The organism is Streptomyces sp. CB02366 (assembly GCF_001905905.1).
GTDB lineage: Bacteria > Actinomycetota > Actinomycetes > Streptomycetales > Streptomycetaceae > Streptomyces.
In genome coordinates, this window is the sequence record NZ_LIVT01000011.1 from 1 (window position 1) to 114445 (window position 114445).

Annotated in this window: 95 protein-coding genes, 1 tRNA gene, 1 pseudogene and 1 riboswitch; of the genes and pseudogenes, 38 read left to right on the forward strand and 59 right to left on the reverse strand. The window is 72.7% G+C overall.

Annotation, left to right across the window (positions count from 1 at the left end; genetic code table 11):
- Positions 1-316 precede the first annotated feature (316 nt).
- Positions 317-1324: a stage II sporulation protein M gene (locus AMK24_RS25235; RefSeq protein ID WP_073771171.1), complete on the reverse strand. Its 1008-nt coding sequence runs from the start codon at positions 1322-1324 to the stop codon at positions 317-319.
- 119 nt (positions 1325-1443) lie between these two features.
- Between AMK24_RS25235 and AMK24_RS25240 the strand changes: the two genes are divergently transcribed.
- Positions 1444-2469 carry an RDD family protein gene (locus AMK24_RS25240; protein ID WP_073771172.1) on the forward strand — a complete coding sequence of 342 codons (1026 nt, stop codon included), beginning with the start codon at positions 1444-1446 and terminating at the stop codon, positions 2467-2469.
- A 14-nt stretch (positions 2470-2483) separates the two neighbouring features.
- Here the strand turns inward: AMK24_RS25240 and AMK24_RS25245 are convergent, their stop codons facing one another.
- The 8 genes from AMK24_RS25245 to AMK24_RS25280 form a co-directional block, all read right to left on the reverse strand.
- Positions 2484-3161, reverse strand: coding sequence for a hypothetical protein (locus AMK24_RS25245; RefSeq protein ID WP_073771173.1), 678 nt, complete (start codon positions 3159-3161; stop codon positions 2484-2486).
- Between the two features lie 207 nt (positions 3162-3368).
- Entirely contained in the window at positions 3369-4826 is a 1458-nt protein-coding gene (gene ahcY, locus AMK24_RS25250; RefSeq protein WP_073771174.1) for an adenosylhomocysteinase, read from the reverse strand.
- Between the two features lie 277 nt (positions 4827-5103).
- On the reverse strand, positions 5104-6111 hold the full coding sequence (locus AMK24_RS25255; protein WP_073771175.1) for a cation diffusion facilitator family transporter: 1008 nt from the start codon (positions 6109-6111) through the stop codon (positions 5104-5106).
- An 87-nt stretch (positions 6112-6198) separates the two neighbouring features.
- Positions 6199-7374 carry a mannose-6-phosphate isomerase, class I gene (gene manA / locus AMK24_RS25260; protein WP_073771176.1) on the reverse strand — a complete coding sequence of 392 codons (1176 nt, stop codon included), beginning with the start codon at positions 7372-7374 and terminating at the stop codon, positions 6199-6201.
- Between the two features lie 202 nt (positions 7375-7576).
- Positions 7577-8713, reverse strand: coding sequence for an SIS domain-containing protein (locus tag AMK24_RS25265; protein ID WP_073771177.1), 1137 nt, complete (start codon positions 8711-8713; stop codon positions 7577-7579).
- 215 nt (positions 8714-8928) lie between these two features.
- On the reverse strand, positions 8929-9111 hold the full coding sequence (locus tag AMK24_RS25270) for a Trm112 family protein (protein WP_073771178.1): 183 nt from the start codon (positions 9109-9111) through the stop codon (positions 8929-8931).
- Between the two features lie 635 nt (positions 9112-9746).
- Entirely contained in the window at positions 9747-11117 is a 1371-nt protein-coding gene (locus AMK24_RS25275; protein ID WP_073771179.1) for a phosphomannomutase/phosphoglucomutase, read from the reverse strand.
- Between the two features lie 136 nt (positions 11118-11253).
- Positions 11254-11631: a DUF3499 domain-containing protein gene (locus tag AMK24_RS25280; RefSeq protein ID WP_199876500.1), complete on the reverse strand. Its 378-nt coding sequence runs from the start codon at positions 11629-11631 to the stop codon at positions 11254-11256.
- Between the two features lie 572 nt (positions 11632-12203).
- On the opposite strand from AMK24_RS25280, the gene AMK24_RS25285 reads away from it, so the two are divergent.
- The gene (locus AMK24_RS25285) at positions 12204-12632 is read left to right on the forward strand and encodes a metallopeptidase family protein (RefSeq protein WP_073771180.1); all 429 of its coding nucleotides are present in this window, start codon (positions 12204-12206) and stop codon (positions 12630-12632) included.
- Between the two features lie 144 nt (positions 12633-12776).
- Here AMK24_RS25285 and AMK24_RS25290 read toward each other — a convergent pair whose 3' ends face one another.
- The 3 genes from AMK24_RS25290 to AMK24_RS25300 form a co-directional block, all read right to left on the reverse strand.
- A complete protein-coding gene (locus AMK24_RS25290; protein ID WP_073771181.1) occupies positions 12777-14315 on the reverse strand; it encodes a DUF5719 family protein in 1539 nt (512 codons plus the stop codon).
- Positions 14312-18193, reverse strand: a complete 3882-nt coding sequence (locus AMK24_RS25295; protein ID WP_073771182.1) for a glycosyltransferase family 2 protein — start codon at positions 18191-18193, stop codon at positions 14312-14314. Before AMK24_RS25295 ends, AMK24_RS25290 begins: the two co-directional genes overlap by 4 nt.
- Positions 18194-18521: 328 nt before the next feature.
- Entirely contained in the window at positions 18522-18785 is a 264-nt protein-coding gene (locus AMK24_RS25300; protein ID WP_003968728.1) for a WhiB family transcriptional regulator, read from the reverse strand.
- 715 nt (positions 18786-19500) lie between these two features.
- On the opposite strand from AMK24_RS25300, the gene AMK24_RS25305 reads away from it, so the two are divergent.
- The 3 genes from AMK24_RS25305 to AMK24_RS25315 all read left to right on the forward strand — a co-directional run bounded on the left by AMK24_RS25305 (position 19501) and on the right by AMK24_RS25315 (position 22344).
- On the forward strand, positions 19501-20001 hold the full coding sequence (locus tag AMK24_RS25305) for a cysteine dioxygenase (RefSeq protein WP_073771183.1): 501 nt from the start codon (positions 19501-19503) through the stop codon (positions 19999-20001).
- Positions 20002-20014: 13 nt separating this feature from the next.
- On the forward strand, positions 20015-20971 hold the full coding sequence (gene cofD / locus AMK24_RS25310; RefSeq protein ID WP_073771184.1) for a 2-phospho-L-lactate transferase: 957 nt from the start codon (positions 20015-20017) through the stop codon (positions 20969-20971).
- 89 nt (positions 20972-21060) lie between these two features.
- Positions 21061-22344, forward strand: coding sequence for a coenzyme F420-0:L-glutamate ligase (locus tag AMK24_RS25315; RefSeq protein WP_073771308.1), 1284 nt, complete (start codon positions 21061-21063; stop codon positions 22342-22344).
- Between the two features lie 144 nt (positions 22345-22488).
- Here AMK24_RS25315 and AMK24_RS25320 read toward each other — a convergent pair whose 3' ends face one another.
- The 3 genes from AMK24_RS25320 to AMK24_RS25330 form a co-directional block, all read right to left on the reverse strand.
- Positions 22489-23511 carry a DNA-3-methyladenine glycosylase family protein gene (locus tag AMK24_RS25320; RefSeq protein WP_073771185.1) on the reverse strand — a complete coding sequence of 341 codons (1023 nt, stop codon included), beginning with the start codon at positions 23509-23511 and terminating at the stop codon, positions 22489-22491.
- A gap of 171 nt (positions 23512-23682) precedes the next feature.
- The gene (locus AMK24_RS25325; RefSeq protein WP_073771186.1) at positions 23683-24774 is read right to left on the reverse strand and encodes a nucleotidyltransferase family protein; all 1092 of its coding nucleotides are present in this window, start codon (positions 24772-24774) and stop codon (positions 23683-23685) included.
- 80 nt (positions 24775-24854) lie between these two features.
- A complete protein-coding gene (locus AMK24_RS25330; RefSeq protein WP_242435247.1) occupies positions 24855-26369 on the reverse strand; it encodes an N-acetylmuramoyl-L-alanine amidase in 1515 nt (504 codons plus the stop codon).
- A 162-nt stretch (positions 26370-26531) separates the two neighbouring features.
- Here AMK24_RS25330 and AMK24_RS25335 point away from each other — a divergent pair, with 162 nt between their 5' ends.
- The 4 genes from AMK24_RS25335 to AMK24_RS25350 all read left to right on the forward strand — a co-directional run bounded on the left by AMK24_RS25335 (position 26532) and on the right by AMK24_RS25350 (position 32690).
- On the forward strand, positions 26532-27284 hold the full coding sequence (locus tag AMK24_RS25335; RefSeq protein WP_073771188.1) for a TIGR03089 family protein: 753 nt from the start codon (positions 26532-26534) through the stop codon (positions 27282-27284).
- Positions 27285-27461: 177 nt separating this feature from the next.
- Positions 27462-28904: an LCP family protein gene (locus AMK24_RS25340; RefSeq protein WP_073771189.1), complete on the forward strand. Its 1443-nt coding sequence runs from the start codon at positions 27462-27464 to the stop codon at positions 28902-28904.
- A 224-nt stretch (positions 28905-29128) separates the two neighbouring features.
- Entirely contained in the window at positions 29129-30892 is a 1764-nt protein-coding gene (locus AMK24_RS25345) for an LCP family protein (protein WP_384579842.1), read from the forward strand.
- A gap of 37 nt (positions 30893-30929) precedes the next feature.
- Positions 30930-32690 (forward strand): LCP family protein, encoded by a 1761-nt coding sequence (locus tag AMK24_RS25350; RefSeq protein WP_199876501.1) that lies wholly within the window; start codon positions 30930-30932, stop codon positions 32688-32690.
- 78 nt (positions 32691-32768) lie between these two features.
- Here AMK24_RS25350 and AMK24_RS25355 read toward each other — a convergent pair whose 3' ends face one another.
- Entirely contained in the window at positions 32769-33797 is a 1029-nt protein-coding gene (locus AMK24_RS25355; RefSeq protein ID WP_073771191.1) for a glycosyltransferase family 2 protein, read from the reverse strand.
- Positions 33798-34002: 205 nt separating this feature from the next.
- Here AMK24_RS25355 and AMK24_RS25360 point away from each other — a divergent pair, with 205 nt between their 5' ends.
- Positions 34003-35505 (forward strand): LCP family protein, encoded by a 1503-nt coding sequence (locus AMK24_RS25360; protein WP_242435249.1) that lies wholly within the window; start codon positions 34003-34005, stop codon positions 35503-35505.
- Positions 35506-35689: 184 nt separating this feature from the next.
- Here the strand turns inward: AMK24_RS25360 and AMK24_RS25365 are convergent, their stop codons facing one another.
- The gene (locus AMK24_RS25365) at positions 35690-36259 is read right to left on the reverse strand and encodes an acyl-CoA thioesterase (protein ID WP_073771193.1); all 570 of its coding nucleotides are present in this window, start codon (positions 36257-36259) and stop codon (positions 35690-35692) included.
- 117 nt (positions 36260-36376) lie between these two features.
- On the opposite strand from AMK24_RS25365, the gene AMK24_RS25370 reads away from it, so the two are divergent.
- On the forward strand, positions 36377-37687 hold the full coding sequence (locus AMK24_RS25370; RefSeq protein ID WP_079190638.1) for an LCP family protein: 1311 nt from the start codon (positions 36377-36379) through the stop codon (positions 37685-37687).
- Positions 37688-37846: 159 nt separating this feature from the next.
- Here AMK24_RS25370 and AMK24_RS25375 read toward each other — a convergent pair whose 3' ends face one another.
- Positions 37847-38857 carry a DUF5954 family protein gene (locus tag AMK24_RS25375; protein ID WP_073771195.1) on the reverse strand — a complete coding sequence of 337 codons (1011 nt, stop codon included), beginning with the start codon at positions 38855-38857 and terminating at the stop codon, positions 37847-37849.
- A gap of 333 nt (positions 38858-39190) precedes the next feature.
- Positions 39191-39661: a hypothetical protein gene (locus AMK24_RS25380; protein ID WP_073771196.1), complete on the reverse strand. Its 471-nt coding sequence runs from the start codon at positions 39659-39661 to the stop codon at positions 39191-39193.
- A gap of 159 nt (positions 39662-39820) precedes the next feature.
- On the opposite strand from AMK24_RS25380, the gene AMK24_RS25385 reads away from it, so the two are divergent.
- Positions 39821-40393, forward strand: a complete 573-nt coding sequence (locus AMK24_RS25385) for a dihydrofolate reductase family protein (RefSeq protein ID WP_073771197.1) — start codon at positions 39821-39823, stop codon at positions 40391-40393.
- A gap of 116 nt (positions 40394-40509) precedes the next feature.
- On the opposite strand, the gene AMK24_RS25390 is transcribed toward AMK24_RS25385, so the two are convergent.
- Entirely contained in the window at positions 40510-41025 is a 516-nt protein-coding gene (locus AMK24_RS25390; RefSeq protein ID WP_073771198.1) for an AAA family ATPase, read from the reverse strand.
- A 463-nt stretch (positions 41026-41488) separates the two neighbouring features.
- Here AMK24_RS25390 and AMK24_RS25395 point away from each other — a divergent pair, with 463 nt between their 5' ends.
- From AMK24_RS25395 to AMK24_RS34890, 5 genes are all read left to right on the forward strand, one after another.
- Positions 41489-41680 carry a hypothetical protein gene (locus AMK24_RS25395; RefSeq protein WP_073771199.1) on the forward strand — a complete coding sequence of 64 codons (192 nt, stop codon included), beginning with the start codon at positions 41489-41491 and terminating at the stop codon, positions 41678-41680.
- Positions 41664-42188 carry a DUF6879 family protein gene (locus AMK24_RS25400; protein ID WP_073771200.1) on the forward strand — a complete coding sequence of 175 codons (525 nt, stop codon included), beginning with the start codon at positions 41664-41666 and terminating at the stop codon, positions 42186-42188. Before AMK24_RS25395 ends, AMK24_RS25400 begins: the two co-directional genes overlap by 17 nt.
- Positions 42185-43015, forward strand: coding sequence for a helix-turn-helix domain-containing protein (locus AMK24_RS25405; protein ID WP_073771310.1), 831 nt, complete (start codon positions 42185-42187; stop codon positions 43013-43015). Before AMK24_RS25400 ends, AMK24_RS25405 begins: the two co-directional genes overlap by 4 nt.
- A gap of 532 nt (positions 43016-43547) precedes the next feature.
- Positions 43548-43772: a DUF397 domain-containing protein gene (locus AMK24_RS25420; RefSeq protein ID WP_073771203.1), complete on the forward strand. Its 225-nt coding sequence runs from the start codon at positions 43548-43550 to the stop codon at positions 43770-43772.
- Positions 43773-43858: 86 nt separating this feature from the next.
- The gene (locus tag AMK24_RS34890; RefSeq protein ID WP_073771204.1) at positions 43859-44326 is read left to right on the forward strand and encodes a hypothetical protein; all 468 of its coding nucleotides are present in this window, start codon (positions 43859-43861) and stop codon (positions 44324-44326) included.
- Between the two features lie 325 nt (positions 44327-44651).
- Here AMK24_RS34890 and AMK24_RS25430 read toward each other — a convergent pair whose 3' ends face one another.
- A complete protein-coding gene (locus AMK24_RS25430) occupies positions 44652-45824 on the reverse strand; it encodes an acyl-CoA dehydrogenase family protein (protein WP_073771205.1) in 1173 nt (390 codons plus the stop codon).
- Positions 45825-46031: 207 nt separating this feature from the next.
- Between AMK24_RS25430 and AMK24_RS25435 the strand changes: the two genes are divergently transcribed.
- Together AMK24_RS25435 and AMK24_RS25440 are read left to right on the forward strand one after the other, a co-directional pair.
- The gene (locus tag AMK24_RS25435; RefSeq protein ID WP_073771206.1) at positions 46032-47375 is read left to right on the forward strand and encodes a UDP-glucose dehydrogenase family protein; all 1344 of its coding nucleotides are present in this window, start codon (positions 46032-46034) and stop codon (positions 47373-47375) included.
- 110 nt (positions 47376-47485) lie between these two features.
- Positions 47486-48673 carry a GDSL-type esterase/lipase family protein gene (locus AMK24_RS25440; RefSeq protein WP_073771207.1) on the forward strand — a complete coding sequence of 396 codons (1188 nt, stop codon included), beginning with the start codon at positions 47486-47488 and terminating at the stop codon, positions 48671-48673.
- An 83-nt stretch (positions 48674-48756) separates the two neighbouring features.
- Here the strand turns inward: AMK24_RS25440 and AMK24_RS25445 are convergent, their stop codons facing one another.
- From AMK24_RS25445 to AMK24_RS25455, 3 genes are read right to left on the reverse strand one after another with little or no spacing between them, the layout of a single operon-like run.
- A complete protein-coding gene (locus AMK24_RS25445) occupies positions 48757-49947 on the reverse strand; it encodes a dipeptidase (protein ID WP_073771208.1) in 1191 nt (396 codons plus the stop codon).
- Between the two features lie 9 nt (positions 49948-49956).
- The gene (purE, locus tag AMK24_RS25450) at positions 49957-50496 is read right to left on the reverse strand and encodes a 5-(carboxyamino)imidazole ribonucleotide mutase (protein WP_073771209.1); all 540 of its coding nucleotides are present in this window, start codon (positions 50494-50496) and stop codon (positions 49957-49959) included.
- Entirely contained in the window at positions 50493-51644 is a 1152-nt protein-coding gene (locus AMK24_RS25455) for a 5-(carboxyamino)imidazole ribonucleotide synthase (protein ID WP_073771210.1), read from the reverse strand. The genes purE and AMK24_RS25455 overlap by 4 nt, the downstream gene beginning before the upstream one ends.
- Before the next feature lie 174 nt (positions 51645-51818).
- Between AMK24_RS25455 and AMK24_RS25460 the strand changes: the two genes are divergently transcribed.
- Positions 51819-52340: a GtrA family protein gene (locus AMK24_RS25460; RefSeq protein WP_073771211.1), complete on the forward strand. Its 522-nt coding sequence runs from the start codon at positions 51819-51821 to the stop codon at positions 52338-52340.
- 164 nt (positions 52341-52504) lie between these two features.
- On the opposite strand, the gene AMK24_RS25465 is transcribed toward AMK24_RS25460, so the two are convergent.
- Positions 52505-53770, reverse strand: coding sequence for an ATP-binding protein (locus AMK24_RS25465; RefSeq protein ID WP_073771212.1), 1266 nt, complete (start codon positions 53768-53770; stop codon positions 52505-52507).
- Between the two features lie 55 nt (positions 53771-53825).
- On the reverse strand, positions 53826-54503 hold the full coding sequence (locus AMK24_RS25470; RefSeq protein ID WP_073771213.1) for a response regulator transcription factor: 678 nt from the start codon (positions 54501-54503) through the stop codon (positions 53826-53828).
- A gap of 494 nt (positions 54504-54997) precedes the next feature.
- Here AMK24_RS25470 and AMK24_RS25475 point away from each other — a divergent pair, with 494 nt between their 5' ends.
- Positions 54998-56497, forward strand: coding sequence for a peptide MFS transporter (locus AMK24_RS25475; protein ID WP_073771214.1), 1500 nt, complete (start codon positions 54998-55000; stop codon positions 56495-56497).
- A 573-nt stretch (positions 56498-57070) separates the two neighbouring features.
- On the opposite strand, the gene AMK24_RS25480 is transcribed toward AMK24_RS25475, so the two are convergent.
- Together AMK24_RS25480 and AMK24_RS25485 are read right to left on the reverse strand one after the other, a co-directional pair.
- On the reverse strand, positions 57071-57562 hold the full coding sequence (locus tag AMK24_RS25480) for an ATP-binding protein (protein WP_073771215.1): 492 nt from the start codon (positions 57560-57562) through the stop codon (positions 57071-57073).
- Positions 57563-57785: 223 nt separating this feature from the next.
- Complete coding sequence (locus tag AMK24_RS25485; protein ID WP_073771216.1) at positions 57786-58154, reverse strand: STAS domain-containing protein; 369 nt, start codon at positions 58152-58154, stop codon at positions 57786-57788.
- A 284-nt stretch (positions 58155-58438) separates the two neighbouring features.
- On the opposite strand from AMK24_RS25485, the gene AMK24_RS25490 reads away from it, so the two are divergent.
- On the forward strand, positions 58439-59401 hold the full coding sequence (locus AMK24_RS25490) for an RNA polymerase sigma factor SigF (RefSeq protein WP_073771217.1): 963 nt from the start codon (positions 58439-58441) through the stop codon (positions 59399-59401).
- 199 nt (positions 59402-59600) lie between these two features.
- Here the strand turns inward: AMK24_RS25490 and hutI are convergent, their stop codons facing one another.
- The 4 genes from hutI to hutU form a co-directional block, all read right to left on the reverse strand.
- Positions 59601-60773, reverse strand: a complete 1173-nt coding sequence (hutI, locus tag AMK24_RS25495; protein ID WP_073771218.1) for an imidazolonepropionase — start codon at positions 60771-60773, stop codon at positions 59601-59603.
- A gap of 146 nt (positions 60774-60919) precedes the next feature.
- A complete protein-coding gene (locus AMK24_RS25500) occupies positions 60920-62287 on the reverse strand; it encodes a formimidoylglutamate deiminase (RefSeq protein ID WP_073771219.1) in 1368 nt (455 codons plus the stop codon).
- Positions 62278-63579 carry an allantoate amidohydrolase gene (locus AMK24_RS25505; RefSeq protein WP_073771220.1) on the reverse strand — a complete coding sequence of 434 codons (1302 nt, stop codon included), beginning with the start codon at positions 63577-63579 and terminating at the stop codon, positions 62278-62280. Before AMK24_RS25505 ends, AMK24_RS25500 begins: the two co-directional genes overlap by 10 nt.
- Positions 63579-65237 (reverse strand): urocanate hydratase, encoded by a 1659-nt coding sequence (gene hutU / locus AMK24_RS25510; RefSeq protein ID WP_073771221.1) that lies wholly within the window; start codon positions 65235-65237, stop codon positions 63579-63581. The genes AMK24_RS25505 and hutU overlap by 1 nt, the downstream gene beginning before the upstream one ends.
- 134 nt (positions 65238-65371) lie before the next feature.
- Here hutU and AMK24_RS25515 point away from each other — a divergent pair, with 134 nt between their 5' ends.
- The 5 genes from AMK24_RS25515 to AMK24_RS25535 all read left to right on the forward strand — a co-directional run bounded on the left by AMK24_RS25515 (position 65372) and on the right by AMK24_RS25535 (position 69254).
- Positions 65372-66790, forward strand: coding sequence for an APC family permease (locus tag AMK24_RS25515; RefSeq protein ID WP_073771222.1), 1419 nt, complete (start codon positions 65372-65374; stop codon positions 66788-66790).
- Between the two features lie 158 nt (positions 66791-66948).
- The gene (locus AMK24_RS25520; RefSeq protein ID WP_073771223.1) at positions 66949-67362 is read left to right on the forward strand and encodes a hypothetical protein; all 414 of its coding nucleotides are present in this window, start codon (positions 66949-66951) and stop codon (positions 67360-67362) included.
- Positions 67359-68165 carry a winged helix-turn-helix domain-containing protein gene (locus AMK24_RS25525; RefSeq protein ID WP_073771224.1) on the forward strand — a complete coding sequence of 269 codons (807 nt, stop codon included), beginning with the start codon at positions 67359-67361 and terminating at the stop codon, positions 68163-68165. The genes AMK24_RS25520 and AMK24_RS25525 overlap by 4 nt, the downstream gene beginning before the upstream one ends.
- A gap of 38 nt (positions 68166-68203) precedes the next feature.
- On the forward strand, positions 68204-68680 hold the full coding sequence (locus AMK24_RS25530) for a roadblock/LC7 domain-containing protein (RefSeq protein WP_073771225.1): 477 nt from the start codon (positions 68204-68206) through the stop codon (positions 68678-68680).
- 199 nt (positions 68681-68879) lie between these two features.
- Complete coding sequence (locus AMK24_RS25535; RefSeq protein ID WP_073771226.1) at positions 68880-69254, forward strand: hypothetical protein; 375 nt, start codon at positions 68880-68882, stop codon at positions 69252-69254.
- A gap of 31 nt (positions 69255-69285) precedes the next feature.
- Here AMK24_RS25535 and AMK24_RS25540 read toward each other — a convergent pair whose 3' ends face one another.
- Positions 69286-70131, reverse strand: coding sequence for a MurR/RpiR family transcriptional regulator (locus AMK24_RS25540; RefSeq protein WP_073771227.1), 846 nt, complete (start codon positions 70129-70131; stop codon positions 69286-69288).
- A gap of 205 nt (positions 70132-70336) precedes the next feature.
- Here AMK24_RS25540 and AMK24_RS25545 point away from each other — a divergent pair, with 205 nt between their 5' ends.
- Positions 70337-70753: a hypothetical protein gene (locus tag AMK24_RS25545; protein WP_073771228.1), complete on the forward strand. Its 417-nt coding sequence runs from the start codon at positions 70337-70339 to the stop codon at positions 70751-70753.
- 323 nt (positions 70754-71076) lie between these two features.
- On the opposite strand, the gene AMK24_RS25550 is transcribed toward AMK24_RS25545, so the two are convergent.
- Positions 71077-72483, reverse strand: coding sequence for a cystathionine beta-synthase (locus AMK24_RS25550; RefSeq protein WP_073771229.1), 1407 nt, complete (start codon positions 72481-72483; stop codon positions 71077-71079).
- 159 nt (positions 72484-72642) lie between these two features.
- On the opposite strand from AMK24_RS25550, the gene AMK24_RS25555 reads away from it, so the two are divergent.
- The 3 genes from AMK24_RS25555 (at position 72643) to AMK24_RS25565 (ending at position 76395) form a co-directional block, all read left to right on the forward strand.
- Positions 72643-73644 (forward strand): SGNH/GDSL hydrolase family protein, encoded by a 1002-nt coding sequence (locus AMK24_RS25555; RefSeq protein WP_073771230.1) that lies wholly within the window; start codon positions 72643-72645, stop codon positions 73642-73644.
- Between the two features lie 224 nt (positions 73645-73868).
- Complete coding sequence (locus AMK24_RS25560; RefSeq protein WP_073771231.1) at positions 73869-75089, forward strand: acetyl-CoA C-acetyltransferase; 1221 nt, start codon at positions 73869-73871, stop codon at positions 75087-75089.
- A gap of 406 nt (positions 75090-75495) precedes the next feature.
- A complete protein-coding gene (locus AMK24_RS25565) occupies positions 75496-76395 on the forward strand; it encodes a hypothetical protein (RefSeq protein ID WP_242435250.1) in 900 nt (299 codons plus the stop codon).
- Positions 76396-76483: 88 nt separating this feature from the next.
- Here AMK24_RS25565 and AMK24_RS25570 read toward each other — a convergent pair whose 3' ends face one another.
- The 3 genes from AMK24_RS25570 to AMK24_RS25580 form a co-directional block, all read right to left on the reverse strand.
- Positions 76484-76801, reverse strand: coding sequence for a hypothetical protein (locus tag AMK24_RS25570; protein ID WP_073771232.1), 318 nt, complete (start codon positions 76799-76801; stop codon positions 76484-76486).
- A 174-nt stretch (positions 76802-76975) separates the two neighbouring features.
- Positions 76976-77854, reverse strand: coding sequence for a Bax inhibitor-1/YccA family protein (locus AMK24_RS25575; RefSeq protein ID WP_073771233.1), 879 nt, complete (start codon positions 77852-77854; stop codon positions 76976-76978).
- 252 nt (positions 77855-78106) lie between these two features.
- Positions 78107-78192 (reverse strand) — tRNA-Leu (locus AMK24_RS25580).
- A 578-nt stretch (positions 78193-78770) separates the two neighbouring features.
- Between AMK24_RS25580 and AMK24_RS25585 the strand changes: the two genes are divergently transcribed.
- Together AMK24_RS25585 and AMK24_RS25590 are read left to right on the forward strand one after the other, a co-directional pair.
- Positions 78771-79541, forward strand: coding sequence for an ABC transporter ATP-binding protein (locus tag AMK24_RS25585; RefSeq protein ID WP_073771234.1), 771 nt, complete (start codon positions 78771-78773; stop codon positions 79539-79541).
- Positions 79542-79664: 123 nt separating this feature from the next.
- Positions 79665-82196: an ABC transporter permease gene (locus AMK24_RS25590; RefSeq protein ID WP_073771235.1), complete on the forward strand. Its 2532-nt coding sequence runs from the start codon at positions 79665-79667 to the stop codon at positions 82194-82196.
- Between the two features lie 142 nt (positions 82197-82338).
- Here AMK24_RS25590 and AMK24_RS25595 read toward each other — a convergent pair whose 3' ends face one another.
- The 15 genes from AMK24_RS25595 to AMK24_RS25665 form a co-directional block, all read right to left on the reverse strand.
- Positions 82339-83691 carry an SAM-dependent methyltransferase gene (locus AMK24_RS25595; RefSeq protein WP_073771236.1) on the reverse strand — a complete coding sequence of 451 codons (1353 nt, stop codon included), beginning with the start codon at positions 83689-83691 and terminating at the stop codon, positions 82339-82341.
- 314 nt (positions 83692-84005) lie between these two features.
- On the reverse strand, positions 84006-85391 hold the full coding sequence (locus AMK24_RS25600; RefSeq protein WP_073771237.1) for an NAD(P)/FAD-dependent oxidoreductase: 1386 nt from the start codon (positions 85389-85391) through the stop codon (positions 84006-84008).
- Positions 85392-85844: 453 nt separating this feature from the next.
- Positions 85845-86786, reverse strand: coding sequence for a Ppx/GppA phosphatase family protein (locus AMK24_RS25605; RefSeq protein WP_073771238.1), 942 nt, complete (start codon positions 86784-86786; stop codon positions 85845-85847).
- On the reverse strand, positions 86783-87397 hold the full coding sequence (locus AMK24_RS25610; protein ID WP_073771239.1) for a DUF501 domain-containing protein: 615 nt from the start codon (positions 87395-87397) through the stop codon (positions 86783-86785). Before AMK24_RS25610 ends, AMK24_RS25605 begins: the two co-directional genes overlap by 4 nt.
- A 70-nt stretch (positions 87398-87467) precedes the next feature.
- Positions 87468-87947: an FtsB family cell division protein gene (locus AMK24_RS25615; RefSeq protein WP_073771240.1), complete on the reverse strand. Its 480-nt coding sequence runs from the start codon at positions 87945-87947 to the stop codon at positions 87468-87470.
- A 90-nt stretch (positions 87948-88037) separates the two neighbouring features.
- Entirely contained in the window at positions 88038-89318 is a 1281-nt protein-coding gene (gene eno / locus AMK24_RS25620) for a phosphopyruvate hydratase (protein WP_006125111.1), read from the reverse strand.
- 316 nt (positions 89319-89634) lie between these two features.
- Positions 89635-90351 carry a LysM peptidoglycan-binding domain-containing protein gene (locus AMK24_RS25625; protein ID WP_073771241.1) on the reverse strand — a complete coding sequence of 239 codons (717 nt, stop codon included), beginning with the start codon at positions 90349-90351 and terminating at the stop codon, positions 89635-89637.
- 5 nt (positions 90352-90356) lie between these two features.
- A riboswitch (cyclic di-AMP (ydaO/yuaA leader) is annotated at positions 90357-90539 on the reverse strand.
- A gap of 289 nt (positions 90540-90828) precedes the next feature.
- Positions 90829-91857: a LysM peptidoglycan-binding domain-containing protein gene (locus tag AMK24_RS25630; protein WP_073771242.1), complete on the reverse strand. Its 1029-nt coding sequence runs from the start codon at positions 91855-91857 to the stop codon at positions 90829-90831.
- A gap of 177 nt (positions 91858-92034) precedes the next feature.
- Positions 92035-93375: a cytochrome P450 family protein gene (locus AMK24_RS25635; protein ID WP_073771243.1), complete on the reverse strand. Its 1341-nt coding sequence runs from the start codon at positions 93373-93375 to the stop codon at positions 92035-92037.
- A complete protein-coding gene (locus AMK24_RS25640) occupies positions 93372-95228 on the reverse strand; it encodes a sel1 repeat family protein (protein WP_073771244.1) in 1857 nt (618 codons plus the stop codon). Before AMK24_RS25640 ends, AMK24_RS25635 begins: the two co-directional genes overlap by 4 nt.
- Positions 95229-95326: 98 nt before the next feature.
- Positions 95327-96334 carry a nucleoside triphosphate pyrophosphohydrolase gene (locus AMK24_RS25645; protein WP_073771245.1) on the reverse strand — a complete coding sequence of 336 codons (1008 nt, stop codon included), beginning with the start codon at positions 96332-96334 and terminating at the stop codon, positions 95327-95329.
- Positions 96335-96411: 77 nt separating this feature from the next.
- Complete coding sequence (locus tag AMK24_RS25650; protein ID WP_073771246.1) at positions 96412-97065, reverse strand: SurA N-terminal domain-containing protein; 654 nt, start codon at positions 97063-97065, stop codon at positions 96412-96414.
- A gap of 170 nt (positions 97066-97235) precedes the next feature.
- Positions 97236-98840 (reverse strand): serine/threonine-protein kinase, encoded by a 1605-nt coding sequence (locus AMK24_RS25655; RefSeq protein WP_242435254.1) that lies wholly within the window; start codon positions 98838-98840, stop codon positions 97236-97238.
- A 56-nt stretch (positions 98841-98896) separates the two neighbouring features.
- A complete protein-coding gene (locus AMK24_RS25660; RefSeq protein WP_073771248.1) occupies positions 98897-99505 on the reverse strand; it encodes a hypothetical protein in 609 nt (202 codons plus the stop codon).
- A gap of 237 nt (positions 99506-99742) precedes the next feature.
- Complete coding sequence (locus AMK24_RS25665; RefSeq protein ID WP_073771249.1) at positions 99743-102133, reverse strand: N-6 DNA methylase; 2391 nt, start codon at positions 102131-102133, stop codon at positions 99743-99745.
- A gap of 234 nt (positions 102134-102367) precedes the next feature.
- Between AMK24_RS25665 and AMK24_RS25670 the strand changes: the two genes are divergently transcribed.
- Positions 102368-103096, forward strand: coding sequence for a hypothetical protein (locus AMK24_RS25670; RefSeq protein ID WP_073771250.1), 729 nt, complete (start codon positions 102368-102370; stop codon positions 103094-103096).
- A gap of 81 nt (positions 103097-103177) precedes the next feature.
- Here the strand turns inward: AMK24_RS25670 and AMK24_RS25675 are convergent, their stop codons facing one another.
- Together AMK24_RS25675 and AMK24_RS25680 are read right to left on the reverse strand one after the other, a co-directional pair.
- The gene (locus AMK24_RS25675) at positions 103178-103816 is read right to left on the reverse strand and encodes a cysteine hydrolase family protein (RefSeq protein ID WP_274535083.1); all 639 of its coding nucleotides are present in this window, start codon (positions 103814-103816) and stop codon (positions 103178-103180) included.
- Positions 103813-104559 (reverse strand): GNAT family N-acetyltransferase, encoded by a 747-nt coding sequence (locus tag AMK24_RS25680; protein WP_073771251.1) that lies wholly within the window; start codon positions 104557-104559, stop codon positions 103813-103815. Before AMK24_RS25680 ends, AMK24_RS25675 begins: the two co-directional genes overlap by 4 nt.
- A 254-nt stretch (positions 104560-104813) precedes the next feature.
- Between AMK24_RS25680 and AMK24_RS25685 the strand changes: the two genes are divergently transcribed.
- Positions 104814-105389: a GNAT family N-acetyltransferase gene (locus tag AMK24_RS25685; RefSeq protein ID WP_199876503.1), complete on the forward strand. Its 576-nt coding sequence runs from the start codon at positions 104814-104816 to the stop codon at positions 105387-105389.
- 102 nt (positions 105390-105491) lie between these two features.
- Positions 105492-106157: a hypothetical protein gene (locus AMK24_RS25690; RefSeq protein ID WP_073771252.1), complete on the forward strand. Its 666-nt coding sequence runs from the start codon at positions 105492-105494 to the stop codon at positions 106155-106157.
- A gap of 81 nt (positions 106158-106238) precedes the next feature.
- Here the strand turns inward: AMK24_RS25690 and AMK24_RS25695 are convergent, their stop codons facing one another.
- Positions 106239-107021, reverse strand: a complete 783-nt coding sequence (locus AMK24_RS25695) for an HNH endonuclease family protein (RefSeq protein WP_073771253.1) — start codon at positions 107019-107021, stop codon at positions 106239-106241.
- Between the two features lie 136 nt (positions 107022-107157).
- Complete coding sequence (locus tag AMK24_RS25700; RefSeq protein WP_073771254.1) at positions 107158-107751, reverse strand: GNAT family N-acetyltransferase; 594 nt, start codon at positions 107749-107751, stop codon at positions 107158-107160.
- A 343-nt stretch (positions 107752-108094) separates the two neighbouring features.
- Here AMK24_RS25700 and AMK24_RS25705 point away from each other — a divergent pair.
- Positions 108095-108957: pseudogene (locus AMK24_RS25705) on the forward strand (nucleotidyltransferase domain-containing protein).
- On the opposite strand, the gene AMK24_RS25710 reads toward AMK24_RS25705, so the two are convergent.
- Positions 108945-109730 (reverse strand): GntR family transcriptional regulator, encoded by a 786-nt coding sequence (locus AMK24_RS25710; RefSeq protein WP_073771255.1) that lies wholly within the window; start codon positions 109728-109730, stop codon positions 108945-108947. The pseudogene AMK24_RS25705 and the gene AMK24_RS25710 sit on opposite strands and share 13 nt — an antisense overlap.
- Entirely contained in the window at positions 109727-110266 is a 540-nt protein-coding gene (locus AMK24_RS25715) for a GntR family transcriptional regulator (protein WP_073771314.1), read from the reverse strand. Before AMK24_RS25715 ends, AMK24_RS25710 begins: the two co-directional genes overlap by 4 nt.
- Before the next feature lie 143 nt (positions 110267-110409).
- Between AMK24_RS25715 and AMK24_RS25720 the strand changes: the two genes are divergently transcribed.
- On the forward strand, positions 110410-110802 hold the full coding sequence (locus AMK24_RS25720) for an ATP-binding protein (RefSeq protein ID WP_073771256.1): 393 nt from the start codon (positions 110410-110412) through the stop codon (positions 110800-110802).
- Between the two features lie 77 nt (positions 110803-110879).
- Here AMK24_RS25720 and mfd read toward each other — a convergent pair whose 3' ends face one another.
- Positions 110880-114413 carry a transcription-repair coupling factor gene (mfd, locus tag AMK24_RS25725; protein ID WP_073771257.1) on the reverse strand — a complete coding sequence of 1178 codons (3534 nt, stop codon included), beginning with the start codon at positions 114411-114413 and terminating at the stop codon, positions 110880-110882.
- Positions 114414-114445 lie beyond the last annotated feature (32 nt).

Genomic DNA, 114445 nt, shown 5'->3' on the forward strand with positions numbered 1-114445 from the left:
CTCTTTTTCGTTCCGTTTCCGGCCCGAATTCGATTTCCGGCGACCCGTGGAGTGGTCTTGCCTTTCGGCGGATTCGACTTTATCAGAAACTCTCGGGGCCAAACCAACGACCCGAGGAGTTCGAGAAAGGGGAATCATGTGGCCCGGCGGAGCGAAACTGAACTCCTGCACGAGCGAGGTAGACCATATGCGCTCATCTCGAACTTGTCCAGTCCGAGGCAACCGTTCAAATCTACCTCCCCACATCTGCCGTGTCAACGGTTTTGTGGGCGAGGAGGAGACTAGCAGCTCAGCAGGGGTGAAAGCACATCGGCGCTCAGGCTGCGGTGGGAACCTCCGCGCTGCGTTCGACCGCAGCGAGATCGCCGGTGTCCCCCCTGCGTGCCGCACGACCGCCCAGGACGTACACGTACGCGAGAAAGGCCAGCTCAGCGACGATGCCGATGGCGATTCGCACCCAGGTCGGAAGGCCGGAAGGAGTGACGAAACCTTCGATGAGTCCTGCGACGAACAGGACGAGGGCCAGGCCGATGGCCATACCCAGTGCGGCGCGGCCCTGCTGGGCCAAGGCGTCGCGACGGGGCAGGGGGCCGGGGTCGATCACCGTCCAGCCGAGGCGTAGCCCGGTGCCGGCGGCGACGAACACGGCCGTCAGTTCGAGCAGGCCGTGCGGCAGCACCAGGCCGAGGAAGACGTCGAGCCGCCCCGCGGAGGACATGAGTCCTATGCCGACGCCGAGGTTGAGCATGTTGAGGAAGAGGATCCAGATCACGGGTATGCAGAGGAAAGCGCCCAGGATCAGGCAGAGGGCCGCGGCCCGCGCGTTGTTCGTCCAGACCTGTGCGGCGAAGGACCCGGCCGGGTGGCTGGAGTAGTAGGTCTCGTATTCCCCACCCGGCTCGGTCATCGCGCGGAGGTCGTCCGGGGCGGCGATCGCCGCCTGGACCTCGGGGTGGGTGCCGATCCACCAGCCGAGCAGCGCCGCCAGCGCGATCGAGAGCACGGCGGTGGGGATCCACCAGTGGCGGGAGCGGTGGACGGCGGCGGGGAACCCGGCGGTGAGGAACCGGGCCGCGTCACGCCAGGACGCCTTGCGGGCGCCGGTCACCGTCGACCGCGCGCGGGCCACGAGCTGCGTGAGGCGGCCGGTGAGGAGCGGATCCGGGCTGCTCGCCCGGATCAGCGAGAGGTGGGTCGCCGTGCGCTGGTAGAGGACGACGAGTTCGTCCGCCTCCGCGCCGGTGAGGCGGCGGCCCCGGCGCAGGAGGTGTTCGAGGCGGTCCCACTCCGCACGGTGGGCGGTGACGAAGACGTCGAGGTCCATGGGCGTCTTTTGCTCCAGGCAAGGGGGCGTACGGGGCCGTACTACTGCGGCGCGCTCGCGGTCAGCTTGGCAGACTGGGCCCGGCTGGGGACGAGAAGGTCGGCGAAGGGTGGGGCCCGATGAGCGAGTTGGTGACCGGGGACGCGGTCGTCCTGGGGTTGAGGCCCGCGCGGTTGCCGAGCCGGGCGCTGGCCTCGGTGATCGATCTGACGGCCACGTTCGCCGTGTTCATCCTGATATCGGTTCTGCTGGCCATCGCCTCCGCCTCCTTGGACGAGGCCGCCGTCGCGGCGATCGTCGCGGCCTCGTTCCTGCTGGTCCTGATCGGTGGCCCGGTCGCGGTGGAGACGTTGAGCCACGGCCGCTCCCTGGGGAAACTGGTGTGCGGGCTGCGGGTGGTGCGGGACGACGGCGGGCCGATCCGGTTCCGGCATGCCCTCGTACGCGGCGGCATGGGGCTCGTCGAGATCCTGATGACCTTCGGTGCTCTGGCCTCCGTCGCGTCCCTGGTCTCGGCACGAGGACGCAGGATCGGCGACCTCTTCGCCGGGACGCTGGTGATCCGGGAGCGGGTCGGGGCGCCGGGAGGGTCCGTCGCCGTGCCCCCTCCTCCGCCCTGGCTGGTCGGACGGTTCACTCAGGTGGACCTCTCCGCCGTGCCGGACGAACTCTGGCTCGCGATACGGCAGTACCTGACGCGGATGCAGCAGCTGGACCCCGGCGTGGGCCGCTCGATCGCGGATCGGCTGGCCGGTGAGCTGGTCGCGCGGACCGGGACCGCGGCGCCTCAGGGCATTCCCGCGGCCGCGTTCCTGGCCGCCGTGCTGCACGAGCGACGGGATCGGGACGCCCGCCGCGTGTTCCGCGGGGCCGCCGCCGGAGAGGCCGTGCCGACGGCTTCCGCCACGCCGGGTGGACTCGTCGCACAGGGCTACCCGGGCCACGGGCCTTTCGCGGAGCGCCCGCCCACGGCGGGCGGGGGCGGCGGTACGGGTGAGGCGGGCGGCGCCCCCACCGGTGCGAGGGGTACCGGGGTTGCCGGTGGTGTCGGTGTTGCCAGCGGTGTCGGTGGCGCCGGCGGGGTGCGGGGGCAGCGGCGTGGGGGTGCTGCGGCTTCCTCCGGCGGGTTCGCCCCGCCCGGGTAGGGCCTGACGTCGGGTCACGGGCCGGGCGGCGCGCCCGCGGTGGCGCCGGCCCCGCCGTCGTCCTCGGCGGGAGGGGCGGGGGCCCGGGGCGACGGAGGCGTCTCCAGGTGTTCGAGTTCGATGCCGGGAGCCGCGAGGACCACGTCACCGGCGATGTGGACGGAGTGCCGCTCCCCCGTGTCCAGGTCGCTGACCTGGTATTCGTCCACGACCAGAGGGCCGTTGTCAGTGGCGTGCGCTTCACTGTTCACCAGCGCCCAGGACTGGTCGACGGTCCTGGGGGCGAGGACCGGGTCCGTGAAGGTGACCACGCGGACGCGGGTCGTGGGGGAATCGGGGGTGAGGCGCAGGAGCCGGGTCATGGCGACGAGGAACGCGGGAGACGTGCCGGCGAAGGCGTGGGCACGGACGTTGCCCTCGGTGGCGTGGCTGCCGGTGGGGTCGGTCCGGACCCAGGTGACCCCTTCCAGGGCCGCTCCCCGCACCTGCCAGCTCGCGGCGTGGAGTTCGAGGCGGATGGGGCGGCCGAGCTCGTCCAGGGCGAGGTCGACGGAGCCGAGGTGGTCCCCGGAGGGGGACGTGGTCCGGGAGACATAGCGCCATCCGGAGGGGCCGGGTGCGCAGTGGAAGTGTTCTTCGCCGAGGGGGGTGTGATCGTGAAGGTCGTGGAGCGAATACCTGCCGCGGGGCATGGGGTCCTTCGGGTTCCTCGGGCTGTGCGGGGGCGGTAACGGGAGCAGGCCCCCGCCACGGGGGTGCGGGGGCCTGCGCTCGGAGCTGCTGCCGTGGCTCCGGCACAGCCCGGCGCCCGGGAGGGGGAAGCCCTCTCCCGGGCGCCGGGTGGGCCGGTGACGCGCGGTCCGGCCGGTGGCAGTGGCGGCCGGGGCGGTCATGGTCGGTCAGTAGCGGTAGTGATCGGGCTTGTACGGGCCTTCCACGTCCACGCCGATGTACGCCGCCTGCTCGGGGCGCAGCGTCGTGAGCTTGACGCCGAGGGCGTCCAGGTGGAGGCGGGCGACCTTCTCGTCGAGGTGCTTGGGCAGCACGTAGACGTCGGTCGGGTACTCCTCGGGCTTGGTGAAGAGCTCGATCTGCGCGAGGGTCTGGTCCGCGAAGCTGTTGGACATCACGAAGGACGGGTGGCCGGTCGCGTTGCCCAGGTTCAGGAGGCGGCCCTCGGACAGGACGATGAGGACCTTGCCGTCGGGGAAGGTCCAGGTGTGGACCTGGGGCTTGACCTCGTCCTTGACGATGCCGTCGATCTGCGCGAGGCCGGCCATGTCGATCTCGTTGTCGAAGTGGCCGATGTTCCCGACGATGGCCTGGTGCTTCATCCGGGCCATGTCCTTGGCCATGATGATGTCCTTGTTGCCCGTCGTGGTGATGAAGATGTCGGCCTGCTCCACGACGTCGTCCAGCGTGGCGACCTGGTAGCCGTCCATCGCCGCCTGGAGTGCGCAGATCGGGTCGATCTCCGTGACGATCACGCGGGCGCCCTGACCGCGCAGGGACTCGGCGCACCCCTTGCCGACGTCGCCGTAGCCGAAGACGACGGCGGTCTTGCCGCCGATGAGGACGTCGGTGGCGCGGTTGATGCCGTCGATGAGCGAGTGGCGGCAGCCGTACTTGTTGTCGAACTTCGACTTGGTCACCGCGTCGTTCACGTTGATCGCGGGGAACAGGAGGGAGCCGTCACGGTGCATCTCGTACAGGCGGTGGACGCCGGTCGTGGTCTCCTCGGTGACACCGCGGATCTCGGACGCGAGCTGGGTCCACTTCTGCGGGGACTCGGTGAGGGTGCGGTTCAGCAGCGTGAGGATGTGGGCGTACTCCTCGCTGTCCGCGGTCGACGGGTCCGGGGCGGCGCCGGCCTTCTCGAACTCGACGCCCTTGTGGACGAGGAGGGTGGCGTCGCCACCGTCGTCCAGGATCATGTTCGGGCCGCCGGTGGGGGTGTTCGGCCAGGTCAGCGCCTGCTCCGTGCACCACCAGTACTCTTCGAGCGTCTCGCCCTTCCAGGCGAAGACCGGGACGCCCGCGGGGGCTTCCGGGGTGCCGTCGGGGCCGACCGCGATGGCGGCGGCGGCGTGGTCCTGGGTGGAGAAGATGTTGCAGGAGGCCCAGCGGACCTCGGCGCCCAGGGCGACGAGGGTCTCGATGAGCACGGCGGTCTGCACGGTCATGTGCAGCGAACCGGTGATCCGGGCGCCGGCCAGGGGCTGGGCGGCGGCGAACTCCTTGCGGATCGACATCAGGCCGGGCATCTCGTGCTCGGCGAGCGTGATCTCCTTGCGCCCGAAGGGGGCGAGGGAGAGGTCGGCGACCTTGAAGTCCTGGCGGTCGGTGGCCGTCGTCATAACGGGCTGCTCCTCGTGATGGGTCGAGGGTGGGCTGTCTGGGCTGACTCTGCGGCGCGGCGGGGCACACGAATGCCCGGGCGTTCGCAGTGCAGTCCGTCGGAGGCCCTCTGTCCCTCGCCCGGCCCGCTCCCGGCGACCGGTCGACCGCCATCAGCAGCGACGTCTGTTATCCGTATCCGAATCTACACCGAACGGCCCAGTGAGCCCCAGCCCGTCCGGGGAGAGGGGCGTGTGTGAGGGGTCACCGGGCCGTTCGGGGCTGATGTGCGGAGGGTCAGTGGCCGGAATCCTTCGCGGTCGGGCCCTCGCCCGCGCCGGTGGACGGGCCGGGGGCCGCGTCCGTGCCCGGGTTGGTTCCGTTGGCCGCGGCCTCGGCGTTGTAGATGTCCGGCTCCAGGTAGATGACCCGGGCGATCGGGACGGCTTCCCGGATGCGGTTCTCGGCTGCGTTGATGGCGTCCGCGACCTCGGCGGCGGTCTCGTCGTGCCGGACCGCGATCTTGGCGGCGACCAGCAGTTCCTCGGGCCCCAGGTGCAGGGTGCGCATGTGGATGATGCGGGTGACGGTCTCGCCGTCCACCACGGCCGACTTGATCCTCTCGACGTCCTCGATGCCGGCGGACTCGCCCAGCAGGAGGGACTTCGTCTCGACGGCCAGGATGATCGCGATGAGGATCAGCAGGATGCCGATGCAGAGGGTGCCGATGCCGTCCCAGACGCCGTTGCCGGTGGCGAGGGCGAGGCCGACGCCGCCGAGCGCCAGGACCAGGCCGACGAGGGCGCCGAGGTCCTCCAGGAGGACGACGGGGAGTTCGGGCGCCTTGGACCTGCGGACGAACTCGGTCCAGGAGCGGTCGCCACGCGTCTGGTTGGACTCCTTGATCGCCGTCCGGAAGGAGAAGACCTCGGCGATGATCGCGAAGACCAGCACCCCGACCGGCCAGTACCAGGCCTCGATCTCGTGCGGGTGCTTGATCTTCTCGTAGCCCTCGTAGACCGCGAACATCCCGCCGACCGAGAAGAGGACGATGGAGACGAGGAACGCGTAGATGTAGCGCTCGCGCCCGTACCCGAAGGGGTGCTCGGGGGTGGCTTGGCGCTTCGCCTTCTTGCCGCCGAGCAGCAGAAGTCCCTGGTTGCCCGAGTCGGCGAGCGAGTGGACGCTCTCCGCGAGCATGGACGAGGAACCACTGAAGAGGAACGCTACGAATTTGGCCACGGCGATCGAGAGGTTGGCGGCGAGCGCCGCCACGATCGCCTTGGTTCCGCCTGACGCGCTCATGAGTGCGTGGTGTCCCTTCGTCGGTGCGCGGCATGTGCCGCAGCGGTGAGGCGGGACATTGTTGCAGCCGTCCCGACGGTCTGTCGGTCAGGCCGCCGCAGCGGCCCGGAAAAGGGTGCCCGTGCCCGTGGCTCCGACCGGCTCGCCGGCCGGAACGTAGACGGAATCCCCTGGTGCCAGGGCCAGTTCGCCGACCGTGATCGAACCGGCCGTGCAGAGCACGATCTGCGGAGCGGGGGCGGTCAGTTCGGTGGGGGCCGCGCCGGACGCGAGGGTGTAGCGGGAGAGGGCGAACTCGTCGGCGGGCGTCTCGTACGCCTCCTCGCCCGAAGGGGCCGCTTCCGGGCGCAGCACGCCGGGATCGGTGGCCTCGAACCGGACGATGCGCAGGAGTTCGGGGACGTCGATGTGCTTGGGGGTCAGGCCGCACCGCAACACGTTGTCCGAGTTGGCCATGATCTCGACGCCGAGGCCGTCGAGGTAGGCGTGCGGTACCCCCGCGTCCAGGAACAGGGCCTCGCCGGGCTGGAGTCGTACGAAGTTCAGCAGCATCGCGGCCAGCACTCCGGGGTCGCCCGGGAAGTGGTGGGCGATGCGGGCGTACGGGGCGTGGGCGCCGCCGAGACGTTCGGCGGCCGCCGCCGCTTCCGCCACGGTCTCGGCGGTCTCCGACGGTTCCGCGGTGAGGATCGCCGTGAGCACCTCGCGCAGGGCCGCCTCCTCGGGGTGGGCGCGGAGGAGGTCCACGTACGGCTTGAGGGAGTCGACTCCCAGTGCCTCCATCGCGTCCGCCGCCTCGGTGGGCGGGCGGAAACCGCACAGCCCGTCGAAGGGGGTGAGGGCGCAGATCAGTTCGGGTTTGTGGTTCGCGTCCTTGTACGTGCGGTGCGGGGCGTCGATCGGTACGCCCCGGGCCTCCTCGTCCGCGTAACCCTCGCGGGCCTGTTCCAGGTTCGGGTGGACCTGTACGGAGAGGGGGGCGCCGGCGGCGAGCAGTTTCAGGAGGAAGGGGAGGCGGGGGCCGAACCGGGCGACGGTGGCCGCGCCCAACTCCCCCTCCGGGTCGGCGTCGATGACTTCGGTGAGCGGCAGTTCCCTCGTACCGGAGGGGGTGGTACGGGTGACGCGCGAGGGGGCTCCGGGGTGGGCGCCCATCCACATCTCGGCCTGCGGTTCGCCGGTGGGCGCGATGCCGAGCAGGGCGGGGATCGCCGTGGTGGACCCCCAGGCGTAGGGGCGCACGGTGTTGGACAGCCGGTCCATGGAGTCGTCCTCGGGTGGGGCGGGGCGGTCGGATGAGCCACCAGGGATACCAGTGTTACGTGAGGTCCTGGCGTCGCGGGAGTGACCGGGGGGTGTGGGCTCGGTCGGAAGACGGGGCGGCTGAGTCGGGAATCGGGGGCGGGAACCGGGGGGCGGGGTCCGGGGAGCCGGGGCCGTTCGGTCAGGCGCCGGGGCGGTTCGGTCAGGAGTCGGGGGTCGAGGCCAGGGAGAGGTACACCGCGGCGAAGTCGGTGACCGCGAGCAGTTCGGCCAGGGCTTCCAGGGCGCTGCCCTCCTCCGGCTCCAGTTCGCTCACGGGGGCCTCGTGACCGAGCGCCAGTTCCCGGGCGGCCGGGTAGGCGCTGAGGCCCCCGGTCGGGCGGTCCCGGAGCAGGACGACCCGGGCGCGCAGGGTCTCTCCCTCCTCGACCCGGTCCCGGAAGAAGTCGTCCGGATCCGCGCCCGCCGCGAAGTTCCCGGTCAGGAGCGTGCCGTGCGAGGGCAGCGCCTCGGGCAGCTCGGCGGCCAGGGCGGGGCGGCCGGCCAGCTCGGACAGCACGGCGGCGAAGCGGCGGCCCACCGGCCCCGCGGCGTCGCCCTCGGTCCACAGCAGCGGCAGGGTGTCGGCGAGCTCGGCGGCGAGAGTCTTGGCCGGGTTGCCGTACGTAGCGACGGCCGGGCCGCAGCGTTCGGCGGTGCGGTCCAGGCGGTCCGCCACCTTCTGCAGGTCCTCGGGGGTCGCGGTCACCAGGCCGACCCGGTCCAGGAGCGCCAGCAGCGGCGTGAGCAGCGCCCACAGGGTGCCGGGGCCGGCGGCCGAGGTCTCCGCGTCGTACTCGCCGTGCGGGGCGGCGGCCATCGGGACCACCAGGCCGTGCACCCCGTCGACCGCCTCGCGCAGCGGTGAGCGGGTGGGGGCGACGGCGACCACGGTGCAGCCTCGGCGGTACGCCTGCTCGGCGAGGAGGGCGAGGCCCGGCTCGGAGCCGTCGGCGGTCGCGATGAGGAGGAGGTCCACCGATCCGGCCCACCCGGGCAGGGCCCAGCGGAGGGCGCCGGGGGCGGGGGCGACACCGGTGGGCCGGATGCGGACGACGGGCGCGGCCGCGCCGGCCAGCGCGCCGATCAGGTCCGCGACACCGGTGGCGGCGGTGCCGGGGCCCGCGACGAGGACGGACCGGGGGCGGCCTTCCGGTTTCAGGCCGCCGATGCCGGCTTCGGCGGCGTGCCGGGCGGCGGTACGCACCCTGGCTCCTGCTTCGGCCGCGCCGCGCAGCAGATCGCGGCGGTCGGCCCGGGCCAGGGCGTCCGGGGCGTCGAGCAGGGACTCGTCGAGCATGGCGGTGGGCTCCGATCACCGAGGGTGCGGGATGCGGGCGGGGCCGGGCGCGGGGGCCGTCGGGCCGGAGGCTGCGGGTCACCGGACCGGGTGGCCCGGGCGGTGGGGGCCGCCCGGCGGGGCGCGAGGCCCGTCTTCCCTTGTGTGCCACGGTTCGCTCGCGGTCGGGCGGGGCGGCGGACGCGCCCTCGGCCCGTGACGCGGGTCGCTCGCGGTCAGGCGGGGCGGCGGGCCTCGTCGACGAGGAGGACCGGGATGCCGTCCCGGACCGGGTAGGCCAGGCCGCAGCCGTCGCCCGTGCAGACCAGCTCGGGGTCGTCGGCCGCCGAGCGGTCGTCGAGCGGGGAGTGGCAGGCCGGGCAGGCCAGGATCTCCAGGAGGCCGGCTTCGAGCGCCATGGGGTGAGTCCCTTCGAGCATGCGGGTTCCGATCCGCGTGGATCAGGCGTCGCCAGCCTACCGCTGGGGCGGAGGGGGCGCGGCCTGGCCACGGGGTCGGAACGGAGGCGGGTGGGGGCGGATGGGGGGGGGAGGCCCGGGGGGCCGGAGCGAGGTGGGGTTCCGGGCGGTGCGGGGCGGGCGCGGCGCCCGGCGGGAGGGGCCGGGAGCTGGAGGCGGGGGGGGGGAAGGGGGGGGGGGGGGGCGGCTGGTGAAGGCCGGGAGCTGGATGCGGTGGGGGGTGACGGGCGGGGTGAGTGACCGGCGGGGGGGGGGGAGGGGGGGCGCCTGCGGCGGGCTTCTCCCCGCCCCGCCCCTTCCCGGAACCGGGGCCCCGCCCCGGACCCCGCTGCTCGAACGCCGGGGAGGCTGGAGCCATTTCGAACTGACACCGGACGGGCCGGCACCACTCCGAACTGACACCGGGCGAGCTGGAACCGCCCGGAGCGGGCCCCGGACGGGCCGAGGCCATCCGGAACCGGCACCGGACGGGCCGGTGCCGCTCGGAGCCGGCACGGAAAGGCTGGACCAGCCGGAGCGGACGGCGAGAAGGCGGGAGGGGACGCCCTGGCGCGGGGGCCGGGAGGGGCGGGCGGTCAGTTGGAGCGGATCAGGGTCAGGACCTCGTCGCGTACCGCCGCCATCGTCCGTTCGTCCTTCGCCTCCACGTTCAGGCGCAGCAGCGGCTCCGTGTTCGAGGCGCGGAGGTTGAACCACCAGTCGGCGGCCGTGACCGTGAGGCCGTCCAGATCGTCGAAGGCGATGCCGTCGCGGGCGCCGTAGACCGCCCTCACCTCGGCCAGGCTGGCGGCCTGGTCGGCGACGGTGGAGTTGATCTCGCCGGAGCCGGCGTACCGGTCGTACTCCGCGACCAGCTCGGAGAGCGGCTTCTCCTGGCCTCCCAGGGCGGCCAGGACGTGGAGGGCGGCGAGCATGCCCGTATCGGCGTTCCAGAAGTCGCGGAAGTAGTAGTGCGCCGAGTGCTCCCCGCCGAAGATCGCGCCGTGCTTCGCCATCTCCGTCTTGATGAAGGAGTGGCCGACCCGGGTGCGGACCGGGGTGCCGCCGTTCTCGCGGACCACCTCCGGGACGGACGAGGAGGTGATCAGGTTGTGGATGACGACGCCCTCCCCGCCGTTGCGGGCCAGCTCCCGGGCGGCGACCAGGGCCGTGATCGCGGAGGGGGAGACGCCCGCTCCCCGCTCGTCGACCACGAAGCAGCGGTCCGCGTCACCGTCGAAGGCGAGGCCCAGGTCGGCGTCCTCGGCGAGGACGCGGGCCTGGAGGTCGACGATGTTCTTGGGGTCGAGGGGGTTGGCCTCGTGGTGGGGGAAGGTGCCGTCCAGTTCGAAGTACATCGGGACGAGGTCGAGCGGGAGGCCCGCGAAGACGGTGGGGACCGTGTGGCCCCCCATGCCGTTGCCCGCGTCGACCACGACCTTGAGGGGACGGACGGCCGACAGGTCGACGAGGCCGAGGAGGTGGGCCGCGTAGTCGGTGAGGGTGTCCCGTTCGGTGATCGTGCCGGGGGCGGTGGCGGCGGCGGGCTGCTGGGCGCCTTCCGACCACTGCTCGACCAGGGTCCGGATCTCGGCGAGGCCGGTGTCCTGGCCGACCGGGGCGGCCCCGGCCCGGCACATCTTGATGCCGTTGTACTGCGCCGGGTTGTGCGAGGCGGTGAACATCGCGCCGGGGAGGCCGAGGGCCCCCGACGCGTAGTACAGCTGGTCCGTCGAGCAGAGGCCGATGAGCGTGACGTCCGCGCCCCGGGCCGCCGCACCGCGCGCGAACGCCCCGGCCAGGACCGGTGAGGTGGGCCGCATGTCGTGGCCGATCACGATCGCGTCGGCGGCCGTGACCTGGACGAACGCGGCTCCGAACAGCTCGGCCAGCGATGCGTCCCACTGGTCGGGCACCACACCGCGCACGTCGTACGCCTTCACGAGCTGCGACAGATCAGCAACCACGGCCGGTCCTCCTGGGGGTCTTTGCGGACCGCCCAAACTACCCGGCCGGGTCGCGCCCCCGGTGACGGGCTCGGGAGACGTGGTCAGGGGGTGGGGTCAGGGGACGCGTTCACGGGGGCGTGTGCGGGGAACGGGCTCAGGGGTCCGGGGAGCGCAGCACCCTGAGGTGCCCCCTGCGGGCCACTTCCACCGGGTCCGCCGCGCGAGGGCCCCGGCCTCCGCCGTCCGGACCCCGCTCGTGCGGGCGTGCCGCCTCGCGGACCGCGTTGGCCAGCGCTTCGAGGTCGTCACCGCTCGGGTGGGACGGCGCGGAGCCGTCGGAGAGCCGCACCACTTCCCAGCCGCGTGGCGCGGTGAGCCGCTCGCTGTGTTCGGCGCACAGGTCGTAACAGTGGGGCTCGGCGTAGGTGGCGAGCGGGCCGAGGACCGCAGTCGAATCGGCATAGACGTACGTCAGTGTCGCGACGGCAGGGCGGCCGCACGCGGTGCGCGAACAGCGACGTACAGGGCTCACGATGTTGGACGGTACCGCACTCTTGAGCGGGCTGCGACGACTCCCCCTCGGCTCACTCCACCGTGTCGCCCTGTGACCTGCGGCACGGCCCCTTCCCGGGTGGCCACCCTGACCTGCGCGGGGGCCGCGACCGGGCCCCGCGCCGCGGTCGCCCAGGTCGCGGACGGAAGCCGGCTGCGACGTCGGACGGAGGGGTGATGATCGGATTACGGGCCTGAAAAGGGCGCAACCTTGGCCGAAATATTCAACTGCGGACATCCGGAAGTGAAGCATCCGCTTCCCGTCGGCACGGGCCTTCCGGGCCCCCGCCCCGCGCCTCCGGGCCGTCCGGGCCTGCGCCTCCGGGCCGTCCGGGCCTGCGCCCCCGGCCAGCCCCGGCCTCTGCGCACTCCGGCCCGGCCCCGGCCCCGGCGCCTCCGGTCCTGCCCCGCCCCTCGCTGGCCGACGCTCCCGGGCCGCGGTCTCCGCCCGCGGTCTCCCGATGGACCCGACCGTGCCGGGTCGTCCGTGCCGGTTCGACCGTGTCGTCCTCCCGTTCGCTCCGGTCCCCGGAGCGTTACGCTGCGTCGGTGATGGACAGCCCCGTACCCCCTCCCGCGTTCGAGCCGCGGCCCCGGCGTCGTGATCGTCATGGTCGCGGTATGCGCGGGCCGGTCGCGCCGCCGCAGGTGCCGCTGTCGGCCAGCCGGGGCGAGGTCTTCCGCGATCTGGTCCAGGACTCGGTGGAGCGGCTGGAGCGGCGCTGGCCCCAGCTGGCCGAGGTCGACTTCGTCGTCCTCGACGTCCCCGCCGCCGCGGAGGACGTCGTTCCGCTGGGCAGCGCGGTGTCGGCGGGCAAGGAACGGCCCGCGCAGATCGTCGTCTACCGGCGGCCCGTCGAGCTCCGCACCAAGAGCCGCGACGAGCGCGCCCTGCTCGTGCACGAGGTCGTCGTCGAGCAGGTCGCCGAGCTGCTGGGGTTGGCGCCCGAATCGGTCGACCCCCGGTACGGGCAGGACTGACCCCGGGGCCCGGCCGGACATTCCCGCAGCGGCCCGCCCACGGCCCCTCCGGCCGCCCGCCGGGGTCGGACGCTCCCCGTCCGGCCCCGGTGCGAGGCGCCCGGGAACCCGGGGCTCTCGCGCCCGGGGAGCGTCCGTTCCGCCTCAGTCGTCCAGGACCGACAGGTCCTGGCGGGCCGCCGGGACCTCGACCGTGCCCCGGTCGTCGGGCAGCGTCTGCACGGTGAACATCTTCACGCCGCCCTCCGTGCGCGCCAGGGTGCGCGCCGCGTGGACCGGGCCGCCCGAGGTCGTCTCGACGGTCAGCGCGTAGGCGCCCTTGAGACCGTCCGGGGCCTTCGGAGTGACGTCGAGGGTCGTACCGGCCTTGACCGTGTACGTCTCCACCACCGGTTCGCCGCCCCCGCTGCCCGCCGAGGCGGTGACCTTCACCTTCGCCGCGGCGCCCGGCGCGGTCAGGGACAGCGTCGCGTCGTCGGTCCCGTTGTCCGGGACGCTCGCCCGCGCGCCGACCGGGCCGGTGGCCGGGATGTAGGCGACCTCCTGTTTCTCGCCCTTGCCCCGGACCACGCGCAGCGCGGCCACGATCGGCGTCGCGCGCTCCTTCCGTACGGGGGTCAGGAGCAGGGAGCCCGGTTCGCCGCGGGTGACGTCCTTGAGGTCGACGGCCGCCGTCATCGAGGACTTGACGTGCAGGGTGGCGTTGCCTGCCGGGGAGAACGTCGCGTTCTTGCCCACGAGCCGGACCTTCACGTCGGCGTCGTCCTCACCGGGTGCGTACGCCACCAGGTGGACGGAGGTGGCGTCGGCGGGGATGCCGGGCAGCACGAGCGTGCCGGAGGGGTCCTCCGACGCGGTGATCCAGTCGCTGCCCACGCCGTCCTCGGCGCTCATGACGACCGCTCCGATCCGCCCCGAGCGGGTGGTGACGTGCGCGGTCAGCAGGTCGACCGCCTCGGGGGTGAGCGTGGAGAGCAGGACGGCGACGCCGGAGCGGGCCGGCACGGTGATGCCGTCCCCGACCTCGGACGGGAGCGCGCCCTCGGGGCCGTACAGCTCGATGTCGGCGACGGCGGCGGAGTCGTCGGGGTTGGTGAGGTGGAGGTAGTCCTGGCGGGTCTTGGCGGTGCTCGCGCCGGGGAACCAGAAGTCGGTGTCGGGAGCGGTGCAGGCGACCCCGAGGAGGCCGCGGGCGGCTCCCGCGGTGACCTCGGTGGTCTGCTGGGCCGTCCAGCCGGGGGCCAGCGCGCCGGTGGCCGTGCCGTGGAGGGCCGGGGCGCTCGCGCCGTCCGCCTCGGCGGTGACCGGCCTTCCCGGCTCCTTGACCGCGAGGACCGGCTTCTCGGCCTTCTCCTTCGCCTTCCTCGCCGCCTCCTCGGCCTTCTTCGTCTTCTTCGGGTCGGTCTCGTCCTCGTCGTCCACGACGGGCAGCGCCGGCTTCAGCTCGGCGGCGCCCTCGGACGCGCCGCCCTCGCCCGCCGGAGTGAACGCCGTGTACCGCGTCTCCGCGAGGTCGGAGCCGCTGGGCGCCGGGCAGACCAGGCTGGAGCGCTCGACGGGCAGCAGCACGGCGGCCTTCGCCGCGGTCTCTGCCGGGGCGCCGGGCGCGGTGACCGTGGCGAAACCGGTGACGGCGGCCAGGACGGCCGCGCCGGCGATCAGGGACAGGTGGGTGGACTTCACTCGGACTCGCCTCGCGATGCGTTACCGGTCTGCCACGGGGCCTGGCCCGGGGCCGGGGGGTCGGTCTGTCCGCCGTTCTCGGCGGGGTGCCGGGCGGGATCGGCGTACGGGGGCTGCTGCGGGTGCTGCTGGTACTGCCCGCCGGTGTAGCGGCCGTACTCGTCGTAGGCGGAGCGGTCGTCGTACCCGCCGCCCTGCCCGTCGTACCCGGCGCCCTGATCGGTGTACGTGCCCTGGTCGGCGTACTGCTGCTGGTAGGGGTCCTGGGCGCCGTAGCCGCCCTGGGGGCCGGCGTTCTCCCCCGCGTACGGCTCCTGCTGCCGGTACGCCCCGTAGGGGTCGGCGCCCGGCTGCTGCTGCCCGTCCCACTGCGCGTAGGCGCCGTACTGCTGCTGCGGGACCGCCGCGTAGTCGCCGGTGGCTTCCTGCCGGTCCTGCTCGTTCCGCGCCTCGTACGGGTCGTGCGCCGGGGGGTGCGCTTCGTACGGGTCGTGGGCCGGGGAGGGCGGGGCGTAGGGGTCGGCGGACTGCTGCGCCGGGATGTGCTCCCCCGGGTGCGCGGCGCGCGACGGGTCGTCGTCCCCGGCCTCCTCGGCGGCGGCCTCGGCCCGGGCCGCGGCACGCAGCCTGCGGGCGCGGCGGCCCTCGCCGTCCACCGGTTCGTCCGCGACGGCGGGCGCCTCGTCGGGCAGGTCGTCGTCGATCTCCCGGCGGCGGCCCGGCAGGGCCATGACCACGAGGACCAGGAGGAGTCCGGCCTGGGCCCAGATCCACGCGGTGTGGGTGATCGGGGCGTCGTGGGTGAGGTCCAGGCGACCGCCGTCCGCGGGCAGTTCGAAGCCCTGGGCCCAGCCGTCGACGGTCTTGCGGGTCAGCGGCTTGCCGTCCAGGGTGGCCGTCCACCCGGGGTCGGCGGCGTCCGCGATCCGCAGGACGCGCCCCGCCGCCCCGGACGGGATGTCGGAGTGGGCTTCGACGGCGTCCGAGCCGACCGGCACGTGCTCGCCCTCGCCGGAGGCCGGGGTGATCATGACGCGGGCGACCTGCCGGTCCACCCGCCACAGCGCGCTGCCGTCGAGCTGGCTGAGGCGGCTGAGCCCCGGGGTGGCGTCGAGGACCCGGCTCATCCGGCGCGGCGCTCCGTCCCGTACGAGGACGTAGCGGATGGCGAAGCCGCTGAGCTGGCCGCCCTGGTCGGCGCCGGAGCCGGCGACCAGGTTGGCGACGACCTTGTCGAGGTGGCGGTTGCCGCCGCCCGCCTCGGTCAGTTCGCCGTCGCCGAGCCGCGCGCCCGAGCCGCGGACCAGGCTGTACTCCACGGTGCCGGGCGAGGCGCCGCCGAGGACGAGGGTGCGGGGCTGGTCGCGGGTGGCGCTCTCCTCGGCGACGAAGGCGGGCACCTGGACGGGGTCGCGCCGCTCCAGCGGGCCGTCCGCACCGCCGATCATCCAGCCGGAGGCGGCGAGCACCGGGGCGAGTCCGGCGGCGAGCGCGATCAGCACGGCCACGGGCTGGCGCCAGCCGAAACTCTGCTCGGCGACCCGGATGCGGGCTCCGTCCGCGCCGACCAGGGCGGCGGCGATCAGGGCGGCGCCGTAGACGAGGGTGGCGGGTCCGGCCCAGGTCGAGCCATTGGCGAGGGCGGCGAAGACGAAGCCGACGACCGCGACCGCCCAGGCCGTGCGGACGGCGAACCGGCGGTCCTCGCGCAGCAGGGCGGCGAGCGCCGCGAGCACGATGCCGAGGAGGAGGACGCCGCCCACCGCGCCGGGGCCGCCGGGGCTGATGCCGAGCAGGTCGAGGCCGGAGGCGTCGCCCGTGCCGAGGTCCAGGCCCGCTTCGGTCAGCAGCGCCGACGGGTCGGTCAGGAGGGTGAGCGACCAGGGGGCGAGGACCAGCAGCGGGGTGCCGACGGCGGCGACGAAGCGGAGGCCGTACGCCGTGATGTCGCCGCGCCGCAGCACCAGCACGCCGAGTCCGAGGACCACGGCGAGCGGCCAGACGATCGGGGTGAACGCCATGGTGACGGTCAGCAGCAGCGTGTACGCCCAGGTGGCGCGCCAGCTGCCGCGCTCCCCCGCCGCGCTGTCGGCGCGCAGCCCGTGGGCGGCGACGCCGGCGCGGGCGATCAGCGGAAGCAGGACGAGGAGGACGGCGGTGCCCAGGCGGCCGGTGGCCAGGGCCCCGGTGGCGGCGGGCAGGAAGGCGTACGCGACGCTCGCCCAGGCGCGCAACAGCCGGGAGGGCAGCAGCGGGCGGGAGGCGAAGTAGGCGGTGGCCCCGGCCAGCGGGATCGAGCAGATCAGCAGCACGCCGACCGCGAGTCCGGTCGAGCCGAGGAAGAGGCCCGACAGGGCGGCGAGCAGGGCGAGGTAGGGCGGGGCGGACTGGGTGCCGCCGGTGCCCACGGTGTGCCAGGCGTCCGCGTACTGCCCCCAGAGCGCGCCGGTCTCGGCGGGCACGGGCAGCAGCGCGCCGCCGGCCAGGACGCCGCCGCTCAGCAGGTCGCGGCAGGCGATGAGCGAGACGAGCAGGAGGAGCGCGAAGAGCACGGGCCCGGGCTTGCGGCCGATGCGCTTGAGGCGGGCGAACTGGTCGACTTCGAGGAAGTCGGCGTCGTCGCCGCCGGGTCCGGATTCGACGGCCCCGTGCCGCGAACCGCCCGAGTCGGCGTCGTTGCGGCCGCCGAAGTCGCCCGCCACCTGTTCGATGGTGGCCCGGACGGTCGCGCCGGGCGGCGGGAAGAGGGCGCGCAGTTCGGCGGGGTCGACGACGCCCTTGCCGCGGGCGCGGCGGGCGGCGAGGACGCGGCCGGGCCGCAGGAGGGTCCCGAGCAGGCCGGTGACCTCGTCGAGGGCCTGGCCGGGCGCCTTGCCGACGAGGTAGGCGAGGGTGCGCAGCAGGGTGCCGACGACGAGCCGCGACAGGACCCAGGGCAGGGCCTTGCCGCGGGCGTTGGCGAGCATGGTGAAGACCGCGCCCGCCTTGTCGACGCGGTGCGGGCTGGCGACCGAGCGGCCGGCGCAGTCGATGGGCCGCCGTTCGCGGGCGGACGCCTCGGCGTGCCGCAGGACGGCGTCCGGGGCGACGAGGACCCGGTGGCCGGCGAGGTGGGCGCGCCAGCACAGGTCGACGTCGTCGCGCATCAGGGGGAGGCCGCGGTCGAAGCCGCCGAGCTCCTCGTAGACGTCGCGGCGGATGAGCATGCCGGCGGAGGAGACGGACAGGACGGTGCGGACCTGGTCGTGCTGGCCCTGGTCCTGCTCGCGGCGGTCCAGGCCCGTCCAGCGGCGTCCGCTGTTGGCGATGGAGACGCCGACTTCGAGGAGCTGCTTGCGGTCGTACCAGCCGCGCAGCTTGGGGCCGATGACGGCGGCGTGCCGGTCGGTGTCGGCGACGCGCAGCATCGCGGCGAGCGCGTCCGGCTCGGGGGCGGAGTCGTCGTGCAGCAGCCACAGCCACTGGACCGGTTCGCCGTGCGGCAGTTCGGGAAGGTCGTAGTTCTCGTCCACCCAGCTCCGGGTGGCGGGATCCCAGCCGCTGGGGCGCTTGAGGTAGGGCAGGTCGTCCGGGGTGAGCGCGCCGGCCGTGCGGGCCGCCTCGTCGACGGCCGTGCCGAAGCTCGTGCGGCGGGCGAGGTGCAGGACGCGTTCGTCGCCGAGCGCCTCCGTGACCAGCCGGGCCGAATCGTCCGCGCTGCCGGTGTCGGCGGCGACGGCGTTCTGTACGGGGCGTTCCTGCCCGAGCAGCCCGGCCAGCACGTCGGGCAGCCAGCGGGCGCCGTCGTGGGAGACGAGCACGGCGGTGACGACGTGCCGGGGGAACTCTGGGGCGGCGGCGGCCGCGTTCGGCGCCGCCGAGTGGCTGTGCACGGACATCGGGGTACGGGCCCTCCGGCCGGGTCCGGGGGCGTGGTCCCCGGGGGCTGCATCGGTGTACACGCGCGCCCCGGCGGGGCGTTGGCGCTTCTCGGACGGGGCCCCACACTAACGGTACGGACAGGTGGCGACGGCCCCGAGCGGGTGGGGGGCCGGACGGGGGCACGCCGACGGCCCGTCCACCGCGCCCTCGGGGAGGGCGGTGGACGGGCCGTCGGGGGGAACCGGAGTGCCGAGGCGCCGGGGCGCCGGTACGGCGACGAGGGGGGTGCCGCTGCCGTGAGCGCGGCAGCGGCACGGACCGCGAGCGGTCACGGGGCGCCGGTCGTCAGATCGCGGCCTTCTTGAGCCGCCGGCGCTCCCGCTCGGAGAGTCCGCCCCAGATGCCGAAACGCTCGTCGTTGGACAGGGCGTACTCCAGGCATTCCGAACGCACCTCGCAGGCGAGGCAGACCTTCTTGGCCTCACGGGTCGATCCGCCCTTTTCGGGAAAGAAGGACTCGGGATCGGTCTGGGCGCACAGCGCGCGCTCCTGCCAGCCGAGTTCCTCGTCCGCGTCCTCGACCAGCAGTTGCTGGAACAGCTCGGTCATGTGCGCCCCTCGTCTGTCTCTTGCGTCCCGTGTTGCAACCGTTTGCGGCTGAACGACACGAGTGAAATTACAAGTGTGTAGCTCCGAGCCAGTCAAGCGAGGATCTGCTATTGGCCCTGGGATTCACTCTGCGGAACCAAGCGTATGCGGAAAGTGTTCAAATCAGCAAAAACCTGACATATGCCACCAGCCCTGCGACCTCGCGCCTCCATCGGGGAAGACGAGCGAGAGCGCCCCCGTGTTGCGATTCGATCACCGAAGCGATCAAGATCACAGTCAGGTCACGGCCCGTCAGCCGCGTTTGGACGTGCGGATCATGCGCCACATGTCCCGGTTCTGGACGCATAAACCTTTCTGCGAACCCGACGACCGGAAGGGGTGAATCATTGCTCTCAAACCCGGCATCAGGTTGACAGTGGAGGAGCGAACCGGTCTCCTTGATCCCATGCCAGCGACCTCAGCTCTGCACGTCACCCACGTCCGTGGGTTCCGCAGCGCTGTCCAGGCCCGCTGTTGCTGTTCCAGCTGTCGCAGCTGTTGACGCCGTAGCGCTCCAGCTCCGATCCAGCCCCGCCGGACGGGTCTCCACCGGTCGAGCGACGCCTCTTTCCCCTCGCTCCTCCGCGTCCCGCGCCTCCCGCAGCCCTCTCCGGGCTGCCGACGCTCCCCGCGACTCCCCCGCACACGCCCCCCATGCCGAGGAACCACCGCAGCCATGAACAGCGACAGCGACCTTCAGATCGCCGGCGACATCCTCGAGGTCCAGCACCTCCTGCGACCCGCTCGCGAGCACCCCTCCACCGTCTCCGAGTTCGTCGGCCTCGCGCGCTCCATCGCGGCCGACCGCGCACGGTGGTCGGACCTCGTCCGGTACGACTCCGCCTCCCGCTGGTACCACCGCCTGCACCGGGGCCCGGGGTACGAGGTGTGGCTGCTCAGCTGGGTGCCCGGCCAGGGCAGCGGACTCCACGACCACGGCCTCTCCTCCGGCGTGCTGACCGTCCTGGAGGGCGAGTTGACCGAGCGCACCGAGCGCGGGGCCCGGTCGCTGAGCGCGGGCGCGCAGCGCTTCTTCGCCCCGGGGTACGTCCACGAGGTGGTCAACGACTCGCTCGAACCGGCCGTCAGTCTGCACCTCTACTACCCGGGGCTGACCGAGATGCCGATGCACGCCGCGCAGAGCGCCCCGAGGGCCGTGGACGCCGTACCCGCCTGACAAACTGCTGTGCATGCGCATTGTTGTTCTGGCCGGTGGCATCGGCGGTGCCCGCTTCCTTCGCGGCCTCAAGCAGGCCGCGCCCGACGCGGACGTCACGGTGATCGGCAACACGGGTGATGACATCCATCTGTTCGGGCTGAAGGTCTGCCCCGACCTCGACACCGTGATGTACACCCTCGGCGGTGGCATCGACGAGGAGCAGGGCTGGGGCCGGGCCGACGAGACCTTCCGGGTCAAGGAGGAGCTCGCGGCGTACGGCGTGGGACCGGAGTGGTTCGGGCTCGGCGACCGGGACTTCGCGACCCACATCGTCCGTACGCAGATGCTGGGCGCGGGCTACCCGCTGAGCGCGGTCACCGAGGCGCTCTGCGCCCGCTGGCAGCCGGGCGTGCGGCTGCTGCCGATGTCCGACGACCGGGTGGAGACGCATGTCGCCGTCGAGGTGGACGGCGAGAGCAGGGCGATCCACTTCCAGGAGTACTGGGTGAAGCTGCGCGCCTCCGTCGAGGCGCGGGCGATCGTGCCGGTCGGGGCCGAGCAGGCCAAGCCGGCTCCGGGGGTGCTGGAGGCGATCGGCGCCGCCGACGTCATCCTCTTCCCGCCGTCGAACCCGGTGGTGTCGGTCGGCACGATCCTCGCCGTCCCCGGTATCCGGGAGGCCATCGCGGACGCCGGTGTTCCGGTGGTCGGCCTCTCCCCCATCGTCGGGGACGCGCCGGTGCGCGGGATGGCGGACAAGGTGCTGGCCGCGGTGGGCGTGGAGGCGACGGCCTCGGCCGTGGCCCGGCACTACGGTTCGGGGCTGCTGGACGGGTGGCTGGTCGACACGGTGGACGCCGGTGCGGTCGACGCGGTGGAGGCGGCGGGGATCCGCTGCCGGGCGGTGCCGCTGATGATGACGGACGTGGAGGCGACCGCCGAGATGGCCCGGCAGGCGCTGGCCCTGGCCGAGGAGGTCCGGGCGTGAGCGCCGCCGGAGCGGACGGGGGGAGCGCGAACGGTACGGAAGACGGCCCCGGCCCGGCGGGCGGCACGGGGCCCGCGCCCTCCTTCCGGGTGTGGGCGCCGCGCGGGATGCCCGAGGTGCGGGCCGGTGACGACCTCGCCGGACTGATCGCCGCGGCCGAGCCGGGACTCGTCGACGGCGACGTCCTGATCGTCACCTCGAAGATCGTCTCCAAGGCCGAGGGCCGGATCGTCCGGGCCGCCGACCGGGAGGCCGCGATCGACGCCGAGACCGTACGGGTCGTGGCCCGCCGCGGAACCCTGCGGATCGTGGAGAACCGGCAGGGGCTCGTCATGGCCGCCGCCGGGGTCGACGCCTCGAACACCCCGGCCGGGACCGTGCTGCTGCTGCCCGAGGACCCCGACGCCTCCGCCCGCGCCGTCCGGGACGGGCTGCGGGACGCCCTGGGCGTGGACGTCGGAGTCGTCGTCACGGACACCTTCGGCCGGCCCTGGCGCGCCGGGCTGACCGACGTCGCCATCGGCGCGGCGGGGGTGCGGGTCCTGGACGACCTGCGCGGCGGCACGGACGCGCACGGCAATCCGCTCAGTGCCACGGTCGTGGCCACCGCGGACGAACTGGCCGCCGCCGGGGACCTGGTCAAGGGCAAGGCGGAGGGGCTGCCGGTCGCGGTGGTCCGGGGGCTGCCGCACGTGGTGGCGGCCGGGGACGACGGTCCCGGCGCCCGGGCGCTGGTGCGCGGCGCCGCCGACGACATGTTCCGGCTCGGGACTTCGGAGGCCGTACGGGAGGCGGTGACCCTGCGGCGCACGGTGCGCGAGTTCACCGACGATCCGGTCGACCCGGGTGCGGTGCGACGGGCGGTGGCCGCCGCGGTGACCGCTCCGGCGCCGCACCACACGACGCCGTGGCGGTTCGTCCTGCTGGAGTCCGCCGCGTCGCGGACCCGGCTGCTCGACGCCATGCGGGACGCCTGGATCGAGGACCTGCGGCGCGACGGCAGGAGCGAGGAGTCGATCGCCAAGCGGGTCCGGCGGGGCGACGTGCTGCGCAACGCGCCGTACCTGGTGGTGCCGTGCCTGGTGATGGACGGCTCGCACACGTACGGGGACGAGCGCCGCGACACGGCGGAGCGCGAGATGTTCGTGGTCGCCGCGGGGGCGGGCGTGCAGAACTTCCTGGTGGCGCTGGCGGGCGAACGGCTGGGATCGGCGTGGGTGTCCTCGACGATGTTCTGCCGGCCGGTGGTGCGGGAGGCGCTGTCGCTGCCCTCGTCGTGGGATCCGTTGGGCGCGGTGGCGGTGGGGCGCGCGGCGGAGGCGCCCCGGGAGCGGGCGCCCCGGGAGCCGGCGGAGTTCATCACCGTGCGGTGAGGGGCCGGTCCGGCGGGCGGGGACGGACCGCGACGGGGGCGCCGCCGGACGCCGGGCCGGATCCGGTCGGACCCGCCCGCGCCCCCCGGGGCCTGTCGTCGCACTGCCGCCCGTCGGGCGACGACGGCGGTGTGACGACACGCCCTAGAGGTCCACGATGTCGCCCGGCGCCCTCCTCGGGGCCCGGCGCTCCGGGGTGCGGCCGGAGAGCAGGATCAGGCGGGTCGCCCGGTGGCGCTGGCCTTCGTAGGGGGCCAGCAGGGCGAGCATCTCCGCGTCGTCCGCGTCGCGGTGGCCGGCCAGTGCGTGGCCCACGATGCCCGGCAGGTGCAGGTCGCCGACCGTGACCGCGTCCGCCGCGCCGTTCGAGCGCTGGAGGACCTCGGCCGAGGTCCACGGGCCGATGCCGGGGATCAGCTCCAGGCGGGCCCTGGCCTCGGGGAGGTCCATCGCCGCCGCTTCCTCCAGTCGGCGGGCCACGCGTACCGCCCGCAGGATCGTGGAGGACCGCTTGGCGTCCACGTTCGCCCGGTGCCACTCCCAGGACGGGATCATCGCCCAGCCGCGCGGGTCCGGCATCACGTACAGGCCCAGCTCCGCGGTGGGGCCGGGGGCGGGGGTCCCGAAGCGGCGGACCAGACGGCGCCAGGCGCCGTACGCCTCGTCCGTGGTGACCTTCTGCTCCAGGACCGAGGGGATCAGCGACTCCATCACCAGCCCCGTGCGCAGCAGCCGCAGGCCGGGGCGGCGGTGCCGGGTCAGGGCGAGCAGGCGGTGCCGGGGCACGAACGCGTCCGGGTCGTCCTCCGCCCCCAGGAGCGCGGGAAGACCTTCCAGCAGCCAGTTCGCGCCGGGGCCCCAGGCCGTCGCCTCGATCCGGCCGGCGCGCGCCGCGACGCGCAGGGTGCCGGGCCCCTGCGGCGTACGGGAGGCCCGCCAGAACGTCCCGTCCGCGACCATCCGGAACGTGGGGTCCGCCGGGCCCCGGCGCAGCGGGCCCAGCACCAGGCGGAGGTCCAGCGGGCCCGGCGGCGTCCACTCCCGGGTCAGCGGCGGGGCGTCGGGCGGGGAGGACGGCCCGGGAGGCGCCGGGGGCCGGCTCATCGGCACGGCCGTCCGCGGCGGGAGCACCGCTCGCGCGGTGCGGGGGGCGAATCGTCCTGCCACGGAGGGGCCTCGGTGTTCCTGGTGCGGAGGTCGGTCGGTCCCCTTGAGGGTACGGGGGCGGGAGGGGCGCGCGTACGGGCTCGTGGGAAGTCCCGCGCTGGTCGCCGGAGCCCTCGGGCGGGGCCCGGCGGGCGGCGCGGCCCCGGGCCCCGGCGGACGCGCGCCCGTGTCCTACTGGTCCGAGGAGAAGCGGACCGAGGCGTCCGGCAGCACCGCGCCGCACCAGATCCGGATGCCGTCGCGCAGTTCGTTGTCCGCGCCGACCCGGGCCCCGTCGCCGATCACCGCGCCCGTCAGCACCGTACGGTCGCCGATCCTGGCGCCCGCGCCGACCAGGGAGTCCGTGACGACCGCGCCCGCCTCGACGACCGCGCCGGCCAGGATCGTCGAGCCGTCCACGCGCGCGCCCGCGCCGATCACCGCGTCGGCGCCGACCACCGTGCCGCCGGTGATCTTGGCGTCCGGGGCCACGGAGGCGGACGGCAGGACCAGCCGGTCGCCGCACCGGCCGGGGACCGCCGGGGAGGGGGCGCGGCCCAGGACGAGGTCGGCGGAGCCCCGGACGAAGGCGGCCGGGGTGCCGAGGTCGAGCCAGTAGGTGGAGTCGACCATGCCCTGGAGGTGGGCGCCGGAGGCGAGCAGTCCGGGGAAGGTCTCGCGCTCGACGGAGACCGGGCGGCCCGTCGGGATGGAGTCGACGACCGAGCGCCGGAAGATGTACGCCCCGGCGTTGATCTGGTCGGTGACGATCTCCTCCGGCGTCTGCGGCTTCTCCAGGAAGGCGGTGACCCGGCCGGTGTCGTCGGTCGGGACGAGGCCGAAGGCGCGCGGGTCCTCGACCCGGGTCAGGTGGAGGGAGACGTCCGCCCCGGAGGCGGTGTGCGCGGTGACCAGGGCCCGGATGTCGAGCCCGGTCAGGATGTCGCCGTTGAAGATCAGGACCGGGTCGTCCGGGCCCGAGGACAGCTTGGAGGCCACGTTGCGGATGGCTCCGCCGGTGCCGAGCGGCTCCTGCTCGGTGACGTACTCGATGTGCAGGCCGAGCGAGGAGCCGTCGCCGAAGTACGGCTCGAAGACCTCCGCCAGGTAGGAGGTGGCGAGCACGATGTGCTCCACCCCGGCCGCCCTGGCGCGCGCCAGCTGGTGGGTGAGGAAGGGGACGCCCGCCGCCGGCACCATCGGTTTCGGGGTGTGCACCGTGAGCGGGCGCAGTCGGGTGCCCTTGCCACCGACCAGGAGAATCGCTTCTTTTGCCTCTGTCACAGCACCGTCTCTGCTTCCTGGTGGGGCCTGGCCTGGTTTGTGGCTGGCCAGTCTAAGCAGACCGGTCGGATACGCCCCGGTCAGCGGCCCTGCAGTCGGGCGGAGCTGGTCCGGGCCTTGCCGAGCTTCTTGTAGAGACGCGCTCCGGGACATTCGGTTGCGAAACCGTCCCGATGACCCGAGATGACGTTCAGTTTGACCTTCTTGCCCTTCTTGTACTTGTTGCTTCCGCCGGAGACGAGCGTCACCTTCCCCTTCGGATTGCCCCCGAACAGCCCGAGCTTCCACGCCGTCAGCTTGGCGACGGCGGTCACCGCGGCGGCGGGCGGGGTGGTGGAGGAGTAGGAGCCCAGCACCGCGATGCCCATGGTGTTGCTGTTGAAGCCCAGGGTGTGCGCCCCGAGCACGGGTCGGGAGACGCCGCCCGCCCGGCCCTCGTAGATGTTCCCGCACTTGTCGACGGCGAAGTTGTAGCCGAAGTCGCGCCAGCCGCTGCTCTTGACGTGGTAGCGGTAGATGCTGCGGAGCACGGAAGGGGCCTGCTTGCAGGTGTAGTTGTTCCCGGTCGCGCTGTGGTGCACGAAGGCCGCCTTGACGGTCCGGGTGTACGCGAAGTTCCGCTCGCGGAGCTTCTCGTCCGCGCCCCACCCCTTGCGGGTGACGATCTTCGGCCGGGGTCCGATGTACGGCTTCGCCCCGGGGGCGTTGGGCTCGGCCGCCTCCGCCGTCTCCGCCTCGCTCAGCGCGGGGATGACGGACGCGCCGAGCGGCGCGAGCTCCGCGTTGACGGCCGACGCGGCGGCGGAGGCGGCGGTGAGCGCCTCCGGCACGACCGCCGCCGTCCCGGTGGGGGGCGGGCCGGGGTGGACGGCGAGCCCCGCCGGGGCGGCGGTCCGGCCGGCGGTCGCGTCCCCGGCGGGCGCGGACGCGGGGTCGGGGCCGGGGTCGACGAGTTCGAGGCGCAGGCCGTCGGGGAGGCGCACGGCGATAGAGCGGCCCTGCTCATCGGCCGCCTCCGGGTGGACGCGCACCTCCACGCCGTCCGAGGCTCCGACCCAGAGCGGGGCGGTCGCCCCGCGCACGGTCCCGGAGGCCCGCTCGTCGCTGTCGAGGTCGGCGGCGTGCTCGGCGTTGTGGGTCTCGACGTCCTGCCAGCCCGACCAGCTCCCGTCGCCGACCGCCCGGGTGCGGACCTGGACCCTGCCGTGGAGTTCGGCCCCGGCGTCGTCCCAGACCACGCCCACCAGGGAGAACGGCCGGGTCGTGCGCCGGTCCAGCCCCCGGCCGGGCGCGGCGGGCCCCGCCGACCGGTCGGACGGCGCGGCGAGGGGCTCCAGCGGCAGGGACTGCGTGGAGCCCGCGAGTCCGGCCGACCGGGACTCGGCGGGGGTCTCGGCGGACCGGTCCTCGGCCGTCCCGGGCCCGGCGGTCCGGACCGCCGGCGGTCCGGCTCCCGGCGACTCCGGGGAGGGGGAGGGCGGACGGGCCGAGGAGGCGTGGGGGACCGGGGCGGTCGGGACGGGGGCGGAGAGGGCGGGGGCGGCGAGCGGCAGGGTGAGGGCCGCCGCGCAGGTGACGCCGACTGAAATGACCATAAATGAGCGCATACAGAAGATATTTGCCATAGGGTCATCAGTCCGGCTACCCGGACATCCGCCCCGGTGTGACGCACCGTCTGCCGAACCGGTGGGACCGGCGCCCGCCGGGGCACCCGTTCGGCCCGCCCCGCGCCACGCCCCCGGCGTACGCTTGCGCGGATGAACTCCAGCGACCGCACCCCTGCCGACCTGCTGCGATCCGCCCTCGCCGCGGACCCCGCCCGCCCCCTGATCACCTTCTACGACGACGCCACCGCAGAGCGCGTCGAACTGTCGGTGGCCACCTTCGCCAATTGGGTGGCCAAGACCGCCAACCTGCTCCAGGGCGACCTCGCCGCCGAGCCCGGCGACCGGCTCGCCCTGCTGCTCCCCGCCCACTGGCAGTCGGCGGTCTGGCTGCTCGCCTGTTCCTCCGTCGGGGTCGTCGCCGACGTGCAGGGCGACCCGGCGTCCGCCGACCTCGTGGTGACCGGCCCGGAGACCCTGGAGCGGGCGCGGGCCTGCCGGGGCGAGCGCGTCGCTCTCGCGCTGCGACCGCTGGGCGGCCGTTTCCCGCAGCCGCCCGAGGGGTTCGCGGACTACGCGGTGGAGGCGCCGAGCCAGGGCGACCGCTTCGCGCCGTTCGCCCCGGTGGACCCCGACGGGCCCGCGCTGGCCGTCGACGGGGCCGAGCTGACGGGCGCCCAGCTCGTCGCCCGGGCCCGTGAGGACGCCGCCGCCCTGGGCCTCGCGCCGGGGGCCCGGCTGCTCACCGGGCGTACGTACGACAGCTGGGACGGGTTGAGCGCCGGGCTCTTCGCCCCGCTGGCGGCCGGCGGGTCCGTGGTGCTCTGCCGCCACCTCGGGCAGCTCGACGCGGCCGGGCTGGCCAAGCGGGTCGAGAGCGAGCGGGTCACGAACTCCGCGGTATGACAAGCGCTCCGAGGTCCACCCGTCCGGCCCACAGCGGGCCGAGTCCTCGGTGATCGGCACGCGCGCGGGGAGATGATCGGGCGGTACAGACCACTCTCCTTGCCGTGCACAACCAAGCGCGAGTTTCAGCCGTCTACTCCTGCGACCGGCGGCCCCTCGCGCCGCCGAACGTGAAGGATGGACGCAGACGTGACCGACAGTGCTGGCCCGCCGTCCGACCCGGGCCGCCCGGCCGGGGACAAACCGCAGAGCAGGTCGCAGGAGGAGCCCGTCCCCGGGGGCCCGGCCCCCGGGGACGGCGGTGACGGCCTCGCCGAAAGCCCCGGAACGGCCAGGCCCTCCGAGGAGCCCGACGCCGGTGCGGCCGGGAGCGCCGCCGACGAGGGCGGGGCGGCCGGGAGCGCCGCCGACGGGGGCGGGGCCGCCGGGAGCGGTCCGGGCGCGCAGACCTGGGCCGACCGGCCCAAGGACGGCGTCGTCGTGGCGCGCAGGCGGCGCTGGCTGCGCCGGACCGCGCTCGCCGCCTCGTTCCTCGTGCTGGTCGCGGCCGGGGTCGGCTGGTGGATGTACAAGAAGCTCGACGGGAACATCACCACCGACACGAGCGCCGCTGCCGAGCTGAAGGCGTACGAGGAGGAGCGGCCGACGCCGGTCGTGATGGACGCCCGGAACATCCTGCTCATCGGGTCCGACAGCCGGGCCGGGGAGAATCGCGAGTACGGCCGGGACGACGGCGGCAGCCAGCGCTCCGACACCACGATCCTGCTGCACCTCGCGGCGGACCGGAAGAGCGCGACGGCGGTGTCCCTGCCCCGCGACCTCATGGTGGAGGTCCCCAGCTGCCGTACGGCGGACGACGAGAAGTCCCGTGAGCGGTTCGCGCAGTTCAACTCGGCTTTCGAGACGGGCGGCACCGCCTGCACGATCCGCACCGTGGAACGGATGACCGGCATCCGGATCGACCACCACATGGTCGTCGACTTCAACGGCTTCAAGGACATGGTCGACGCCGTCGACGGGGTCGAGATCTGCCTCAAGAAGCCGATCGACGACAAGGACGCGCACCTGGAGCTCCCGGCCGGCCGGCAGACGCTGGACGGCGAGGAGGCCCTCGGCTACGTACGGGCGCGCAAGTCCCTCGGCAACGGCAGCGACACCGAACGCATGGAGCGCCAGCAGCAGTTCCTGGGCGCCCTGGTCAACAAGATGCAGAGCAACGGCGTTCTGCTGAACCCGACGCGGCTCTACCCGGTGCTCGACGCGGCGACCAAGTCGCTGACCACGGACCCGGGGCTCGACTCGCTGCGCGACCTGTACGACCTGGTGCGCGGGATGCGCGATGTGCCCACCGACCAGGTGCAGTTCCTGACCGTGCCCCGGCAGCCGTACCGCCAGGACCCGAACCGGGACGAACTCGTCGAACCGGACGCGGGTGAGCTGTTCCGGCAACTCCGCGAGGACAAGCCCGTCGCGGTGGTCCCGGCCGACGAACTCGAGGAAGCGCGGCAGGACCAGGAGAAGACGCGGGACGGCAAGCCGGACGACGCCGGCTCCGAAAGCCCCACGCCCACACCCACCTATTCGGGGTCGAGCGCGGCGGACGACCTGTGCAAGCAGTAAAGCAATTGCCAAGACACCGAACACAATCGACGCGTAATGGGAAGAATGCCCAGTTGTAAGGGGCGTGGAATGTGTCACGCCCGTCGCTCGACGCGGAATCGGCCGGATAGTGTGACGCGATCCGGTGCTTCCGGCCGTCAGGTCGTGCACTGCTGGAGCGAAGGAACGAGCGCCTTGCCGGGGGAGGGCGCCTCGCGTGGCACCGACGGAGGACGCAGGCAACCGTGGACGCGCACAGTCGTGGACGGGCGGACGATATCGACCCCGCCGACCAGTGGGTACTCAACCCGCATACCGGCAATTACGAATTGCGACTGGATCACTCCACAGGGGAGTCGGGCGGTACTTCCGGGGGGCCCGGTGCTTCGCGTACGGCCACGGCCGAGGAGAACGGCCGCCGCGCCGGCTCCCGGACCGGTACGCGGGAGGACGTCCCGGTCCAGAAACGGCACGAGGTGCCCGGCCAGCGCAGCCGCCGCAGCTCGCAGGGGACGCGCGGCGCTTCCGCCGAGCCGCCCGCGGCGGGCCGCCGGAAGCGCAAGCCCCGAAAGACGCGCAAGAAGAAGGCGCTGCTGTGGACGGGCGGCGTGATGGCGTTCGTCGTGGTGGGCACCTCGCTCGGCGCATACCTGCTGTACGAGAAGCTCAACGGGAACATCGACGCCATCGACGTGGGTGACGCGGGGAGCAAGAGCGTCGTGACCGACGGTCCGATGAACATCCTGGTCATCGGCACCGACAAGCGCACCGGCAAGGGCAACGAGGGCTACGGCGACAAGGGCAGTACGGGGCACGCCGACACCAACATCCTGTTCCACGTCTCCGAGGACCGCACCAACGCGACGGCGATGAGCATCCCGCGCGACCTGGTGACCGAGATCCCCGAGTGCGAGACGAAGCAGCAGGACGGCACCAGGGCGGCCATCCCCGGCGCCGCGAGCGCGCGCTTCAACACCAGCCTCGGCCAGAACGGGCGTGACCCGGGCTGCACGATGAAGACCGTCGAGAACATCACCGGGGTCAAGCCGGACCACTTCATGATGGTCGACTTCAACGCGGTCAAGGAGCTGACCACGGCGGTCGGCGGCGTCAAGGTCTGCATGGCCAAGCCGATCGACGACCCGAAGTCGCATCTGAAGCTGCCCCAGGGCGAGTCGACGGTGCAGGGCGAGAAGGCGCTGGCCCTGCTGCGCACCCGCGACAGTTTCGGCAACCGGAGCGACCTGGACCGGATCAAGGTGCAGCAGCAGTTCCTCGGCTCGATGATCCGCGAGATGAAGTCGAGCGACACCCTGACCAACCCGAAGAAGCTCTACAAGCTGGCCGACGCCGCCACCAAGGCGCTGACCGTCGACACGGCCATCGGCGACGCGAAGAAGCTGATGACGCTCGCCCAGGAGATCTCCGAGGTCGACACCAAGAACATCACCTTCGTCACGATGCCGGTGAAGGACAACCCCGCCGAGCCCAAGCCCGTCACCGTGGTCGTGGACGAGACGAGGGCCGAACCGCTCTTCGCGATGCTGCGCTCCGACACCTCGCTGACCGAGGTGAAGCAGAAGAAGAAGGCCGCCCAGAGCAAGCAGGCGGCCCTGCTCAAGGGTCCGAAGGCCGCCCCGGCCGATGTCCGCGTGGACGTCCTCAACGGAGGCGACCTCCCCGGAGCGGCCGGCTCGACCGTCACCTGGCTCCAGAACGAGCAGGGGGTGCTGAAGTCCACCAACAAGGCCAACGCACCCGAGAAGATCAAGAAGACGACGTTGGAGTACGCGCCCAACCAGGCCGACCAGGCCCGGGCGCTCGCCGAGATGATGGGGCTGCCCGCCACCGCCATGAAGCAGGGCACCGCGGACGCCGAGGGTCTTCAGGCGATGGTGCTCACCCTGGGGGGGGACTTCAAGGGCGCCGGACAGCTCATCACCGGGCCGGCGAAGGCTCCGGAGGGCGTCGACCAAGCCCGCGCCGACAAGGCGGTATGCGCCAAGTGACACCGGGTCACCGCGCCGTAGCGGAAATCTGAACAGCATGGGGGGTCCGGTGGGACGGAGCAGCACGCCTGGGGAGCGGACGCGGTCGCGTGTGCGCCGCAGCGATCGAGCCGGTGGTCCCGGCCGCAACGCGAGCTCGCAGGAGAGGGACGGCGAGGGGCCGGGGGGCGCCGTGGGGGACGGCGCCGGGGCCCCGGGCACGGGCCCGCGGGCGAGGAAGGGGTCCGGCGCCGGGGGCGGCCAGAGCTCCGCGCAGGGCCGGCGAGGGGGCGGCGGCGCGCGGGGCGGCAGCAGCCGCCGCGCGCCCAAGAGCCCCAAGCGGCGCGTCCTGCGCTGGAGCGCCTCCGTGCTCGCCGTGCTGATACTCGGCACCGGCGGCGCCGGTTGCCTCTACTACGAGCACCTCAACGACAACATCAAGAAAGAGGATCTGACCCTCGGCGACAAGGAGATGGCCGACCACAAGGCCAACGCCGCCGGACAGACCCCGATCAACATCCTGCTCATCGGTTCCGACGCGCGGGACTCCAAGGCCAACCAGAAGCTGGGCGGCGCCAAGGAGACCTTCGGCGCTCCGCCGCTCGCCGACGTGCAGATGCTGCTCCACATATCGGCCGACCGCAGCAACCTGTCGGTGGTCAGCATGCCGCGCGACACGATGCTGAAGATGCCCAAGTGCACGGCCCCGGACGGCGAGGTCTTCCCGGCCAGCAAGGGGGACGTGCAGACCAACGAGAGCCTGGGGCGCGGCGGCCCGGGGTGCACGGTGGCCACCTGGTACGAGCTGACCGGCATCCGCATCGACCACTTCATGATGATCGACTTCGCGGGCGTGGTCTCGATGGCGGACGCGGTCGGCGGCGTCCCGGTCTGCGTGAACGCCAACATCCACTCGCGCGGCGCCGACGGCAAGGGCTCCGGGCTCAAGCTGGAGAAGGGCACCACGTACGTCAAGGGCGAGCAGGCCCTGCAGTGGCTGCGCACCCGCTACGGCTTCGAGGACAACACCGACCTCGGTCGGGCGAAGGCCCAGCACCAGTACATGAACTCCATGGTCCGCGAGTTGCGCAAGGGCACCAAGCTGACCGACCCGGCGAAGCTGATGAACCTCGCCGAGGCGGCCACCGACGCGCTGACGGTCGACAAGGGCCTCGACACGGTCAAGAAGCTGTACGACCTGGCGGAGGAGTTCAAGAAGGTCCCCACGAAGCGCATCACGATGTCGACCATGCCGAACGTGTACGGCACCGGTGTGAACAACGGCCGGGTCTATCCGAAGGCCGGCGACGCGGAGCAGCTGTTCCGCATGGTCCGCGAGGACGTTCCGCTGGACGGCAAGGGGTCGAAGCGGAAGAAGCCGGTGGAGGAGGCGAAGGACGCCTCGGCCCCGGTCGCCGAGATCGCGGTCGCCGTGCGGAACGCCACCGCGACCGACGGGCAGGGCCCGGCGTCCGGCCGGGCGCGGGAGGTCGCGGACCAGCTGAAGGTCGCGGGCTTCGCGCGGACGACCGTCGACGCGAACGACGTGACCGGGGCGGCCCGGACGACGGTCCTGTTCCCGAGCGCGGAGTTGGAGGGCGACGCGCAGGCGGTCGCCAAGGCGCTCGGCGTTCCGATCTCGCAGGTGAAGAAGTCCACCGACGTCTCGGGGATCTCGCTCGCCGTGGGCGCGGACTGGCGCGAGGACGGAACCTACCCGGTGTCGAAGGGCACGGAGAAGACCCCGGAGTCGGCGGGCGCGCTGAAGGGCGACGACGAGAAGGCGTGCATGAAGGTGAACCCGAACTACACCTGGTGACGCGGTGACGGCCGCCGTCGCGAAGGGCCCCACCGCTCAGCGGTGGGGCCCTTCGCGACGGCGGCCGGACCTTCCGGGTCAGGCGGTCCCGGTGCTGTCCGCCATCGCCGGCCGGCGGCTCGCGATGACCCGCCGGGCCAGGGACCGGGGGCTGGTGAGGAAGCCGAAGCCCCAGCACATGTGCATCGTCGCCAGCGCCACGGGGATCTGGGCGCGCGCCTTCAGCGGTAGCCCCTTGCCCGCGGGGAGCGACCCGGCGACGATCGCGGCCGCGTACCCGCCCGGAACGATCAGGGCCCAGGGGGTGACGGCCGCGCCGAGGACCAGGCCCGCCGCGATGGCGACGACGGCGGTCGGCGGGGCGAGGTAGCGGAGGTTGATCGAGCCGGGGTGGTAGCGGGCGACGACGTGGCGCCAGCGGCCGTAGTCCTTGTACTGCTTGGCGAGCGCCTTGACCGAGGGGCGGGGGCGGTACTGGACCTTCAGCTCGGGCGAGAACCAGATCAGCCCGCCCGCCTCGCGGATACGGAAGTTCAGCTCCCAGTCCTGGGCGCGGATGAACTCGACGTTGTAGCCCTCCGCCCGCTCCAGCGCCTCGCGCCGGAAGACGCCCAGGTACACCGTCTCGGCCGGGCCCGCCTGGCCGCCGGTGTGGAAGGCCGCGTTGCCGACGCCGATCTTCGAGGTCATCGCGGCGGCGACGGCCTCCTCCCAGGCGTTCTCGCCCTCGGCGTGCATGATGCCGCCGACGTTCTGCGCCCCGGTCTCCTCCAGGAGGCGGACGGCGGTCGCGATGTAGTTCGGCGAGAGCATGCCGTGGCCGTCGACCCGGACGACGACGGGGTGGCGGGACGCCTTGATCGCGGCGTTGAGGGCGGCGGGCGTACGGCCGGTGGGGTTGGGCACCGTGTGGACCCGGGGGTCCTCCGCGACCAGCTCGGCGGCGATCTCGTCCGTACGGTCGACGGAAGGGCCGAGCGCGATCACGACCTCCATCTCACCGGCGTACTCCTGCTCCAGGATGTGCCGGACCGCGTTCCTGAGATGGCGTTCCTCGTTGAGCACCGGCATGATCACGGAGACGGCGGGGTACTGCGCGGCAGACATGTGGTCCTCGGGTGGGTCCTCGGGGCGCCAGGGGGGTTCCGCACCCTGGAAGCGTCGTTGTTCGGCCGCCACGTTACCGCGAATGGGGGACACCGGTGCGCGCCGCCGGGTCGTGACCGGGGCGGAGAATCGTATGGGCCTACCGTGCGATGGTCCCCCTTGCACCGCAGAGGTGTCTCCCTTGCGCCCCGGAGGTGTCTCCCCCGTGCCCGTACCGCAGCGCCCGCAGCACTCCCGCCCCTCTCCCCCGCGCCGCCGTCCGCCGCGGGGCACGCGGCCGGTGCGCCCCCGGAGGCAGGACGAGCGGCCCCGCTGGGGCATGCGGGTGGCCACCGGTCTCTCGGTGCTGGTGCTGGGGGCGGGCGGGATCGGTCACGCCGTGGTGAGCGGCCTGGAGGACGGCATCGGCCGGGTCGATCCGTTCAAGGACATGAAGAACCGCCCGCAGGGGGGGCACGGCACGAACCTGCTGCTCGTCGGCACCGACGGCCGGGACACCATCACCGAGGAGGAGCGGAAGAAGTACCGGCTGGGCGGCGCGCCCTGCCACTGCACCGACACGATCATGCTGGTCCACCTGTCGGCCGACCGGCGGCGGGCGAGCGTGGTCAGCCTCCCCCGGGACAGCTACGCCGAGATGCCCGCCCACACCGACCGCACCACGGGCGAGCGCCACGAGAGCCATCCGGTGAAGCTGAACGCCGCGTACGCGGAGGGCGGGCCCGCGCTGACCGTGCGGACGGTCGAGAACATGACCAAGGTCAAGGTCGACCACTATCTGGAGATCGACTTCACCAGCTTCATGAAGACGGTGGACGCGGTGGGCGGGGTGGAGATCTGTACGGCCGGGCCGATGAAGGACGCGTACACGGGGTTGGACCTGCCCGCCGGCGTCCATGAGCTGAACGGCGGCCAGGCGCTCCAGTACGTGCGCTCGCGCCATGTGGACGTGGCGGCCGACCTGGGCCGGATGGAGCGCCAGCAGAAGTTCATGGCGGCGTTGATCAAGCAGGCCACGAGCAGCGGGGTGCTGCTGAACCCGATGCGGTTCAAAGACGTCTCGGCCACGGTGCTGGGCTCGGTCCGGGCCGACAAGGACTTCGGTACGGAGCAGATGCTGGCGCTCGGCAGGGCGATGAAGGACTTCGGGCCGGCCTCCTCGGAGTTCGCCTCCGTGCCCGTCGACGACCCGAGCTTCCCGGTCGAGGGCATCGGTTCGACGGTGCGGTGGGACGCGGAGAAGTCGAAGAAGCTGTTCCGGGCCCTGCGCGAGGACGAGCCGCTGGCCCCGGCGAGGCCGAAGCCGAAGGCCGGGGCGGGGAAACGGCCCCCCGCCGCGCTGGTGGACGTCGCGCCGGAGGACATCCGGGTGCAGGTCTACAACGGGACGCCGAAGGACGGGCTCGGCCGCTCCGTGGACGAGGCCCTGCGGGCCACCGGCTTCACCACCACCGAGGCGCCGCTCAACGGGGAGGCGCGGGACCGGGAGCGGACGCTCGTGGAGTACGACCCGCGCTGGGACCGGTCGGCGAAGTCCCTGGCCACGGCGTTGCCGGGGAGCGAGCTGAAGCCGGTGAAGGACCAGGGCCCGCAGATGAAGGTGACGGTGGGCGCGGACTTCACGCAGGTGCGGCCGGTGAGGGCGGAGAGCCGGCGGACGACGGGCGACCTCGCCCCGGTGCGGGGCGACGAGGTGGTGTGCCCGTAGGGCGGGGGCGGACGCTGTCCGCTCCGGCCCGGGGCGGGGTGCGGACCGGGCCCCGGCCGCCCGGGCGGTGTACGGGATCCGTGCGTCTCCTCCGCCCTCGATACCGCCCGCTCAGACGGCTCAGGCGGCTCAGGCGGCTCAGGCGGCTCAGGCGGCTCAGGCGGTTGTGGCGGCTTCGGGCGCCTCAGTCGTCCATGCCGTCCGCGGCGCGCCTCTCGCGCAGTTCCTTGATCGCTCGGCGGCGGGCGAGCCGGTGGGTGCGCCGGATCTGGGCCTCCTGGTAGCGCCGGTTGTCGCGCTCGGTCTCGGGGATCACCGGCGGTACGCGGCGGGGCCTGCCGTCCCCGTCGACGGCGGCGAAGACGAGGTAGGCGCTGCCGACCTGCTGGGCGGGGGTCGACTCGTTCCAGCGCTCGGCCAACACGCGGACGCCGACCTCCATCGAGGAGCGGCCGGTCCAGTTGACCTGGGCCTTCACATGGACGAGGTCACCGACGCGGACCGGCTCCAGGAAGACCATCTCGTCCATCGAGGCCGTCACGGCGGGCCCGCCGGAGTGGCGGCCGGCCACCGCGCCCGCGGCGTCGTCGACCAGCTTCATGATCACGCCGCCGTGCACCGTCCCGAGGAGGTTGGTGTCGCTGCCGGTCATGATGTGGCTGAGGGTGGTCCGGGACGCCGCGGTGGGCTTGCCCGGAATCTCTTCCTCTGAGCGGTTGGCCGGATCTGTTACGCCACTGGCCTGATCTGTCATACCGTCCACCTTATGCGGGCTCCGTGATCCCGCAGAATGCATCAGGTTGGCAACAGCCCTGGTGCGATTTCCCTTACACCCTGTAATAGCCGTGGGCCGGGACGGCACACTGTTCGGATGAACGATTGGCCCGATCGACGGACCGGCGACCGCAGCGAGCGCTACGGGCGGGGCAGCGCCGGCTCCCAGCCCGAGGGTGCGCGGGCGATGCCGCACATCCAGCGCCGCCCGTCCTCGCCGCAGAGGCCGCAGGTGCCGCCCCGGCGGCCGCAGGTGCCGCCGCAGAGCCAGGGTTACGACGACCGCTACCAGGACGGCGGGTACGGCCACGCGCCCGACCCCGGCTACGACAGCGGTTACAACACCGGCCAGGTCTACGGCGCGGGGAGCGGCGGGGGCGGCGGCGGTCGTCGCGGCGGCGGTGACGGGGGCTACGTGGGCCGCCCGGCCCCGGACTGGCGCCGCCGGATCAAGCTCGGCGCGCTGACCCTGGTGGTCGCCCTGCTCGTGGTCTCCGTGTCGACGTACTTCTGGGCCGACTCGAAGCTGAAGCGCGAGGTCGACCTCTCGAAGGTCATCGAGCGTCCGGAGCCCGGCGACGGCACGAACTACCTGATCGTCGGGTCCGACAGCCGCGAGGGCATGTCGGCCGAGGAGAAGAAGCGGCTGCGCACCGGTTCCGCCGAGGGCAAGCGCACCGACTCGATGATGATCCTGCACGACGGCTCCAACGGCCCGACGCTGATCTCGCTGCCGCGCGACTCCAACGTCGAGATCCCGTCCTTCGTGGGGTCCGAGTCCGGGAAGAAGTTCCCGGGCACCGGCCGACAGGTGAAGCTGAACGCCGCCTATGCCGAGGACGGACCCGAACTGCTGGTGCGGACCGTGGAGTTCAACACCGGTCTGCACATCGACCACTACGTCGAGATCGGCTTCGGCGGCTTCGCCAAGATCGTGGACGCGATCGGCGGGGTCGAGCTGGACATCCCGAAGGCGTTCAAGGACAAGAAGTCCGGGGCCGACTTCAAGGCGGGCAAGCAGACGCTGAACGGCGAGCAGTCCCTGGCCTTCGTCCGCACCCGCTACGCGCTTCCGGGCAGCGACCTGGACCGTACGAAGAACCAGCAGAAGTTCCTCGCCGCGCTGGCGAGCCAGACGGCGACCCCGTCCACGATCATCAACCCGTTCAAGCTGTACCCGACGATGGGCGCGGGCCTGGACACGCTGATCGTGGACAAGGACATGTCGCTGTGGTCGCTGGGCAGCATGTTCTTCGCGATGAAGGGCGTGACCGGCGGCGACGGCACGTCGATGAACATGCCGATCTCGGGCAGCGTCAACGGGAACCTGGTCTGGGACAAGGCCAAGGTGAAGCAGTTGGTGCAGCAGCTCAACAACGACGAGAAGGTCACGGTCACCGGCGACTGACGTCGGCAGCCGGGCAGGCGGAGCGGCAGGGGTCGGGGGCCCGCCGGGCGCGCGTCGCCGGGCGGGCCCCCGCCGCTGTTCACGCACCGCCGTCAGCGGCGGCCGGTTCCTGCCCACGGCGCGTCGCCGCGCCTCGCCGCAGGCCGCCGCACCTCGCCGCTATTCGTCGGCGGTGATGACGCCGTGTTCGTCCATGGTGGGGTGCATCTTGGAGGGCACGTCCTCGTCCACGTCGGAGGGGCGCGGCGTCTCCGGGCCGTCGGGCCCGATGCGCACCATGCGCCCCACCCGGACGACGTCGAACCGCCGCCCCCCAGCCAGCAGTTGGTCGGGCCGCTTCCGTCGGGCGAACTGGTGGGCGGCGCGGGCGAGGACGGCGGCCTCCTCCGCGTCGATCCTCGTCACCTCGGGGAGGTACACCTTCAGGTGGTGGACGAGGGCGCGGCGGGCGTCCTGCGGGGTGGCGTGCAGGCCGGTCACCAACCCCCAGGAGCCTTCCTTCCGTTCGACCACCCGGAACGTCGGCGGCAGCAGGACGACTCCGGGATGGCTGGTCAACGCCTTCCGGGAATCGGCCCGTACGGCCTCCGGGTAGCGGCTCGCCGTGTAGGCGAGGGACACCAGGCCCGCGCGGTCGATCCCCTCGCCGAGTCCGACGGCGGCCGCGTGGTCGATCACGAACCCGTCGCTGCGCGAGGGCTCGACCGTGTTCGGATCCCAGCCCTCGGAGTCCACGTCGGTGGGCCGGGGCGGTTCCAGCCGCCCGTCGCCGATCCGGGCGAACTCGTCGGCACGCACGACCCGGTAGCGGACGCCGGCCGCCGTCACCTCGTCCACCGGTTCGGTCTCCAGCCGCGCCACGGCGTCCAGCAGCGACCTCCGGACCGCCCGGTCGTCGGTCCCGTCCTTCGCCATGAACCACAGGTGCGAATTCAGCTCGTCCCGCGCCATCTGCGGGGCCCCGCACTCCAGCTCGCCCAGCAGCCGCCAGCGCGGCCGGTCCCCCGGCCGCTGCTCGGCGAGCCCGAACAGCGGCCCCCGGACCACGATGTCGGGGTAGGCGCGGAAAGCGGCGCGCGCGTCCGCCTCGGCGACCCCGAAGAGCGGGTCGTCGCGATGCGTGACGTTGATGGTCAGATGGTCCGGCGGAAACACGGGGTGTTCGTCCATGCACCCAGTGTGCCGAAGGGGGGTACCGCTGTCCGGGCTTCCCCGGGAATCAGCCTGCCGGGAACGGGAGTTGGCCCGCAGGGCGCCGCGCCCGCCCGTGAGCCGCGCCCCGGCCCCGCCGCCCCGGGGCGTTCGTCCCGGACCGGCCCCCCGTCGACCGGCGCGGTCGTACCGCTCCGCGAGCCCGGTGGCCGCTTCTCGCATCACGGTCGCGGGGGTGCGCAGCGCGGTGTACGCGCCGCCCTGCCGGGTTCCGCGTCGAGCGCGTGCACGGGTACGCCGCAGGCGAGCGCCGCGCGTCGGCGGGGGCTCCGGGTTCCCTCCCGGGCGGGATCACCCGGCCCCGCCCTTCGGTTCGAGTTCGGCGAAGTCCTCGTGCAGGGCGTCGAGATGGCGGCCGGTGGGCACGCCCTCCGCGTCCAGCTCCGCGAGCCGCCAGCCGGGGAGCCGCGCCTCGACCTCGGCGGGGAGCGAGCCGTCCACCGGGTCCGCCAGGGCGCGCAGCACCCCGAACGCCGTCTCCCTGGCGATCTCGCGGGCCAGCGTGCCGAGGTCGTCGGGGGCGAGCCCGGCGGCGAGGGCCCGGTCGACGGCGCCGGCCGCCGCCCCGTCCGCGCGGTAGGCGTCCACCCAGCGCGGGGCGGCCGTGCTCCATGCGTCGACGTCCTGCCACACCGTCCGCAGCAACCGGTAGCGGGCGAGCTGGGGCAGCCCCTCCTCGACCTCGGACTCGGCCCAGTCCCGGGCGTCGGCGTCCGCCCCGAGGGCGTCGAAGAGGGTGGTCAGCCTGTCGAGTTCGGTCATGGGGAGGGAGGTTACCGACCGCGAGCGGGACGCGGTCCTCGGCGGCGGAGGCCCGGGACCGATGAGTTCTCGCCCGGTGCGCGGTCGATACCTCCGTACACGTGAAAGGCGACGGCGGGCGTCGGCCGACGCCCGCCGCGAACCACCCGGGAGACCCGCATGCGCACCCTGATCAGCACCGCCTTCATCTCGCTCGACGGCGTCATGGAGGCCCCGGGCGGTGAGCCCGGGTACCGGAACTCGGGGTGGACGTTCAAGGACGTCGAGTTCCTGCCGGAGGCGTACGAGCTCAAGAGCCGGGAGCAGGAGGAGGCCACCGCCCTGCTGCTGGGGCGGGTCAGCTATGAGGCCTTCAGTCCGGTGTGGCCGGGCATGGAGGAGTTCGCGGGGTACCGGGCGATGCCGAAGTACGTCGTCTCCACCACGCTGACCGACGACGCTCTCGTGTCCGACTGGGGCGACACCACGATCCTGCGGTCGCTCGACGAGGTCGCCGCCCTCAAGGAGACCGAGGGCGGCCCGATCATCGTCCACGGCAGCGCCGAGCTGAACCGGAACCTCGCGGACGCCGGCCTCGTCGACCGCTACCACCTGCTCGTCTTCCCGGTCCTGCTCGGCGCGGGCAAGCGCCTGTTCAGCACCACGGACAAGGACCGGCAGCGGCTGAAGCCGGTCGAGCACGAGGCGTACGCGAACGGCGTCCAGAAGAACGTCTTCGAGGTGGTCCGCTGACGCGCGGGGGACGGGCCCGTCGGCCGCCGTGCCGACGGGCGGTGGCTGCCCCGGACCGGGCTCACACCCCGCCGCCGACCGCCGCCGGCAGCCTTTCCGCCGACCCGGTCAACCGGTCAGCATCCCCGCAGGACGGTCGCCGCCACCTCCGCGGGCGGAACACCCGTGGTGTCGACCACCCGGGCCTCCCGGCGCAGCCAGGGCAGGGCCCGCTCGTAGTCGTCCAAGTGGTCCAACCGCCACTGCCGCGCGCCCGCGCTTTCCGGCTTGATGTCGGTCTCGATGCGTTCGACGAGGGTGTCGCGGTCGGTGTGGAGCAGGAAGTGGTGCACGGGGACACCCGCCCGGGTCAGCCCCTCGTGGATCTCCCGCCAGTAGGCCTCGACCAGGACGGTCTGCGTGACCACCAGCGTGCCGCCCACATGGTCGAGCACCTGCCGCGCGGTCTCCACCACCAGGCCCCGCCAGGGCGGGAAGTCCTGGAAGTCCCTCTCCGGCGCACCGAGCATGTGGCAGAGCATCTCCCCCACCTTCTCGGCGTCGAAGAGCCGGGAGCCGGGAAGGAGCGAGACCACTTCCTTCGAGGTGGTGGTCTTGCCCGCGCCGAAGGTCCCGTTCAGCCAGATGATCACCGGCTCATCCTAGGGGCTGTCGTCACACTGCCGTCGTCGCCCGGCAGGCGGGCAGTTCGCCGACAGGCCCTAGGGACGGCTCGTAGGCCCCCGGAGGGGCCCGGGGCCGCAAGAGGTGTCGTGCGAGGGGAAGTTGCGGCAGGTTGCGCGCCATCACGATGCGCTGGACCTGGTTCGTGCCCTCGCAGATCTGGATACTTCACGGGTTATACGGCGCTGACCTGCACGGATACCCCTCTTAGCGGAACCCTCCCCAGCGTTTCCCCATGATCGTCAGGAGGCTGCCCAGGTGGGCGCCGCACTGACGGTAGCCTCCCCGACCGGCCGGAGGAGCGGCAGGCTCCGGGGAGGTTACGCGGTTTCCCGTTCCGTCAACCGTGATCGCTTGACCCGCGCGCCCTGGCCTCGGGAGCATCAACCCAGATGCGGGGTACTGGCAGCAGGGGAGAGGGGAACCCAGACCATGAAGGTCACCAAGCTGGTCAGCACGTGCGACATCAAGGACTGCCCGACGATCTACGCGACGGATCGCGGCACGCTCTTGCTTCAGGGGGAGACTCCGACCGACCACGGGCTTCAGATTCCCGCTCACGAAACCCTGGTCGAGATCCCGATGGAATTGATCCAGAAGGCCATCCGTGACCACCTCATCTAGGACCCTCGGCGACCTCTTCGACACGTTCCAGCGTGAGGCGTTCCGGCTCGAAACCCTCGACGACTACAGCAAGTCGGGGAGCGTCGATGCCTACCACGCGTTCCTGGCCGGGGAGCCGCAGCCGGACGACTACAACGCGGGCTGGGTCGAAGAACTTCGCTCACACACCGGAAAAGGAAAACGGGTCTACCGGGTTCACATTCTGCGCCGCCCACTCACGGACTATCTCAGGTTCGAACTCGGGTGGGGGTACCAGAAGAACATGTCCGGGGGCGAGGAGTTCTTCATTCTCGACATCACCGATAGGCCAAGCATTCTAGAGGACGTGCCCGATTTCTGGCTCTTCGACTCCGAGTCCGTGGCCGTCATGAACTACGACGGCACCGGAAAGTACCTGAGTTCGGAAGTCCTGCCACCGGAACGCGCGCCGGAATTCGTCGGGCACCGTAACTTGGTGCTGGCGCACGCGGAGCCGTTCACCGAATGGTGGGCCGAGCACGGGACGTGAACAGGGCACAGCTCGGGGCCGCGCTGCGGGCCCTGCGAGTGGCGTCCGGCAAGGAAGCCAAGGCAGTGGCCCGCAGCGCCCTCATGTCTCCGTCCAAGCTTTCCAAGATCGAAAATGCCAAGCTCGCGGCCACCGCGACGGACGTAGAGCGCATCCTGACCGCCATCGGCGTCTCGGACGAGGTGAAGGCGGAGTACACCGAGGCTGCGCGGGCATCGGCAACGGAAGCGACGGCATGGCGCCTGCTGAAGCGCGGCGGAGTGCACAAGGGCCAGCAAGCCGCCAAGGCCCTTGAGGCCCAGATGTCCACGCTCCGGCTGTTCCAACCGGCCCTTGTGCCGGGGCTGCTCCAGACGCCGGAGTACATCCGTGCCGTCCTCCAGCGGCATGATCTGAGTGAGGACTCTCTCAACCGGACGATCAACGGCAGGCTGGAACGCCAAGCGGTCCTCTACGACAACACCAAGTCACTGCGGTTCATAATCACAGAGCCTGTCCTACGGTGGCGCATCGTCCGGCCACAGATGATGGCGGCACAGCTCGATCGAATCGTTTCCATTTCCCGCCTGTCTCATGTGGACATCCGCATAGTCCCCTTGAGGATTCATCAGGACGATATTGCGAATCACGCGTTCGTCATCCGCGACAACCGAATGGTCACGGTGGAGACCGTCCACGCTGAGGTTGTCGTAACGGATCCAAGGGACGTAGGTCTATACGTCGAGAAGTTCGAGGGATTCGAACGGGTGGCGCTGTCCGGTGACGACATGCGGAGCTTGGTCGAAGGAATCCGCGACGACTTTTTGCGGGAACAGGAAACAGGCTAGAGCTGCCTCCGCAGCCCGCCGAAGATGGCACCATGGAGAGCGAAGAGAGAACTTCGGATCCTGGAACCCACACAACAGCAGGGACGTGCCTGTCTGAGCCACCGCGCGAGCCGTCACCCAAACCCGGTTGCGCTGACTGTCTCTCGATATCGGTAGCCGGCGAGAACGCCCGCTCCACGTTCGACTACAGCGCCGTATCGGACGCCGACGTACGGATGCGCCAGCACCACGCAGAGGCGCACGCGTCATGAGAAAGGGAGCGGGCTCAAGGCTCTTCGCCGATCGCCCCCTGATGACCCTGCGGGTCTCTCGCGATTCAGGGCAGACCTGGGGGCCGGAGCAAGCCGTGGCCACGACGGGCGATCTTCCGCCGCTGCTCACAAGCGCTTGGCCGCCATGCGAGTGCTGGCGGTGCACGGAACGCGGCCAAGGTTCCGGACGCTGAAGTCTCTCCCTGTCCTCCCTTGAACTCCCGCCCGGACTGGGCGGCGGTCAGCCATGGCCGCGATTAGTTGAGCAGGAAGGTGCAGTAATGCCGAACGGAACCGACCTGTACGGGCTCGACATCGACGGGGCCTCGTTCGTGAAGGCGTGCGGCGGCCCCTGTACCGAGGGGTGCGTGACCCTGGCCCGAATCGGTGAGAACGCCTGGGCCCTGGGCGACAGCAAGCGGCCAGACGCGCAGCCGCTGCGGTTCACCTCGGAGGAGCTGGACGCGGCGGGCATCGACCCGGCGCGCTTCGGCCTGAACGTCTGATCCTCCCCCTCCCGTCAGCCGGGCCGGGTCCATCCCCCGTCCCTGGGCCCGTTCCCGGCTGGCACTTCTCGAAACGGGAACGAGTCGTGCACCACCATGGCTATCTGTGGACCGGCCCGAAAGAACGCTTCGACAACGAGGCCCTTCGGCGGCCCCCGCACCCTGAGCCGCCCCCGGCCGGGAGTAGACCGGAGCTGATCCAGCGGTATCGGGAGGTGTCGGCCGAGTTCCCGACCGTTGACCTTCCGCCGCTGGAAACGGCGTACTGGCTCATCAAGCCGCGTTCGCTGGTTCGTAGCACGTGGGATGAGACGAAGGAAGCAGCGGCCTGGCTCGGGGAACGGTTGGCGGAGTACGCACCCCGGTTCGCGTCGGAGGCGGAGCGGGACAGCATCCGTCTAACGCTTCTCGTGAACGCCGCCGCTGAGCGGCTGAGGGAGGGCGGTGACGTGTCGCACGGCCTCTACCTCGAACGGCCCTCGTATCTGTCCCTGGCCGTCGTGACGTGCTCCCCGAATCGCTCGATGCCTGAACTGGCCTGTCCAGTCGGGTAGTCGAAGCGACAAGGAAGCCCCGAGCAGTGGCGGGGGCTTCTGCATTGGTTGGTTAGAGCAGTGCGCGGAAGGGGTTGGAATCGCTCACCGGTTCCTGCCGCACGAAGGCATTAGAGGTCGTCTGATCCGCGTACGACAACAGCCCCCGGCGTCGCGCCGGGGGCTGTGTTGTTTGTACAGGTCAGTGGCTGTTCTCGGCCCTGCGTCTGCCCAGGATCCCCCCCAGCACGACACCCAGGAACGGCCCCGATCGGGCTGCAACGGGCAGAAAGCCGAGGGGGTCCCTCCGGACCTTCAAAACAGCTTCTGACCTGCAAAAACCCTGCTAGGGAAGGTTCCTTGCCATGACGATCCGCTGGACCTGGTTCGTGCCTTCATAAATCTGCGTGATCTTGGCGTCGCGCATCATGCGCTCCACCGGGTAGTCCCGCGTGTAGCCGTAGCCGCCGAGCAGCTGGACGGCGTCCGTGGTGACCTCCATCGCGACGTCCGAGGCGAAGCACTTGGCCGCCGCGCCCTGGAAGGTGAGGCCTCCCTCTCCACCTCCGGCGGCGACGCGCTCCGACATGGCGGCGGCCGCGTACGTGAGCTGGCGGGCGGCCTCGATCTTCATCGCCATGTCCGCGAGCATGAACTGGATGCCCTGGAAGTCCGCGATCGGCTTGCCGAACTGCTTGCGCTCCCGGACGTAGCCCTTGGCGTAGTCCAGCGCGCCCTGGGCGATGCCGAGGGCCTGGGCCGCGATCGTGATGCGGGTGTGGTCCAGGGTCTTCATCGCGGTGGCGAAGCCCGTGCCCTCCTCGCCGATCATGCGGTCCGCGGGGATGCGGACGTTGTCGAGGTAGACCTCACGGGTCGGGGAGCCCTTGATGCCGAGCTTCTTCTCCGGGGCCCCGAAGGAGACGCCCTCGTCGGACTTCTCGACGACGAACGCGGAGATGCCCTTGGAGCGCTTGGCCGGGTCGGTGACGGCCATGACCGTGTAGTACTCGGAGACGCCCGCGTTGGTGATCCAGCGCTTCACGCCGTCGAGGACCCAGAAGTCGCCGTCGCGCACGGCCTTCGTCTTCATGCCCGCCGCGTCCGAACCGGCGTCCGGCTCGGAGAGGGCGTACGAGAACAGCGCGTCGCCCTTGGCGAGCGGGCCCAGGTACTTGGCCTTCAGCTCCTCGGAACCGGAGAGGATCACCGGGAGCGAGCCGAGCTTGTTGACGGCCGGGATGAGGGAGGAGGAGGCGCAGGCGCGGGCCACCTCCTCGATCACGATGACCGTGGCGAGCGCGTCGGCGCCGGCGCCGCCGTACTCCTCCGGGACGTGCACGGCGTGCAGGTCCGAGGCGACCAGGGCGTCCAGCGCCTCCTGCGGGAAGCGGCTCTCCTCGTCGACCGCGGCGGCGAAGGGGGCGATCTTCGACTCGGCGAGCGCGCGGATAGTCTCGCGGAGCATGTCGTGCTCCTCGGCCGGACGGTACAGGTCGAAATCGGTCGAACCCGCCAAGACGCTCACTCCCCAGATGCTAACTACCGTTAAGTAACCCAATTTTAGTGCGCCGACCGCCCGACGGCCTACGCGACGAGCACGTGAGCTTGCCGACAGAGGTGGCACATGAGGAAGGTGCCGGGCGTTTCGGGCGGTGAATTCCGGCTTCCGGGTCCACGACTATGCTCGGTCCGCACGTCTGTCCGCATCTCCCAGGAGCACTCCATGGCCCTCAGGATCACTGTGATCGGCACCGGCTACCTCGGCGCCACCCATGCCGCCGCCATGGCCGAGCTGGGCTTCGAGGTCCTGGGGCTCGACGTCGTGCCGGAGAAGATCGAGCTGCTCTCCACCGGACGCGTTCCGATGTACGAGCCGGGGCTGGAGGAGATGCTCCAGCGGCACGTGGCCGGTATCGAGGGCTCCACCGGGCGGCTGCGCTTCACCACCTCCTGGGAGGAGGTCGCCGAGTTCGGCGACGTCCACTTCGTCTGTGTGAACACTCCGCAGAAGCACGGCGAGTACGCCTGCGACATGAGCCACGTCGACAGCGCCTTCGAGTCGCTGGCCCCGCACCTGGAGCGGCCCGCCCTCGTCGTCGGCAAGTCGACCGTTCCCGTGGGCTCGGCCGCCCGTCTCGCGGACCGGCTCGCCGAGCTGGCCCCGGCCGGGGCGGGGGCCGAGCTGGCCTGGAACCCGGAGTTCCTCCGCGAGGGCTTCGCCGTGAAGGACACCCTGCACCCCGACCGGATCGTCGTCGGCGTCACGAGCGAGCGGGCCGAGAAGGTGCTGCGCGAGGTGTACGCCGTGCCGATCGCGGAGGGTGCGCCGTTGGTGGTGACCGACTTCCCGACCGCCGAGCTGGTGAAGACCTCCGCCAACTCCTTCCTCGCCACCAAGATCTCCTTCATCAACGCGATGGCGGAGGTCTGCGAGGCGGCCGACGGGGACGTCGTGAAGCTCGCGGAGGCCATCGGCCACGACGAGCGCATCGGGAAGAAGTTCCTGCGGGCAGGGATCGGCTTCGGCGGCGGCTGCCTGCCCAAGGACATCCGCGCCTTCATGGCCCGCGCCGGGGAGCTGGGCGCCGACCAGGCCCTCACCTTCCTCCGCGAGGTCGACTCCATCAACATGCGCCGCCGTGGCCACATGGTCGAGCTGGCCCGGGAGGCGGTGGGCGGCGGCTCGTTCCTCGGCACGCGGGTGGGGGTGCTGGGCGCCGCGTTCAAGCCCGACTCCGACGACGTACGCGACTCCCCCGCGCTCAACGTCGCCGGGCAGATCCACCTCCAGGGCGGTCAGGTCACCGTGTTCGACCCGAAGGGGATGGACAACGCCCGGCGGCTGTTCCCGACCCTGGGCTACGCGGACTCGGCCCTGGAGGCGGTGCGCGGCGCGGACGTGGTGCTGCACCTGACGGAGTGGCGCGAGTTCCGTGAGCTGGACCCGGCCGAGCTGGGCGAGGCGGCCGCCCGCCGGATCATCCTGGACGGCCGCAACGCCCTGGACAGCGCGGTCTGGCGCGAGGCCGGATGGACCTACCGCGCGATGGGCCGCCCGAAGGCGTAGGGGCCGCCCGGCGGGCCCGGACCGGGTCCGCGCCCGTCCCTCTGACGCCTCCCGGATCCTCCTTCCCGTCGTACCGCATCGCCCCCGGGCCCGGCGGACAGGCTGAGGGCATGGACGACGCCTGCGACTGGATCAGCTCCCCCCTCACCGACGACCTGCTGCGCGGCGCGCTCGAAGTGGAGCGCACCGCGCGCGGCGGCCTCCTCCCCCACCGGCTGCCCGCCCCGGCCCGCGCCCGGGCCGGCGGTGATCCCCAGGTCGCCCAGGCGGAGGCGCAGCCGTCCGGGGTGCGGGTGGTGTTCCGTACCCGGGCCACCGCCGTGGCGCTCGACGTCCGGCGCACGGTGACGGGCCACCCGGGCCTCCCGCCCCTCCCGAACGGGGCGTACGACCTGTACGTCGACGGGGAGCCGGCCGGGCGGGCCACCGCGAGCGGCGGCGACGTGCTGATGGTGGACCTCTCCGACGGGACGCGGGAGCTGTTCCCCGGCGCCCCCGGGTCCGTCGCCTTCACCGGGCTGCCCGCGCGGGAGAAGAGCGTCGAGATCTGGCTGCCGTACACCGAGACCGTCGAACTGCTCGGGCTGCGCACCGACGCGCCCGTGGCCCCGGAGGGCCCGAGCGGGCGGCGGGTCTGGCTGCATCACGGCAGCTCCATCAGCCAGGGCTCGTGCGCGGACAGCTCCGCCACCGCCTGGCCCGCCCTGGCCGCCGCGGCGGGGGGCGTGGACCTGGTCAACCTCTCCCTGGCGGGCGGCGCGCTCCTCGACCCGTTCACCGCGCGCGCCCTGCGGGACACCCCGGCCGACCTGGTCAGCGTCAAGATCGGCATCAACCTGGTGGGCGCCGACGCGATGCGGCTGCGCGCGTTCGGGCCCGCCGTGCACGGTTTCCTGGACACGGTGCGCGAGGGTCATCCCACCGCGCCGCTGCTGGTGGTCTCGCCGGTCCTGTGCCCCGCCCACGAGGACACCCCGGGCCCCACCGCGCCGGACGTGAGGGGGGACGGGGTGGTGTTCACGGCGCTGGGCGACCCGGCGGAGACGGCCTCCGGCAAGCTGACGCTGCGCGTCGTACGGGAGGAGCTGGCCCGGATCACGGCGGAGCGGGCGGCGTCGGACCCGTACCTCTTCCATCTGGACGGGCGCGTCCTGTACGGCGAGGCGGACCACGCCGAACTGCCGCTGCCCGACCGCCTGCACCCGGACGCCGCCGCCCACCGCCGCATGGGCGAGCGCTTCGGGGCGTTCGCCTTCGGTCCGGGCGGACCGTTCGCGGCGGTGGGCGGGCGGGGCTGACCGCAACGGCTCCTGGGGCGTGTTGCGAAAGTCCCGCCTGCTCGGCGGCGTCCGGGCGGACGACGCTCCTTTCGCAACACGCCCTAGTGGACGCCGTCGAGCTCCGCGATCGTCGCGTGGGAGGGGCCGCGCCGGCTCTGCTCGTCGCGGGCCACGGCCTCCGCGTCGCGCAGCACCCGTACGGCGTTGCGCCAGGTCAGCTTGGCGAGGTCGCCCTCGGACCAGTGCCGCCGCAGCAGCTCCGCGATGAGGTTCGGGTAGCCGGAGACGTCCTCCAGGCCGCGCGGGGTGAACGCCGTGCCGTCGTAGTCGCCGCCGATGCCGATGTGGTCGATGCCCGCGACCGCGCGCATGTGGTCCAGGTGGTCGGCGATGGTGGCGACCGTGGCCTCGGGGCGCGGGTGGGCGGCCTCGAAGTCCTCGTGGATGCGCATGGCCTGGGGGGTGGTGTCCAGGTGGTGCAGGCCGTGCTCGCGCATGTTGCGGTCGGCGGCCAGCGTCCAGGCGACGGCCTCGGGGAGCACGAACTTCGGCACGAAGGTCGCCATCGCGACGCCCCCGTTGGCCGGGAGGGCCGCGAGCACGTCGTCGGGGATGTTGCGCGGGTGGTCGCACACGGCCCGGGCCGAGGAGTGCGAGAAGATCACCGGCGCGGTGCTGGTGGCGAGCGCGTCGCGCATGACGCCGTCCGCGACGTGGCTGAGGTCGACCAGCATGCCGACGCGGTTCATCTCGCGGACGACCTCGTGGCCGAAGGCGGAGAGGCCGCCGAGGCGCGGCAGGTCCGTGGCGCTGTCGGCCCAGTCGATGTTGTCGTTGTGGGTGAGCGTCATGTAGCGGACGCCCAGGTCGTACAGGGCGCGCAGGGTGCCCAGCGAGTTGTTGACGGAGTGGCCGCCCTCGGCCCCCATCAGGGAGGCGATCCGGCCTTCGGCGCGGGCCCGCTCCAGGTCGTCGGCGGTGAGCGCGCGCCGCAGGTACGTCGGGTAGCGGGCGATCAGCTCGCCGACGACGTCGATCTGCTCCAGGGTGGCGCTGACGGCCGCGTCCCCGGTCAGGTCGGTGCGGACGTAGACCGACCAGAACTGGCCGCCGACCCCGCCGGCCCGCAGCCGGTTCAGGTCGGTGTGGAGCAGTCCGCGCTGGTCGGCGGCGATGTCCCGGGCGTCGAGGTCGTAGCCGACCTGTTCGCGCAGGGCCCAGGGGAGGTCGTTGTGGCCGTCGACGACGGGGTGGGCGGCGAGCAGTTCGCGGGCGCGGGCGAGGTGGTCCATGTGCCGCCCCTACTTTCCGAAGCCGAAGGCCTCGGCGCCCTGGGCCTTGGCGCGCAGCCGCTTGCCCTTCTCCGTGGCCTGGTCGTTCAGCTCCTGCAGGAACTCCTCCATCCGCTCCTGGAGCGCGGGGTCGGAGGCGGCCAGGATGCGCGCGGCCAGCAGGCCCGCGTTGCGGGCGCCGCCGACGGAGACGGTGGCGACGGGAACCCCGGCCGGCATCTGGACGATGGAGAGCAGGCTGTCCATGCCGTCCAGGTACTTCAGCGGCACCGGCACGCCGATGACCGGCAGCGGGGTGACGGAGGCCAGCATGCCGGGCAGGTGGGCGGCGCCGCCCGCGCCCGCGATGATCGCCTTCAGACCGCGGCCCGCGGCCCGCTCGCCGTACGCGATCATCTCGCGCGGCATGCGGTGGGCGGAGACGACGTCGACCTCGTACGGGATCTCGAACTCGTCGAGCGCCTTGGCGGCGGCCTCCATGACCGGCCAGTCGGAGTCCGAGCCCATGACGACGCCGATCACGGGCGCCGGTGCGGAGGGGGAAGTCATTCGGTGATCGTTCCTCGCAGGTAGTCGGCCGCGTGCCGGGCGCGCTCCCGCACGTCCGCCAGATCGTCGCCGTAGGTGTTGACGTGTCCGACCTTGCGGCCGGGCTTCACGTCCTTGCCGTACATGTGGATCTTGAGCTGCGGATCGCGGGCCATGCAGTGCAGGTACCCCTGGTACATGTCCGGGTAGTCGCCGCCCAGGACGTTGCACATGACCGTCCAGGGGGCGCGGGGGCGCGGGTCGCCGAGCGGGAGGTCGAGGACGGCCCGGACGTGGTTGGCGAACTGGGAGGTGATCGCGCCGTCCATGGTCCAGTGGCCGGAGTTGTGCGGGCGCATCGCCAGTTCGTTGACCAGGATGCCGGGCTTCCCGTCGGGGCCGCGGGTCTCGAACAGCTCGACCGCGAGGTGTCCGACGACGCCCAGCTCGGCGGCGATACGGAGCGCCAGCTGCTGGGCCTCGCCGGCCAGCTCCTCGTCCAGCCCGGGGGCCGGGGCGATCACGGTGTCGCAGACGCCGTCGACCTGGACCGACTCGACGACCGGGTAGGCGACGGCCTGGCCGTGCGGCGAGCGGACGATGTTCGCCGCCAGCTCCCGTACGAAGTCGACCTTCTCCTCCGCGAGGACCGGGACCCCGGCGCGGAAGGGCTCGGCCGCGTCCGCCTCGGAGCGGACCACCCACACGCCCTTGCCGTCGTAGCCGCCGCGCACGGTCTTGAGGATGACGGGGAAGCCGCCGACCTCCTCGGCGAACGCGGCGGCGTCGGCCGGGTCGCCCACGATGCGGTGGCGGGGGCAGGGGGCGCCGATCTCCGTGAGCCGGGCGCGCATCACCCCCTTGTCCTGGGCGTGCACCAGGGCGTCGGGGCCGGGGCGCACGGGGATGCCGTCCGCCTCCAGGGCCCGCAGGTGCTCGGTCGGCACGTGCTCGTGATCGAAGGTGATCACGTCGCAGCCGCGAGCGAAGGCGCGCAGGGTGTCCAGGTCGCGATAGTCGCCGATGACGACCTCGCTCACGACCTGGGCCGCCGAGTCCTGGGGGGTGTCACTGAGCAGCTTGAATGTCAGGCCGAGGGGGATGCCCGCCTCGTGGGTCATGCGGGCGAGCTGACCGCCGCCGACCATGCCGACTACCGGGAACGTCACGCCCCCAGGGTATCCGCCACGCCGGTGGTTCCCGGACGGCCGGACGGGCGCCCCCCGGCCACCGCTCCGCCCGCTCACGGGCGTCACACATGCGGGCTGGTTAGCATGGCGGGGTTGACGTGGTTGCGTCGACACCACGGAGACGCCTTCCAACGGACGGGGCCAGCGATCACCATGAGCGAACGGGGCGCACTGCGGACCCGGCTTGACGCCCTGGCCCGGGAGGTCGCCAAGTTCGGCGCGGTCGGCGCCTTCGGCCTGCTGGTCAACATCGCGGTCTTCAACCTGCTGCGGCACACGACCGACCTCCAGGTGGTCCGGGCGAGCGTGCTGGCAACGTTCGTCGCGATCCTCTTCAACTACGTGGGCTTCCGCTACTGGACCTACCGGGAGCGCGACAAGACCGGCCGGACCCGTGAGCTGGCCCTCTTCCTGCTGTTCAGCGCGGCGGGCGCGGTGATCGAGACGGGCGTGCTGTACCTGGCGACGTACGGCTTCGGCTGGAACACCCCGGTCCAGAGCAACGTCTTCAAGGTCGTCGGCATCGGGATCGCCACCCTGTTCCGCTTCTGGTCCTACCGGACCTGGGTCTTCAAGACCCTGCCCGCCAAGGAGGCCGTGCTGAACGCGGAGCGGTTTCTGGAGCAGCGCCGACCGGTCGAGGAGCGAGTGACTCCGGGCCCCGTGCGGAACTGAGCCCCGTACGGAACTCATCTCCCGGCTCCCGCAGAAAACCGCCGCGCCCCTCCGCGCGGGCTCCCGTGCTCCGCGTACGGCCCCTCGGCCCCTCCCGTACGGGGCCCCCTCCGGTACGCGCCCGGCCGCCCCGGTGCGGAGCCGGGCCGGCGCCCCGTCGTCGTTCAGCGCACCGGGCGCTCGGGGGCGTCCCGGTTCGCCGGGGTCCTGCTGAGGAAGAGCGCGAAGACCGCCGGATGCTGCTGCAGCAGCTCCAGCCGTCCGCCGTCCGCCTCCGCGAGGTCGCGGGCGACCGCCAGGCCGATGCCGGTGGAGTTGCGGCCGCTGATGGTCCGCTCGAAGATCCGCGCCCCCAGTTCGGCGGGGACACCGGGGCCCTCGTCGGTGACCTCGATGACCGCCTGGTTGCCGGTGACCCGGGTGCGCAGGGCGACGGTGCCGCCGCCGTGCATGAGGGAGTTCTCGATCAGCGCCGCCAGGACCTGGGCGACCGCCCCCGGAGTGCCGACGGCCCGCAGCCCGTGCTTCCCGGAGCAGACGAGGGCGCGGCCGGCACTGCGGTAGGCCGGGCGCCACTCCTCGATCTGCTGTTTGACGATCTCGTCGAGGTCGAAGACGACGGCGGAGCCGGTGCGCGGGTCGCGGGAGTTCGTCAGGAGCCGTTCGACGACGTCGGTGAGGCGCTCCACCTGGGTGAGGGCGATGTTCGCCTCCTCCTTCACCGTGTCCGGGTCGTCGGTGACGGAGATCTCCTCGATCCGCATGGAGAGCGCGGTCAGCGGGGTCCGCAGCTGGTGCGAGGCGTCTGCGGCCAGCCGCCGCTCGGCGGTCAGCATCCGGGCGATCCGCTCGGCCGAGGCGTCGAGGACGTCGGCGACCCGGTCCAGCTCGGGCACTCCGTACCTCTTGTGGCGCGGGCGGGGGTCGCCGGAGCCCAGGCGCTCGGCGGTCTCGGCGAGGTCGGTGAGGGGGGAGGTCAGCCGGTTGGCCTGGCGTACGGCGAGCAGTACCGCCGAGACGATCGCCAGCAGCGCCACCGCCCCGATGATCAGGAGGGTGCGTCCGACCTCGCGGGTGACGGCCGAGCGGGACTCCTCGACGGTGACCGTCTCACCCCGCTCCCCCGTCTCGATGGCGCGCAGGACGCTGCCGGAAGGGCGCTCGCCGACGGCGATGGGCTCGCGGCCGGGGATCTCGACCAGCGCGTAGCGCTTGGGGTCGATCTGCTCGGCCAGCACCCCGGGGTTGATCCGCTCCTCCCCCAGCAGCCGGCTGTCGACCACGCTGATCAGCCGCAGCGCCTCGGACTCCACGCTCTCCTGGGCGCTGGCGCTGATGGTGCGCGTCTCCACGATCACCAGCGAGACGCCGAAGACGGCGATGACGACGAGCACCACGGCGAGCGTGGAGTTGATCAGCCGGCGGCGCATACCGGCCTCGGGGGGCCGCCGGAACGGTTCTCAGGGCGCATGGGGGCTTCGTACGTCAGCTTTTCTCGAACCGGAAGCCGACGCCCCGGACGGTGGCGATGTAGCGCGGGTTGGCCGCGTCGTCGCCGAGCTTCTTGCGCAGCCAGGAGATGTGCATGTCGAGCGTCTTGGTGGAGGACCACCAGGTGGTGTCCCATACCTCGCGCATCAGCTGGTCGCGGGTGACGACCCGCCCGGCGTCCCGGACCAGGACCCGCAGCAGGTCGAACTCCTTGGCGGTGAGCTGGAGCTCCTCCTCGCCCATCCAGGCCCGGTGCGACTCGACGTCGATCCTCACCCCGTGGGTGGCGGGCTGCGCGACGGGCTCGGAGGCCCCGCGGCGCAGCAGGGCGCGGACGCGGGCCAGCAGCTCGGCGAGCCGGAACGGCTTGGTGACGTAGTCGTCGGCGCCCGCGTCCAGGCCGACGACGGTGTCGACCTCGTCGGCGCGGGCCGTCAGCACGAGGATCGGGATGGTGTGGCCGTCGGCGCGGAGCCTGCGGGCGACTTCCAGCCCGTCCATCCCGGGCAGTCCCAGATCGAGGACGACCAGGTCGATGCCGCCCTGGAGTCCGGCGTCGAGCGCGGTCGGGCCGTCCTGGCGGACCTCGACCTCGTACCCCTCCCGCCGCAGTGCGCGGGCCAGGGGCTCCGAGATGGACGCGTCGTCCTCGGCGAGCAAAACACGGGTCATGGACTGATGGTAGTCCGGACGGGAAGGCGACGGTGAGGCCCGGGACGCGACCTACGGGTCAGCTCCACAAAGAGGACGGAGACCTTTGAATAGGGGAGTGCGGTTCCACGCGGGCCTGTGATCCATCTCTCAAGTCCTTCCATATCCGGTCGTGTCGTGTCGTATGGTGTCCCGACGCCTGTTGCACTACTCAAGGACCTTTGGGCAGCCATGAGCGCCAAAGGTCTCTTTTGTGTGCAGGGTCGGTTCCCGCCGGCCTTTTCGAGTGAATGACCTGTGAGCCGGGCCCGGAGCGCGAGGACGCGTACCGGGCGTGGATCCCGACGCGGTTCTTCCCCGCTCCGCCGCCGCATCTCCGCCAGGAGCCCGGCCGCGCGGAGCACGTCCCCCTCAGCAGGCGTGAGGGACGGGGTTCGGCCGCGCCGGTGCCGGCTGCCCCCCACCGGGCGCGTACTGCTCACGAGGCGTCGCGTCCCGACCAGCAAGGATCGATCATGGCGTCCAGCCTGACGAAGGATTCGCCCGGTTCCGGCGAGAAGACCTTCTTCGGCCACCCGCGCGGTATGGCCACCCTGTTCATGACGGAGATGTGGGAACGCTTCTCCTGGTACGGGATGCGCGCCATCCTCACCCTGTACTTGGTGGCCGCCGTGCTCGACGGCCCCCTGGAGGGCCGGGAGGCGCTCGCCGCCTCCATCTACGGCGTCTACAACGCCGTCGTCTACATGGCCGCGATGCCCGGCGGCTGGGTCGCCGACCGTCTCTGGGGCGCCCGCAAGGCCGTCCTGGTCGGCGGGATCATCATTGCGCTGGGCCACTTCACCCTGGCGCTGCCGAGCGACATCGCGTTCTTCATCGGCCTCGCGCTGATCGCGGCCGGTACGGGTCTGCTGAAGCCGAACATCTCCGCCATGGTGGGCGGCCTCTACGAGGGCCAGAGCAGCGCCCGCCGGGACGCCGGCTTCACACTCTTCTACATGGCGATCAACATCGGCGGCCTCGCCGCCCCGCTGCTGGTCGGCTACCTCGGCGAGCACGTCAACTGGCACCTCGGGTTCGGCGTCGCCGGTGTCGGCATGACCTTCGCGGTGATCCAGTACGCGCTGGGCTCCAAGTACCTCGGCGAGGTCGGCAAGCTCCCCGCCAAGCCCATCTCCCCCGAGGAGCGCCGCCGGACGCTGCGCAAGGTGGGCCTCTGGTCCGGCATCGCGGTCGCCGCGCTGCTGATCGACCTGGCGCTGGGCACGTACGACATCGAGCACATCGTCAACGTCCTGGCCGTGCTGGGCGTCGTCGTGCCGATCGTCTACTTCGTCACGATCTTCCGGGATCCGGCGCTGACCGCGGAGGACCGGCCGAAGATCAAGGCCTACGTGTGGTTCTTCATCACCGCCGTGCTCTTCTGGATGATCTACGACCAGTCCGGTTCGCTGCTGACGATCTTCGCGGACAACAAGACGGACCGCTTCATCGGCGGCTGGGAGTTCCCGGCCTCCTGGCTGCAGTCCGTCAACCCCGCCATGGTCATCGTCCTGGCCCCGATCTTCGCCGCGCTCTGGGTCAAGCTGGCCACGCGCAACCGTGAGCCCAGCACCCCGATGAAGTTCGCCCTGGCGATGCTCCTCATCGGCGGCTCCTTCGGCATCATGGGCCTGGCGGGCGCCGCCGCGGCCAACAGCGACACCGGCAAGGTCACCGTCTTCTGGCTGCTCGCCGTCTACCTGGCGCAGACCATGGGCGAGATGTGCCTCTCCCCGGTCGGCCTGTCGCTCTCCACGAAGCTGGCGCCGAAGATGTTCGTGGGCCAGATCATGGGCCTGTGGTTCCTGGCCACCTCGACGGGCAACGCCCTGAACGGCTGGACCACGAAGCTCAACGCCCCGCTGGGCGACGCGGCGTACTACACGTTGCAGGCGGTCGTGGCCGTCGCCGCGGGCCTCGCCTTCATGGTGGCGGGCCGCAAGATCCGCGCCCTGATGGGCGGCGTGAAGTAGGCACGGACGACACACCGCCCCGGACCGTACGGGGCGGACGACGGCGGGTCCGCACGAGGTTTCGTGCGGACCCGCCGTCGTGCGTCCGCCCGACGCCCGGCCGGGCGGACGCGGCCGGTTCCGGGGAGGCAGGCGGGCGGGGTACCGAGGACCGGCGGGCGAAGGGGGCGGGGGCGGCCGTACCAGGGGCCTCGCCGCGGCCCGGTGGGCGTCACCCCCCGGCGGTCGACGCCCACGGCCCCCGCGCGACGGGCGCGTCACGCCCCGCACGGGCGGGCACGGGCGAGCACGGCCGCCGACGGGCCGGCAGGGCGTTCGAGGTGGGGCCGGAGGCTGACGGGGAGAAGACGAAAAAAGCGCGCCGATCCGGCGCGCTCTCCCCATACGGGTACCTGGTGCGGGCGAGGGTCGCCGACGACGGCGTACGCGTACCCGGGGTGCGCCCGCGTACGGAACAGCGGGCCGTCCGGCGTACGGCGGTGGGGCGGCAGGCCGCGCGGCGCCGCCGGAGTCCGGCGGCGGAAGCGCCCCGAGGGCCGTTCCGCCGTCCCCGGCGGGCCGGCCCTCACACGGTCACGCGGGAGCGGCGAGCTCCGCCCAGACCGTCTTGCCCGGGGTGTCGGGCGAGCGCAGGACGCCCCAGTCGATACAGAGACGCTGCACGATGAACATGCCGTGGCCTCCGGGACGTCCGGCACGGTGCGGCGTACGGGGCGCGGGCTGCCCGGCCCCCCGGTCGACGACCTCCACGCGCAGCGCCTTGGGGGTGTGGCCGAGCCGCAGCTCCTCGGGGCCCTCCGCGTGCAGACAGGCGTTGGTCACCAGCTCGGAGACGACCAGCAGGACGTCCTCGGCGGCGGCCCGGCGATCGGCGGTGGCCGCCGGGAGCCAGCCCCAGTCGTGCAGGGCCTGCCGGGCGAAGTCACGGGCTGTCGGGACGATGCCGCTCGCCTGCGCCAGCGAGAGCGTGCGCCACTGCCGCTCGACCGGATCGGGCGAGGCCGAAGCCGCTCCGTCCGGCTCACGACCGAGGTCGCCCGGCGGATGCTGCCGGGTGGTGCTCATCAGCGCTTCACCTCACCGATTCGCCATGTCGCCATGTCGCCGTCGTAAAGAAAATGATCAGTTACCGCATGCGCCGGAACCTCTGCGAGGCGCCGATGGGGTGTCTCCTGCCCTGCCGTCCCGCAACAACACCCACTTGAAGCACACGATCGCGTACCGCCGCCGGTACGGCGCGTACCGCGTCGGACCGCGGGGACGTCCGCGACCGCGCGACCGTGCCGGATCAGGTGGCCAGCGCCTCGTCGAGGGTGGCGTGGACGGTGAAGACCGCCTCCGCCCCGGTGATCTCGAACACCCGCGCCACCACGGGCTGCATTCCGGCCAGGTGGACCTCGCCTCCGGCCGCCTCCGCCTTGAGGCGGGCGCCGAGCAGCACGTTCAACCCGGTGGAATCACAGAAATCCAGGCGAGAGCAGTCGACCACCAGGCGCACGCGCCCCTGCTCGACCGCACTCTCCAGAGGCTCCCGCAACAGATCGGCGGTGTGGTGATCCAGCTCACCCACCGGCGTCACGACCTCGTTGCGCCCCTCGGTCCGGGCCTCGACCTGAAGCCGACCCCGGTTCGCACTGCCGACCGTCCCGCGGTCCATGCCAGTCCCTCTTCGCCTTCGTCACCGTGCACGTCACTGCCTGTGCGGCTGAATGCCTAGCTGCCGCCGACGTCCGTGAAACAGTACGCGTTCCCTTCGCCCTGCGGTAGTCGGAGACCTCCACAAACCGGACATACGGCGGCAATTGGAGCTTGTCACTGCTGGCCGGAACCGGGTAAGGGTAGAGGGACACCCGAAACACGACCGGCTTTGGAGGCGCCGCTTCACCGCAGGAACACGTAGGGGCATCGGCAGCCATATGCCGAGAACGATGGAGGAGAACCATGTCACCCCGGCTCGACGGAGCGCGTACCCACTACGCGTCGTCGGCATGTCCTCAGGGACCGACCAATTCCGACTCCCCCGCCGCGAGTGCCGTTCCCGGCCCGCGCACCAGCACCACCTCAGACTTCTCCGGCCCGACCGGCGAGGGGCTCGAAGGACTCGAAGGACTTCCCGAGATCCCGCCGTACGCCGAAGTGGGCGCTCTGGACGCCAGGGCGCTGTCGAAGACGCTCTTCGAGCGGCTGGAGGCCCTGGAAGAGGGCACCCCGGAGTACAGCTACGTCCGCAACACCCTCGTCGAGCTGAACCTCGCGCTCGTCAAGTTCGCCGCCTCCCGGTTCCGCTCCCGCAGCGAACCGATGGAGGACATCGTCCAGGTCGGCACCATCGGCCTGATCAAGGCGATCGACCGGTTCGAGCTGAGCCGCGGGGTGGAGTTCCCCACCTTCGCGCTGCCGACGATCGTCGGCGAGATCAAGCGTTTCTTCCGGGACACCAGCTGGTCCGTGCGCGTGCCGCGCCGGCTCCAGGAGCTGCGGCTCGACCTGGCGAAGGCGGGCGACGAACTGGCCCAGCGGTTGGACCGCGCGCCCACCGTGGCGGAGCTGTCCGAGCGGCTCGGCATCACCCAGGACGAGGTCGTCGAGGGCATGTCCGCGAGCCACGCGTACACCGCCAGCTCGCTGGACGCCAAGCCCGAGGACGACGACGGCGAGGGCGCCCTCTCGGACCGCATCGGTTACGAGGACAACGGCCTCGAAGGCATCGAGTACGTGGAGTCCCTCAAGCCGCTGATCGCCGCGCTGTCCGCCCGGGACCGGATGATCCTCTCGCTCCGTTTCGTCAGCAACATGACGCAGTCGGAGATCGGCGAGGAACTGAACATCTCGCAGATGCACGTGTCCCGGCTGCTCTCGCGGACGCTCGCCAAGCTCCGCAAGGGGCTGACCGTGGACGAATGACGGGTACCGCCCGCCACGCCCCCCGGGGCGGCGGGCGCCGTCGAGCAGCACGGAAGGACCCGCCCCGGACCGCCGGGAGCGGGTCCTTCCGCGTGGTGGGCGCGGCGCCCCGGGGCCCTGGGGCGCCGGGGCGCCGTACCGTGCGCCGGTCGGGCCCCGTGCCCGGCCGGGTCGGCCGGGCACGGGGCCCGACCAGTCCTCAGACCACCCGCTGCCCGCCCCGCCAGACCGCGCTGACCAGGGGGACGCCCGGGCGGTACGCCAGGTGGACGTGGCTCGGGGCGTCGAGGAGGACCAGGTCGGCACGGGCGCCGGGGGCGATCCGCCCGATGTCCGTACGGCGCAGGGCGGCGGCCCCGCCGGCGGTGGCCGACCAGACCGCCTCGTCCGGGGTCATCCCCATGTCGCGCACGGCCAGCGCGATGCAGAACGGCATCGACGAGGTGAACGACGAACCGGGGTTGCAGTCCGTGGAGAGGGCGACGGTGGCCCCGGCGTCGAGGAGGCGGCGGGCGTCGGGCCACTCGGCGCGGGTGGAGAACTCCGCGCCCGGCAGAAGCGTCGCCACCGTGTTCCCCTGGCCGAGCGCCTCGACGTCGGCGTCGGTGAGGTGGGTGCAGTGGTCGGCCGAGGCCGCGTCGAGCTCGACGGCGAGCTGGACGCCGGGGCCGTGACTCAACTGGTTGGCGTGGATACGGGGGTGCAGCCCCTTGGCGCGGCCGGCCGTGAGGACCGCCCGGGCCTGGTCGCCGTCGAAGGCGCCCTGCTCGCAGAAGACGTCGATCCAACGGGCGTGCGGGGCGCAGGCGTCCAGCATCGGGCCGGTGACCAGGTCGACGTAGCCGGCGGGGTCGTCGGCGTAGTCGGGGGAGACGATGTGGGCGCCGAGATAGGTGACCTCGTCGGTGTGGCGGCCCGCGATCCGCAGGGCGCGGGCCTCGTCCTCGACGGTGAGGCCGTAGCCGGACTTGGTCTCGAGGGTGGTGGTGCCCTGGCGCAGGGCTTCGGCGAGGTAGCGGGCGACGTTGGCGGACAGCTCGTCGTCGGAGGCGGCCCGGGTGGCGGCGACGGTGGTGCGGATGCCGCCCGCGCGGTAGGGCTGCCCGGACATGCGGGCGTTGAACTCCTCGGTGCGGTCGCCCGCGAAGACCAGGTGGGAGTGGGAGTCGACGAAGCCGGGGATCACCGCGCGGCCGGTGGCGTCGAGGACGTTGTCGGTGGCGGGTGCTTTGCTGGACTCACCGGTCCAGATGACGCGGTCGCCCTCGATGACGACGGCCGCGTCCTGGATCAGGCCCAGGGGGGCCCTGTTTCCGAGGGAGGGGTCGTTGGTGACCAGGTTGGCGATGTGGGTGACGGCGGTGCTCGTCATCTGGAGAGTGTTCTCCTTGCGTTCCGGAGGGTCCGGAGGGTTCGAGGGGACCGGAGTGTTCGAGGGGCCCGGCGGTTCCGGGGCGCCCGGGGGCGCGGGGCGGGGGACCACCGTGCTCAGCCGTGCGGGGCGGGGCCCCGGGATGCTCAGTCGTGCAGGGCTGCGACGGCTCGGGCGAGCGCCCGGGGCACATCCTCCACCCGCGTGTGGCGGCCGTCCCGGACGATGTGCCGGCCCGCCACGACCGTGTGCCGCACATCGGCGGCGGAGGCGGCGAATACGGCGGCCTCCGCTGCCAGTCGGGGCACCGGCCCTGCCGTTCTGACGGAGTCCAGGGCGACCGTGGTCAGGTCGGCGGGGGCGCCGGGTTCCAGCACGCCCGCGTCGGGGCGGCCGAGCGCGGCGTGCCCGTCGGCGGAGGCGGCCCGGATCAGGGCGGCGGCCGTCCAGTGGCCCCGGACGTGCGTGCGCAGCCGCTCGTTCAGCTCCATCGCACGCGCCTCCTCGAACAGGTCGATCACGGCGTGGCTGTCGCTGCCCAGCGAGAGCGGGGAGCCCGCCTTCTGCAGGGCGGCGGCGGGGCCGATGCCGTCGGCCAGGTCGCGTTCGGTGGTGGGGCACATGCAGGTGCCGGTGGCCGAGGAGCCCAACAGGGCGATGTCCGCCTCGGTCAGGTGGGTGTTGTGGATGCCGGTGGTGCGCGGGCCGAGCACCCCGTGGTCGGCCAGCAGCCGGGTGGGGGTGCGGCCGTGGGCGGCCCGGCAGGCGTCGTTCTCCGCCGTCTGCTCGGAGAGGTGGACGTGCAGCGGGGCCGACCGCTCCTGCGCCCACCGCACGACGGTGGCCAGTTGGTCCGCCGGGACCGCCCGGACGGAGTGGATCGCCGCGCCGATCAGCGCGTGGTCGCCGCCCTTGAGGAGGGAGGCGCGCTCCGCCCATGCCTCGGCGGTGGTGTCGGAGAACCGGAGCTGGTGCCGGTTGGGCTGCTCGCCGAACCCGGCGGCCAGGTAGGCGGTATCCAGCAGGGTGATCCGGATGCCGGTCTCGGCCGCCGCCGCGATCAGCGCCTCCCCCATGGCGTTCGGGTCGGCGTAGGGGGTGCCGCCCGGCGCGTGGTGGAGGTAGTGGAATTCCCCGACGGCGGTGATGCCGGCCAGGGCCATTTCGGCGTACGTGGCGCGGGCCAGGTCGAAGTAGGTGTCCGGGGTGAGCCGGGAAGCCGTCCGGTACATCAGCTCGCGCCAGGTCCAGAAGGTGCCCGAGCCCACCTGGACGGTGGCGCGCAGGGCCCGGTGGAAGGCGTGCGAGTGGGTGTTGGCGAGGCCGGGCAGGGTCAGGCCGCGCAGCACGGTCGCCCCGGGCGGCGGCGTCCCGACCCCGGTCCTGACCCCGGCGATGCGGCCGTCCGCGATCTCCAGGGTGACGCCCGGCTCGACGTGCGTGCCGAGCCAGGCGTGGTCCGTCCAGTAGGCGGCGGTGACGGGTGCGCCCGTCGTCCGGTGTGTCAGCTGCACGCGAGACCTTCCAGTACGTCGGCGAGCGCCTCCACCCCGGCCGTGCAGTCGTCCTCGGCGGCGTGCTCGGCGGGTGAGTGCGAGATGCCGGTGGGATTCCGTACGAACAGCATGGCGGTGGGGGCCGAGGCGGACAAAATACCCGCGTCGTGGCCCGCGCCGGTGCCCAGGACGGGTACGGGCCGCCGGGTGTCGCCGGAGCCTTCGAGGATCTTGGCGAGTTCGTCGCGCAGGGCGTGCTCGAACTCGACGACGGGCGTGAACGACTCGCGGACCACGTCGAGGTCGATCCCCGCCCGGTCGGCGTACTCCCGGGCGGCGCGCTCGACGCCGGTGACGAGGGCGTCCAGGGTCGCCTGGTCGGCGGCGCGGGAGTCGAGCCAGCCGCGTACGAGGGAGGGGATGGCGTTGACCCCGTTGGGCTCGACCGCGATCTTGCCGAAGGTGGCGAGCGCACCGGTCAGCTCGGCCTCGCGGCGGGCGGCCAGCACGGTCTCCGCGTACGTGAGCATCGGGTCGCGGCGGTCGGCGAGGCGGGTGGTGCCGGCGTGGTTGGCCTCGCCCCGGAAGTCGAACCGCCAGCGGCCGTGCGGCCAGATGGCGGAGGCGATGCCGACGGGGTCGCCGGTCAGGTCGAGGGCGCGGCCCTGCTCGACGTGGAGTTCGACGAACGCGCCGATCCGGGCGAGCCGTTCCGGGTCGGGGCCGATGGTCCCGGGGTCGTACCCGGCGGCCTCCATGGCGGCGGGCAGGGTGGTCCCGTCCCCGTCGCGCAGCCGGTGGGCGTCGGCGACGGTGAGCTGTCCGGCGGCCAGCCGGGATCCCACGCAGGCCAGGCCGAAGCGGGCGCCCTCCTCGTCGCCGAAGTTGGCGATCGCCAGCGGCCGGGTGAACTCCACTCCCCTGCGGTGGAGTTCGTCGAGCGCGGCGAAGGAGGACACCACGCCGAGCGGGCCGTCGAAGGCGCCGCCGTCCGGGACGGAGTCCAGGTGCGAGCCGGTGACGACGGCGTCCCCGGCCAGGGGGTCGCCGTGCCAGGCCCACTGGTTGCCGTTGCGGTCGATCTCGTACACGAGACCGCGCGCCTCGGCCTGTGCGCGGAACCAGGCCCGGCAGTCGAGGTCGGCGCCCGTCCAGGCGTGGCGCCGGTAGCCGCCGCTGCCGGGGTGGCGGCCGAGGGGGGCCAGCTCCCGCCACATCGAGAGGAAGGAGTCACCGGCACGCCACGGCTGCCGTCCCGGGTCGGGAGGGGTGGGCCCGGCCGGGCCCTGTCCCGGGGCGCCCGTGGGCATCAGTGGTCCTCCGTCATGGGCACGCGGACGCCCTTGTCGGCGGCGACGGACTCCGCGATGTCGTAGCCCGCGTCGACGTGCCGGATGACGCCCATGCCGGGGTCGTTGGTCAGGACGCGGCGGATCTTCTCGCCCGCGAGCTTCGTGCCGTCCGCGACGGTGACCTGGCCCGCGTGGATGGAGCGGCCCATGCCGACGCCGCCGCCGTGGTGGAGGGAGACCCAGGAGGCGCCGGAGGCGACGTTGACCATGGCGTTGAGCAGCGGCCAGTCGGCGATGGCGTCGGAGCCGTCGAGCATGGCCTCGGTCTCGCGGTACGGGGAGGCGACGGAGCCGCAGTCCAGGTGGTCGCGGCCGATGGCCAGCGGGGCGGCCAGTTCGCCGCTGGCGACCATGTCGTTGAAGCGCTCGCCGGCCTTGTCGCGCTCGCCGTAGCCGAGCCAGCAGATGCGGGCGGGCAGCCCCTGGAAGTGGACGCGTTCCCCGGCCATCGTGATCCACCGGTGCAGGGACTCGTTCTCCGGGAACAGCTCCAGCATCGCCTTGTCGGTCTTGTGGATGTCGGACGCCTCGCCGGAGAGCGCGGCCCAGCGGAAGGGGCCCTTGCCCTCGCAGAAGAGGGGGCGGATGTAGGCGGGGACGAAGCCGGGGAAGTCGAAGGCGCGGTCGTACCCGGCGAGCCGGGCCTCGCCGCGGATGGAGTTGCCGTAGTCGAAGACCTCGGCCCCGGCGTCCATGAAGCCGACCATGGCCTCGACGTGACGGGCCATCGACTCCCGGGCGCGCCGGGTGAAGTCGGCGGGCTTCTCGGCGGCGAGCGTCGCCATGTCGTCGAAGTCGACGCCGAGCGGGAGGTAGGCCAGCGGGTCGTGGGCGCTGGTCTGGTCGGTGACGATGTCGATCGGCGCGCCTTCGGCCAGCATCCGGGGCAGCAGTTCGGCCGCGTTGCCGAGGAGGCCGATGGAGAGGGGGCGGCGGGCGTCGCGGGCCTCGACGGCGAGCTGGAGGGCGTGCTCCAGGCTGTCGGCCCTGACGTCGAGGTAGCGGTGTTCGATGCGGCGCTCGATGGCGCGCGGGTCGCAGTCGACGACGAGGGCGACGCCGTCGTTCATGGTGACGGCGAGCGGCTGGGCGCCGCCCATGCCGCCGAGGCCGGCGGTCAGCGTGATCGTCCCGGCCAGGGTGCCGCCGAACTTCTTCGCGGCGACGGCGGCGAAGGTCTCGTAGGTGCCCTGGAGGATGCCCTGGGTGCCGATGTAGATCCAGGACCCGGCGGTCATCTGGCCGTACATGGTGAGCCCGAGCGCCTCCAGGCGGCGGAACTCCTCCCAGTTGGCCCAGTCCCCGACCAGGTTGGAGTTGGCGATGAGCACGCGCGGCGCCCACTCGTGGGTCTGCATGACGCCGACCGGGCGGCCGGACTGGACGAGCATGGTCTCGTCCTGCTTCAGCGTCTCCAGGGTGCGGACCATCGCGTCGAAGGAGCGCCAGTCGCGGGCCGCCTTGCCGGTTCCGCCGTAGACGACGAGCTTGTCGGGGTGCTCCGCGACCTCGGGGTCGAGGTTGTTCTGCAGCATCCGCAGGGCGGCTTCCTGCTGCCATCCCAGGGCGGTGAGCGCGCTGCCGCGCGGTGCCCGTACGGGGCGGGGTCCTGACATGGCGGTGCCTCCTCGCGACGGTGAAAAACTATTCACATCCTGGTGCGATGAATAGTCGTAGTCAACAGGTGCGGTACGCGCCGGGGCGGGGAAGACACCCTCCTACCGTCCCGGCGTCCGTCCCGGAGGCAGCGATGAGCAGATCCGGCACGCCCGCGACCGGCGGCCCCGCCGGCCCTCGCGGCCCCGGGGCCGCCGACGGCCCCGCGAGCACCGGCGGGTCGCCGCCGCTCAAACGGGCGCTGGGCCCCAGGCTGCTGATCCTCTTCGTCATCGGCGACATCCTGGGCACCGGCATCTACGCCACCACCGGGAACGTGGCCGGAAAGGTCGGCGGAGCGCTCTGGCTGCCGTTCGCGATCGGCTTCGCCGTCGCCCTGCTGACGGCGGCCTCGTACGTCGAGCTCGTCGGCAAGTACCCGAAGGCGGCCGGTGCGGCGCTCTACACCCAGAAGGCGTTCAAGGTCCCCTTCCTGACCTTCGTCGTCGCCTTCATGGTGATGTGTTCGGGCCTCTCCTCCGCCAGTGCGGCGGCGCGGGCGTTCAGCGGCGACTACCTGGGCGAGTTCACGGACGCGGTGCCGCCGACCCTGATCGCGGTCCTGTTCGTGCTCGCCCTCGCCGCGATCAACCTGCGCGGGGTCGCGGAGTCGGTGAAGGCGAACGTCGTGCTGACCCTGGTCGAGGCGGGCGGGCTGGCGGTGATCCTCGCGATCGGCGCGTACGCCGTGTTCAGCGGCGGGGGCGAACCGGGCCGGCTGATCCGGATCGAGACCGGCGGCACCGGGTACGCGCTGCTCACCGGCGTCCTCGGCGCCACCGCGCTCGGCTTCTTCGCGTTCGTGGGCTTCGAGGATTCGGTCAACATGGCCGAGGAGACGAAGAACCCGGCCCGCGACTTCCCCCGGGCGATCTTCATCGGGGTGGGGTTCACCGGCACCGTCTACGTCCTGGTCGCCCTGGTCTCCTCGCTCCTGGTCGACTCCCGCACGCTGGCGGACTCCAGCGGCCCGCTGCTGGAGGTGGTGAAGGCGGGGGGCGTCGATTTCCCGCCGAAACTGTTCGCGCTGATCGCCCTGTTCGCCGTCACCAACTCGGCACTGATCAACATCATGATGGCCTCGCGGCTCTGTTACGGCATGGCCAACGAGCGCATCCTGCCGCCCGCGATGGGGAAGGTGCTGGCAGGCCGGCGCACCCCCTGGACGGGGATCGTCTTCGTCTCCGCCCTGGCGATCGGCCTGGTGTCCACCGGAGAGATCGAGGGGCTCGGCGACACCACCTCGTTCCTGCTCCTGTGCGTGTTCGCCCTGGTCAACAGCGCCGTACTGGTGCTGCGCAAGGACCGGGTGGAGCACCGCCACTTCCGTACGCCCACGGCCCTGCCCGTCCTCGGCGCGCTCACCTCGCTGGTCCTGGCGAGCCCGCTGGCCGACCGGGGCGCCGACGTGTACGTACGGGCCGGGGTCCTGCTGCTCATCGGCATCGGGCTGTGGGCCGTCAACAGGGCGGTGATGACGGCCCGCGAGAGGTCCGGCGCCCCGGACGCCTGACGGAACCCCGGGCTCCGGGCCGAACGCCGTGTTCCGGCCGTTCCTTTACACCGCGGACCGCATGTACCAAAGGAAAATGCCAGAACCTCCTCCCGGCGTACACACGTTGCGTAGCCTCTGCGTCACAGCCGTACGCCACGTCGGGAGGGGAGATCCGCGTGCCCGGAATCGACGAGTGCCTGCTCGAAGTCATGAAACTGCCCGGCGCCCGGGGCGCCGCGGTGGTCGACTGGACGAGCGGTCTCGCCCTCGGCACCATCGGGGAGTCCCCCAACGGCGACCACGAGGCCACCGCCGCCGAGACCGCGGAGGTCGCCCGGATGGCCGCCGAACAGCCGGCCTTCACCCGGCTCTCCCCGGCGGACGGCGGCCACCCGGCCGCCGAGGCGCCGGGGCCGCCCGTCGAGGACGTCATCGTCACCACCCATGACGGCTACCACATGCTCCGCTTCGTCGAGACCGCCTTCGACAGCAGCGTCTTCCTGCACCTGTGGCTGAACCGCTCCGAGGGCAACCTCGCGCTCGCCCGGATGCGCCTCGGCGAGCTGGCCGAACGCCTGGTGCTGGCATGAGCGCGATAGCCGCCGGCCTCGGACCCCCCGGCGCCGACCGGCCCACGGTGCTCTCCCCGATGCTCCGGCGCCTCGCCGCCGAGCGGGCCACCGGCGCCCTGTTGCGCGACCACGGCACGCTCTACCTCGCCGACGGCCAGGTGGTGCACGCCGAGAGCCCCGCCACCCCCGGCATCGACGTCCTGCTCACCGCGGGCGGCGCCCTGCGGCACGAGGGCTGGTGGGACGCCGTGGCACAGGCCGGGGCCCGCCGCCGGGTCGGCCGCTACCTCGTGGACAGCGGCCATGTGCCGGGCGGGGCCCTGGAGTTGTGCCATCTGGGCGCGCTGTACGACGCCGCCTTCTTCGCGCTCGCGCCGACCGGGACGCCCGCCCGCTTCCGTTACGGGGTGGCGCACTGGATCGGTCCCGTGCGGCCCGTCCCGGTGGCCGCCGTGGAGCGCGAGACGCTGCGCCGCCGGGAGTTCCTGGACCGGATCTGGCCCGACCCCGCCTGCGACGGCGCGCCGCTGCGGACGACCGCGTACGGCTCGGACGCCCCGGCGCCGGCCCGTCAGCGGCGGATCCTGGAGCTGGCCGACGGGGACCGTACGGCCTCCGACATCGCGCGGCAGTTGGGCCGTTCGGCCTTCCACGTCCTGGTCGACCTGCGTCGGCTGGCGGCGGCCGGCCTGGTGGAGGCGGTCCGGGCCCGACCGCTGCCCGCCGCCTCGGCATCCGGCCGGATCACGCTCCCCGAGGTGACGGCCGACCCCGATGTCGCCCTGCTGCGCCGGCTCCGAGACGCATTGGAGGCCCTGTGATACGCGCGCTCAGACAGCGTGCCGGGAGGAGACAGCTGATGGTGCCCGAGGCCGAAGTGCGTGATGTCCTCGACGAGCTCCAGCGGTTACGGGCCCGGGTCCCCCTGCTCTCCGGGGCGCTGGCCGCCTCCACCGACGGCCTGGTGCTGGCCCACGACACGCCGGGCGTCGAGGCGGAGGGCGTCGCCGCCCTCACCGCCGCCGCCCTCGGCGTCTCCATCCGGATGACGGATGCCACCGGCCGCGGCGGCTTCCGCGAACTGCTCGTCCGCGGCGGCAACGGCTACATCGCCACCTACGCCGCAGGCTCCTCCGCCGTCCTGACCCTGCTCGCCGAGGACCGCATCAACGTCGGCCGGCTCCATCTGGAGGGCCGCCGCTCCGGCGCCCGTATCGGCCAACTCGTCGACGCCGCGCTGGAACGCGTGGAGCGGCCCGCTCCCGCCGCCGCCCGTGCCCTGCCCCCGCGCCCCACCGGCACGCCGGGCCGCGGCCTGCCGCAGCGCCCGACGTAGAACGCCCGCGCCCGCCCGGCTCCCCCCACCCCGTACCACCGCCCCCCGGGACTCAGCCGTCCCGCGGAGGCCCGCGCACCGCCCCGCCCACGGACCAACACCGAAGCCAGCAAGGAAACCGGCACCGGAATCGGCACAGCCGCCGGTGCGGAAACGGACCCGGTCACCGCGACCGGCCACGGAAAGGAAACGAGCCTCCATGGCGAACACCGAAGCGTCTTTGAAGGAAGCGATGAGTTCGATCGAGGGCGCCACGGGTGTCGCGCTCGTCGACTACACGAGCGGGATGGCCCTGGGCACGCTCGGCGGCGGCAAGGACTTCAACCTGGAGGTCGCCGCCGCGGGCAACACCGACGTGATCCGCGCCAAGCTCCGCACGATGGAGCACCTGGGGCTCCAGGAGGAGATCGAGGACATCCTGATCACCCTCAACAGCCAGTACCACCTGATCCGGCTGCTCAGGACCCGCGGCAGCAACGGCCTGTTCCTCTACCTGGTGCTGGACGCGAGCCGGGCGAACCTGGCCATGGCCCGCCACCAGCTGAAGAAGATCGAGGCGGAACTGGAGGTCTGACGCGTCCGGGGCGGCGCGGGGCCCGGGGCCCTCACTCCACGAACAGGCCGCGCGCCGCCGCCCGTGCGTCGAACTCCTCCAGCCGCGCCTGGGCGTCGGGCAGCCCGTCGCACATCGCCTCCAGCAGCACCCTGCCCAGCAGCATCGGCGCGCAGACGGTGTCGAAGGAGAGCCCGGAGCCGATCGCCGCCGGGAGCAGCAGATCGCTGTGCCGGGCGACGGGCGCGAAAGCGGAGTCCGCGACGGTCACCACGGTCAGCCCCTGGTCCCGGGCGTACGCGAGCGCGTCCACGGTCTCCTTGGGGTGGCGCGGCAGCGCGAAGCACATCAGGGCGGTGGCCCCGGCGCGGCGGGCGGAGTCGATCCGGTCGGCCAGCATGCTGCCGCCCTCGTCGAGCACCCGGACGTCGGGGTGCACCTTGGCGGCGAAGTAGCCGAAGCCGCGCGCCTGCGAGGAGGCGGCGCGCAGCCCCAGCACGGGCAGCGGCCGGGAGCCGGCGAGCAGCCGCCCGGCCCGCTCGACGGGGGCGGGGTCGGCGAGCACGTCGCAGAGGTGCTGGAGGTTCTCGATCTCGGCGCGGACGGCCTGCTGGTACTCGTTGTACGTCTCCCCCGCGTCCTCCTGCTCCGTGTCGGCGGGCGCGACCTCGCGCAGGTGCCTGCGCAGCGCCGGATAGCCGTCGAAGCCGAGGGCGACGGCGAAGCGGGTGACGGAGGGCTGGCTGACCCCGGCCAGCTCCGCCAGCTCGACGCTGGAGAGGAACGGCGCGTCGGCGGCCCGGCGGACCATGCAGTGCGCGATGCGCCGCTGGGTGGGCGTGAGCCGGTGGCCCTCGAAGAGCCGCTGCAACCGTGCGGCGGGGCTGCTCCCGCTCATGGTGTCCCCTTGCTGAGTCCGTCGCGCCCCGTCCGACGCCGACCGTTCCATTCAGCCAGGTAGGTCGCTGTATGTCCATATGCAAGGTGGTGGGCGGTGTCCCCGGCCCGAAGGCGGAGCCCTCCGGTGGCAGGGGGGTTAGCCCTACGCAATGCGGGGGTTAGCCCCCGTGTCCTCAAGGCCCCCACTCCGTACCGTCGTCGGTATGGAAACCCGTGACCACGAGCTCAAGAAGGAGCTCGCCGCCACCCTCCAGGCGCGTGGCGAGCTCGGCGCGGAGTACGAGCCCGCGCTCATCGACTCATTCCTGGAGAAGGTCGAGCAGCGCCTCGACACGACGCTCGACCGCCGGGTCCGCCACCAGCTCGCCGAGCAGCGGACGGTCGCCGCCCGGCCGTCGCGTCCGGTGGAGCCGGGGAGCTTCGGGGAACGGCACGGCCTGGGGATCGTGTCGCTGGTCCTGGCCGTGCCGCTGTCCGCGATCGGTGTCGTGAACGCCGACCTGGAGGGGCTGATCGTGGCCTGGCTCGGCATCGTCGGCGTCAACGCGTTCCAGGCCGCGCGGAGCGGGGCCCTGTTCCGCCGCCGGAGCGAGCGGGCACGGTCCGACTGGCGGGACTGAGGCACGGCCTCGCCCCGGGCCGGCGTCCGCACGGCCTGTCCGGAGCATGTCGCGGGGACCGCCGCACCCCCGGTCGCCCGGGGGGCGGGACGACGGCGGTCCCCGCGAGGGACGCGGTCCGGGTCAGGGCCGGTGTCCCGCGTCCGGGCGACGGTGGAGGTCCGGGAGCCGCTCCGTAGTCCGGTGTCGCCGTTCTGGGCGCCGGCGGGTCTCCCCGCCGACACCCGCCACTGTGCCGGACGCGTGTTAAGCGAGTGCTGCGCACACGTGACGCGCTCGTTCCGTTTCCGCGAAGCCCCGCCCCGGGGCGCCCTGCCGGGGTGTCAGGCCTTCGCCGCGCCCGCGTCCTTGGCGAGGAACGCCAGCAGGTCCTGGCGGCTCACGACGCCCTGGGGCTTGCCCTCGACGAGCACGATCGCCGCGTCCGCGCCGTCCGCGCCGCTGAGCACGGCCATCAGGTCCTCGACCGGCTCGCCCGAGCCGACCTGCGGCAGCGGGGCCGACATGTGCTTCTCCAGCGGGTCGCCCAGCGAGGCGCGCTGTGTGAACAGGGCGTCCAGCAGCTGCCGCTCCACGACGGAGCCGATGACCTCGGCGGCCATCACGTCCGGGTGACCGGCCCCGGGCTTCACGATCGGCATCTGGGAGACGCCGTATTCGCGGAGCACCTCGATGGCCTCGCCGACCGTCTCCTCCGGGTGCATGTGGACGAGGGAGGGCATCGGGCCCTCCTTGAAGTCCAGGACCGCGCCGACCCGGGCGGAGGCGCCGGAGTCCTCCAGGAAGCCGTAGTCGGCCATCCACTCGTCGTTGAAGATTTTACTGAGGTAGCCGCGACCGCTGTCGGGGAGCAGCACCACGACGACGTCGTCGGGGCCGAGCCGCTTGGCGACCTCCAGGGCCCCGACGACCGCCATGCCGCAGGAGCCGCCGACGAGCAGGCCCTCCTCCTTGGCGAGGCGACGGGTCATCTGGAAGGAGTCCTTGTCGGACACCGCGACGATCTCGTCGGTCACGTTCCGGTCGTAGGCGCTCGGCCAGAAGTCCTCGCCGACGCCCTCGACCAGGTACGGACGGCCGGAGCCGCCGGAGTAGACCGAGCCCTCCGGGTCCGCGCCGATGACCTGGACCGCACCGCCGCTGACCTCCTTGAGGTAGCGCCCGGTGCCGCTGATCGTGCCGCCGGTGCCGACGCCCGCGACGAAGTGGGTGATCTTCCCCTCCGTCTGCTCCCACAGCTCGGGACCGGTGGTCTCGTAGTGCGAGCGCGGGTTGTTCGAGTTGGAGTACTGGTCCGGCTTCCAGGCGCCCGGCGTCTCGGCGACCAGCCGGTCGGAGACGTTGTAGTACGAGTCGGGGTGCTCGGGGTCGACGGCGGTGGGGCAGACGACGACCTCGGCGCCGTACGCGCGCAGCACGTTGATCTTGTCCGTGGACACCTTGTCAGGGCAGACGAAGATGCACTTGTAGCCCTTCTGCTGGGCGACGATGGCGAGCCCGACGCCCGTGTTGCCGCTGGTCGGCTCGACGATCGTGCCGCCGGGCTTCAGCTCCCCGCTCTGCTCGGCCGCCTCGATCATGCGCAGCGCGATGCGGTCCTTCACCGACCCGCCGGGGTTGAAGTACTCGACCTTGGCCAGGACGGTCGCCTGGATACCTGCCGTGACGTTGCGCAGCCTCACCAACGGGGTGTTGCCGACAAGACTGATCATCGAATCGTGGAATTGCACCGTGTACTCCGGGATCTCCGAGATGGTCCGGCCCAGAGTATGCGTACGGGACGCACTGTGCGTGCGGGAAGGAGTACACCGAGCCCCCGGCGGGGCAAGTAGGTACGTGTACGGCTGTACGGCGAGGAGGAGGTGGACCGGACTGTGTCGACGGCGAGGGTGGCACGGCGGATCGCGGCGGGCGCGGCTTACGGCGGTGGCGGCATCGGATTGATCGGCGCGGCCGCCGTGGGCGTGTTCCTGGCGGAGGTCCAGCTCGCGAAGAGGCAGGTCGGCGGGGGCACGGCTCCGGTTCCGCCGAGCGCGGACGGACGGTACGGGGTGGCGTTCGCCGGGCCGGACGACGCGATGCGGCTCGGGATGCTCGGGGACTCGACGGCCGCCGGCCAGGGGGTGCGCCGGGCCGGGCAGACGCCCGGCGCCCTGCTGGCCTCGGGCCTCGCGGCGGTGGCCGAGCGCCCGGTGGACCTGCGGAACGTGGCCCTGCCGGGGGCCCGGTCGGACGATCTGGACCGGCAGGTGTCGGTGCTGCTCGCGGACCCGGCCCGCATCCCGGACGTCTGCGTGATCATGATCGGGGCGAACGACGTCACCCACCGGATGCCCGCGACCCAGTCGGTGCGCTGTCTGACGACGGCGGTGCGCAGGCTGCGGACGGCGGGGGCGGAGGTGGTCGTCGGGACCTGTCCGGACCTCGGCACGATCGAACCGGTCTACCAGCCGTTGCGCTGGCTGGCCCGCCGTGTGAGCCGGCAGCTGGCGGCGGCGCAGACGATCGGCGTGGTCGAGCAGGGCGGGCGCACGGTGTCGCTGGGCGACCTGCTGGGCCCCGAGTTCGCCGCGAACCCGAGGGAGCTGTTCGGCCCGGACAACTACCACCCCTCCGCCGAGGGGTACGCCACGGCGGCCATGGCGGTGCTGCCGACCCTGTGCGCGGTGCTGGGCCTGTGGCCGGAGAGCGACCGGCTGGACGGCTCCCGGCGCGAGGACATCCTCCCGGTGGCGAAGGCCGCGTCCCAGGCGGCCCGGGAGGCCGGTACGGAGGTCACGGGGGCCCGCGCGCCCTGGGCCCTCCTCAAGTACCGCAGACGGCGGCGCCTGCCCGTCTCCACGGAGCCCACGCCGCACGCCCACCCGGACACCGCCCCCGGGCACGCGTAGGGGCGCCGGGCCCGGGCCGGGGCTCGCCCGGACGCCGCCCCGCCCCGGCACACGACCTGAGCAAGCGCTTAGAAAAGAGGTCCGCATCACATGGCCTCCCCGGTGACCCCGGCGATACGTCCGGGTAACTTCCAGAGGAGTTCCGCCTGTCAGCAGAACCCGCCGGTCCGCCGTCAGACCCCTCCAGCCCGTCGTACACCCTTCCAGCCTCTTGGAGCCGCGTGATGCCCGAAGCCGTGATCGTCTCTGCCGCCCGTTCGCCGATCGGCCGCGCCTTCAAGGGATCCCTGAAGGACCTCCGCGCGGACGACCTGACCGCCACGATCATCCAGACCGCGCTGGCCAAGGTCCCCGAGCTGGACCCGAAGGACATCGACGACCTGATGCTGGGCTGCGGCCTGCCGGGCGGCGAGCAGGGCAACAATCTGGGTCGCGTCATCGCCGTGCAGATGGGGATGGACCACCTCCCCGGCTGTACGGTCACCCGCTACTGCTCCTCCTCGCTGCAGACCAGCCGGATGGCGCTGCACGCGATCAAGGCGGGCGAGGGCGACGTCTTCATCTCGGCCGGCGTGGAGATGGTGTCCCGCTTCACCAAGGGCAACTCCGACAGCCTCCCGGACACGCACAACCCGCTGTTCGCCGAGGCCGAGGCCCGTACCGCCGCCCGCGCCGAGGAGTCCGGCGCGAGCTGGCACGACCCGCGCGAGGACGGCCTCGTCCCGGACGCCTACATCGCGATGGGGCAGACGGCGGAGAACCTGGCCCGGCTCAAGGGCGTCACCCGCCAGGACATGGACGAGTTCGGCGTACGGTCGCAGAACCTGGCCGAGGAAGCCCTGAAGAACGGCTTCTGGGAGCGGGAGATCACCCCGGTCACCACCCCCGACGGCACCGTCGTCGCCAAGGACGACGGCCCGCGCGCGGGCGTCACCCTGGAAGGCGTGCAGGGGCTGAAGCCGGTCTTCCGCCCCGACGGCCTGGTCACCGCGGCCAACTGCTGCCCGCTGAACGACGGTGCGGCCGCTCTGGTGATCATGTCCGACACCAAGGCCCGCGAGCTGGGTCTGACCCCGCTGGCCCGGATCGTCTCCACGGGCGTCTCCGGCCTCTCCCCCGAGATCATGGGGTACGGCCCGGTCGAGGCCAGCAAGCAGGCGCTGAGGCGGGCGGGCCTGACCATCGACGACATCGACCTCGCCGAGATCAACGAGGCGTTCGCCGCGCAGGTCATCCCCTCCTACCGGGACCTGGGCCTGCCGCTGGACAAGGTCAACGTCAACGGCGGCGCGATCGCGGTCGGCCACCCCTTCGGCATGACCGGCGCCCGCATCACCGGCACGCTGATCAACAGCCTCCAGTTCCACGACAAGCAGTTCGGCCTGGAGACGATGTGCGTGGGCGGCGGCCAGGGCATGGCGATGGTGATCGAGCGGCTGAGCTGAGCCGTAGCGGAGGGTAGGGGCCGCGCGAGGCACGAGTGCGGCGCCTGCCCGCAGCGCAGGCGAAGCCCAGCGCGACCATCGGCACAGAGCGGCTGAGCTGAGCCGTAGCGGAGGGTAGGGGCCGCGCGAGGCACGAGTGCGGCACCTGCCCGCAGCGCAGGCGAGGCCCAGCGCGACCACGGGCACGGGCGGCGGGGCCAACCCTGTCGAGCCCCGACCGTGACCGAATCTCCCCCAGGATGTGATCTGCGTCCCGGGGGAGCGCTGTTTCCGCAGGTCAGCGCAGTTGTACGGGGGGACCGAGGACCGAAAGACCTGTCCATTTCGTGACGTAATGCACTGACAGCCCGTACCGGTACAGGCCAAGCTGATGTAGGAAGTCGGGGGTATCGATGGAACCGGGAGTATGTCAGTGAGCGCCATGCCGTTTGCCCTGTTGCTGACCACCGCCGCTGCCACGGCCGTCGGCGCCGCCGCGCTGCACGCCGCTCACGGGCTGCGCAAGCAGGTCGTCGCGCTGCGCACGGAGCTGGCCGCCGGCCGCGCTCTCGGCGCGTCCGTGCCGCCCCAGAGCCGCAGCGCGGCCACTCCGGCCGAGGAGATACGCGCGGCCGTGGCCGAGGCGCTGGCCGAGGAGCGGGAGCGGGAGCTGGCCGAGGCGCGCGCCTTCTGGGCCGCCCAGGAGGCCCGCGACGCCGCGGACGCCCCGTCCCTGCTGGGGGGCCTGTCCGGCCTCGGCGACGACGCCCCGTACTACCTGCCCCGGCAGGCCGACTTCGCCGGTCTGGAGTCGATGGATCTCGAAGCGGCCGAGGCCATGGAGGAGCTCGTGGAGCTGAGCGAGCGGACGCTCGCGGAGCACGAGATCAGTGAGCTGACCGACCTTCCCGAGATGGCGGACGTCGCGGAGGTCACGGAGTTCACCGAGGACTCCCCCGAGCTGGCCGCCGCCCGCCGCCGCCACCCCTCGCACCCGGACTTCGTTCCCGTGCAGACGCCGGTGGTCACCGATCACGAGCGCACCGTGAACCGGCTGGAGGAGCTGGCCGTCACGGCGACCGAGCTGACGGACGTGCGGCCCGGCCCGCTGGGCACGCTCGACGTGTACGTCTTCGCCGACGGCACCACGCTCTGCATGACCCCCGGCCACCGCGAGACCGCCGAGCGGCTCGCGGAGGCGCTGCGGGCGGGCCGGCAGCCGGTGCTGCTGGGCGGCTCGGGCGTCTCGGGCGCCTACGCGCTGACCTTCTCCTGCGGTGAGGACAACGTCTACATCCTCGCGGACCGGGTCATCGCCTCGTTCTGACCGCCTCGTCCGCCGGGCGCGGCTCGCGGGAGGTAACGCGCGAGGACCCGCCCCGCCCCGCTCCACCGCGCACGCGCGGGGCCGCGGCTCAGGCGAACGTCCGCGCCGCCGCTTCCCCCACATACCGCACGGCCTCGTCCAGCTCCCGGGACGAGGCCGTTTCCAGTGCCACGGCCAGGTCCCGACCGGCGACGGCGACCTGGTCGCCGACCGCGAACATCCCGGCGTCCGGCAGCTCCCGCGGTTCGGCGGCCGGGTCCTCCAGGCGCTGGGCCCGTACGGCGAGCTCGCGCGCGGCGGCCAGCGCCTCGGCGGCCGCACCGCGCTGGAGGCGGCTCTGCGGGGCCGAGCGCAGCCGGTCGGCGAATCGGTCCACGGCCTGGATCAGGGGCGTCGTATCGAGCACGCGGCCGACCCTACGCGCCCCTCCCGCACGGCCGCCAACGCCCCGGGCGGCGCACCCCGCCCCGCGGAACGCTCCCCGGCCCCCCTCCGCACGCGGAACGGCCCGCAGGCACGTGGCCTGCGGGCCGTTCCGGTACTCCACGCCCTCGCGGTCACCGCGGGGCGGCGGGGCGGGTCAGTCGTCGCCGCTGAGGATCGCGACCAGGCGCAGCATCTCGACGTAGATCCACACCAGGGTGACGGTCAGGCCGAAGGCGGCCAGCCACGCCTCCTCGCGCGGAGCGCCGTACGCGATGCCGTCCTCGACCTGCTTGAAGTTCAGGGCGAGGATGGCCGCGCCGATGACGATGGCCACGATGCCGAAGACGATGCCGAGCGCGCCGCTGCGGAAGCCGAGGCCGTCACCGCCGCCGAAGACGGCGAACAGGAGGTTGACCGTCATCAGCAGCATGAAGCCGATGGCGGCCGCCATCACGAAGCCGTAGAAGCGGCGCGTGACCCGGATCAGCCCGGTGCGGTAGGCGATCAGCACACCGGCGAAGACCGCCATGGTGCCGAGCACCGCCTGCATCGCCGCCCCGGGGGCGACGTACATGCTGACGATGTTGCTGACGATGCCGAGGAAGACGCCCTCGAACGCGGCGTACGTCAGGATCAGCGGCGGCGAGGGCCGGCGCTTGAACGAGTTGACCAGGGACAGCACGAAGCCGATGAGCGCGGCGCCGATGGCCACGCCGTAGGCGCTGCCCAGGTTCGCCTGGTCGACCGGCATGGCCCACCACGCGGCGGCGGCGGCCACGATCACGGTGCCGAGGGTCATCGCCGTACGCGTCACCACGTCGTCGATGGTCATCGCGTCCGGACGGGCGGGAGCCGGGGCTCCGTGGAGGTCCGTCTGCGCGTAGGGGTTGGTGGCGTACGGGTTGGCGGCGGTGCCCTGTGCGTACGGGTTGCCCGTCGCGGGGGCCCCGGCCTGCGGCGCCGCGTTGAAGCCCGCGTGGCCGTTGTCGCGGCTGAAGCCCCGTCGCGAGAAGACCGGGTTGCTGCTCCTCATTTCACTCCTCCATGGCCACACTGCGTGGCCTTGCCACAAGAGTAATGGGTAGGCAAAAGAATCACCCTAGTGCCAGGGGAGGATCTTTCGGGCAGGACGCGGCGGAACCCCGCCGCCGGGCCCTCGGGCAGGCCCGCGCGAAGCCGGGGCGGCGGCCCGGGGAGGACGGTCGCGCGCAGCCGGAACGCGGGGGCCGCGGGGCCGGGAGAGGGGTGACGGTGCGGGCCGGGCAGGTCACGCTCGGTGAGGAGATGGTGCCCGGAGCCGGACTCGAACCGGCACGCCCCCGAGGGGCAGCGAGGTTTAAGCTCGCCGTGTCTACGTTCCACCATCCGGGCGTGCCACGCGGCTCCGCGTATGGCTACCGACCCTATCCGGGGCCGTCCCTCGATCAGCGGAACAGTGGCGCGATGTTGTCTTATTTTATTGACCGTTTGAGAGACCGTCAGCACATCCGGGCGGGCTGACCACCCACCCCCGACGGATCCCGGGCGGCCCGCGCATCCCCCGGGATTGACGGAAAGTCGCCGCACTCGTACGGCCCAACACGCCAGGTCCGCGCCAGGGTCCGCCACGGTGTGCGCCACCCTCGGGGCCGGCGCCCCGCGGGCCCCCGCCCCGACGCCGTCCGCGCACCGCCGCGACGACCGCCTCCCGCGCCTCCGGCTGCTCACTCCGGGTGATCGCGGAGGGGCGGACGCGGCCGGGTCCGGGGGTCCGCCTCGGGGTCGGTGTCATACCCGAGGAGGACGAGCGGGTACCGGCGGTGCGACTCAAGAGGGCCCCGGGAACGGGCACCGGGAGGGACGCCGGGCCGCGATCGGGCCGTAAGGATGGAGTAAGTCCCCGAGGCATGGCGTCGAACCCCGCCTCAGTACGGCCCAGGCATCCGCATCACCGAACCAGGAGCGTCCCAGTGACCACCACCCCCACCGTTCCCCGCCCCACCACGGTGGCCGCCCGCGCCACGGAGCTGTCGAAGGTCTACGGCGAGGGCGAGACGCAGGTCGTCGCTCTGGACCGGGTCACCGTGGACTTCCCGCAGGGCGAGTTCACCGCGATCATGGGCCCGTCCGGTTCGGGCAAGTCGACCCTGATGCACTGCGTCGCCGGCCTCGACAGCTTCAGCAGCGGTTCGGTGCGCATCGGCGAGACCGAGCTCTCCACGCTGAAGGACAAGCAGCTCACGCAGTTGCGCCGGGACAAGATCGGCTTCATCTTCCAGGCGTTCAACCTGCTGCCGACCCTCACCGCGCTGGAGAACATCACGCTGCCGATGGACATCGCGGGCCGGAAGCCGGACGCCGCGTGGTTGCAGAAGGTGATCGACATGGTGGGGCTCTCGGACCGGCTGAAGCACCGCCCGACCGAGCTGTCCGGCGGTCAGCAGCAGCGCGTCGCCGTGGCCCGCGCCCTGGCCTCGCAGCCCGAGATCATCTTCGGTGACGAGCCGACCGGGAACCTGGACTCCCGCTCCGGCGCCGAGGTCCTCGGCTTCCTGCGCAACTCGGTGCGCGACCTGGGTCAGACCGTGGTGATGGTGACCCACGACCCGGTGGCCGCCTCCTACGCGGACCGGGTCGTCTTCCTCGCGGACGGCGCGGTCGTCGACCAGATGATGCGGCCGACCGCCGAAGGGGTCCTCGACCGGATGAAGGCGTTCGACGCGAAGGGCCGCACCAGCTGACGCCCCGGCCGGTCGCCCCGTACCGACCGGTCGCCGCCCGGCCTCCGCGTACGGCCTTCCGTACGCGTGCGCCCCCCTGCCCTCCCCCTTCCGCATCCCCGGAACCCATCCCAGGACACAGACATGTTCCGTACCGCCCTGCGCAATGTGCTCGCGCACAAGGCCAGGCTGCTGATGACCGTGCTCGCCGTCATGCTCGGCGTAGCGTTCGTCTCCGGCACCCTGGTCTTCACCGACACCCTCGGCAACGCCTTCCGCAACCAGTCCGCCAAGAGCTACGACGACGTCGCCGTCTCCATCGAGACGTACGCCGGCGACGACGAGAAGAACCCCGGCCTCGACGCCGCCACCCTGGAGAAGATCCGGGGCCTGGACGGCGTGGCCTCCGTCACCGGCCGCGTCACCGGTTTCGCCGGGGTCGCCGACCCGGACGGCAAGCTGATCGGCAACGGCTGGTCCAACACCGGCGCGAACTTCGCCCCCGGCAAGGACGGCGAGGACGCGAGCTACGTCTTCACCGACGGCTCCGGCCCGGCGAAGAACGGTTCGGTCGCGCTCGACAAGGACACCGCGAGCAAGGGCGAGTACCGCGTCGGCGACCCGGTGCGGGTCGCCACCAACGGCCCGGTGAAGGAGTACACCCTCTCGGGGATCTTCACCACCGAGGACGGTGCGGTGAACGCGGGCGGCAGCCTCGTGCTGTTCGACACCGCGACCGCCCAGCAGCTCTACCTGAAGCCCGGCGTGTTCCAGAACGCCACGGTCTCCGCCGAGGCAGGCGTATCGGACCGGAAACTGCTGGACGAGATCACCCCGCTGCTGCCGAAGGACGCCACCGCGCAGACCGGCAAGGCGCTGGCCGACCGGCAGGCGAAGGACATCGAGTCCGGTCTGACCAGCCTCAACACCATGCTGCTGGCCTTCGCGGGCATCGCCCTGTTCGTGGGCGTCTTCCTCATCGCCAACACCTTCACCATGCTGATCGCCCAGCGCACCCGTGAGCTGGCCCTGATGCGCGCCATCGGCGCCACCCGCCGCCAGGTCAAGCGCTCGGTGCTGCTGGAGGCCGGCGTCGTCGGCACGCTCGCCTCGGTGATCGGCTTCCTCCTCGGCCTCGGTCTCGCCACCGGTCTGCGCTCCGCGATGGGCCTCATGGGCGGCAAGATCCCCGCCGGTCCGCTGATCGTCTCCCCGACCGCCGTCGGCTCCGCCTTCGCGGTCGGCATCCTGATCACCGTGCTGGCCGCCTGGCTGCCCGCCCGCCGGGCCGCGAAGATCGCCCCGGTCGCCGCGATGAGCAGCGTCCACGCGACCGCTTCCGTGAAGTCCCTCGTCGTACGGAACTCGATCGGCGGCGTCATCACCCTGCTCGGTTCCGCCGGCATCGTCGGCGGCGCGGCGAGCGGCGGCACGTCCGGCCGGCAGCTGATCGCGGCCGGCGCGTTCTTCGCCCTGATCGGCGTCATCATCCTGATCCCGCTGCTGTCCCGCCCGGTGATCGCCCTGGTCCGGCCGGCGCTGAAGAAGGTGTTCGGCGTCTCCGGGAAGCTGGCGTCGCAGAACGCGGTCCGCAACCCGCGACGCACCGGAGCCACCGCCTCCGCCCTGGCCATCGGGCTGACCCTGGTCACCGGCATCTCGGTGCTCGGCGTCACGCTCGGCCAGGCCATCGACAAGATGACCACCGACAACATCAAGGCCGACTACATGGTCTCGATGGCCAGCGGCGACTCGCTCGACGAGTCCGCGCTCCGGGCCCTGTCGAAGGCGGACGGCGTCACCGCGCTCTCCCCGCAGCAGGCGGCGTGGTTCGAGGTGGACGGCGAGTACCACTCCGCCTCCGCCGTCACGCCGGGCGATGTGGAGCAGGTCTTCTCGCTGACGGTCGAGTCCGGCTCGCTGGCCTCCCTCAAGGACGGTCAGGTCGCGGTCGGGTCCAAGACCGCGAAGGAGAACGGCTGGAAGACCGGCGACACCCTGCCGGTGAAGTTCGACGACGAGAAGAAGGGCGAGCTGAAGGTCGGGGCGGTCTACAAGGAGAACGAGTTCCTCTCCCCCTTCGTGATCCCCAAGGAGCTGGCCGACGAGCACAGCGCCTCCACCCGGCCCGAGATCCGCGAGATCTGGATCAAGGCGGACGGCGGCGCGAGCAAGGCCAACGAGCAGGCCGTCGTGGACGCGCTCGGCGACAACCCGGCGATGAGCGTCATGGACCGGCAGGACATCCGTGACATGTTCGGCGGCTTCATCAACACCGCCCTGAACATCATGTACGGGCTGCTCGCCATGGCCCTGCTGATCGCGGTCCTCGGGGTCGTCAACACCCTGGCGATGTCGGTGTTCGAGCGCCAGCAGGAGATCGGCATGCTCCGCGCGATCGGTCTCGACCGGGGCCGCGTCAAGCGGATGGTCCGTCTGGAGGCCGTGGTCATCTCGGTCTTCGGCGCGGTGATCGGGGTCGGCCTCGGAGTCTTCCTCGGCTGGGCGATCGGCCGGACCCTGTCCGCCGACATCCCCGGCTACGCCCTGGTCATCCCCTGGGACCGGCTCGGAGTCTTCCTGCTCCTGGCCGCGCTGGTCGGCGTCCTCGCCTCGCTGTGGCCCGCCCGCAGCGCCGCGAAGCTCAACATGCTGACGGCGATCAAGACGGAGTAGCCCGGGCCCGGCGGGACCGGGAGGCGGGGACGACGAGGGGCCGGTGCACCGCGCGGAAGCGGTGCACCGGCCTCTCGCCTGTGACCGGGGTGTACGGGTACGGGCCCGGGCGGTCCGGGACGCACAGGCGGCCGGGTACGGGTCAGGCGCCCCCGTCCCCCTCCCCGGCGGACTCCGTCCAGGCGCGGGGACGCAGCGGCACCCGGGAGCCCCCGCCGTCCAGCGGGCGCACCGCGAGGATCTGGTTGACGCCGATCCGGTTGTGCTCGAAGGAGAGCGCCGAGGCGGCCATGTACAGCCGCCAGACCCTGGCCCGGCCCGGCGAGGTGGCGCGTACCGCCTCCTGCCAGTGCCGCTCCAGGTTGGCCACCCACCGGCGCAGGGTCAGCGCGTAGTGCTCGCGCAGCGCCTCGACGTCCCTGGCCTCGAACCCGGCCTCCTCCAGGGTGGCCAGGGTGCGGCCGAGCGGGGCCAGTTCGCCGTCGGGGAAGACGTAGGCGTCGATGAACGCGTCGATGCGGTAGGCGTCCTCGTCCTTCTCGGGGCGGCGGGCGATCTGGTGGTTCAGGAGGCGGCCGCCGGGCTTCAGGAGGGCGTAGAGGTCGTCGGCGTACTCCCGGTAGCGGACGGATCCGACGTGCTCGGCCATGCCGATCGAGGAGATCGCGTCGAACGGTCCGGGCGGGACGTCCCCTGTGCGGGCGGAGCCGGGAGGGTGGGGAAGGACGTCCCGGTAGTCCTGGACGCGGATCTCGACGCGGTCGGTCAGGCCCGCGTCGGCGACGCGCTTGCGGGCGAGGGCGGCCTGCTCCCGCGAGAGGGTGATGCCGGTGACCCGGGCGCCGTAGTGGCGGGCGGCGTGGATGGCCATCGAGCCCCAGCCGCAGCCGACGTCCAGGAGCCGGTCGCCCTCCTGGAGGGCGAGTTTGCGGCAGACGAGGTCGAGCTTGTCGCGTTGCGCGTCCTCCAGGGTTCCGCCGTCCTGCCAGTAGGCGCAGGAGTAGACCAGGGAGGGGCCGAGGACCAGGGCGTAGAAGTCGTTGCCGACGTCGTAGTGGTGGCTGACGGCCTGTCTGTCGCGACGTCTGGTGTGCAGCGGTCCGGTCCGGCGGCGCACCTCCTCGGCGGGCGGGGCGGGCGGCGGCCAGGGGCCCGCGAGGCCGAGGAGGCCGCGGGCGAAGGCGCGGGCCCGGGGATCGCGCACCGGGTGGACGGAGTCCTCGGCGTCGCGGTCCCAGAGCAGCCCCGCCACTCGGCTCAGCACTTCGTACAAATCGCCCTCGACGTCGATCTCCCCGGCCACCCAGGCGCGGGCCAGGCCCAGCTCGCCCGGTTTCCACAGGAAGCGGCGCAGGGCGCGGCGACGGCGGATCACCAGGACCGGGGCGTCGGGCGGACCCGACTCGCTGCCGTCCCAGGCGCGGACGCGGACCGGCAGCGGTTGTGAGAGCAGATCTTCGGCGAGAGCGGTCAGCCGCGACGCGGCGTCTGCCATGGCGCACACCTCCGTGGTGTTTCCCCGACAAGCACAACAGGCACAGGCGAACGGACGTGCTCCTGACCCCGCCGCGACGCCCCGGCGCCGCATGCGAGGTACAGCTGCGTCAACCTTCCCCGTACTCTCCGTCATCCCGCTACCGGGCAACGAAACGGCAAAGGGCGCGCCCCGCGCCGCCCGTGCGGCCGGGAAGGGGCTCTGACGCGCCATCCGCCCCGGAGCACGCCGAAGGGGCCGTCCGCACCACGGATGGCGGACGGCCCCTTCGGGCGTCGTACGGAGCGCTCCCGGCGGAGCGGGTCACCGGAGGGTCAGGAGGCCTTGGCCTTCTCGCCCTCGGACTTGGCGGCGGCCGGAGCCGGGGCCGGCTTGGCGGCCTCGTAGAACTCCTCGCGCGGCGTCTCCATGGCGCCGAGCGAGACGACCTCGCGCTTGAGGAACATCGCCAGCGTCCAGTCGGCGAAGATCCGGATCTTGCGGTTCCAGGTCGGCATGGCCATGCCGTGGTAGCCGCGGTGCATGTACCAGGCGAGACGGCCCTTGAGCTTGATCTTGAACTTGCCCAGGACGATCATCGCGACGCCCTTGTGCAGACCGAGACCGGCGACCGCACCCTTGTTGGCGTGGCTGTACTCCTTCTGCGGGAAGCCCCGCATGCCGGAGATCACGTTGTCGCCGAGGACCTTCGCCTGGCGCAGCGCGTGCTGGGCGTTGGGCGGGCACCAGGCGTTCGGGTTGCCGGCGCGGCGGCCGACCATGTCCGGCACCTGGGCGTTGTCGCCCGCGGCCCAGATGTAGTCGGTGCCCTGCACCTGGAGCTTCTCGGAGGTGTCCACGTGGCCGCGCGGGCCGAGCGGGAGGCCGAAGCGGGCCAGCGCCGGGTTCGGCTTCACACCGGCGGTCCACACGATGGTGCTGGAGTCGACCTCCAGGCCGTTCTTCAGGACCACGTGGCCGTCGACGCAGGAGTCCATCGAGGTGGAGAGGTAGATCTCCACGCCGCGGCTCTCCAGGTGCTCCTTGCCGTAGGCGCCCAGCTTCGGGCCGACCTCGGGAAGGATCTTGTCGGCGGCGTCGACCAGGATGAAGCGCATGTCCTCGCGCTTCACGTTGGTGTAGTACTTCGCCGCGTCGCGGGCCATGTCCTCGACCTCGCCGATGGTCTCCGCGCCGGCGAAGCCGCCGCCCACGAAGACGAACGTCAGCGCCTTGCGGCGGACGTCCTCGTCGGTCGTGGAGTCGGCCTTGTCCAGCTGCTCCAGGACGTGGTTGCGCAGCCCGATGGACTCCTCGATGCCCTTCATGCCGATGCCCTGCTCGGCGAGGCCGGGGATCGGGAAGGTGCGGGAGACGGCGCCCATCGCGATGACCAGGTAGTCGAAGGGCAGCTCGTAGGCCTCGCCGACGAGCGGCGCGACCGTGGCGACCTTGCGGTCCTGGTCGATGGTCGTGACCCGGCCGGTGAGAACCTCGGCCTTGGGCAGCACGCGTCGCAGCGGGACGACGACATGCCGGGGCGAGATGCTGCCGGCGGCAGCTTCGGGGAGGAAGGGCTGGTAGGTCATGTACGACCGCGGGTCGACGACCGTGACGGTCGCCTCTCCGTATCGCATCTTCTTCAGAATGCGACGAGCTGCGTACAGGCCTACGTACCCACCGCCTACAACGAGGATCCTGGGACGCTCCGTGGTGCTCATGCCATCGAGTATCCACCCCGCTCGCGGGGGGTGCTCGTGAGCCCCTTCACAAGGATTGACGGACCCTCTGCTACACTTCGCCGCCCACGTGACCCAGGTCATGGTTGCACAAGGGAACCGGAGCGCCTCGGGAAACGTTGTGCACCGCCTGTGAGCTGGCCCTTGGCGCTTCCGGCGGGGTGAACCACCGGTCCCTTTCCGAGGTACGCGACGCCCCGCCGGCGCACGTGCCACGCCCGCGTACGGCATCCGGCGCCACCCGGGAGGCCCCGAACGGTGCGAACGAGGCCCCGGCGGCCCCGATTCCTTGTGAAGAAGTTCACGAACTTTCTCGCACCACCCTGCCGATTCGCCCCCCGGAAGGGCTTCCGGGGGGCGAATCGAAGCTCAACGGTGCAGGTGACACCCCGATCGAGCGGGCGGCGGTCGGCCCTGGAGCCGCCCGCCCCTCCCCTACGCGGCGCTCCAGGCGATGCCGTCGAGGATGTCGTGTTCGCTGACGACGACCTCGTGGGCGCCCGTGCGCTCCATCACCGCGAGGAGGACCAGTGCTCCCGCGCCGATCACGTCCACCCGGCCGGGGTGCATCACGGGGATCGCGGCGCGCTCCTCGTGGGTGGAGCGGAGCAGGTGCTCGGTGATCGCGCGGACCTGACCGAGGGCGATCCGGGAGTGGTGGATGGCCTCGGAGTCGTACTGCTCCAGCTCCAGCGCGATCCCGGCGATCGTGGTGACGGTGCCCGCCAGACCGACCAGGGTGCCGGCCCCGGTGAGCGGCACCGTCCGCTCGGCCAGGTCGAGCGCGGCCTCCACGTCGGCGCGGATCGCGGCGGCCCGCTCGTGGCCGGGCGGGTCCACCACCGCCCCGTCGTCGAGGAGGTGGCGCTCCGTCATCCGTACGCAGCCGATGTCCACGGACCGGGCCGCCTCCACCCGGTCCGCGCCGAGGACGAACTCGGTGGAGCCGCCGCCGATGTCCACCACCAGATAGGGCTTGGCCAGGTCGTCGCGCCCGGCCAGCTCCTTGGTGGCGCCGTCGAAGGAGAGCTGCGCCTCCTGGTCGCCGGTGATCACCTCGGGCTCGACGCCCAGGATCTCGCGTACCCCCGCGGTGAACTCGGCGCTGTTCTCGGCGTCGCGGGAGGCGGAGGTGGCGACGAACCGGATGCGCTCCGCGCCGAGTTCGCCGATCGCGGCGGCGTACTCGCGGCAGGCCGCGAACGTCCGCTCCAGCGCCTCGGGGGCGAGCCTTCCGGTCCGGTCGACGCCCTGGCCGAGGCGGACGATCGTCATCCGCCGGTCCAGCTCGGTGAAGGAGCCGGTGGCGGGGTCCACGTCGGCGACGAGGAGCCGGATGGAGTTGGTGCCGCAGTCGACGGCGGCGACCCGGGTCACGCGCCCCGCCCGTCGCCCGGTCCGTCGAGCGGGCGGAAGGCGGTGTAACCCTCGCCGTCCGCGTCCACCGTCCAGCCGTCCTCCTCGGCGGGCGGCGTGCACGGCGTGACGCAGGGGCCCTTGGCCCACCACTCCGGCAGCATCGCGATGGCCTCGTCGCCCAGCGGGTTCACCCCGGGTCCGGCGGCCAGCGAGTGGCCGACCAGGACGTGCAGGCACTTCACCCGGTCCGGCATGCCGCCCGCGCTCGGGAAGCCCTCCAGGACCTCGATGGCGTCGCGGCGGGCGATGTAGTCCTCGTGGGCGGCCCGGTAGGCCTCGGCCAGCTCGGGGTCGGTCCCCAGACGGGCCGTCATCTCCTTCATGACCCCGTTGGCCTCCAGCGTGCCGATCGCCGAAGCCGCCCGGGGGCAGGTCAGGTAGTACGTCGTCGGGAACGGCGTGCCGTCCTCCAGACGCGGCTGGGTCTCCACCACGTCCGGGTTGCCGCACGGGCAGCGGTGCGCGATGGCGCGCAGACCGCGCGGCGGGCGGCCGAGCTGCTGCTCGAACGCGGCGATGTCCGCGTCGGTGGGCTGGGTGGACTCGGTCTGCGGAGGGGGCGTTTCCATGCCTGCCTTGGTTCTGCTCGGAAGCTCGTAGAGGTGGACGTACGGGAGTGGACGTACGGGGTCGGTCGGGTCAGTCGCGGTCGGCACGGTCGGCGTCGTCCACGCCGTCCCACAGATTGGAGTGCCAGGGGCGGTCGTTCGCGCCGGGCTGCCCGCGGGAGTCCTCCGCCGCGTCGGGGTCGGCCACGGTGTAGCCGATCTCCCCGGGGAGGACGTAATGGAGGTGCTGGCGGGCGAGTCGCATGATGTACGCGTCGTCCTGGAGCCGCGCCTTCTCGTCCCGCAGCTCCTCGGTGCGCCGCTCCGCCTCCTGCGAGAGCCGCTCCTGCTCGGCGATCTCGTCGCGCTGGGAGACGTACTGCCGCATCGGGTAGGCGAGCGCCACCACCAGGGAGCAGACGACCAGCGCCAGGAACGCGGCCCGGCCGGTGAGCCGGGAGCGGCGGGCCTGTCGGCGGTTCTGCGACCGGTACACGCGGGCCGCGGTCTGCTCGCCGATCAGCCGCAGCCTGGTCGAGGTGGAGAACCGGTCGCGGTCCTTCCCGGCCATGTCTCCCGCCTCCCCGTCACACACGTCCGTCCCCGCACACGGTACGGGACCGGGTGCGGGGACGGGCGGAGGCTACCGTCCTGCGACGGGTCAGCCCTTGAAGCGCGGGAAGGCGGAGCGGCCCGCGTACACCGCGGCGTCGTCGAGGATCTCCTCGATGCGCAGCAGCTGGTTGTACTTGGCGACGCGGTCCGAGCGGGCCGGGGCGCCGGTCTTGATCTGGCCGCAGTTCACGGCGACGGCGAGGTCGGCGATGGTGACGTCCTCGGTCTCGCCGGAGCGGTGCGACATCATGCACTTGAAGCCGTTGCGCTGGGCCAGCTCGACGGCGTCGAGGGTCTCGGTCAGCGAACCGATCTGGTTGACCTTGACCAGCAGGGCGTTGGCGGAGCCCTCCTCGATGCCGCGGGCCAGGCGCTCGGGGTTGGTGACGAAGAGGTCGTCGCCGACGATCTGGACCTTGGAGCCGATGCGGTCGGTGATGACCTTCCAGCCGGCCCAGTCGTCCTCGTACAGCGGGTCCTCGATGGAGACGAGCGGGTACGCGGAGACGAGCTCCTCGTAGTACTCGGTCATCTCGGCGGCCGAGCGGGACTTGCCCTCGAACTCGTAGACGCCGTCCTTGTAGAACTCGGACGCGGCGACGTCGAGCGCGAGCGCGATGTCGCGGCCGGGGACGTAGCCGGCCTCCTTGATGGCCTCGACGATGAGGTCCAGGGCGGCGCGGTTGGACTCCAGGTTCGGGGCGAAGCCGCCCTCGTCGCCGAGTCCGGTGGACAGGCCCTTGGTCTTCAGGACCTTCTTGAGCGTGTGGTAGATCTCCGCACCCCAGCGCAGGGCCTCGGAGAAGGACTCGGCGCCGATCGGCGCGATCATGAACTCCTGGATGTCCACGTTGGAGTCGGCGTGCGAGCCGCCGTTCAGGATGTTCATCATCGGAACGGGCAGCAGGTGCGCGTTCGGGCCGCCGAGGTAGCGGAAGAGCGGCAGGTCGGACGCCTCGGAGGCGGCGTGCGCGACGGCCAGCGAGACGCCGAGGATGGCGTTGGCGCCGAGCGACGCCTTGTTCTCCGTGGCGTCCAGGTCGAACATCGCCTGGTCGATGAGGCGCTGCTCGGTGGCGTCGTACCCGACGAGCTCCGGGCCGATCTGCTCGATGACGGCGAGGACGGCCTTCTCGACGCCCTTGCCCTGGTAGCGGTTGGGGTCGCCGTCGCGAAGCTCGATGGCCTCGAACGCACCGGTGGAGGCGCCGGACGGAACGGCAGCACGGCCCGTGCTGCCGTCGTCGAGGCCGACCTCGACCTCGACCGTGGGGTTGCCCCGGGAGTCGAGGATTTCCCTGGCTACGACGACGTCGATGGACGGCACGAGGCATCTCCTTCTGGGATCTGACACTGGTTGTGCAGGGTCACTGTGGCCTTGCGACCCGAGCCTATCCGGCTCGGCCCCGTTGACCGGCCGACCGCCCGACTCCTGGGACGAAAAAGGGCCCGGGAACGTGCGTATCGGGGCGAAACTCCAGAAATCTACTGAGCGGTAACCACAAGAAGTGAACGCGGCCGGGTGCGCTCCTCCCCTCACGAAGAACCCGGCCCGGCGCTCTGGGGGGTGAGCGCGCCGGGCCGGGAAGCCGTACGGGGGAGGGAGCCGCCGGACGCCCTCCCCCGGGGAGGAGAGACGGCGGTTACTTCAGGTGGAGCTGCTGACCGGGGAAGATCAGGTTCGCGTCCTCGACGATGTCGTCGTTGAGCTTGAAGAGCTTGCTCCAGCCGCCCTCGACGCCCTCCTTCTGAGCGATCTTGCTCAGGGTGTCGCCGGCCTCGACCTTGTACTCGCCGTCGCCCTTCTGGACCTTCTCGCCGGTCGGGGTGGTGACGGTCTTCTTGCTCTCGGCCTGCGGAGCGGCCTTCGGAGCCGCCTGCGGAGCGGAGCGCTGCTCGGAGCGCGTGGTGGGCTGCTCGGCCTGGCGCTCGGGCTGCGCCTGCTGGGACTGGCCGGAGCCGGTGCTGACGCCCGGGTCCACGCCGTCGTTGGTCAGGCCGCCCGCGCCGGCGCAGGCCCAGGCGCCCGGGCCCTGCATGTCGAGAAGCTTCTCGGCGGTGGCGATCTGCTGGTCCTTGGAGGCCAGGTCGGCGCGCGCGGCGTACTGCGTACCGCCGGCGGCGGCCCAGCTGGACTGGGAGAACTGCAGGCCGCCGTAGTAGCCGTTGCCGGTGTTGATGGACCAGTTACCGCCGGACTCGCACTGGGCGACGGCGTCCCAGGTCTCGACGGAGGCGGCGGAGGCGTTGGTCGCGCCCATCAGCGGGACGGCGACGGCGGCGCCGGCGACACCGGCGAGCGTGGCGATACGGACGGCCTTGGACGGGCGGCGGTGCTTGCCCTTGCTGTTCAGCAGCATGGAACGAATCTCCTCACCGACGCCTACGAGGTGAGCTGTCGGGTTCGGGCTGATGAGTTGCCCGGCGGTGCGTCCTTGCGCACCGCTTCACCCCTAGCCGGTCCCGTACGTCCCCGTCTTCTCGACGAGGCGTCCGGACCCGGCGGCCTACCTGGGTCCCCCGCTCCTGCCTACGGCGCTTGCGCGTCTGTTCCCTCCGGCCGCCGGCAGGATTCGGCGTGACGGTCGTCGGGGCCCGCGGTGCGAGCGGCTTAGACCGTAAACACAGCCAACCCCGACATTCAAGGACGGACATAGGGGACAATCAGTCCGAACTCTCCGCCAGGGCCCGCTCATTTCCGCAGGTCGGGGGCGATACGCCCGGATCGACCGGGCGAAATGCGTGAGTTGAAGCAAAGAGACCCATGTCTCACTTACGCAAAAGTGGACATAGGTCTCTGAACTACCCGGGTTTTCGGGGCGTTTCCTCGCCGGGAATCAGTCGGCGGCGGGCTCCTCGGCGCTCTCCGGGGCGGCCGGACGGGCGTCCGGTTCCGCGTTCCGGTCCAGACCCAGGTCCAGGTTCTGGCCGGGCAGGATCAGGTCCGGGTCGGGGCCCAGGACGTCCTTGTTGGTCTCGTACAGGCCCGTCCAGCCACCGGGGAGTTCCTGCGCGTCGGCGATCGACCAGAGGTTGTCGCCGGCCCTCACCGTGTATCCGCCCGTCGCGCCGCCGCTCCTCGCGTCGCCGTCGCCGCGCGAGGCGTGCCGGCCGGAACCGCGCGGGCCCTCGCCCTCCCGGTCGGCCTTCTCGGGTGCGGGGGCGCCGCGGTGCTTCCCGCCGCTCCGGCGGTCCTCGCCGCTCTCGCCCACCGGGGCGTCGGGCGCGGCCGAAGGGTCCGCCTCGGAGGCCGGCGGGGCGGTGGGCGTCGCGGAGGGGCCGGGCGCCCCGGTCTCCTCTTCCGTGCCGCCGTCCTCCGGCGTGCCGCGCTTCCCGCCCTCGCCCTTGTCCTTGGTTTCACGGGATGCACCGGATGCACCGGATTCATCCGTCTTGTCGCCCGTGTCCGCTTCACCGGCCGGATCGGCCGAGGGGTCGGCCGTGGGGTCGGCGGACGGAGCGGTGCCGGGGTCGACGCCGGGCAGGGCGCCGTCCACCGCGAGGCCGGAGATCACCGCGCAGCTCGGCCACGCCTTGGGGCCCCGGTCGTCCAGGACCTTCTCGGCGATGGAGATCTGCTGGGACCGGCTGGCGAGGTCGGCACGGGGCGCGAACTCCGTGCCGCCGTACGCCGACCAGGTCTCCTGGGAGAACTGGAGCCCGCCGTAGTGGCCGTTGCCGAGGTCGGCGCTCCACGTTCCGCCGCTCTCGCACTCCGCCACCCGGTCCCAGGGGGCCGAGTCGGCCGCGTGCGCGCCGCTCGCGCCGAGCAGCGGGATGGCGATGGCCGATCCCGTCACCCCCGCGGCGACGACGATGGCGGGTGCCTGGCGAGGTCGGCGGTGTCTGCCGTTCGCGGAGCCCATGGGTATGCCTTCCGTGCGACTGACAAGCGAGTTGCCCGGACGCCGCACGGCGGGATTACACCCCGCGCCCCGGTGCCCGAGCGACGTGCGGGCACGGTGCGGCCCCCACGTCGAACCGTGAACCTAGCGGGATACGAACGTATGTCACAAGTCGATGCAGCGCAGATCACGTGAAAGTCACAGAGTCGACAGAGTGTCACTTTCTCCGAGCCGGGCGCCCGGCTCGAACTCGACCGGAAGCGTGCGCAGCCCCCGCATGATGAGCCCGCCCCGCCAGCGCAGATCGGCAGGATCCCCGGCGAGTCGCAGGTCCGGGAGGCGCCCCAGGAGCGTGGCGAGCGCGGTCTGCCCCTCCAGCCGCGCCAGCGGCGCGCCCAGGCAGTAGTGGATGCCGTGCCCGTACCCGAGGTGCTGGTTGTCACTCCGCGCCAGGTCCAGGACGTCCGGTTCGTCGAACCGCTCCGGGTCGCGGTCGGCTGCCGCGAGCACCACCAGGACGGGGTCTCCGGCGGCGATCTCCTCGCCGCCCAGGGTCAGCGGCTCGGTCGCGTACCGCCAGGTCGCCATCTCCACCGGCCCGTCGTACCGCAGCAGTTCCTCGACGCCGGTGGCCAGCAGCCCGCTCTCCCCCGCGGCCAGGGACGCCTGGAGCCGCGCCCGCTGCTCCGGGTGGCGCAGGAGCGCGTACATCCCGTTCCCGATCAGGTTGACCGTGGTCTCGAAACCGGCGAACAGCAGGATGAACGCCATCGCGGCGGCTTCGTTCTCCGTGAGGTGCTCGCCGTGGTCGCTGGCCCGGATGAGTCCGGAGATCAGGTCGTCGCCGGGGTTCTCCCTCTTGCGGTGGATGAGTTCGGCGAGGTAACCGCGCATCTTCTTCACCGACCGGGCGACCCCGCCGCGCGGGCCGCCGCCGTGCCGGATCATCATGCCCGCCCAGTCCCGGAAGTCGTCCTGGTCCTCGCGCGGGACGCCGAGCAGATCGCAGATGGCGTAGATGGGGAGCGGGAAGGCGAGGTCGTGGATGAGGTCGGCCTTCCCCTCCTCCACGAACCCGTCGATGAGCCGGTCCGTCAGCTCCTGGACGCGGGGCGCGAACTCCGCGACCCGGCGCGGGGTGAACGCCTTGGACACGAGCCGGCGCAACCGGGTGTGGTCCGGCGGGTCGATGTTGAGCAGGTGCGTCATCAACTCCGCCTTCCGCTCCCCCGGAATGCCCGTCTTGCCCTTGGCGTGCGGCGACTCGGCGTGGTGGGCCGGGTTCTTGGAGAGCCGCGCGTCGGCGAGGGCCTGCCGGGCGTCCCCGTACCGGGTCACGAGCCACGCCTCGACCCCGCTGGGCAGGGCGGTGCGGTGCACGGGGCGGTGCTCGCGGAGCCAGGCGTAGGCGGGGTAGGGGTCCGTGGCGAACTCCCAGGTGAAGAGTTCGGGGGCGGGGGCCGCCGGGGCCGCTCGGGGCGGCCCGGCGTGGGGGCAGGACGGGGAGGCGGGGGTACGGGGGGCGGGGCTGTCGTTCACTCCTCGACGGTATCGGGCACGGCGTCGAGGGACGCCCGCAGTCTCCTGGCGTAGTACGCCGCCACCCGGCCCCCGCCTTCGGCGCCGCGGTCCAGCCAGAACACCGCGCGGTCGACGAGCACGGCGGCGAGCGTCACCCGTGCGCCGGCGTCCCCGGCCTCGGCGGCCCGCTCCAGGTACGGAATGGCTTCGGCCGCCTCGCCCCGGGCCGCGAGAGCCCGCCCCACGATCCTCGCCGCCTCGACGCCGCCCGCGTCGGCGGAGTGCCGGAACCACTCCTCGGCGTACTGGGCCCGCCCGGCCGCCTCGTAGAGGCGGCCGAGCACCAGCCCGACCTCGGGGCGCCCCTCCGCCTCCTCCTCCAACTCACTCCGGGCGCTTTCCACCACCAGCTCCTGGAGGTCCGGGTTCCCGCGTACGACGTCCATGGCGCGGAGCCACAGGCCGAGCGGCGCCGGCGGGACGTCCGGGCGGGTCACCGCGTCCCGGTACAGGGTCGGGAAGGCCCTCCAGCTCTCCGGCTCCGTGCCCGGGACCAGCATCCCGGTGACGCCGTGCCGCACCCCGGACGCCCACGCGAGGGCGTCCTCGAACGACTCCCCGGCCGCCTGCGCGGCCTCCCGCCCGTACAGCGCGCACGCCTCGCGCAGCACACGCGTCGGGACGGGGGCGCCGTCCGTTCCGCACCGGGCCAGGTCCATGGCGACGCGCACCAGCAGATGGCCGTGCGGATGGGCGTGGGGGCGGCGGGCACGCCACCACTCGTCCCACAGCTCCGGGCCGACGGCGAGGAACGCGCAGACGTCCCCGTTTTCGCACCAGAGGGACGCGTCCGACAGGCGGTGGTCCTCGCGCGCTCCGCTCAGCCGCCGCAACTCGTCCGCCGTCCACGCGCGGGACAGCTCCACCGGATCGACGCCGGCCAGGACCCGGGCACGGGCCTGGCCGCCGAAGCGATGGGCGTCGTACGCCTCGTCGCTCATCGTGGCGACCACCGGGACGCGCAGGCGGACCAGTTCGGCGAGGAGCGCCGGGGACAGACCGTGTTCGCCGAGGTGGCCCTCCAGCTCGTCCAGCCAGATCACGCACGGCTCCTCGCCCCGGGCGCGCAGCACGCCGGGCAGACCGCGCAGATCCGTGCCGGCCGCGGGGGCGAAGACGCGGGTCGCACCCGGCAGGTTGGCGAGCATCCCCACCCAGGCGGTACGGCTCTTCCCGGCCAGGGGCTCCCCGGTCACCAGCACCAGCCCGCCCGTCCCGGCGGCCGCGCGCATGCGCTCCTCCAGCAGGGCGTCGCCGTCGCGGGCGACGTACGGGGGCAACGCCGGTTCGTCGCCGACCTGCCGGGTACGCAGCACGCCGAAGGCGGTCGGGTCGGCGGTGTCGAGGCGGGGCCAGTCGGCGACCGGGGGCGGGCCGGCGTGCTGCGGCGCTCCGAAGTAGGTGTGCACGCCGCCGTTGAAGGTCCCGGCCTGGACGACCGGGGCCTGGAAGACACCGCCCGAGACGCCGTTGCGGGGGGCGGCGGCGTCGGTTCGGGCCGGGGCCGGCCCGTGCACCCGGGAAGCGGCCCGCGCGGCCTCGTCCTCGCGGAACGTCTGGGCGAGCGCCTCCAGTTCCCCGTAGGTGTGGGGGGCGAAACGCCGCACCTCGTCCAGGAGATCGTTGAGGGCTTCCGCCGGGCCTCCCACCTCCCCGTCGGCGCGGGCGTCCCTCACCTTGGCCAGCCGCACGCGCAGGGACCGCGAACCGGTGCCGCCGACCGCCTCGGCCATCAGCCCGTACGCGTCCCGGTCGTTGCTCTCGATGACCCGCATCAACGTGCGAGCCAGCGACGCCATCCCGTCGTCCACGCCCGTATCCCCCCTCGTGACACCCCTGCCGTCACCGTACTAGGGCGTGTCGTCACCCTGCCGCCGTCGTCCGGCAGGCGGCAGGGGGACGACAGGCCCTAATCCGCGTGCCCCTCCGCCGCCAGGATCGCGTCGCGGTAGGCGCGGGCGGCGGCGCGCAGGGCGGCCTCCGGGTCGGCTCCGTTCGCCTCGGCGCGTACGGCGAGGGCGAGGAGTTCGTAGCCGAGGGGGTCGCCGGTGGGCAGCGGAACGTCGAGGCCCGCCGTACGGACGCGGCCGGCGAGCTTCGCGGCGAGGGCCAGACCCGGCTGGCCGAGGGGGACGCCCTCGGTGACCGAGGTGCGCCGCTTCTCGATCGCCTTGGTGCGCAGCCAGTGCGCGTGGACGTCCTCCGGGGTCTCGGCGGTCGCGTCGCCGAAGACGTGCGGGTGGCGGTGGATCAGCTTCTCGACGAGGCCGCCCGCCACGTCGTCCACGTCGAACGGCTCCGCCCCGTCCTCCGGGCGGCCTTCCTGCGCGATGCGCGCGTGGAGGACGACCTGGAGCAGGACGTCGCCCAACTCCTCGCGCAGCTCGTCCCGGTCGCCGTCCTCGATCGCCTCGACCAGTTCGTACGCCTCCTCGATGGCGTACTTGGCGAGCCCCCGGTGGGTCTTGCGGGAGGTCCAGGGGCACTCGCGGCGGATGCGGTCCATGACCTGGACCAGGTCCAGCAGGCGGGCTCCGGGCAGGTCGTACGAGCCGGGCAGCAGCTCCAGGTCCGGCATGGCCACCCGGCCGGAGCCGCCGAGCCGGGCCAGGCCGTCCGTCAGCCGGCTGTCGCCCTCGCCGCCGACCAGGACGACGACGGTCCGGCCGCCCGCGCACTCGGCGACCAGGTCGTCGGCGGCGGGCGCGGCGTGCTCGGCGCGTACGCCCGCCTCTCGGAGGTAGGGCAGCTGCGGGTGGTCCGGGTCGGTGACGAGGACCCGGTCGGCGGCGTGCAGCGTCTGCCAGGCCGGCCAGGACAGCAGGCCGGGCGCGACCCGGTGGCTGGCGGTGAGCAGGACGATGCGGCCGGGACCGGCGGGGGTTTCGACGGGGGCGTCGGGGGCTTGGGCGTTCACCGTGCGAACCTACCTCCGGCGGCGGGGCCTTCGCCCCGGCAGTCCCTCACCGGACCCGGGCTCCCGTCCCGTACGGGTCAGGCCCCCGTCGGCTGCTCGGGGGTGAACCGGGTGCGCTGGGTGATCCAGGGCGCGCGGTAGTCGCCGAGCTGCATCTTCCGGTCGTCCCAGGTGCCGAAGCGCGGATTGACGTCGATGTCGAGCGCCTTGGACGCCTTGGTCAGCGCCTCCCCCACGGCCTGCTGCCCTGCGGGCGTGCCGAGGTCCACGCCGAGCGCCCGCGCCAGCTTGGGGAGCTGGACCTCCTGCCGCATGTCGGCGTCGATCTGGTCCGGGGCGACCCAGCGCTGCTGGAGCATCATCGCCTCGAACTGCTCCTCGCCGCCCTGCTGGGCGCGGCCGGCCTTCCGCATCTCCTGGATCTCCTTGCGGGTGACCGTGACCCCCGCGTCCTCGGCGGCCCGGTCGAGGATCCGGGTGAAGATCAGCCCGTGCAGCTTGGCGCGGCTGAGCTGGCCCGACTTGTCGACCAGTTGGGCGGCCTGCGGGGAGCTCTCCTGGGCGCTGCGGACCTGGGCGGCGCGGGCCTGGACCGCCGACACCTCGATCCGCTCGCCGCCGACGACGGCCGCCGCCCCGGGGTGGGCCTGGTCGCCGCAGGCCGACAGGAGCGGTGCGGCAACGAGCGTGGCGGCGAGGACGGCGAGCGCGGTGCGACGACGGCGGTGCAAAGGAGCCTCCCGGGGAGAGTTTGTGCATGGGTGCACAAAGCCTTGCGGTGATCGATGTTAGGCAGTGGATGTGGCCCGTGCCACTGATTCGACCAACGATTCGGGAGGAGTTGGGGATGTGGTCCGCGGCGGGGTCCGGTACGGGGCCGGCGGGGCGCTCCGGGCGGCCGTCAGCCGCGGTGCAGGTCCCGCTGGTGGCTGAGCAGGCGGCGCAGGTCCGCCGGCAGCGGGTGGTGCGGCCCGTAGGCGCGCTCGGCGTCGTACAGCAGGGCCTGGAGCTGCGCCCGGCCCGCCGTGTGGTCCCCCACCGCCAGGAGCAGTTGGCCGATGCGGTGCCGGATGTCGAGGGCGCGGCCGGGGTCGGAGGTGATCGGCCCGTAGGCGTTCTCGTAGTACGGCAGGACCGCGCGGTACTCGCCGAGCGCGGCCCCGGCCTCGCCGAGCTGTTCGAGGCACTGGGCCGCGTCGTAGCGGAACTGGAGGGCCTGGGCGTCGGCCGGGCCCGCTTCGGCGGCGCGGTCCTCGGCGAGGCGGCGCAGCTCGGGCAGGGCGCGGCGGTACTGCCCGTCGTCCATCAGCGTCGCGGCGTACTGCTTGCGCAGGATACGGACGACCGGGGAGTGCTCGCCGTGTTCGGCGGCGGCGGCCGGGAGGGTGGCCCCGAGGACGTCGACGGCCTGGGTGATCCGGCCCTCGCCGAGCAGCTTCTTCACCTCGTCCACGGCGCGCGCGACGTCCGCTCCGGCGGGCGACGGCGGCGGGGTGGCGTGGGGCGGGGCGCCGGGGCGTACGGGGGCGGGCGGCGGTGCGGAGGGCGGGCCGGCCGAGGGCGGGTCGGAGGGCTGCGGCGCGCCGAGGCGGGGCGGCGGGGCCGCGAAGGCGGCGGGCGCGGGCGCGGGAGCGGGCGCGGGGGTCGCGGCCCGGTCCGGCCAGGGGGCGTGGGGCCGCAGGAACGGGCGGGTGGGGTCGAGCGGGGCGGCGGGCGCCCCGTGCCGGGGCAGCAGCGGGGCCAGCTCCTCGTACACCTCCTGCGCGGAGGCGGGCCGGGCCTGCGGGTCCTTGGCGAGCAGCCGCAGGACGAGCGCCTCCAGCGCGGCCGGGACCTCGGGACGGGTCCGGCGGACCGGGACCGGGGGCTCGTACAGGTGGCGGTGCAGTACGCCCAGCGCGGTGGATCCGGCGAACGGGACGTCCCCGCTGAGGAGTTCGTGCAGGAGGACCCCGAGGGCGTACAGGTCGGTGTACGGGCCGACCGCGCCGCCCATCGCCTGCTCGGGGGCCATGTAGGCCGGGGAACCGATCGGTGAGCCGGTGTGGGTGAGGCGGGTGGTGTCGGTGTCCAGGACGGAGGCGACGCCCAGGTCGAGGACGGTGACGGTGCCGTCGGGGCGGACCATGACGTTCCGGGGCTTGAGGTCGCGGTGGACGATCGGCACCGCGTGGACCGCGCAGAGGACGGCGCAGAGCTGGGCGGCGACCGCGACGGCCCACGGCCAGGGGTAAGGGTCGTGCTCGGCCAGGTGGTCGGCGAGGTCGGCGCCCTCGACGTACTGCATGACGAGGTAGAGGTCGTCGCCGTCCTCGCCCGCGTCGTGGACGGTGACCAGTCCCGGGTGGTCGACCTGGGCGGTGACCCGGCACTCGCGGACGAACCGGCGGCGCAGTTCGTCGGCCGCGTCGCCGCCGGTGGGGCCGGCGACCCGGTCGGGGCGCACCAGCTTCACCGCGACGCGGCGGTCCAGGCGCCGGTCGTACGCCGTCCACACCTGGCCCATGCCGCCCTGGCCGAGGAGGGCGGCCAGTTCGTACCGGTCGGCGATGATCCGCCCGCTCACCGGCCCTCGCCCTCCTTGTTCTCCTTGCGGAGGTAGTCGCTCAGTTCGTCCAGTTCGGCGCGGACCTGGTCGAGGCGGCGGGGGGCGGGGACGGGCGTGGGCGGGGTGGCCGGCCCGGTGTACGGGTTGGGGTACTGCTCCCGGGGCGGGTGCGGGAGGCGGGGCTGCGGCGGGTACGGGAGCGCGGGAGCGGAGTACGCGGAGTACTCGGCGGGCGGGGGCCCGGCGGCGGTGTACGGGGGCGGGGCGCCGAGGGAGGTGTAGTGGCGTATCTCCGCGCTCAGGTAATAGGTGATCACCGCGGTCAGACCGCCGAGCATCCACGCCGCCATGATCAGGGCCTGGGCGTCCGTCATGTCGTCGGGGTCGTCCGGCGTGGCCAGGACGAAGGCGAACAGCGCGATGTTCGAGGCCGTCACGACCGCCAGCAGGACCCAGTCGCGCGGCCTGCGGGTGACGATCGCGAGTCGCAGCATCGGCGCCCACCCCAGCATGCCGCAGCTCAGCACGGTCACCACCACGAGCGCCACGCGCACCGCGGTGAGCGTCGCCGGGGACGGGCGGGGTGCGACCGGCCGCTGCGGCGTCGGGCCGTAGCCGTGCATGTGCTGCTCCTGGAGGCGGATGACGGACGTGTGGGGTGAGCGTATACACCTCCGCCGACGGGCTGTCCCCGTTGTCCCGACGTCGTGCCGAACCGTTGCGGACCACGGCGGCCGGGCGGCCGGAACGCCCGGGGGCCCCCGGGTTCCGGGATGCGGGGGGGCGTGGCCGCGGCTCCGGGCGTCAGGGCGTCAGGGCGTCAGGGCGTCAGGGCGTCAGGGCGTCAGGGCGTCAGGGCGTCAGGGCGCGACCGTACCGTCCGCCAGGCCGTCGTACATCCCCTGGACGAGCAGCCCGCCGAGCCGCCCCGCCGTCCGCAGCGCGTCCTCGAAGGCGGCCAGTTCACGGAAGCGCTCCCCGTACCGCTGCTGTTCGGCGAGCGGCATCCGGGGCAGTTGGAGGCGGCGCGCGTCCAGCCGGGCGGCGGTGGAGGCGTAGCTGCTGGCCTGCCGGTGGTTGGCGGTACCGCGCAGGAATCCGGCGAGGAACCAGGGGTCGACGGCGGCCGGGTCGGGCCGCAGGAGCTGGAGGTTGCGGCCGAGCACGGACCCGGCCGTCGCCTCGTCCACGACCCGGGCCGCGGTGCCGCCGCCGAGCACGGGCACGACGACGTCGCCGGGTTCGAGCAGGACCGTCTCGTCGGCCGTCCGGCCCGGGGCCTTCGGGCCGGGCGGCGGGACGGGGGCGGCCGGAGCCGCGCCGGTGAGGACGTCGTGCTCGGTGAGGACGGGGAGCGGGACGCTTCCGGGCGCGGCGGTTCCGGTGTGCAGGTGCAGGGCGCCGGCGCGGGCGAGTTCGCCGACCGTGGTGAGCGGCAGGTGCGCGGAGCCGGCGGGGGCGGCGGCCGGGGGGACGAGGCCGGAGGTCAGACGCAGGGTCTCGGCCAGCCTCTCCCGGAGCTCCCCGAGGCCGGACGCGCCGCCTCCGGCCGCCGGGCGCGGGAGATGGCGGGCCGGGGCCAGGTCCACGTCGTCGTCGAGGAGTTCGACCACGGGCACGACGCGGCTGACGCCCTCGGCGTCGGCCCGGTCGCGCCAGGCGCCGAGCACGGCGGCGCGCACGGCGGGCCAGTCGAGCCGTTCACGGCCGCCGCCGGGGACCTTGCCGCCGCCCGTCCTGCCGGCCCCCGCCGTGCCGCCCGCCGTGCCTCCGGGGGCGGAGCCGTCCTCCGGGGCCGGGGAGGCCGGGCCCGGGAGGGCGGTGGTGTCGGCGAGGAGGAGATCGGCGGGGGGCCGCACCCCGGGCTCCGGTCTGCGCACCACCCAGAGGTGGAGCGGGATGCCGTACGGAGGGGCGGCCCCGGCCGGCAGCGCGATGACGGCCTGGAGGGCCCCCCGGCGCAGGAGACCGGCGCGGATACGGCGGCCGGAGCGGCGGGAGGCGGCGGCGGGCGGCATCAGCAGGACGGCGGTTCCACCGTCGCGCAACCGGGCCAGGGCGTGCTGGACCCAGGCGAGTTCGGACTCGGTGCGGGCCGGGAGCCCGTACTCCCAGCGCGGGTCGTAGGCCAGTTCGTCGTGGCCCCAGTTGCGTTCGTTGAACGGCGGGTGACAGAGCACGGTGTCGGCCGCCACCTGCGGGAAGGCGTCGGCCCGCAGGGTGTCGCCGGTACGGACGTCCGGGCCCGGGGCGGCTCCGCGGGGGCCCTCGGCGCCCAGGGCCAGGCGCAGGGCGGTGAGCGCGGCGAGGGCGGGGTCGGCCTCCTGCCCGTACAGCGCGGCGGGGCCGTGGACCGCTCGGAGCAGGGCGCCGGTGCCGGCGGCCGGGTCGAGGACGCTGCGGACGTGCCGGCGGCGGGCGGGCCGGTCCGCTCCCTTCGGGGGCTCGGCGAGCTCCGCCATCAGCTCGGCGAGGTGCGGCGGGGTCAGGGTGTACTGGCGCGGGTTGGCGTCCAGCTGCCGACCGAGCAGGAACTCGAAGACCGGTCCGGCCCCGATCCCGGCGGCCAGTTCGGCGGCGGACCGCAGGAGCGGCACGGACGGCAGCAGGTCCTGCGCGGTGGGGGTGTGAACAGCGCGCGCGCCGGGGGCGGGCGTCGGCGGGTCCGCCGCCCGAGGACCTGCGGGCTCCGGCCGGCCCGCGCCGTGAACACCGGTGGGCTCCGCCCCGCTCTCGGTGTGAACGCCGACGGGCTCCGGCGGAGGCGTGGTGTGAACATCGGCGGACCCGGGACGGGGCGTGGGGGGAGCAGCCGTGGAACCCGCTGCGCCGGGCGTGTGAACAGGGGCGCCCCCGGGCCCGAACCGTGCGGTGAGCACATGGTCCACGGCGTGCGGCAGTAGGGCGGCCATCCGCTCGTCGGGGGACGCCGTGAGCTCCAGCCAGGCGGTGGGCCGGTCGCGGACGACCAGCAGGGCGCAACCGGTGTGGATCAGCGCCTGGACGGCGCCCGCAGGGTGCCCGGCGACCGCCTGCCAGACGCGTTCACGGAGCGGAACCTCCACGAGTTTGCCCTGGTCGCGCAGCCACTGCTCGACCTCGGACAGGGCGAAGGACGGACTGGTCCCGGTGCCGCCCACCGGGTGCGGGAAGTCTGCGTGCCGACGACGCCAGTTGCTGACGGCGGCACGCCCCACGCCCGCGAGTCGGGCGATTTCCGCCGCGGTGACCTCGGTCGCGTTCTCCGGCACTTGACTCTCTCCTTGGCCCGTCCGCCCACCCCGTCGCTCGCCCCGTCGACGGCGGCTGACGCGAGCATAGCGACTCTCTCGCACCACACCCGCAGAGGCCGTTGCCTGACGCTTCACGTGTGAACCGTGTTGACTCGGTTCACAAGGTTTGCTCTTATTGACCCGCCCCACCGGGGCCGTTCTTCCCTCCTCTCTCCGGCGCGTTCCCGCGCCCCTCCTCCCGGAGCCTGACCCATGCGTCTCGTCACCCGTATCTCCGTCAACACCCTTTGCGCGCTGGCCGTCGTCGGCCTCGCCGCCTGCGGCACGGACTCCCCGAAGGAGACCGGGCCGTTCGCCGGTCAGTCGGGCCCGGAGGTGGCCAACAAGGCCCTCAAGGCCACGAACGGGGTGAAGTCCCTGCGGATAGGCCTCGACATGACCACTCCGGACGGCCGGGTCCAGGCGGACTTCGCGTCGAGCCTGGGCGGGGACTGCACCGGGACCATGACGGTGGGCGGCCAGAGCGGCATGGAGGTCGTGAAGACCGGCGGGACGGTCTACACCAAGTTCGACGAGGCCATGCTGCGCGCGCAGATGACGGACGAGCCGAAGGCGGAGGCGGACGCGGCGGTGGAGATGCTCGCGGGCAAGTGGATGGAGTCGAAGGCGTCCGACCCGGACACGGCGGAGGCCATCGAGTTCTGTGACCTGGAGGCGCTTCTGAAGGAGTTCGAGGCGAACGACGGCGCCGCCGAGAAGAAGGGCCCCTCGACGGTCGCGGGCAAGCCGTCCCTGCGGCTCACGGAGAAGGACGGCAAGGAGACGTACACCTTCGACGTGGCCGCCCAGGGCGCCCCGTACCTCCTGCGCGTCACGTCCCGGGGCGGCGAGGAGCCGATGACGATGCACCTCTCCGACTTCGACGCGCCGGTCGTGGCGAAGAAGCCCGCCGCGAAGGACATCGTCGACCTGGAGCAGTAGGACCCGGGCGGCGACGGCCGCCCCAGGGCCTGTCGTCACACCGCCGTCGTCGCCCGAAGGGCGGCGGTGTGACGACAGGCCCTACGGTGCTCCCGGGGGCAGACCGCGGCCGAAGCCGATCTCGGCCGCGGGCAGGACGCGCACCCGGCGGCCGGGGAAGCGGAGGTTCCGGTAGATCTCGTTGTGGTGCGCCACGGACGCCTCCGGTGCGGCGTACGGGCCGGAGCCGTCCGGCCGGAGCGAGGTGGTGTGGCCGTCCGCGACGAGCACCACGTCGTACCCCCGGCTCAGCGCCTGCCGGGCGGTGGACTCGACGCAGATCTCCGTGGCGAACCCGGTGACGACGACCTCGGTGACCCCCCGGCCCCGCAGCAGCGCGTCCAGCCCGGTGCCCAGGAAGCCGTCCGGTGCGGACTTGGGGAGGACCGTGTCGCCGGGGGCGGGGGCCAGTTCGGGCGCGATCCGCCACCCCTCGGTCCCCCGCTCCAGCTCCTCGTCCTCCTGCTGCACCAGTACCACCGGGGCCCCGGCCGACCTGGCCCGCTCCTGGAGGCCGGCGACGGCCGCGACGGTGGCGGACGCCCGGTGGGCGATGGCGACGAGGGCGTTCTGCATGTCGATGACGAGGAGCGCGGAGACTGCCTCCGCCGCGGAGACTGCCTCCGCCGCGGAGACCGCCTCCTCCGCGGCGGCCTCCTCCGCGCCCGGAACCGCCGTCACAGCCGGTGCCGCACCCAGACGTTGGGCTCGGCGTACACCGCGTACCCGTGGGCGAGTGCGCAGTGCACCGGGACCAGCGCCCCCGGCACCTCCACCGGCCCGTCCGTATCGAACGGCAGCCCGGTCCACTCCCGCCACTGCGCGAGCGAGCCGCTCACGGTCATCGACACGGTGGCGACCGAGTCCACCGTCCCGCCGGCCCGGGCGTGGACCCGCAGCCAGGGGTCCTCGGGAAGCCCGTCGTCGGGGCGGGTCAGCCGGACGTACTCCTCCATCGGCAGGGCGGGCCGCAGGTGCTTGCCGCTCGGCCGCACCGGGGCGACGACCTCCCGGAAGCCGAGCCGCCGCGCGTTGTCCCGCATCGCGGCGAGCATCCGGCCCGATATGCCCTTGCCCTGGTGGCCGGTCGCCACCGTGATCTCGATCGCGCCGACCGTGTCGGGCGTGCGCCCGCGCCGCAGGTCCGAGAAGGCCCACAGCAGCATCCGGTCCCAGCCGCCGACCGGGAGTTCCCCGCGCCCGGGGGCGTCCAGCAGGAAGGGCACGCTGTAGGCGCGGGCGACCACCGCCCCGTCCGCGTCGGTGGCGACGAGCACGTACTGCGGGAAATCGACCGCGATCCGGGGGAAGTTCGCCCACCCGACGATGTCCTCCAGCACGAACTCCGGCCAGGTGTCCGGCATCCCGTTCAGGGCGTCGGCCAGCTCCGGGCGCTCGGCGAGGGTGGTGATGTGCAGTTCCATACGCGCGACCCTAGGCAGTCCGTACCGCCCCGACCAGCGAATATCGGTTCCGTGCCGATCGGCTGGCGCTCGGCGCACGGACTGCCGGACCCAGGGGCGGGCCCGGGTCCGGGACGGGTTCCGCCTCCGGCACCGGGCCCGGAGCCGAGGACGGGGCCGGACCCGCCTCCGGGGTCGGACCCGGGTCCGACTCCGTTACCGGCTCCGGTATATGCCCGGCGCGGGACGCCACCGCCCGGCTACCGTCCCGCCGTATGACGACGCCTCCGCCGGGCTCTCCCGGCCCCGCCCCGGCCTCCGCCCCCGTGGCCGTGCGCATCCGGCCGTGCCGGGCCGCCGACCTCGGGCCGCTGGAGCGGCACATGCCCTCGCCCGGCCGGACCCGGCGGCACGCGGCCCGGTTCGACCTCCAGGAGCAGGGGCTCAGCACCTTCCTCACCGCCTGGGCCGACGACGTGCCGGTGGGAACGGCGCAGATCCTGTGGCAGGGCTGCGCGGCCCCCGAGGTACGGGCCCGCTTCCCCGGCTGTCCGGAGCTGAACGGGCTCGGGATCCATCCGCCGGAGCTGCGCTCCCGGGGCATCGGCACGGCGCTGGTCCGGGCGGTGGAGGAGCGGGGCCGCGCGGCCGGGCACGCGCTGATCGGTCTGGGCGTGGACGACGCCAACCACCGCGCCGCCGCGCTCTACCTCCGGATCGGCTACCGGGAGACGGGCTGCCGGTACGTGGACCGGTACGCGTACCTCGACGACGAGGGCGTCCGGCACGAGGTCGCGGACCCGGCGCGCTTCCTGGTCAAGGACCTGCCGGAAGGGGCGGGCGAGGGGTAGTCCGACCGACGCGGTCCGGCCGGAACCGTGAGGTGTGCATGCCGCGTCCCCACCCGTGACTTCCCCCCGTGCCGTCGCACGCCACCCCTGAGGAGCAGAACCATGGCCCAGCCCCAGCCCGGCAGTACGCCGAGCCGCCCCCGCAGAGGCGCCGGATGCCTGCAGAGCCTGCTGGTGCTCGCGGTGATCCTCGGCCTGGGCTACGGGGCGTCCAAGATCTTCGGTGACGAGTCGTCGAAGTCGAAGGCCTCCTCGTCCGCTTCGTCCGCATCGGACGGCAAGGGCGGCTCCTGGGAGATCGGCGACTGCGGAGGCCCGGATCCGGAGAACAAGCCGGACGGCTACCGGGCCTTCGACTGCGACGAGTCGGGCGCGACCTTCAAGGCGCTGGAGGTCAAGAGCGCGAGCATCATGCCCAACGCGATCCAGTGCCCGGCCGGCACGGACCTGATCATCCAGGTCTCCCGGGTCTTCGGCTCCGGCGACGGCAAGAAGGGCGGCGGCATCCCCACCAACACGGTCTGCGGCCGCAACCTGACCGGGGACCACCCCGGTGACGCGGGCGCCGGCGGCGGCCAGCTCGTGGAGGGCGACTGCGTGTCGGCGACGGCCAAGGAGATCGTCTGCGCCTCGGCCGGGGCGAGCGACTTCAAGGTGCTCGGGCTCGTCGACAAGAAGACCGAGTGCCCGGCGGCGACCACGGAGCCCATGCAGCTGATGATGGCGCTCGGCCGCCCGTACAACGTCATCTGCGGCGGCAAGGTCTGACCGGCCCCCCTGCCCGCGCACGCCGCGCCTTCTTCGGGGCCGCTCCTTCGGGGCGGCCCCGACCGGCGTTTCGGGGGCGGGTCAGCCGCCGCACTGGGCGAGCATGGCCCGCTTGTCGGCCGTCGTGACGGGAAGCCCGTACTTCAGGGACACCTGGGCGAACCGCACCGCGTAGGAGCAGCGGATCGGCTTGTACGGCGGCAGCCAGGAGGCGGGGCCGGAGTCCCGCTTGGCGTTGTTGGCCGGGCCGTCCACCGGGAGGAGGTTGAGCGGGTCGTTGGCGATCTGTTCGCGCTTGGACTCGTTCCAGCGGGCGGCGCCCATCTGCCAGTCGTAGGACAGCGGCATCACGTGGTCGATCTGAACCTCGGTGGCCTGCTGCTTGCGCCAGTCGATGGTCTCGCCCGTGTAGGGGTCCTGGAGCGTCATCGCCATGACGATGCAGTCGGACCCCGCCTTGTGCTCGACGTCCTTGCCGTCCCGGGCGAGCAGGTCGTTGCGGGTGTCGCAGCCGTTGCGGGCGAGCGGGATGCCGTCGATCCCGTCCTTCCAGGCGTAGCCGAACTTCTTCCGCTCGTAACCGGTCCTGGGGCCGCGCCCCTTCGTGGCCACCTTCTCGATGATCTTCCGGGCGGCGGCCCGGTCCGCGTCGCCGGTGAGCGGGGCGAGCCCCGGCTTCGTACCGTCCGGATTGTCCAGCGGGCTCGCGCCGAAGCCCTCGGCGGACTGCGCGCCGTCCTTGGTCCCCCCGCTCGTGGCGCCCCCTTCGGCGGCGAGGTCGTCGGGGTCGCAGCCCGCCAGGGCGAGCACGACGAGGACGCCGATGGCGGGCAGGGCCGCTCGGTGCGTACGGGGAGCTATCACGTGAAGCCGTCCTGACGGGGAGAAGACCGAACGCCGAGAATCCTATGAGCGTCTTCCCCGTGGAGGCGGCTTCCATGACCGCGCTCATGCCGTCCCCGGCGGTGAGGGGCTGGACCGGGCCAGGGCACGGGCACGGCTATCGGTCGGCGGGGCCGTCGAGAGAGCGGCTCATGAACAGTGCCGTCTCCCCCTCGGACTCGGTGCCGCTGTAGAGGGAGGTGTCCAGGCCGCAGAGCGCGAACCCCATCCGCCGGTAGGCGCGGATGGCCGGAGCGTTGATGTTCGTCACCTCCAGCCAGACGTGGCCGGCACCGCATGTCCGGGCCCAGTCGATGGCATGGTTCATCAGCGTGCGGCCGATTCCCCGGCCCTGGTACGGCGCGGCCACCTCGATGTCGGCGATGACCAGCCGCCGGTTCCAGGGCTCGTACTCCGTGTCCACGTAGCCGCACACGCGATCACCGTCCAGCGCTACGAACCGGCGCGCACCCGTCGACGGTTCACCGCCCTCGGGCTCGTCGTCGGGGAAGACCTTGTGGATCGGCCGGTCCAGCCGGACAGGCCGAAGGGAGAACCCGGCCCCGCCGGAGTCGACCACCTCGAAGACGGTGTCCGAGCTGAACTCCCCTTTGATGACGGCTGTCCTGTCCCTCTCGCTCTCAGCCACGCGATAGGTGACGGCCCCCTCCGCCACCCCGTGCCCGGCCGGTTCACTGTCAGGTCGCGTCATGTCCGCACCGTACCGGTCCGCCGCACCACGACGGCCGGGGTCCGCCCGCCGGCCGATCCGTCACCGGCGGTCCCGGAACCGCCGCCGGAGGAACGGGCCCTACGGCTCGCCGCCTACGGGCGGGCGAGCCTGGCGACGCGGCAGCCGGCTTCGCTGCTCGGACATCGCACCGGTGGTCGGAACCCAGGCCTGACGCCGCACCGGGACGACCCGTAGGCTTGCCCTCATGGGCGTCTTCTCCTGAGCGACGAGCGAGGTCCCGCACCGGGACCGGAAGCAGCCCGGCGTCGAGCACCGGGCACCGTTCGTCTGCCCACGTACCCCCCTCTCAGGAGACCCGGCCATGCCGCACACCCGGCCCATCCACGCCCCCCTGCCCGCCGACGCCCTGGCCCGCCGTATCGAACTGCTGCGTACTACGGCCGATGCCGACCCCCGCGTCGAGGGCGTCCTGCTGTACGGCTCCTGGACGCTCGGTGAGGCGGACGCCCACTCGGACCTGGACGCGTACCTCTACGTACGGGAGGGGACGTCGACGCCTTCGACGGGCGGGAGTTCGTGGAACGGCTGGCCCCGCTGAAGCTGGCGTACACCAACATGTACGGCATCCTCGCCGTGGTCTTCGACGACCTGATGCGCGGCGAGTTCCACGTCGAGCCCGCCGGCCCCGGCATCGCGGAGATCGCCACCTGGCGCGGCCAGGTCCACTTCCCCCGCCCCGAAGCGGCCATGCTCCTGGACCGAGCCGGGCATCTGACCGCCGCCGCCCGGGAACTGGCCGCCTTCAGGCCGCCCGAGCCGGTGGCCACCGCCCAGCAGCTCACCGACGAACTGGCCAACTGGACCCTGATGCTGGCCCACGTCCAGGCCCGGGGCGAGCACGCCCGCGCCCACACCCTGCTGCACGCCGTCATCGCCCCGCTCCAGCTCAAGCTCTGCCGCCTGCTGCGCGGCTCGACCACCCACTGGCTCACCCCGAGCCGCGCCCTGGAGGCGGACCTGCCCGTGGCGGACGTCGAGCGGTACGCCACGACCACCGCCGCCCTGGCTCCGGAGGCCCTGCGCACGGCGGCGACGAACAGCTGGGAGTGGAGCCGGGAGCTGGCTGCGGAGGCGGCGGCCCGGTGGGGGACGCGGCTGCCGCTGGGGCTGCACGAGGAGATCGCGCAGATGCTGCCGGGGGCAGGGCGGCCTCAACCGGACTGAGGCGTGAACGAGTACTGCACCTCGTACAAGTGCCCCGCCTTGACCATCACCGTGGCCTCGATGGGCCGGTCGTCGTCGCTGAACACCACCCGCAGCGTACGCAGGACCGGCAGATCACCGGGGAGCCGGAGCAAGCGGTACTGCTCCTGGGTCGCTACGCGTGCCGAGACCCGGTCGACGCTGAGCCGGGGCGGGTAGCCGAGGGAGGCCAGGAGGGTGGGCGTGCCTCCGGGGATGCGGCGGGGTTCGGTGAGGGCGGTGCCTTCGGCGATGTCCAGCGGGTAGTAGGAGGCGACGAGTTCTGCGGGCTCGTCGTCGATCGACAGGAGTTGGTGGCGGAGGACGGCCGTGCCGCCCGATGGAAGCGCGAGGGCGTCCGCGACATCCGCCGGCGGTTCGGCCTCTGTAACGTCCAGGAGGGTGCTGCGAGCGCGGCTGCCCGAGTTCTTCGCCTCCGTCAGCCAGCGATACGGCTCCCCCGTCGTGGACGGCGCCATGTACGCGGCGGGCCGTATCGTGCGCTGCCGGTGCTCGCGTACGGTCACCGCCGCGCCCGCCCGGCCGACCACGAGATGCTCACTCTTGAGGAGTTGCAGGGCCTTCTGAACCGTGGCGTTCGCGGCGCCGAACCGCTCCTTCAACTGGGCTGTGGAGGGCAGGCTGTCACCCGGGGCCAGGTCCCCGGACATGATGTCGTCCCGCAGATCGGCGGCGATCCGCTCGTGCAGGGGGCGGCCGTCCGCCTCTTCCGTCTCCGGTCCGCGCACCCTCATCCGATCCTGATCTCGTACCGCAGCTTCTGCCCCCGCGGCGGCATGACCATCGCATCGACCTGGAGCGGCCGGTCCTGCGCGTCGAGCGTGAGCCGGGTCAGCTCCAGCACCGGCTCGTCGGCCTTGAGAGCCAGCTCCTCGCGTTCGCTCCCGGACGGCATACGGGCAACCACATCTTCCTGCGCCCGGACTCCAATGTGCCCGAGTTCGGCGAGCAGCCGGACAGCCCCTCCCCGGATCTTCGCCGTGCCGGCCAGCCCTGTGCCCCGCGCGATCTCCACGGGGTAGTAGGTGTCGGTCAACTCGCGCGGTTCGCCATCGAGATACATGATCCGCCGCCGTCCGACGACCTGTCCGCCGGGTTCCACCGCGAGCAGGCCCGCCACGTGCTCCGGTGCGGCGATTTCACCGGCACTCACGATCTTCTGTGTGCCCCGTCGTCCCGCCGATGCCGCCTCGGCGCTCCAGACGTCGCCTCCACCCTCCGCCGTCGTCAGGTAGCGAGTGGACGCACTGATCACTTCGCCCTCACCCATGGCCTCCTCCTTCGCCGACGACGGACCTTGCCGGTGCACACGGTAGGCGACTCCGTCGAACACCCCAAAGAGCACCCTGCCGCCTTTCGCGAATAGCAGTACGGGCATCCCGTTGCGACCCACGAGCAAGGCGGTGAACCACCGTGTCCTCTTCGCAGTTACGGCGCTTACCCCGACGGCGCACATCCGTCGGCGCCTCACGCGATTTCGTCGTCCATGTCCTCAGGGAGTGGCAGCTCACGGACCTGATCGACGACATAGAGCTCTGCGCCTCGGAACTGGCGACCAACGCCCTGCTCCACGGCGTCCCACCGGGCCGGGAATTCGCCGTCCGGCTCGATCTGACGACCGACCTCGTACGGCTGGAGGTCCGGGACAGCGGCGAGGGGCAGCCGGAGATGCGGCACGCGGACGAGAGCAGTTGCTCAGGGCGCGGCCTGTTCCTCGTCGGTGAACTCGCCGCGGACTTCGGCGTCGACCACCATGTCGTGGGCAAGACGGTGTGGGCCGCGTTCAAGCGGCCCGCGACGCCGTAGCGGCCTCGGGCCGGAAGCCTCGGGCCCCGCCGGATGAGCAAACCCTGCGGGGCCCGGTCGTCCACGCCGTGACCGGGCTACGACCCCAGGATCGTCGTCAGGAACTCGCCCGTCCACGCCAGCAGTTCGCGGCCGATCACCGGCTTGCCGCCGATCCTGCCCGTCGTCGGGCGCGGGACCAGGATCTGGTGGGCGGTCGGCTTGATGACCGTCTTGGGGTGCAGGCGCTTCAGGCGCAGTTCCTGGGACTCGCGCAACTCCACCGGGGCGAAGCGGATGTTGGAGCCCTGGAGGACGATCTCGCCGACGCCGCACGCGCGGGCCAGCATGCGCAGACCGGCGACCAGGAGGAGGTTCTCGACCGGCTCGGGCAGGGGCCCGTAGCGGTCGGTGAGCTCCTCGCGGACCGCGCGGATGTCGTCCTCCGACGAGGCCGAGGCGATCGCCCGGTACGCCTGGAGACGCAGCCGCTCGCCGGGGGCGTAGTCGTGCGGGACGTGCGCGTCGACGGGCAGCTCGATCTTGACCTCCAGCGGCGGCTCCTCCTCGACGCCCCCCTCCATCTGAGCGCGGTAGTCCGCGACCGCCTCCCCGACCATGCGGACGTACAGGTCGAAGCCGACGCCCGCGATGTGGCCGGACTGCTCGCCGCCGAGGAGGTTGCCCGCACCGCGGATCTCCAGGTCCTTCATCGCCACGTACATGCCCGCGCCCATCTCCGTGTGCTGGGCGATGGTCGCCAGGCGCTCGTGGGCGGTCTCGGTGAGCGGCTTCTCCGGGGGGTACAGGAAGTAGGCGTAACCCCGGTCGCGGCCACGGCCCACCCGGCCGCGCAGCTGGTGCAGCTGGGAGAGGCCGAAGTTGTCGCCGCGCTCCACGATCAGGGTGTTGGCGTTGGAGATGTCGATGCCCGACTCGACGATCGTCGTGGAGACCAGCACGTCGAACTTCTTCTCCCAGAAGTCCACCACCACCTGCTCCAGGGCCTGCTCGGACATCTGGCCGTGGGCGGTGGCGATGCGGGCCTCGGGGACGATCTCGCGCAGCCGGGCGGCGGCCCGGTCGATGGACTCGACCCGGTTGTGGATGTAGAACACCTGGCCCTCGCGCAGCAGTTCGCGGCGGATCGCCGCGCCGATCTGCTTCTCCTCGTACGGGCCGACGAACGTGAGCACCGGGTGGCGCTCCTCCGGCGGGGTGGTGATCGTGGACATCTCGCGGATGCCGGTGACCGCCATTTCGAGCGTACGGGGAATGGGGGTGGCGGACATGGTGAGCACGTCGACGTTGGCGCGGAGCTTCTTCAGCTGCTCCTTGTGCTCGACGCCGAACCGCTGCTCCTCGTCCACGATGACCAGGCCCAGGTCCTTGAACTTCGTCTCGGAGGAGAACAGGCGGTGCGTGCCGATGACCAGGTCGACCGAGCCGTCCTTGAGCCCTTCGAGCGTCGCCCTGGACTCCGCCTCGGACTGGAAACGGCTCAACGCGCGCACATTGACCGGGAATTGTGCGTAGCGCTCCGTGAACGTGCCGTAGTGCTGCTGGACCAGGAGCGTGGTGGGCACGAGGACCGCCACCTGCTTGCCGTCCTGCACTGCCTTGAACGCGGCCCGGACCGCGATCTCCGTCTTGCCGTAGCCGACGTCGCCGCAGATCAGCCGGTCCATCGGGACCGTCTTCTCCATGTCCTCCTTGACCTCGGCGATCGTGGACAGCTGGTCGGGCGTCTCCGCGTACGGGAACGCGTCCTCCAGCTCCCGCTGCCACGGGGTGTCCGCGCCGAAGGCGTGGCCGGGGGCCGCCATCCGCGCGCTGTACAGCTTGATCAGGTCGGCGGCGATCTCCTTGACCGCCTTCTTCGCCCGCTGCTTCGTCTTCGTCCAGTCCGCCCCGCCGAGCCGGTGCAGCGTCGGGGCCTCGCCGCCGACGTACTTGGTCACCTGCTCCAGCTGGTCGGTCGGGATGTAGAGGCGGTCGCCGGGCTGGCCGCGCTTGGCCGGGGCGTACTCGACCAGCAGGTACTCGCGGGTGGCGCCCTGGACGGTGCGCTGCACCATCTCCACGTACCGGCCGACGCCGTGCTGCTCGTGGACGATGTAGTCGCCGGCCTCCAGCGTCAGCGGGTCGATCGTCTTGCGGCGGCGGGCCGGCATCCGGCCCAGGTCCTTGGTGGCGGTGCGCTGGCCGGTGAGGTCGGTCTCGGTGAGCACGGCGAGCTTCAGCGCCGGGTCCACGAAGCCCTGGTCGATCGCCCCGCAGGAGACGTGCACCAGCGACGGGGTGATCTCGTCCAGATCCGCGTCGAGGCGGGCCGCGATGCCCTCGCCGCTCAGCACCTCCACCGTACGGGAGGCGAGCCCCTGGCCCTCCGTGACGTACACCGTGCGCCAGCCGTCGGCCAGCCAGCCCTTGGTGTCGGCCAGCGCCCGGGCCGTGTCGCCCCGGTACGCCTCGGGGGCGTGCATGGAGAGCCGGAGGGTGTCGTCGTCGTGGTCGGCTGCGTCCGAGGCGAACGGGGAGACCGTCCACCACATCATGCCCAGCTCACGGGCCCGGTCCCGGACGTCCGCGATGCCCCACAGCGAGGCCGCGCCCACGTCGATCGGGGCCTCCCCGCCGCCCGCGCTCGCCGCCCACGACGCCTGGAGGAACTCCTGGCTCGTGGCGACCAGGTCGGCCGCCCGCGTCCGGACCCGCTCCGGGTCGCAGACGATCGCCATCGCGTTCTCCGGCAGGACGTCGAGCAGCAGCTCCATCTCGTCGACCAGGACCGGGGCCAGGGACTCCATGCCCTCGACCGCGATGCCCTCCGCGATCTTGCCGAGCAGCTCGCCCAGCTCCGGGTGGGCCTCGGCCAGGGCCGCCGCCCGCTCCCGCACCTCGTCGGTCAGCAGGAGCTCACGGCAGGGCGGCGCCCACAGTCCGTGCGCGGCGACTTCCAGGGAGCGCTGGTCAGCGATCTTGAAGTAGCGGATCTCCTCGACGTCGTCGCCCCAGAACTCCACCCGGAGGGGGTGCTCCTCGGTCGGCGGGAAGACGTCCAGAATGCCGCCGCGCACGGCGAACTCGCCGCGCTTCTCGACCAGTTCCACCCGGGAGTACGCGGCGGCCGCCAGCGCTTCCACCACCTCGCCCAGGTCCGCGCTCTGCCCCCCGGCCAGCGACACCGGTTCCAGCTCGCCGAGCCCCTTGACCTGCGGCTGGAGCACGGAGCGGATCGGCGCGACGACGACCGACACCGGGCCGGTCTCCGGGTCGTCCTCACGCGGGTGGGCCAGCCGCCGCAGCACGGCGAGCCGTCGGCCCACGGTGTCCGAGCGCGGCGAGAGCCGTTCGTGCGGCAGGGTCTCCCAGGAGGGGTACTCCGCGACCGTGTCCGGCGGCAGGAGGGTGCGCAGGGCGGCGGCCAGGTCCTCGGCCTCCCGCCCCGTCGCGGTGACGGCCAGCACGGTACGGCCGGTCTGCCGGGCCAGCGCGGCCACGGCGAACGGCCGTGCGCCGGGCGGGCCCACCAGGTCGACATGGGGCCGGTGCCCGTCCCCGGCGGCCTTCACCGCCTCGGCGAGCGCCGGGTCGGTGACGACGACGTCCAGCAGACCGTGCAGACTCATGAAGTTTCCGTCCGGGTGATCAAGGGGTACCG

Coding starts and splice junctions, on each gene's coding strand:
- AMK24_RS25235 (WP_073771171.1), bottom strand. CDS start 1,324: ATGGACCTCGACGTCTTCGTCACCGCCCACCGTGCGGAGTGGGACCGC.
- AMK24_RS25240 (WP_073771172.1), top strand. CDS start 1,444: ATGAGCGAGTTGGTGACCGGGGACGCGGTCGTCCTGGGGTTGAGGCCC.
- AMK24_RS25245 (WP_073771173.1), bottom strand. CDS start 3,161: ATGCCCCGCGGCAGGTATTCGCTCCACGACCTTCACGATCACACCCCC.
- ahcY (WP_073771174.1), bottom strand. CDS start 4,826: ATGACGACGGCCACCGACCGCCAGGACTTCAAGGTCGCCGACCTCTCC.
- AMK24_RS25255 (WP_073771175.1), bottom strand. CDS start 6,111: ATGAGCGCGTCAGGCGGAACCAAGGCGATCGTGGCGGCGCTCGCCGCC.
- manA (WP_073771176.1), bottom strand. CDS start 7,374: ATGGACCGGCTGTCCAACACCGTGCGCCCCTACGCCTGGGGGTCCACC.
- AMK24_RS25265 (WP_073771177.1), bottom strand. CDS start 8,713: ATGCTCGACGAGTCCCTGCTCGACGCCCCGGACGCCCTGGCCCGGGCC.
- AMK24_RS25270 (WP_073771178.1), bottom strand. CDS start 9,111: ATGGCGCTCGAAGCCGGCCTCCTGGAGATCCTGGCCTGCCCGGCCTGC.
- AMK24_RS25285 (WP_073771180.1), top strand. CDS start 12,204: ATGGACAGCCCCGTACCCCCTCCCGCGTTCGAGCCGCGGCCCCGGCGT.
- AMK24_RS25295 (WP_073771182.1), bottom strand. CDS start 18,193: ATGTCCGTGCACAGCCACTCGGCGGCGCCGAACGCGGCCGCCGCCGCC.
- AMK24_RS25300 (WP_003968728.1), bottom strand. CDS start 18,785: ATGACCGAGCTGTTCCAGCAACTGCTGGTCGAGGACGCGGACGAGGAA.
- AMK24_RS25305 (WP_073771183.1), top strand. CDS start 19,501: ATGAACAGCGACAGCGACCTTCAGATCGCCGGCGACATCCTCGAGGTC.
- cofD (WP_073771184.1), top strand. CDS start 20,015: ATGCGCATTGTTGTTCTGGCCGGTGGCATCGGCGGTGCCCGCTTCCTT.
- AMK24_RS25330 (WP_242435247.1), bottom strand. CDS start 26,369: ATGGTCATTTCAGTCGGCGTCACCTGCGCGGCGGCCCTCACCCTGCCG.
- AMK24_RS25335 (WP_073771188.1), top strand. CDS start 26,532: ATGAACTCCAGCGACCGCACCCCTGCCGACCTGCTGCGATCCGCCCTC.
- AMK24_RS25340 (WP_073771189.1), top strand. CDS start 27,462: ATGGACGCAGACGTGACCGACAGTGCTGGCCCGCCGTCCGACCCGGGC.
- AMK24_RS25350 (WP_199876501.1), top strand. CDS start 30,930: ATGGGGGGTCCGGTGGGACGGAGCAGCACGCCTGGGGAGCGGACGCGG.
- AMK24_RS25355 (WP_073771191.1), bottom strand. CDS start 33,797: ATGTCTGCCGCGCAGTACCCCGCCGTCTCCGTGATCATGCCGGTGCTC.
- AMK24_RS25365 (WP_073771193.1), bottom strand. CDS start 36,259: ATGACAGATCAGGCCAGTGGCGTAACAGATCCGGCCAACCGCTCAGAG.
- AMK24_RS25370 (WP_079190638.1), top strand. CDS start 36,377: ATGAACGATTGGCCCGATCGACGGACCGGCGACCGCAGCGAGCGCTAC.
- AMK24_RS25375 (WP_073771195.1), bottom strand. CDS start 38,857: ATGGACGAACACCCCGTGTTTCCGCCGGACCATCTGACCATCAACGTC.
- AMK24_RS25380 (WP_073771196.1), bottom strand. CDS start 39,661: ATGACCGAACTCGACAGGCTGACCACCCTCTTCGACGCCCTCGGGGCG.
- AMK24_RS25385 (WP_073771197.1), top strand. CDS start 39,821: ATGCGCACCCTGATCAGCACCGCCTTCATCTCGCTCGACGGCGTCATG.
- AMK24_RS25395 (WP_073771199.1), top strand. CDS start 41,489: ATGAAGGTCACCAAGCTGGTCAGCACGTGCGACATCAAGGACTGCCCG.
- AMK24_RS25420 (WP_073771203.1), top strand. CDS start 43,548: ATGCCGAACGGAACCGACCTGTACGGGCTCGACATCGACGGGGCCTCG.
- AMK24_RS25435 (WP_073771206.1), top strand. CDS start 46,032: ATGGCCCTCAGGATCACTGTGATCGGCACCGGCTACCTCGGCGCCACC.
- AMK24_RS25440 (WP_073771207.1), top strand. CDS start 47,486: ATGGACGACGCCTGCGACTGGATCAGCTCCCCCCTCACCGACGACCTG.
- AMK24_RS25445 (WP_073771208.1), bottom strand. CDS start 49,947: ATGGACCACCTCGCCCGCGCCCGCGAACTGCTCGCCGCCCACCCCGTC.
- purE (WP_073771209.1), bottom strand. CDS start 50,496: ATGACTTCCCCCTCCGCACCGGCGCCCGTGATCGGCGTCGTCATGGGC.
- AMK24_RS25460 (WP_073771211.1), top strand. CDS start 51,819: ATGAGCGAACGGGGCGCACTGCGGACCCGGCTTGACGCCCTGGCCCGG.
- AMK24_RS25465 (WP_073771212.1), bottom strand. CDS start 53,770: ATGCGCCGCCGGCTGATCAACTCCACGCTCGCCGTGGTGCTCGTCGTC.
- AMK24_RS25470 (WP_073771213.1), bottom strand. CDS start 54,503: ATGACCCGTGTTTTGCTCGCCGAGGACGACGCGTCCATCTCGGAGCCC.
- AMK24_RS25475 (WP_073771214.1), top strand. CDS start 54,998: ATGGCGTCCAGCCTGACGAAGGATTCGCCCGGTTCCGGCGAGAAGACC.
- AMK24_RS25480 (WP_073771215.1), bottom strand. CDS start 57,562: ATGAGCACCACCCGGCAGCATCCGCCGGGCGACCTCGGTCGTGAGCCG.
- AMK24_RS25485 (WP_073771216.1), bottom strand. CDS start 58,154: ATGGACCGCGGGACGGTCGGCAGTGCGAACCGGGGTCGGCTTCAGGTC.
- AMK24_RS25490 (WP_073771217.1), top strand. CDS start 58,439: ATGTCACCCCGGCTCGACGGAGCGCGTACCCACTACGCGTCGTCGGCA.
- hutI (WP_073771218.1), bottom strand. CDS start 60,773: ATGACGAGCACCGCCGTCACCCACATCGCCAACCTGGTCACCAACGAC.
- AMK24_RS25505 (WP_073771220.1), bottom strand. CDS start 63,579: ATGCCCACGGGCGCCCCGGGACAGGGCCCGGCCGGGCCCACCCCTCCC.
- hutU (WP_073771221.1), bottom strand. CDS start 65,237: ATGTCAGGACCCCGCCCCGTACGGGCACCGCGCGGCAGCGCGCTCACC.
- AMK24_RS25515 (WP_073771222.1), top strand. CDS start 65,372: ATGAGCAGATCCGGCACGCCCGCGACCGGCGGCCCCGCCGGCCCTCGC.
- AMK24_RS25525 (WP_073771224.1), top strand. CDS start 67,359: ATGAGCGCGATAGCCGCCGGCCTCGGACCCCCCGGCGCCGACCGGCCC.
- AMK24_RS25530 (WP_073771225.1), top strand. CDS start 68,204: ATGGTGCCCGAGGCCGAAGTGCGTGATGTCCTCGACGAGCTCCAGCGG.
- AMK24_RS25535 (WP_073771226.1), top strand. CDS start 68,880: ATGGCGAACACCGAAGCGTCTTTGAAGGAAGCGATGAGTTCGATCGAG.
- AMK24_RS25540 (WP_073771227.1), bottom strand. CDS start 70,131: ATGAGCGGGAGCAGCCCCGCCGCACGGTTGCAGCGGCTCTTCGAGGGC.
- AMK24_RS25545 (WP_073771228.1), top strand. CDS start 70,337: ATGGAAACCCGTGACCACGAGCTCAAGAAGGAGCTCGCCGCCACCCTC.
- AMK24_RS25560 (WP_073771231.1), top strand. CDS start 73,869: ATGCCCGAAGCCGTGATCGTCTCTGCCGCCCGTTCGCCGATCGGCCGC.
- AMK24_RS25565 (WP_242435250.1), top strand. CDS start 75,496: ATGTCAGTGAGCGCCATGCCGTTTGCCCTGTTGCTGACCACCGCCGCT.
- AMK24_RS25575 (WP_073771233.1), bottom strand. CDS start 77,854: ATGAGGAGCAGCAACCCGGTCTTCTCGCGACGGGGCTTCAGCCGCGAC.
- AMK24_RS25590 (WP_073771235.1), top strand. CDS start 79,665: ATGTTCCGTACCGCCCTGCGCAATGTGCTCGCGCACAAGGCCAGGCTG.
- AMK24_RS25595 (WP_073771236.1), bottom strand. CDS start 83,691: ATGGCAGACGCCGCGTCGCGGCTGACCGCTCTCGCCGAAGATCTGCTC.
- AMK24_RS25600 (WP_073771237.1), bottom strand. CDS start 85,391: ATGAGCACCACGGAGCGTCCCAGGATCCTCGTTGTAGGCGGTGGGTAC.
- AMK24_RS25610 (WP_073771239.1), bottom strand. CDS start 87,397: ATGGAAACGCCCCCTCCGCAGACCGAGTCCACCCAGCCCACCGACGCG.
- AMK24_RS25615 (WP_073771240.1), bottom strand. CDS start 87,947: ATGGCCGGGAAGGACCGCGACCGGTTCTCCACCTCGACCAGGCTGCGG.
- AMK24_RS25625 (WP_073771241.1), bottom strand. CDS start 90,351: ATGCTGCTGAACAGCAAGGGCAAGCACCGCCGCCCGTCCAAGGCCGTC.
- AMK24_RS25630 (WP_073771242.1), bottom strand. CDS start 91,857: ATGGGCTCCGCGAACGGCAGACACCGCCGACCTCGCCAGGCACCCGCC.
- AMK24_RS25655 (WP_242435254.1), bottom strand. CDS start 98,840: ATGGGCCAGGTGTGGACGGCGTACGACCGGCGCCTGGACCGCCGCGTC.
- AMK24_RS25660 (WP_073771248.1), bottom strand. CDS start 99,505: ATGCACGGCTACGGCCCGACGCCGCAGCGGCCGGTCGCACCCCGCCCG.
- AMK24_RS25670 (WP_073771250.1), top strand. CDS start 102,368: ATGCGTCTCGTCACCCGTATCTCCGTCAACACCCTTTGCGCGCTGGCC.
- AMK24_RS25680 (WP_073771251.1), bottom strand. CDS start 104,559: ATGGAACTGCACATCACCACCCTCGCCGAGCGCCCGGAGCTGGCCGAC.
- AMK24_RS25685 (WP_199876503.1), top strand. CDS start 104,814: ATGACGACGCCTCCGCCGGGCTCTCCCGGCCCCGCCCCGGCCTCCGCC.
- AMK24_RS25690 (WP_073771252.1), top strand. CDS start 105,492: ATGGCCCAGCCCCAGCCCGGCAGTACGCCGAGCCGCCCCCGCAGAGGC.
- AMK24_RS25700 (WP_073771254.1), bottom strand. CDS start 107,751: ATGACGCGACCTGACAGTGAACCGGCCGGGCACGGGGTGGCGGAGGGG.
- AMK24_RS25710 (WP_073771255.1), bottom strand. CDS start 109,730: ATGAGGGTGCGCGGACCGGAGACGGAAGAGGCGGACGGCCGCCCCCTG.
- AMK24_RS25715 (WP_073771314.1), bottom strand. CDS start 110,266: ATGGGTGAGGGCGAAGTGATCAGTGCGTCCACTCGCTACCTGACGACG.
- mfd (WP_073771257.1), bottom strand. CDS start 114,413: ATGAGTCTGCACGGTCTGCTGGACGTCGTCGTCACCGACCCGGCGCTC.